The sequence below is a fragment of the Cellulomonas sp. NPDC089187 genome (assembly GCF_040685135.1).
GTDB lineage: Bacteria > Actinomycetota > Actinomycetes > Actinomycetales > Cellulomonadaceae > Cellulomonas.
Genome location: NZ_JBFBHI010000004.1, coordinates 115117 through 228551, shown reverse-complemented (window position 1 = coordinate 228551; position 113435 = coordinate 115117). Strand labels below are relative to the sequence as shown.

The following is a 113435-nucleotide window of genomic DNA, read 5'->3' as shown; positions in this document are numbered from 1 at the left end:
CGGAGCGTCTGGCGGGGTTTGTCGAGACATTGGCTGTGGTGGGCGGTGAGGTGGTGACCGTGCAGCGGATGCCGGAGCCGACCCGGGAGGCGGGGGAGCAGGCGATGGCCGAGGTGCTGGCGTCGGGGGTGCTGTCGGCGGAGGCGGGTGCCGGGGTACCGCTGGTGTTCGCGATCACGGATCAGGCGGCGTTCGGTGCGATGGCGGTGCTGCGTCGGGCGGGGGTGTCGGTGCCGGAGCAGGTGGCGGTGGCCGGGTTTGATGACAATCCGGGCGCGGCGGAGGTCACGCCGTCGTTGACGACGGTCCGGTTGCCGCTGGTGGAGGCCGGTCGGGAGGCGGTGGCGTTGTCGCTCGCCGGTGAGGTGGGGCGGACGGTCGTCCTCGACGGTGAGCTGATGGTGCGGGACTCGACGCCGGCGGTGGGGTCGCCAGAGTAGGGGCGTGCAGTGTGCGGGACCCCGGGGTGGATCCTCAGGGTTGCTAGCGCAGTCCGCCGATGGCGTCGGGCAGGGCTTCGGCCAGGGCGCGGGTCTCCGCGTGCTGCGGGTCGGCCATGAGGTGTCGCACTGGTCCGCTCTCGACGATCCGGCCCTCGGCGAGGACGTGGGTGGTCGCGGTGAGGCGGTCGACCATGCGCAGGTCGTGCGAGACGACGAGCAGGCCGACACCGGCGTTGGTCAGCTCGGCGATCCGGTCGGTGACGGTGTCGCGCAGGGCGAGGTCGAGGGCGGTGGCGGGTTCATCGAGGATCAGGATCTCCGGACGGGTGGCGAGTGCGTTGGCGAGCACGACTCGCTGACGTTCTCCGCCGGAGAGTGACTGGAGGGTCCGGGTCAGGAACCGGGGTTCCATGCCGACGGTGGCGAGCACGTCCTCGGGCTGCTGACCGGTGGCGAGTCCAGCCTTGCGGGCGTCGCCGAGGGTGTTGAGCAGCAGTCGCTCGACGGTCATCCGCGGGTCAGCGCCGGACAGCCCCTCCTGATGGACGGCCCGAACTGTGGCGCGGAAGCCCTTCTTCTCTTTCCGGGAGAGCCGGGTGACGGTCCGACCGCCGTAGGTCGCGCGGCCCTGCGTGGGCTTATTCAAGCCGAGTAGCACCTGGATCAGCGTGGACTTCCCGGCACCGGAACGCCCGATCAGCCCGACGGTCTCCCCGGGGGCAATGCTGAGATCGATGCCGGCGAGGACGGGGGCGCCCCCGTAGCCGGCCCACACGTCCTGAGCGGTCAGCGCGGTGCCGCTCATCGCTGAGCCTGCGGGTGGGGGAGGGAGCTGAGGTGCACGATCGTCCTTTCCGTCGACGGGTGAACGTCCGATCGGGGCCCAGGGTTCCACGCTCACGGGACAGAAGACGAGTGGGCCCCGTCGACGTGCGACGGGGCCCACTCGTGTCGACCGGCGCGGGCCGGACGACGATCAGGTGCTCAGTGCGTGGAGCGGCGTGCCCGCAGGCGGAGCAGTGCGCCACCGAGGGCGGTGAGTGCCAGTGCCCCGAGGGCCAGAGGCAGAACGGTGCGGCCGGTGACGGCCAGGACGCCGGAGCGTACGGCTGGCTCGGCGCTCGCGGTCTCGTCCTCCGGGGTCGGGGCCGGGGTCGGGGCCGGGGTCTGGTTCTGCGGGGGGTCGACGGGGTCCGGTCCCTCGCCGCTGGCCGGCGGGTCGATCACGGACGGGCCTTCGCCACCGGTCGAGGCGGCCTGGTGGATCGTGACGGTGCCGTCCGCGGACTGCCCGCTCGGGGTGGTCGCCCGCACGGTGAACCAGGTGTCCGCACCGTCGGTGACGGCGAGCGTGTCGATCGCGATCTCGATGGTGGTCACGCCGGCCGGGAAGGTGATGGTCTCAGTGGGCGACAGGTAGTGGGTGCCGAGCACGGCGGTGCCGTCCGGGGCCGTGAGCGCGACGTCCAGGGGGTAGGTGTCGGTGTCGGCTCCGGTTCGGGTGAGGGTGAGGACGGCGGTGGTGCCACCGTCCACGGTGACCTCGGGGGTGATCGTGACGGTGCCGGGCTCGATCTCGACCGCTCCGATGTCAGTGCTGGAAGCGGGCCGGGCAACACCGCGCTGGTCGGTGGTGACCTCGGTGCGGGCTCCGGCGGAGTCGATCAGAGGGCTGCCGGGCAGGGGGGCCATGGTCGGGGTGGCACCGCCGTTGTCCTGGAGCGGGCCGAGCGCGAGGGTCGGGTCCACGCCGCCGAGGGTGGCATCGTCGACTGTCACACCGGTGAGATCGCCGACCTCGCCGGTCAGCGCCGAGCGGGTGACGTGGGCGTTGGGGCTCGTGGTGATCAGGCCGGTGCCGTCCAGGACGGAGGCGTCGATGGTGACCTCGCCGGTGGTCTCACTGGAGACGGCGTTGCCCCCCACCACGGTCGTGTAGGCCACGGACAAGGGTCCGGCGTTGCTCGACCGGTGGCTGATCAGGGCTGCGTCGCTCGGCTCGCGGGCGACCACGGTCGTGTTCACCACGGTGCTGTCCGCGTCGGTGGCCAGCTCGATCGCGGCGGCGGAGGCCCATTCGACGGAGGACCCGAGGGCGACGGTGGTGTTCTCGATCAGCACGGAGCCGTCGATGCCGGTGCGTGAGTAGCCCGCGTTGTCGATGCTCAGGGTGCTCTCACCTGACCCGCTCAGGTGCGAGCCGGAGACGGTGGTCTCGGCGAAGGCCGCGCTGCGCACATTCAGTGCGGACAGGCCCTGGGGGCCGTCCACGGTGGACAGCACGCTGTCGGTGACGCTCAGACGGGACCCCTCGGTCGGTGTGCCGCTGACGATCACGGGGCTGCTGACCTCCGTGATGGTGCTGGTGCGCACGGTGACGTCTCCGAAGGCGTCGTCCACCAGGAGGCCGGTCGTGTAACTGTCGCTACGGGAGCCGGTGATCGAGATGTCCTCGAACACGGCGGGACCAGCCGGCAGGCCCTCATCGTTGCGACCGAGACCGACCACGCTGATGCCGACGGCGGTGCCCTCGGCCCGGATTCCCCGCATCTCGACCCCGCCGAGCCCGAAGAAGTTGGTGACAATGCCGGAGGAACGGATTCCGGATTCGCTGGGCGGGGCGACGAAGCTGGAATCGGTGATGGATAGCGTCTGCGCGGCTGCTCCGGCGCTGATGCCGTTGACGGCCAGACCCTCCATGAACAGGCCGCTCACATGCAGGCGATCGACCGTGACTGATCCGGCGATCTCACCCAGCACCGGGCCCCGGGCGACGCCCTGGCTGTCGTTCTCGACGGTGACGTCGGAGATTGCGACGTTGCCGTTGACCCGGAAGAAGGACATCCCCGCAGGACCGGTCTGCCGGACGCCAGCGATGCGCACATTGCCGGAGATGTCCTCCAGCCAGACGGCGGCATTCGAGTCGGCGGCAGCGGACAGGGTGGTGTCCTCGATGACGATGTCCCCGTCGAACCGGTATCCGTACACCAGCGAGGGGCTCAGGGTGCTGTTCCGGATGATCAGGTCCCCGCCGAGCTGGCTGACGGTGAGGGACACGGTGTCGGGGATGACGACGCCGTCCAGGACGACATCGCCGGAGATCGATTCGAACGAGGCAGAGTGGTAACTGCCCTCCGCGACGCGGTAGGTGACATCGGTGAGGTGTACCGAGCTCGCTGCGGTGTAGCCCAACCCGATGTCCCCCAGGGTCAGGCCGCTCACGGTCAGCGCTGAACCGGCTGTGACGCTGAGCCCGAGGTCGACGGTGCCGGTGAGGGTGGTGAGGGAGCTTCCCGCGCCGATCAGGGTGATGTCACCGTCGGCGACCAGCGGTGAGCTGAGGGTGAGGACCGGCACGCCGGGGTCGATGCTGATCGCCAGGCCGGTGCCTTGGGTGGCCGCGACCGCCTCGCGCAAGGAGCCGGGTCCTGCGTCGTCACCGGTGGTGACGGTGGCACCGACCGGGATGGCGGTGCGGACCGCGGGAATGGCGGCCGCCGCAGTGACGGGCACGGGGCCAGCGTTCGGGGTGGCGGCGAATGCCGGGGTCGCGTCGAGGGCGACGGCGGACAGGCAGCCGAGACCGAGCACGGCGGTTGCGAGACCGGCGGTGAGGCGACGGGCGGGCACAGGCGTCATCGAGGACTCCGGAGTAGCTGATCGAGGTGTTTGGCGAATGCCTGGCGTGCAGGGCGGACAGGCGACTGAGTCAAGAGTCGACTAGTTCATGGGCGTTGACGTGGGATATCGGGTGCCGCGCGTACCTCTGCTCCGGGATTCCAGCGAGTGCAGGGCCGGAGTGAGTGTCGTGCTGGCGTGGCTTGAGTGACCGACAGCGGCCCGACCTCTCGGGTGAGAGGTCGGGCCGCTGGGTGGAACGGTGCGGGCTCAGGCCCGGCGTCGCCGGGCGAGCCAGGCCAGGCCCGTGCCGAGGGCCAGCACAACGGCGGCCAGTGCCCCCAGGCCCAGGCCGGAGCCCGTCACGGCCAGGACACCGGAACGCACGGTCGGCTCAGGGCTGACGGTGACTGCGGTCCCCTCACCCTCCGGCGTGGCCCCTGCCCCGGCCCCGGCCCCCGGAATGGTGTGCTCGGGGGGTGTGGGTCCCGGGTCAGTGGGCGTCGGCTCGGGGTCGGGTGTCGGCTCAGGGGTGGGCTCGGGGTCCGGTGTGGGCTCCGGCTCGGGATCGGTGACGGGGCCGCCCTGCTGGATCGTGACGGTGCCGGTGGCTGGCTCGCCCGAGGGTGCTGCGGCCTGCACGGTGAGGGAGGTGTCGTCCCCGGCGACCGCCAAGGTCTGCACCGGCAGTTCCAGGCTGGTCTGGCCGGGGGCGAACTCCACGGTCGTGGCGGGAGCGAGGTAGTCGACGCCCTCGATCGCGGTGCCGGAGGGCACGTCCACGGTGACGGACAGCGGGAAGGTGTCCACATCCAAGCCGGTCCGGGTCAGCGCGAGTGTGGCGGTGTCGCCGCCGGTAACGGTGGCATTGGTCAGGGCGAGGGTGCCGGCGTCGATCTCGACGGCTCCGATGTCGGTGCCGGAGGTGGGGCGGTTGACCCCACGCTGATCGGTGACGACGTCGGTACGGTCGCCCGCCGCGTCGATCAGCACACTGCCGGGTTGCGGGGCCAACGTCGGGACGGGACCACCGTGGTCCTCCAACATGGAGAGCAGTCGGTCGTCCTCACCGACGGAGTAGAGGTTGCCTGAACCCAGCGTGGCTCCTGCTGCGGTCGCCTGGTCGGCGGTATCCGCCAGCGCGGACCGGCTGATGGTCAGCGGTGCCCCGGATGCGGAACTCACACCGGCGTCCAGCACGCTGGCGTCGATGGCGAGCGCGGCAGCCCCGGCTCCGGCGACCACGGGCCCGCCGACCAGGGTGCTGTAGTCGATCCGCGCGTCCGCCTGCGCATCGAACCGGGCGGTTGCCGGTCCAGCGTCCCATGCGACCAGGGTGCTGTTGGTCAGGCGCACGTCCAGACCGGCGGCGATGGATGCGACGGCCATCGAGGCATCACCCGACCCGAGCTCCAGAGTGCTGCCATCCACGGTGAGCACGGGCGAGGTGCTGCCGGTTGAGGTCGCCACACGCAGGACGTCCGCACCGATGTTCTGGACGGTGGAGGAGGTGAGGGCCAGCTGCGTGTAGGGAGTGCCGCTGACCGCGATGCCGGGCGTCCCCGATGCCTGGGTGGTGAAGGTGCTGTCCGCGATGGTGAGCGCGGCACCGGCTTCCATCGAACGGGGCGCGATGGAAGCGAACTGGGTGAGATCGGTCATGGTGACCCGTCGCAGCTCCACGGGTGAGCCGATGCCGGTGACCTTCAGGCCGGTGGTGGTTGTCTCAGTCAGGGACTCGATGCTGACGTCCTCGAACACCAGCGGCTGGGCTGCGCTGTCATCGCCCGGGTAGAGACCGCCCGGTGAGTCCAGGCTGATCCCGGTGCCGACGTGCTGGATCTGCACATCACTGATCGAGCCGCCGCCACGTCCATAGCCGGAGGTCACGATGCCGGTCGACCAGCTGATCGGCAGGGTGGGATCACGCCGCAGCTCGACGTCGGAGATGGTCAGGATGTTCTGCGCGTACCCGTCCATCGCGTTGACGCTGATACCGGCGATGAAGTTCCCCGACATTCGCAGACCGGTCACGGTGACCGCGCCCTTGGCACCGATGTTCGGACCCTCGGACTGGTCGACGAGGTTGGAGTTCTCGATGGTGACATCGGTCAAGGTGACATCGCCCTCGACGTTCCCGAAGGTGAGCCTGGTCCCGTCGGTTTGCGTGAGACCGGTGACGGTGACGTTGCCCCCGACCGTTCCGGCACCGATGTGACCGGGGAACTCGTACGCGGAGACGTCGTGGACCACGTTCTCGATCAAGACGTCGTTCACGACACCTTGGGCGGCCAGGCTGCTACCCACAAAGCTGTCGCGCACGATCAGGTTCCGGACATTGCCGGTGGCTACTTGGACCGAGGGGAGGATCGTGACCCGGTCGAGGGTCAGGTCACCGGTCACGTTGAAGTAGTTCACGGACGGGAGGCGCTCGCCAGCGATCGTGACGTCGGTGAGAGTGAAGGCGTCGAGGTCCCGGAGGTCCGTACTGACGTCGATGAGCGTCACGCCGCTGAACGAGATCGAGGCACCGGGCTGCCCCGTGAGTGAGTAGGTCGTGTCCAGGGACCACGGCACGCCGACGATGGACGTGCTGTCGGCACCCTGTCCGATGATGGTGACGTCACCGGTGATGGCCATCGTGTCGTCCAACTCGATCCGGGAGACCCCGGCATCAATGCTGATCGCCTGCCCGGTGCCCTGGGTCGTCTGAATGGCCTCCAGAAGCGAGCCCGGGCCGGAGGGGCTCTCGGTTGTGACAACCGCGCCCACCGTGGCGGTGGCGGTGACGGGAATCTGCGCGCCGACCGTCCGGGCGGGGGTCGAGTGCACGCTGGCGGGTTCGGCAGCAGCGGCGACCGGTAGGCCGAAGGAAGTGACTGCCCCCATGGTGAGGGCGCACCCGGCGAGGGCGGCGGTCACCTGGGGGGTGGAGGGCAGCAGGCGGCGTGGCACGACGGACTCCAGTGGATGGGGGTTTCTCTGGAGGAAGGGTCGCTGGGGAACTCGTGCGTTGCGTCGGCAAACCGGGGTCTGTGGGTGCGTTTCGGTGGTCAGGACAGTAACTTTTGGCCGCGCTTGAGTGTCGTGCGTGCCACTTTGAGGGGCTTGTGTGACGTCTGGGGGTGACGGCGGAGGCTCCTTCGCGCGTCGACCCCACGAAATGGGGCCCGCGGGATCAGGACGCTTTCGCCCCCCGCACCGACGGCAGCTCGTCCATGTCCTCCAGCTCCAGCCCCTTGGTCTCCGGCACCTTGCCCAGCACGAAGACGAAGGACAGCCCCGCGAAGACCGCGTACATCAGGTACGGCCCGGTCGCCCCGAACTGGTCCAGCAGCGGCGGGAACGTCACCGTGATGACAAAGTTGGCGATCCACTGTGCGGCGGCGGCCACACCGAGGGCTACCGCGCGGATCCGGTTCGGGAAGATCTCCCCCAGCAGTACCCAGACCAGCGGACCCCACGAGGCTCCGAAGAAGATCACGAAGGCATTGGCGGCGACCAGCGCGATCGGACCCCACACGCCGGGCAGCGACACGTCTTCACCGGAGCCGGAGGACTGGGTGAACGCGAGGGCCATCGTGGCGAGCGCGATGGTCATGCCCGCCGAGCCGATCAGCAGCAGCGGTCGACGGCCGATCTTGTCGATCAGCGCGATGGCGATGAAGGTGACGACCACGTTGGTTACCGAGGTGATGGTGGAGACCAGGAACGACTGGCTCTCGTCGAATCCCACGGCCTGCCACAGCGTCGTGGAGTAGTAGAAGATCACGTTGATCCCGACGAACTGCTGGAAGACCGACAGCAGAATGCCGACCCAGACCACCGGCAGCAGACCGAATCGCGGTCCGCGCAGGGTGGCCTTCTCCGCGATCTCCTCGTCCTTCTTGATGCCCTTCTCGATGGCGGCGACCCGCTCACGGGGGTCCTCGTCGTCCCCGAGCACCCGGGACAGGACCTCGACGGCCTCATCGTGGCGGCCCTTGGCGACCAGGTAGCGCGGCGACTCCGGGATGCGTAGCGCGAGAATGCCGTAGACCGCGGCGGGGATCACGGCGACCAGGAACATCCAGCGCCATGCCTCCCAGCCCAACCACAGCACCTCGGCGGCACCCCCGGCCGCCTCCTGAAGCAACTGGTCGGACAGGAGGGCGGCGAAGATGCCGAGCGTGATCGCCAGCTGTTGCAGCGAGCCGAGCCGACCGCGCAGTGCCGCCGGGGCGATCTCCGCGATGTAGGCCGGCGCGATGACCGAGGCGATGCCGATGCCGACACCGGCCAGGATCCGCCAGATGATCAGGTCCCAGACGCTGAAGGCAATGGCGGACAGGATCGAGGAGACAAAGAACAGCACCGCGCCGAGCACCATCACCTTGGTGCGACCCCAGTGGTCCGCGAGCCGTCCACCGGCCCAGGCACCCGCGGCACACCCGAGCAGGGCGACGGCCACCGCGAAGCCGGTCAGCGTGGACCCCAGCCCGAATTGCCCCTGGATTGCATCGACGGCGCCGTTGATCACGGAGCTGTCGAATCCGAACAGGAAGCCACCCACGGCGGCGGCCACCGCCAGCCCGATCGCCTTGTTGTGCGCCGGGTGACGCCCCTGCGCGGTACTGCTGCCAGCCATGACATGTCCTTCCGATGCGCGGGACCGCCCGGCCGGTGCACATCGTTGGGCGCCGGTCGAGGGCCGGTCCCACCCTTGACCAGGTGGACGCATCCCGCACCCGGAACGCGCGACGGGGACGCTATCGACGGTGCGCAGAGCGCGCGCGGTGAACAGGTGTGAGCCTGCACACGGGTTCGCGGACCGGCGCTGCGGAGCGCAGAATCGACGGTGATGTCTGCTGACCAGCCCCGTCCCCGCTTCCGTCGTCCGGCCATGCTCGACCCGCAGGAGGCCGAGCAAATCCCCGGTGGGATGGATCCCGCGCTGCGCTCACGGGTGGCACACACCACCGCCGCGACGCTGGTGCACGGTGGCCGCGCGGGTGCGGAGGACGACCCGGCGCTCCTGGACCGGCTGGTCCGCCTGGTGGAGTCCGAGGGCTTGGACACTCTGGCCGCACTGTGGTCGGACTGCCCGGCGACGACGCTGCCCGGCACGCTGTGGCGGCTGTACGTGTTGCGGGAGTGGGTGCGGCGCGACCCGGCGACCCTGGCGGAGCGGTACCGGTTGGGCATTGAGGCAGCGCAGGTGCCCCATGTGGTGGCCGGGGTGGTGTCGCCGCCGGGGCCGCATGAGTTGCGCGAAGTGTTGGACGCGGTGCTGTCCGGTGTCTACACCGGTGACCTTGCGGTGGCGCTGGAGCGCGGCGGCGCGTTCTGCCGGGTGCTGGCGACCGGGGCGGCCTTCGATGCGGACCATCTGGACTTCGCGGATGCCGAGGCGGCGAACCGGTTGACCCGAGGTGCGGACGGGCTGCTGCGGACCGCGGAGGAGTTGGAGCACGCGGCCGGGCTGTGGCGCGGCGGTCTGCTGGAGTGACGGCGGACGGGTGGGGTACCTCACGCGGTCCAGCGGGTGACGATCTGGGTGTCCTGAGTAAAATGGACCCAGACGTCGGGCCGCGGTAGCCCCGGGCTCCAATTTCAGCCGCTTCGAGCGGCCACGCGCCGAGAGGCGCTTCCCGGTCCGGCGTCGCCCTCTTCCGAGATGGTGAGCGACGTAGCTCACACCTCGGGTGGGACCTCTGGCGCAACCTCGGGCGAGTTCGCCGCGCGGAGCCGTTTCGTTCACCTGTCGTTCATCTTCGGGGTTGCGTGTTCACCGGCTGGCTGCCCTAGCCTGTGCCTGACCAGAGCCCTCTCACCGGGAGCGTCCCGTGCGCCTGCGCCTCACTCCGCGCGACACCTCGTTCTTCGATCTCCTCGCCGCCTCCGCGGCCCACCTCGTCACCGGCGCGAATCTGCTCGCCGAACTGCTCGGGGCGGACCGCCAGGCACGCAAGGCGATCGCCAAGCAGATCAATGAGGTGGAGCACCTCGCCGATGAGGCGACCCACTCGATCATGCGGCGGCTGAACCAGACCTTCGTCACCCCCTTCGACCGGGATGACATCTACGGCCTGGCCTCTGCGCTGGATGACTGCATGGACTTCATGGAGGAGGCGACCGACCTCATCGTCCTGTACAAGCTGGACGAGCTGCCCAAGCGGGTCTCCGACCAGGTCCAGGTGTTGCAGCGTTGCGCGGAGCTGACCGCCGAGGCGATGCCGAAGCTGCGCTCGATGGACTCCCTCGGTGACTACTGGGTCGAGGTGAACCGGCTGGAGAACCAGGCGGACAAGTCGCACCGCAAGCTGCTGGCCCAGATGTTCGACGAGATCGCCGACCCGATCCTGCTGATGAAGCTGAAGGAGGTCGTCGAGAAGCTCGAGGACGCGGCCGACGCCTTCGAGAAGGTCGCGAACACCGTCGAGACCATCGCACTCAAGGAGTCCTGAGCTCCCGTGGAGATCGCGCTCGTCGTCGTGGTCGTCGCGTTCGCGCTCGGCTTCGACTACACCAACGGCTTCCACGACGCGGCGAATGCCATCGCGACCTCGGTGTCCACCCGGGCACTGACCCCGCGGGCGGCGCTGCTGATGGCGGCGGTGTTCAACCTGCTCGGTGCGCTGCTCGGCACCCACGTGGCGACCACCATCGCCCATGACATCGTCAGCATCGACGACGTCGCACCACACTCCGGTCTGGTGATCGTGCTGTCCGCGCTGGTCGGGGCGATCACCTGGAACCTGATCACCTGGTGGCTGGGTCTGCCGTCGTCATCGACGCACGCGTTGATCGGTGGCCTGGCGGGTGTGGGTGTCGCCTCCGGCATCACGGTGCACTGGTCGGCGATCTTGGACAAGGTCGTCATTCCGATGGTGGTCTCCCCGCTGCTGGGCTTCGCGCTGGCATTCGCCGTGATGGTCGGCGTGCTGTGGCTGGTGCGGAAGGCCTCGCCGGCCCCGACCCAGCGCAAGTTCCGGATCGCGCAGACCGCCTCCGCGGCGGCGATGGCCCTCGGCCACGGTCTTCAGGACGCGCAGAAGACCATGGGTGTCATTGTGCTGGCGCTGGTCGCCGGTGGGTTCCACGACGGCGACACCATCCCGCTGTGGGTGAAGCTGGCAGCCGCCGGGGCAATCTCCCTGGGCACCTATTCGGGTGGTTGGCGGATCATGCGCACCCTCGGTCGCAAGATCATCGAGCTGGACCCGGCGCGAGGCTTTGTGGCGGAGACAGTGTCGGCGATCGTGCTCTACGTCAACGCCTACTGGCTGCACGCCCCGGTGTCGACCACGCACACCATCACCTCCGCAATCATGGGCGTCGGTGCCACCAAGCGGCTGTCCGCCGTGCGCTGGGGCGTGGCCAAGAGCATCGGCGCGGCATGGATCCTCACCATCCCGGCGGCCGCTGCGGTGGCCGCGGTGGTCTACCTGGTGCTGCACGCCTTCCTGGGCTGAGACTCACCCGTTCGGGCTAACCGGTCAAAATCGCCCGAACTGGACGCGGGTACCGGTCTCCGCTGTACTGCACACATGTCTGTGCGGAAGCTGAACCTCACCTATGTCCTCGGTGGCCTCGCGGTGGCCACCCTCACCCTGTCCGGCTGTTCGAACTCCGCTCCGGAGGCGCAGCGCGACGAGTCCTCCGGCGAGATCACCGCCTCCGCCGAGGCTGACGTGTTCAGCATCGCGGTGGGCGACTGCCTGGACCTGTCCTCCTCCACCATGGCCACCGAGGTGTCCTCCCTGCCCACCGTGCCCTGCAGTGATGCGCACGACTCCGAGGTCTACGCCGAGACCAGCCTGGAGGGCGAGGAGTACCCGACCGACCTGGACGACCAGGCTGGCCAGTTCTGCTACGACCAGTTCTCCACCTTCGTCGGCAAGGCTTACGAGGAGTCCACCCTGGACTTCCAGTACCTGACCCCGACCCAGGACGGCTGGGAGAATGGCAACGACCGCTCGGTGCAGTGCATCCTGATGAGCCCGGAGCCAGTGACCGAGACGCTGGAGGGTTCGGCGCTCTGACCTGGCCCATCGGGCACTCATTCTGAACGCACAGCGGCCCCGGTTTTCCGCACCCGCCTACTCGATCTGTCTGGTCGCGCAAGCCGGGGCCGCAGCATGGGCGGCATGACTCTTCGTTCTTCTCTCGCACGCCGATGTGCTGGCGTCGCCGCCGTGTCCTGGTCGCGCTGATCGGCCTGGCCGCCTGCTCCAGCGGGGACGACTCCACGTCCTCCTCCGACACCACGGCCAGCACCCCGGCCTCCGCATCCGAGGAGGTCGAGGAGGTCGACGAGGTTGTCGAGACCGCCGAGCCGACCGACACCGACGTGATGGACCTGAAGGTCGGTGACTGCATGGACGACTCCATCGCGGACGGCGAGGAGGTGTTCTCGGCGGGCACCATCCCCTGCGACCAGCCGCACACGCGGGAGATCTACGCGGAGATGGAGCTCACCAACGTCACGCAGCTGGCCGATGTGGAGGGGTCCGACCTGGAGACCTTCTGCGTCAACGAGTTCGCGACCTTCGTCGGGACCGCCTACGAGGACTCGATCCTGAACGCCACCACGCTCAAGCCGACCACGAGCAGCTGGGCGTTCGGCAACCGCACGGCGCAGTGCATCGTCATCTCGGACGAGCCGGTCACCGGGACCCTGGCCGGCTCCGGTCTGTGACCGACTGACCACCGCGCGACGGCGGCGCGATCCCGGTTCGGGGTCGCGCCGCTGTGCTGTCACCGGACCGAGGTGCGGCCGGGTCACGGGACCGGGGCTCAGTCACTGACGGTCGGTCGTGCGCCCGTGCTCAGGCCCGGTGCCGCTCCACCGCCTGCACCCGGCGCCGGCCCTGCGCATCCGGCTGCGTGGTGACGTGGGCGACCAGCACCTCGCCCGGGTGCAGCCACGGGTCCTCGGTGGGCAGGGCGGGCCGTGCGGATTTGCGGGCCATGGTGTCGATCACGCCGAGCACAGTCGGCAGCACGGGACGGTGGGTGCACAACGCGAGGTCGGCCACCCCGCCCCGCTCCGTGATCAGCACCTCAACCGCGGTGGTCGTGGACTGCGCGTCCTCGGCGTGGGCGTGTTCGGTGAGTGCGGGGCCCTCCTCGATGGTGATCCCGGCGGCGGTGGCGTACGGCTCGACGGTGGCACGGCAGCGCACCCAGGGGCTGCTGATCAGATCGGAGACGCCGAAGGCGGACAACAGCGGCACCAGGGCGTCGGCCTGCTGGCGCCCCACCGGGGTCAGCGGGCGGGTGGCCTCCTCCGGTCCGTGCGCAGCGCGGCTGCGTGCTCGGCCGTGCCGGACGACGACGAAGGCCCGGGTGTCCAACCGGCCCTTGCGGTGCGCCTTGACCAGGGCGTCCAGCGGAGCGAGATCGGCGCGGCGGGTGAGTTTCCGGCGCGCGACATCGGCGTCCATCCAGGCGACCTTGTCGATCTCATCCGGTGAGGCGTGCGGGATCGGTGGTCGGGCGTGCAGGGCGGCAGCCTCGGGGCGACCGGCGACCTGGGCGGCCCAGTAGTGCACCCGCTTGTGTCGACCGTCAGAGAGGGCGTAGTCCAACCGGGGCAGGGGGATGCCGAGCACGATCGGCAGGCCGGTCTCCTCCTCGACCTCCCGGATCGCGGCCACGGTGGCGTGCTCCTCGGGTTCGAGTTTGCCCTTGGGCCAGGACCAGTCGCGGTAGCGGGGGCGATGCACCAGGGCGACCTGGAGTCGACCCTGCCGGACCCGCCAGACCAGCGCACCGGCGGCCTCGACCAGCTGCGGCCGGCGGGACTCACGGGCGGTGCGGGCGGCCCGGGCAGCATCCGCGACAGTGGTGCCAGGGCTCATCGGCCCGCGCCCAATCGCCTCCGCTGCCGGTAGATCAGGGCGGATTGCAGGTCACGCAGCGGGCCCTCGTCGCCGGTGGCATGCCGGGTCCAGGCACCATCCGGTCCGAGGTGCCAGGTGGCGGTGGCGTCAGACATTGACTCGTCCAGCAGGTCCACCAACTCGGCGATCTGCTCCGGGTCGCTGATCCGCACCAGTGCCTCCACCCGGCGGTCCAGATTGCGATGCATGAGGTCGGCCGATCCGATGAACACCTCCGGTCCGGGCAGCAGGACGTCGGACTCCTTGCCGCCGTCGACCAGGTCCTTGCGCATGCCATCGTCAGCGCAGAAGGCGAAGACCCGGGAGTGTTCCAGGAACCGGCCGAGGATGGAGCGCACCCGCACGGTCTCAGACAGGCCGGGCACGCCGGGGCGTAGAGCGCAGATCCCGCGCACCACCAGGTCGATGGGCACCCCGGCGGTGGCGGCGCGGTAGAGCGCATCGATGGTCTCCTCGTCGACCATCGAGTTCACCTTGATCTTGATCCAGCTCGGTCGACCCTCGCGGGCGGCCTGCGCCTCCCGCTCGATCCGTTCGATCAGCCCGGCGCGCACCGATCGGGGTGCGACCAGCAGACGGTGGAAGCGGGACTTGGGGGCGTAACCGGACAGCTGATTGAACAGGCGGGTGAGGTCCTGGCCGACATCGGGGTCGCAGGTCAGCAGGCCCAGGTCGGTGTAGAGCCGGGCGGTCTTGGGGTTGTAGTTGCCGGTGCCGACATGGCAGTACCGGCGCAGGCCGTCGGACTCCTGGCGGACCACCAGCGACAGTTTGGCGTGGGTCTTGAGCCCGACGATGCCGTAGACCACGTGCACGCCGGCCTGTTCCAGTTTGCGCGCCCACCCGATGTTGGCCTGCTCGTCAAAGCGCGCCTTGATCTCCACCAGGGCCAGTACCTGCTTACCGGCCTCCGCGGCGTCGATCAGCGCGTCGACGATGGGGGAGTCCCCGGAGGTGCGGTAGAGGGTCTGTTTGATCGCCAGCACCTTGGGGTCGGCGGCGGCCTGCTCCAAGAAGGTCTGCACCGAGGTGCTGAACGAGTCATAGGGGTGGTGCAGCAGGATGTCCCGGGTCCGGATCGCGGCGAAGACATCGGTCGGGTTCGCGGACTCCACCTCGGCCAGGAACCGGTGCGTGGTGGGCACGAACTTCGGGTACTGCAGGTCCGGGCGGTCCAAGTCGGCGATCAGGTTCAGGCCGGTGTGGTCCAGGGGGGCGGGCAGCTCGTAGACCTCCTCCTCGACCACGCCCAACTCACGGATCAGCAGGGCGCGGATTCGGGGGCTGATCGAGCGGGCGACCTCCAACCGGACCGGCGGGCCGAACCTGCGACGCAGCAGCTCCTTCTCCAACGCCTGGAGCAGGTTCTCGGCGTCGTCCTCCTCGACCTCGACGTCTTCATTGCGGGTGACCCGGAAGGTGTGGTGCTCGCGGATCTCCATCCCGGGGAACAGGTAGTCCAGGTGTTGGGCGATCACATCCTCGATGGGGACGAAGGACATCGGGCGCTTGTCCATCGGTGCCTGTCCGGCGGTGGCCGACGGGCGACCCTTCGCGTCGACGGCGATGTAGCGGGGCAGCAGCGGCGGCACCTTGACTCGGGCGAAGTGCTCCTTGCCGGTGGTCGGGTTGGTGACGACGACGGCCAGGTTGAGCGAGAGCCCGGAGATGTACGGGAACGGGTGCGCGGGGTCGACGGCCAGCGGGGTCAGCACCGGGAAGATCTGCTTGCGGAAGAACTTGCGCAGCCGATCCTGCTCGGCCTCGCCCAACTCCTCCCAGCGGACCAGGGTGATGCCCTCCGCGGCCAGGGCGGGCTGCACCTGCTCGGTGAACACGGCGGCGTGCCGGTCCATCAGCTCATGGGCGCGCTCGCTGATCGCCTCCAACACCTGCCGCGGGCTCAGGCCGGAGGCGGCGGTGACCGCGAGTCCGGCGGCGATCCGGCGCTTGAGGCCGGCCACCCTGACCATGAAGAACTCGTCCAGGTTGGAGGCGAAGATCGCCAGGTAGCGGACGCGTTCCAGCAGGGGCTGGCTGTCGTCCTCAGCCATCTCCAACACCCGCTGGTTGAAGGCCAGCCACGAGATCTCCCGGTCGAGGAACCGGTCGTCCGGCAGCGGGTCGAGAGCGGCGGGCTCCGGGGCGTCGATCTCCGGTGCGGGGGCGATGTGCTCGGCGATGTGCGCGGCCAGCTCCGGCGCGAAGGGACGGGTGGCGCGCGCGGCGGTGCCGTCGGATCCGGTGGCACCGTTGCTCCGAGCATTGGTCGCATCTGACCGGGCACTGCCGGTACTGCCGGTGCGGGCGGTGGAGGAGGTGCGCCGGGTGCGACCGCGGGGCGGCTGGTCCGAGTTGTCGCTCATCGCCCCATGGTGGCACCGGAAGGTGTCCGGTGGGGGACCGAGTTCCGGGCTGGGGACCACCGCGGAGTCAGAGGCGGTAGACCACGTGTGCGGCGCTGCGCTCGAATCCGGCCCGACGGTACGTGCGGATCGCGGGTGTGTTGTCGCCCTCGGTGTAGAGCACTGCTGTCCGCAGTCCACGCCCGGCCAGGTGATTCAACATCCAGTCGGTCAACAACCGGCCCAGTCCGCGCCCCTGCGCCGCAGGATGGACGCCGAGCACGTAGATCTCGCCCTCGTCCGCGCCCGGGGGCACCTTGGTCCACCCCGCGGCGAGGAGTCGTCCCTCGGATTCGGCCAGCACGAACCCGGCCGGGTCGAACCAGGGTTCCGCCTCGCGGGCGTCCAGATCGGTCCGGGTCATGCGGCCCTGCTCCGGGTGATGGGCGAAGGCCGCGGAGTTCAGCGCCAGCCAGGCGGACTCGTCCCGGCCAGGCTCAAAAGCGCGCAGCGTGATGCCCTCGGGTGCGGGCATCGGATCGGCGGGGGTGGTCAGGGGATCGAGCCGCATCTGCCACAACTCGCGCACGACCGGCAGCCCGCGGCGCGCGGCCACCGATCGGGCCGGGGCCAGGTCGCCATGCGCCCACACATCGACCGGGACGTCGGGATCTGCCAGGGCGTCGAGCAGGGCGGAACCGTGTCCCTGTCGGCGGGCCTGCGGGTGAACGACCAGCTCCGCGCTGGCCTGAGAGCGATCGCGCAGGTCGAGCTGGGCGTAACCGACGGGTGCGGAGGGGTCGCCCAGGATCAGGTGATGGATCTCGGGGCCGGCACCGGTCAACCAGAGCAGGGGCTGCTCGGACAGCGGCTCGACTGCGTCGCTCTGGGTGGCGGCCCGGGCGAGAGCGCGGATACCGTGGGCATCCGCGCTGGTGAGAGGGCCTGTGACGCGGTGGAGACGCGGTGACATGGCTTATGCCTACCAGGTGCGGCACGTGGTTCGCCGAGCTCCGTCACGAATGACGCACTTCGGGTACTCAGATCTGGCCGTCCGCTCGCGTGAGCCAAGCGTGGCTGCTACGGGCTGATGGGCTCCCGGATACCTCATGGAGCGGTGTCGTCGGCCTAGATCGGGCAATTCGGGCCAATGACCCGGGATGCGTTCCTATCGTGGAGCGGATCCGACCGCTCCCGTTCAAAGGTGCCCCGTTGCTCCTCCGCGATCTCGAACTTACTGTCGACGCCGTCGAGACCTGGCTGGCCCTGCGCCGCGACGTGGTGGTCCGCGGTGACGACGGCTCAGGGCGGACGAGTGTGCTGTGTGCGCTGCGTGACCGCCTCGCCGCGCGAGGGCGACCGGTGCTGCTGCTGATGGCCGCCGGCCCGCGCCCGCACGCCGCCCTGCTCGGACACCCGGACTTCCCCCCGGCGTTGGCCCACGGTTCGCCGATCGAGCTGGTGCGGTGGCTGGTGGAGGAGCTCTCCGCCGAGGACGCCGTCCTGCTGATCGACGATGTGCACCAGGTGGACGCGGGCAGTGCCGAGGCGGTGCACCAGGCGCTGGTGCAGACCGGCGCGCAGTACGTCCTGACCGCCGGTGGTCAGCGCGTGGAGGCCGAGGCCGAGACGTTCATCGCCGAGATGCTCAGCGGCCGGGCACCCGCGGACGTGCGGGTGCGTCCGCTGGGATTCACGTCGTTGTCGAGCCTGGTGGCGCAGAACCTGGGTGCCCCTGGTGATGTGCCGCTGTTGGCATCGGTGGCGGCCCGCTCCGGCGGCAACCCACGAGTGGCGATCGCGTTGGTCGACGCGGCCCGGTATGCCGGTGCCATCGAACTGCGCAACGGGCGGTGGCACACGGCGGCGTCGGTCGATCACGTGCCGCTGGACGCCGTGGTGAACGCTTTTGTCCCCCGGCTGACCAGGTCGGAGCTGGACGCCCTGGAGGTGTTGTCCTGGACCGGGCCGCTGCCGATGGATGTCGCTTCACGGATCCTCGGCGTCACGGTGTTGCGCGGGCTGTCCGACCGAGGACGTGTGCTCAGCTCGCCGGACGGAGACGGTGTGGCCTGTCTGGTGGTGTCGCCGCCCGCCCTGGCCTCGGCGCTGCGGTTCGGGATGAGCTCGCACCGGCGCAACGAGATCGCGGAGCAGGCCGGGTCGATCGATCCGCGGTTCCGGTCCGCGGCACTGGACTCCCGATCGGCACTGGACACGCTGCTGTCGCCGTTGCCGGACGAGGTCGGACGTGGCGCGTTGTGGACGGCGGATCTGGCGGCCCAGGTCGAGGAGCACGACGTGGCCCGGGAAGTGACACTGCGCAGCGCCTGGATCGCGCACCCCTGCGTGCGCACCGCCCTGCCGTACCTGACCTTGCTCGGTCGTCGACCCGCACATGAAGAGATCGGCGAGGTGATCCGCCAGACCCCGGTGCGCGGCGACGACGATGTGGTCGAGCGGATGCTCTACCGCCAGCAGCACCTGTTCTGGGCGCAGTGGAGCGGGCAGTCGCGTCTGATGGTGGAGGAGCTGAGCCGCCGGCACGCGGACGACTTGGCGCTGATGGAGCAGATCGACGCGATGCGGGACGAGATCCAGCGCCGGATCCGCGAGGACGAGTCGCTGGACCCGGTGTGGGGGCGGCTGCCGGTGCATGGGGAAGGGTCGCTGGCCGCGTTGACCCTGGTGGCCGCTGCCGGGGCGCTGCTCGAGGCAGGTCGACCGGATCTGGCGCTGCCGCTGGCCGAACGCGGTGACCTGACCGGGCAGGGCGGGAAGATCGGTCACCTGCTCGCCGGGCTGCGCTCCTCCTCGCTGCTGATGTTGGGCGAGTGGGAGGACGTGGAGCAGCAGAGCCGTGCACTGCTGGAGCTGGCTTGCGCCGAACTGGACGCGGAGGGCATTCGCGTGCACGGCTGCATCCTCAGTGAGGTGCTGTTCCTGTCCGGGCGCACCGAACAGGCCTGGGTGGCGGTGAGCACGGTGCTGCGATTCGGTCTGGCCGGGCCCGGGGAGGACCCGTTCTACCGACGTGCACTGGCGTTGGCGGTGTCGATTCGGGCCCGGATGGGCGATCTGGTGCTGGCCGAGGAGTTGCTGACCGAGCTGCGGTCGATGCCGGCTCGGCACCGCCCACCGATCCACTCCTTGCTGCCGCTCGCGGAGGTCGCCATGGCGGGGCAGCAGGAGGACGGTGCAATGGATCAGGAGCTGTGGGAAGAGGGTCTGCGTCTGGCCGAGCGGGGACAGGCGGGCATTGCGCTGGAATGCTGGCTGTTGCGGCCTCGGCCGTACACCCCCGAGCAGATGACGGTGATCGAGGAGCAGTTCTCCCGAGCGGTGATGCCCATGCTGTTGCCCTGGTACCAGGTGCACCAGGCGCTCACCCAGGGTGATCCGGAACAGATTCGCTCCGCTCTGACTGGACTGCCCCAGCAGGCTGTCCTGGGCGATCACGCGGCTCGGGCGATCGGCGTCGGTGGTCCTGCGCCCACCCTGCTCGGTGCGAGTCGGGTGCTGACCGAACCGGAGCGCGAGGTCGCGGAGCTGGCACATCGCGGACTCGACGACCGGGAGATCGCCGCCAAACTGTTCCTGAGTCTGCGGACCACCCAGCTGCACCTGCGGAGCGCGTTGGACAAGCTCGGACTCGCCGACCGCGGTGAGCTGGCGCGCGCGATCCTGATCTGAGGGAACGTCGGATGGGCCGCGTACGTTCTGTTGACGTGGCACCAGCTGACGCTCCGACGACCACCGACGATCTCCGGTCGGTGGATGTGGTGGTCATCGGAGCAGGTCAGGCTGGGCTGTCCGCGGCGGCACATCTGCGCAGGTCGGGATTCGTGCCGGTGGATGCGGCCGAGTCGGTCGCGCCGACCTTTGTGGTGCTTGACGCGGCGGACGGTCCGGGCGGCGCGTGGCGGGAGCGTTGGCCGACGCTGACGATGCGCACGGTGCACAGCGTGTACGAGTTGCCGAATCGGCCGCTGCCGCAGTTCGACCCGGAGCTGCCCGCCGCCCAAGCGCTGCCCGCGTACTTCGGCGAGTTCGAGGCGGTCGAGGGCTTGCGGGTGCGGCGTCCGGTGCAGGTGCGTGCCGTGCGGGAGGCCGAGGACGGGCTCTTGGCCGTCGAGACGGTGGATCGCAGCGGTCGCCCGGTGGGGCCGGTGTCGTCGCCGGTTGCCGCCGCACCGGTGGTCGAGGATGTGCTGGGCTGTGGTGCCGGGACGACGCGCACACCCCCGCCGCCGATGGTGCGTGCCGCGCAGGCACCGCGCCGGGTGCGGCGGACCTGGCTGGCCCGTGCGCTGATCAACGCCACCGGCACCTGGACCCGACCGTTCTGGCCGGTTTACCCCGGGCAACGGGAGTTCGCCGGGGTGCAGCTGCACACCCATGACTACCGCGGGCCGGAGGGCTTCGCCGACCGGGATGTCCTGGTGGTCGGCGGGGGAACCTCCGCGGTGCAGCACCTGCTGGCGATCCATCCGGTGGCCCGTTCGACCACCTGGGTCACCCGCCGTCCACCGGAGTGGGTGGACGCGGCGTTCTCTCCGGAACTCGGTCGTGAGGCGGTGGCTCGCGTGGAGGAGCGCACCCGTGCCGGGCTGCCGCCAGCCAGCATCGTGTCAGCGACCGGGTTGTCCCTAACCCCGGAGTACCGCGCCGGGATCGACTCCGGGGTGTTGCGCGCCCGGCCGATGTTCGACCGGCTGGTGCCGGAGGGTGCGCAGTGGACGCCGGGTCCGGTGCCCGAGGGCTGGGTGGACGGACCTGAGCAGGTGCCCGCGCAGGTGGTGCTGTGGGCGACCGGGTTCCGGCCCGCGGTCGACCACTTGGCCCCGCTGCGACTGCGGCACGCCAACGGCGGCATCGAGTTGGCGGGCACCCGGGCGGTGGCCGATTCGCGCATCCAGCTGGTCGGATACGGCCCCAGCGCCAGCACGGTGGGGGCGAACCGGGCCGGTCGTGCTGCCGCGCGTGAGGTGCGGCGGCTGTTGGACGTCTGAGTGGTCCGTATCCTGGACCGGTGACCTCCCAGCCCCGCCGTCCCCGTGCGACGCAGACCATGAAGCCCGCCACTGCCGCGGCCAAGCTCGGCGTGTACCTGCCGGCGACCCCGGAGGAGTTCCAGGCCGGGCCAGTGTCCCGTGACCAGTTGGACGCCTGGCAGGCGGACCCGCCGCAGTGGTTGACCGATCTGCGCCGCAACGGGCCACACCCGCGCCAAGTGGTGGCCGCGCGGCTGCGGGTGTCGATGTCCGGGCTGGCCCGCAACGGCCTGACCGACCCGTTGACCACGGAGCAGATCGAGGCGCTGATCGCTGAGGCTCCGGAGTGGTTGCACCGCGAGCGGGCGAGCTTCGCGGAGGTCAAGCGGGAGGAGCAGCGCCTCAAGGAGCGCTGACGCCAGGCGGCACCAGCGGGTGGTGTGACGCGGCGGACTCTTGTTTCTGAGGTCTGCCTAACTTAGGTTAGGCGAGCCTTCACACCCAGGAGTTCGTCCAGCTATGTCCCTGTTCACGCGCTTCCGGCGCGCCCTCGCCCCGGTTCTCGTCCTTGTCGCCCTCGCGGGATGCGGACTCACCGCGGCCACCGACCACGACGGCGCGGTCGCCGCCGCGGACCGTCCGGGTCTGGAGACGCTGACCCCGCTGGAGCACCCGCGTGAGTACCAAGGGCCGAGCACCGCCCTCTCAGTGGCGACCCCGGTGGAACCGGTGGTGACCGACCCCCAGCCCGCATTGCCGGCCACCGTCACCGATGTGCAGGGCACGCAGGTCACCGTCACCGACACCAGCCGGATCCTGGCGCTCGACCTGTACGGCTCGACCTCACGGATCGTCTACGAGCTCGGACTCGGTGACCAGGTGGTCGGTCGGGACTCCTCCAGCGACTTCCCGGAGATCGTGGACAAGCCGCTGGTCACCAGCAACGGGCACGACCTCACCGGCGAGGCGATCCTGGAGCTGGCCCCCACGCTGATCATCACTGACACGACCCTGGGCCCCTGGGACGTCATCCTGCAGATGCGGGACGCCGGTATCCCGGTGGTGGTGGTCGACTCCCATCGCAGCCTGGACGACGTCGGGACTCTCATTGGCCAGGTCGCCGCCGCGGTCGGTCTGCCCGACGCCGGCACCGCGCTGACCACCCGCACCCAGCAGGGCATCGATCAGGTCACCGCGCAGATCGACCGACTCGCCCCCGACGCGGAGTCCGAGCGGCTGCGGATGGTCTTCCTCTACCTGCGCGGCAGCTCCGGGGTCTACTACATGTTCGGCACCGGCTCTGGCGCGGACTCGCTGATCACCGCCCTGGGCGGGGTCGACGTCGCCACCGAGATCGGCTGGCAGGGCATGCGGCCGATCACCGACGAGGGCCTGGTGTCCGCGCAGCCGGATCTGGTGCTGGTGATGACCGAGGGACTGGAGTCGGTCGGCGGGGTGGACGGGCTGTTGGAGCAGCTGCCCGCGGTGGCGCAGACCCCCGCCGGTGCGCACCAGCGGATCGTGGACATGGCGGACACCCAGCTGCTCGGCTTCGGACCGACCACCGCCCAGACGCTGGACGCCCTGGCCCGCGCGATCTACGCCCCGGATGCCGCATGACCGCCGCCACCTCCACGGTTGCACCCCTTCCGGTCCGGGTCTCCCGGGTGGTGCCGGTGACCGTGATCCTGGTGATCGCGCTGGTGGTGCTGGGGGTGCTCAGTGCGGGCAGCGGGCAGTTGGCGGTGCCGCCGGATCAGGTGTTCGGTTCGGTGCTGCACCGGATCGGGCTGGACTGGTTGGCGCTGCCGACCCACCCGAACGGGGACGCGGCGCTGTGGAGCATCCGGTTCCCCCGGGTGGCGATGGCGATGCTGGTCGGCGCAGCCCTGGCCACCGGTGGCGCAGTGATGCAGGGGGTCTTCGGCAACCCGCTGGCGGACCCCGGCGTGGTCGGGGTCTCCTCCGGCGCTGCACTGGCGGCCTGCACCGGGATCGTGTTCGGGCTGAGCTTCGCCGGGTCGTACACCACGGCGCTGCTGGCGTTCATCGGCGGTCTGATCGCCACTGCGGGGGTGTACCTGCTGGCCCGCTCCGACGGGCGTACCGAGGTGGTCACCCTGGTGCTCACCGGTGTGGCGGTGAACGCGGTCGGCGGCGCGGGGATCGCGTTCCTGACCTTCCTGGGGGACAGCCAGTCCCGCGAGCAGATCGTGTTCTGGCAGCTGGGCTCGCTGAACGGCACCCGCTGGTCCTACGTCGGCGTGGTCGCACCGCTGGTGGCGGTCGGCGTGCTGGCGGCGATCCTGCTCGCCCGGCGGTTGGACCTGCTCGCGCTCGGGGAGCGGTCGGCCCGGCACGTCGGGGTGGATGTGGAACGGCTACGGATGGCCTGCATCGTGGTGGTGGCGCTGCTGACCGCGGCGGCAGTCGCGTTCTGCGGGATCATCTCCTTTGTCGGGTTGGTGGTGCCGCACCTGATCCGGATGCTGCTCGGCCCCGGTCACCGGGTGCTGGTGCCGCTGTCCGCGCTGGGCGGAGCGGTGCTGCTCACCGGCGCTGACCTGGTCGCCCGGACCGCGGTGGCGTACGCAGATCTGCCAATCGGCATGCTCACCGCGTTGGTCGGCGGACCGTTCTTCTTCTGGCTGATCCGGCGCACCCGTCGCACCGCGGGGGGCTGGGCATGAGCGCCGCGATCGAGGCCCGCGACCTGGGGTTCAGCGTCGAGGGCACCACCCTGCTATCCGGCGTCGATCTGGACCTGCACCACGGTGAGCTGCTGGCCGTGGTCGGGCCGAACGGGGCGGGCAAGTCGACGCTGCTCGGCCTGCTCGCCGGGGACCTGCGTCCGACCACCGGCACCGTGCGCTACGCGGGCCGGGACGCGCACGCCTTCGCGGCCGCCGAGCTGGCCCGGCAGCGGGCCGTGCTGTTGCAGGAGCACCGGCTGAGCTTCCCGTTCACCGTGATCGATGTGGTCCGGATGGGCCGGGCGCCCTGGCGGGGCCGACCCGAGGAGTCCGACGACGACTGGGCGGTGGGCGAGGCGCTGGACGCCGCGGATGTCCGGCACCTGGCCGTGCGCCGGTTCCCGACCCTGTCCGGCGGGGAGAAGGCTCGCACCTCCTTCGCCCGTAGCCGGGCCCAGGCCACGCCGGTGCTGCTGCTGGACGAGCCGACCGCAGCGCTGGACATCCGGCACCAGGAGCAGGTGCTCGACCAGGCCCGCCGCACCGCTGCCGACGGGACCGCCGTGCTCGCGGTGCTGCACGACCTGTCCCTGGCCGCCGCCTACGCCGACCGGGTACTGCTGCTCGGTCAGGGCCGGGTGCACGGGCTGGGCGCACCGGGCGACGTGCTGCGCGCCGACACCCTCACCGCCCTCTACCAGTACCCGGTGGACGTGTTCCGACACGACCGGACCGGTGAGCTCGTCGTGCTCCCGGACCGTTCTGCCGCCACCGCATTCGCACCGACGGAGGCCCTGAGATGACCTGCCGTACCGCAGCGGTCGCGCTGCTCGCCTGGCTGACCCTGCTGGTGTCCGCACCGGCGGCGATGGCTGCTCCGTCGGTGAGCGTCCAGGGTGTCGGGGGTGGGGCGCAGGCCAGTCTGGACGGTCCGACCACACTGCGACTGTCCGGCACCGGGTTCCAGTCCATCCCTGGCGGATTCGGTGGGATCTATGTGGTCTTCGGCTGGGTGGACGACGCCGCGGGCGGCAGTTGGCGGCCCAGCCAGGGTGGGCACACCGGCAGCGACTACGACTACGTGCCGGACACCGAGTCGGCGCAGAACCAGGGCTACATCCGGTTCGTGTCCTTCCCCGGGTCGGACACCGAGGCCTCGGCGAATGGCGGCACGGTCAGCGCGGACGGCAGCTGGTCGACGGAGCTGACCGTGCCCGGCCCGACCTTCACCGCGCAGGGCCGCGACGGGGCGACCACCCAGATCGATTGCACCCAGGTGCAGTGCGGTGTGCTCACCTTCGGGGCACACGGGGTGGTCAACCCCAGCAACGAGAGCTTCACGCCGGTGACGTTCGTCTCCGGGAGCACCGGGTCCGCGGCGGGCACCGGCGGCACCGGTGAGAGTGCTGACCCGGACGCGGAGACCGAGCGGGTAGCACCGACCCTGGGTGTGGATCAGGCCACCGCGGTGGTCGGCCGGGCGCTGACCTTCGCCGGACAGGGATTCGACCCCGGTGAGCAGTTGACCGTCACTCTGGATGACGGGCTGGTGTCTCTCGGCCCGCTGACCGCCGGGGCACAGGGCGAGATCGCCGGGGCGCTCCAGTTGCCGGGCGATCTGCGGGTCGGGACCCATCTGCTGCGGGTCGCCGCGGCGGGGTCCGGGTTGACCACCGAGCTGGAGTTCACCGTGACCGCCGATCCCGCGGCGGTCAGCGCGGCGGAGCTGATCGCCGCGGAGACCGAGGATGCTGGACACCAGTGGACGGCAGCCGAGGTCGCGCTCGCGGTGGCCGGTGGGCTGCTGCTGATCACCGTGCTGGTGTCTCTGGTGACTGCCCAGCGTCGTCGTCGGGCGGCGGCCCGCGTCGCCAGCACTCCCGACGGCCCCCGCGTGAGCGACCCGACCGGCACCCCCGGCCCAACCCGCACCCCCGGCCCCGGCACGACCGGCGAATCCGGCCCGACTGGCACCCCCGACGCGACTAGTACCCCCGACCCGACGGTGCCGCAGGGACCGACCGTGCCCCGGGTGTCCTCCACCGTTGCGCCGTCCTCGCCGCCGGACCTGTCCGGGGACGTCACCCCCACGGAGGTCCTGCGATGAGACGGCTCCTGACCACCCTGGCCCTCGGCGGTGCACTGCTGTTCACCGGGGCCCCACTGGCCGTCGCGGCGCTGCCGACCGTCAACGACCCGGACGGCAGCATCGAGGTCGGGGTCACCATCCCGGATCTGGGTGATCCGGAGATCGACGTCACCAACGGTCAGCTGCGCTGGTCGGTGAACGCCGAATCCGGTGCCGGAGCGTTCTTCGGCGGCTGCAACTTCTTGATGGCCGGACGGCCGGGCAGCGACGGCAATGCGGGCAGCGCGAGGATCTGGTCCGAGGCGGACGGTCTCTACCGCGCCGTCGACGGCGATGTCCGGGTCGACCGGCCGATCGCCGACGGCAGCCGGGTCACCGCGGACTGGGCCACCCGGTGCACCGACCGCGATGGCGTGACCGTCACCACCGGCAACAACCGGGTCACCGAGCAGCAGGTGGTGATCGACGGTGGTGTCGGCAGCGTCGACCCGGAGGCGGGTACCGCGCAGATCCGCTGGTCCGGCACCTTCAGCGTGGTCTTCTACGGCGGGATGAGCTATTGGTGGGCCAGCGACCCGGTGCTCACCGTGCAGGCGAACGGCACCGCACGGTTGACCGCCACCGCCGGGGGCTACGGCACCTCGATGACCGACACCACGCAGTGGAACCGGCTGCCCGACACCACGGTCACGCTGGCCGAGCTGACCGGTGTGCAGCTGGTCGACCAGGGCTTCGCCCGGCTGCCGGAGTACCGCGGAGTGACCGTCAACGCCCCGGCCTCCGCGGTGGCGCAGGTGCGCGAGGGCGCGGACTGGGGGTCGTTCCCGCAGAGCCTGGTGGACTTCCAGGGACTCACCGGGCAAGCCGCCTACTGGTACTCCACCGGTGGGGCCTCCGATGCGCGCAAACCGGCCGGCACCCTGTACGTGAGCTACGACGCCGCCAGTGCGCTGGTCCCGGCGGAGGAACGTCCGGAGGCGACCGACGTCGCCGCCGGTGGCGGTGGGACGTCCTCGGGTTCGGCGGGGTCCTCGGGCGCGGGCGGAGCGCCGGTGGCGGCAGCCCTGGCCGGGACGCCACCGCTGACCATCCCGGCGGTCACCACCCAGACGGTGACGCAAGCGCGCGACGGTCTCATCCCGGACGTGGCCGCCAGCCCCGCTGGGCAAGCAGTGGTCTGGGGAGCCGCCGGTCTGATGCTGGCCGGCTCCGGCACGATCTTCGGTTTCCGCAAGGGCTGGCTGGTCCTGCCCTGGCGGTGAGCTCGGTGCGGTCCGACGCAGGGCCGCACCGGGAAGCCGTGCGCTGTGGGGCGCACGGTCGGCGCTGACCTTCGGGTCGGCAGACGAGAGGAACTGACGATGGCTCTTCGGGAGAATCGCGTCCGACACCGCTGGTCCGCGGTGCTCGGCACGGTCGCCCTCGGGCTCGGCATGGGGGTGGCCGCCGCGCTGCCCGCCCAGGCCGCGTCCACCAGCGTCGACGGCGTCGAGCTGCGCTGGGCGCTGAGTGCTGAGGCGAATGCCGGCGCGTACGTCGGTGGCTGCAACTTCCTGTCCGCCGGGGTGGCGGGCAACACTGGGTCCTCGCGGGTGTGGACCGAGGCGGACGGCTTCTACGCCGGCCAGGTCGGCAACGTCTCCGTGGTGAAGGACACCCCCGCCGGGAGCGCCATCGCGACCTGGGCCACCAAGTGCCAGACCGCTGCCGGCACCGCTGCCGCACCGGGGGGCAGCACCGGCTCCACCGCGGTGTTCTCCGCCGGGTCCGGCACCGTCGACACCACGGCTGGGACCGCCAGCATCGCGTGGGACGGCGACCTGACCGTCGCGTTCTACGGCGGCATGAGCTACTGGACGCTGACCGACCCGGTGCTGACCGTGGCCGACGGCTCCGGGCAGCTCACCGCCACCGTCTCCGGCTACGGCACCTCGCAGGACCAGACCGCCTGGGTGCCGTTGGTCCCCGAGCAGGTCGTGGTCGCCAACCTCAGCGACGTGACCGTGGACGCCGACGGGTTCCTGGTCACCCCGGACTACTTGGGCGTCGAGGTCACTCCGGCCTCCGGCACGCAGTCCCGGACCGGGGCGAGCTGGGGCGCGTTCCCGCAGTCGTTCGTCGACTTCCAGGCCAAGACCGGGCAGTCGTCCTACTGGTACTCCTCGGGCGGGTCCGCTGACCCCCGCAAGGTCGCCGCGCCGCTGTCCGTCGCCTGGACCGTCGACGAGGGCACCGACCCCGGCACCACCCCCGGTGACGGTTCGGAGGATGTCGACCTGGGGGTGACCATCCCCGGCGGCACCGACCCGGGCATCCCCGGTGAGGGCGAGCTGACCTGGACCGTGCAGAACCCGGACACCCGGGTGAACCTCGGCACCGCACAGGCCACCGCCAGCGCATTCGTCGCCACCGGCACCCTGAACCGGGTCACCGTCTCCGACACCCGCAGCAACGGCGGCGCGTGGACCGTGAACGGCTCGGCGGGTGCTTTCAGCTCCGGCAGCGCGCAGTTCTCCGGTTCCGCCCTGGGCTGGACCCCGGCCCTGGTCGACAACACCGTCGGCGCAGTCGCCGGTCCCACCGTGGTCGCCGGATCGGGCTCCGGCCTGTCCGCCGCCAGCACCCTGGTCTCCGCCCCGGCCGGTCACGCCGCCGGCAGTGTCTCGGTGGATGCCGCCCTGCAGCTCTCCGTGCCCCGGGACACCGAGGCCGGCGACTACACCGGTGTGCTGACCCTGACCGTGGTGGGCTGACCCGTTGGACGCCCCCGTTCGTTCCTCCCGTCGTCGCGGTGGCGTGGCGCTGGTGCTCGGGCTCACGCTCGGACTGGTGTCCGCCCCCGCGGCGACGGCGTCGACCGCCCCCACGGCCGACAGCTCCTCGGTCACCTGGGGAGTGGCCCCCGGTGACACCGACCACGGCGTCGACCGGGCGAACTACGCCTACGAGCTCGACCCCGGTGCGGTCGTCCATGACGTGCTGGAGGTGACCAACCGTGGCACCGCGGATCTGCATTTGGCGGTGTACGGCGCCGACGGCCTGACCACCACCTCCGGACAACTCGACTTGCTGCCCGCCGACCAGGAGTCGGTGGACCTCGGCACCTGGATCGTCCCGGAGGCCGACCAGATCGACGTGCCCGCCGGGCAGACCGTCGCCGTGCCCTTCACCGTGCAGGTCCCCGCCGATGCGACCCCCGGCGACCACTCCGGCGGCATCCTCACCTCCCTGTCCGCGGCCGGTGGCGACGACGGCACCGTGCGACTCGACCGACGACTGGCCCTGCGCATGCACGTGCGGGTCTCCGGCGAACTCGCCCCTGGACTCAGCGTCACCGATCTGAGCGTGGACCGTCGACAGTCGGTCAACCCGCTGGCTGGGGACACCCTGGTGGTGCGCTACCGACTCACCAACTCCGGCAACACCCGACTGCTGCCCACCGACGCGGTCGCCGTCTCCGGACTCCTCGGCGCGGAACAGGTGGTCGACGTCTCGGGTGCCGAGCCGGTGGAGGTGCTCGCCGGGTCGTCGCTGGACCGGGAGATCACCGTCACCGGTGTGCAGTCCTGGGGCCGGGCCGAGGTCCGGGTGCAGGCCCAGGGGGTCGCGGTCGGTGCGGGCAACGGTGCCACCGTCACCGCGGCCGCCGACCTGAGCGTGGTCGCGCTGCCGTGGGCCGCGCTGATCGTGCTGCTGGTCATCGTCGCCGCCGTCATCATCGTCCTGATCCTGCGCCGCCGTTCCCGCGCACCGCGTGGCAAGGTGGCCCCAGAACCGCCCCGCTCCGCCTCCTGAGGAACGCCCATGCCTGCGCCGTCGCCCGCCGATCAGCCGTCCACGCCGGGACGTGCACGTCCCGGCCACCCTGGTTCCGCGGGCCGTCCGGGCCACCCCGGTCGCTCCACCGAGCCGGTGGGTCCGCCCGTGGTGCCGACCCCACCGCTGCCCCGGTCGGTGAGCGTGCTACCCGCCGTGCTGACCTGGGTGGTCGCCGCCTGCACCACCGCGATCTACCTGGCGCTCGGCTCGGTGCTCGAATCGGCACGGCTCGGACAATCCCCGCGCGGGACCGCCATCGTCGTGCTGGTCGTCGGGGCACTCGGACTGGCGGTCAGCGCCTTTGCCGGACCGCGCCTGAGCCTGGGAGCGGTCGGACCGCGGGAACGCGAGCGCCGCGATGTGCTGCTGGACCAGATGTTCCGGTTGGGGGTCGCGTTCCGCACCCAGGAGCGCTCCGGACGGTTCGTGAACACCGCCACCGACGGGGTCGAGCGCGCGGCCAACTATGAGGCGACCTTCCGGTGGCCGATCCTGGCGTCGATGACCGTGCCGGTGATCGCCCTGGTGGCCCTCGGCATCGCAGTGGACCCGGTGATCGCGCTCTGGCTCGCGGTGGCCTTGCCGGTCATCCCGCTGCTGGTCGGCGGGTTCCAGAAGGCGTTCCGTGGGGTGTCCGGGCGGTACCGGATGACCTCGCGGCGGTTCTCCGCGCAGTACCTGGACGCGATCCAGGGTCTGCCCACCGCCACCGCCTTCACCCGCGCGCGGGTCAAGGGTGCCGAGCTGGCCCGCTCCGCCGAGGACCTGCGCCGGCAGGTGATGAGCCTGCTGGCCCGCAACCAGCTGGTGCTGTTGGTCATCGACTCCTCGTTCTCGCTGCTGATGGTCACCGCCGCTGCCGGTCTGGCGATGGCCCGGCTGCGGGACGGCGCGATCACTCCCGGGCAGGCCGTGGCGGTGGTGCTGGTCTCCACCGTGCTGCTGGAGCCGCTGGACCGGGTGGGGCAGTTCTTCTACGTCGGAATGGGTGGCCGCGCCGCGGTCCGGGAGATTGACACCGTGCTGGCGCAGCATGCGACCGTCGAGGATCGGCCCGGGGTGCGGGTGCCGGAGTCGACCAGCCCCACCGAGGCGCTCGCATTCGAGCACGTCGACTTCGCCTACCCGGGCGGACGACCGGTGCTGCGCGACGTCTCCTTCACCGTCCCGGTCGGCGGGCGGGTCGCACTGATCGGGCCCTCCGGATCAGGCAAGAGCACCGTCGCCGCCCTGGTGCAGGCCCATCTGCGGCCCACCGCGGGCACGGTCCGGATCGCCGGACATGACGCCACCGCCGTGCCCACCGACTGGGTGCGCGCGCAGACCGCCGTCGTCGCGCAGAGCACCTATCTGTTCACCGGCAGCCTGGCCGACAACCTCCGGCTCGCCGACCCCACCGCCGACGACGAGCGGCTCTGGCACGTGCTGGCCGAGGCGAATCTCGCCGATGACGTCCGCCGCTTCCCGGACGGTCTGGCCACCCGGGTCGGCGAACGTGGGCTGTCGCTCTCCGGCGGTCAGGCCCAGCGGCTCGCGGTGGCCCGGGCGCTGCTCAAGGACACCCCGATCCTGGTGCTGGACGAACCCACCAGCCAGGTCGACGCCGCCTCCGAGACCGCGCTGATCGAGGCACTGGATCGCGCCGGGCAGGGTCGCACCGTGCTGCTGGTCGCCCACCGGTTGAGCACCGTCCGCGGTGCCGACCAGGTGCTGGTGCTGGCCGAGGGGCAGATCGTCGAACAGGGCCCACCGGACCAGCTCGGCAGCATCGACTCGTACTACGCCCGGGCCCTCGACCTGTCCGGGATCGGAGGGGAGACCCGATGAGCGACCTCACCCGCACCGACATCTCCCGTCGGCTGATCCGATTCGGCCGCCCCGTGCTGCCGCCGCTCGGACTGTCCCTGATCTGCCGCGTGCTCGGCCAACTGCTCGGGATCGCGCTGTTGGCCGTCGCCGCCCACGGGGTCGCCCAGGTGGTCGCCGACCCGGACACCGCCCTCGCCCCCACGGTCTGGACCCTGGTGGTGCTGTCGCTGGTCAAGGGCGTGCTGCGCTACCTCGAGCAGTTCTCCGGCCACGCGGTGGCATTCCGCGCGCTGGCGATGCTCCGGGTGGACTTCTACGACAAGCTCGCGCCCCAGTCGCCGGCCGGGGTGCTGTCCCGGCGCACCGGGGACCTGGTCAACCGCGCCACCAAGGACGTCGACAAGGTCGAGGTGTTCTTCGCGCACACCCTGGTCCCGGCGATCAGCGCGGTGCTGGTCCCGGTGATCACCCTGATCTGGTTGGCCGTCACCGGCGACCCGCTGCTCGCGCTGATCCTGCTGCCCTTCCTGCTGCTGGTCGGTGCCGTGGTGCCCGCCTGGGGTCGGGGGCCGAGCGGGGCAGCCGCAGCCCAGGTCCGGGGTGAGCGCGGCCGGCTCGCCCAACTGATCACCGAGTCGCTCCAGGGTGTGCGGGAGGTGTTGGCCTTCGGTGCCGCCGGTCGTCGACGTGAGGACGCCCGCACCCTCGGCGACCGGGTCGGCTCCGGCCTGGACGTGCTGGCGCTGTGGACCGCCCGACGCCGCGCCGCCAACTCGGTGCTGATGGTCGCCGCCGTCGCCACCGTCACCCTGGTCGGTGCCGGACGGGTGTCCTCCGGTGCCCTCGACTGGACCGACCTGGTCGTGGCCGTCGTCGTCGCGCTCGCGGTCTTCACCCCGGTGCTCGCCGTCGAGGACGTCGCCCCCGATCTGGAACAGGCCTTCGCCGCCGCCCGCCGGATCTGGCGGATCACCGATGCCGCCCCCGCCACCACCAGCCCTGCCTCCCCGGTCGCCTTGCCCGACGGCCCGCTCGACATCCGGTTCGAGGGCGTCACCTTCGGCTACCCGATGCCCGACCTCGACCCCGACGACGCCCTGCCCACCCGGGCCCGCGCCGCCGGACCCGTGCTCGACCGCGTCGACCTCACCATCCCCGCCGGGACCACCACCGCGGTGGTCGGCCCCTCCGGCTCCGGCAAATCCACCCTGGTCAACCTGCTCACCCGCGCCTGGGACCCACAGGCCGGTCGGGTCACCCTCGGCGGCGTCGACATCCGCGACCTCGACCTCGACGACCTGCGCCGCCACGTCGCCGTCGTCGGTCAGAGCACCTACCTGTTCAACGACACCCTCGCCGCCAACCTCCGGCTCGCCGCACCCGACGCCACCGACGCCGACCTCGAACAGGCCTGCCGCCGCGCCGCCCTGCACGACGCCATCACTGCGATGCCTGACGGTTACGCCACCCGGGTCGGAGAGATGGGAGAGCGCCTATCCGGCGGACAGCGCCAACGCCTGGCCATCGCCCGCGCCCTGCTACTCGACGCGCCGGTGCTGATCCTGGACGAGGCCACCAGCCAACTGGACGTCGCCACCGAGGCGGAGATCCAGGACGCGCTGGCCGAGGTCTGCCGGGGGCGGACGGTGCTGGTGATCGCGCACCGGCCGGGTGCGGTGCGGACGGCGGACCGAGTGGTGGGGATCGGGGAACTGGCGGGGTAGGGGGTCCGACTCAGTGGTGGCGGATCTCGACCAGGAAGCCAAGGGCCTCAGGGCTGCGGTCGACCGTGGTGGTCAGCGCGCGCAGGTCTGACGGCGTCTCCGCCACGACCTCGTGGATGCCTCGGACGACGGCTCTGGTTTCGGCGACGTTCATCCAACAGGAGCCCTCGGGGTGGGGTTCGATCCGCCAACGGATCTGGTCATCCTGGGCCACCCGCCGGATCCAGAGATCCTCGGGCAACAGGTCGGCGACGGGGAGGCGCAGGCCCTGCCCGACCGTCAGTTCGCCGACGACCGTGAGTGGGTCGGCGAGGTCGTGGCGGAGGGTGTCAACGGGGTACCAGACGCGGTCGACAGCGAGCGTCGGAGCCTTGCGCCCCGGCCGCCGTCTCACTCTCGGCCGGGAACCGGGTTCGTTCTCGTCACGCATCGCGGCCTACCCGTCGGAGCTGTCCTACCTGCTGGGGCAGCAACTCCAGCCCCGCCGGGAGACCAGGATTGATGACGATGCCGGCGTCAGGGGGCATTCGGTCGATGAGGTCTCGGCCGGAGATCGTCAGTCGGTACTCGGCGAGAGCAGCGACCTGCTCGGGCAGATCGAAGGTGGTGAACGCCGCCAGCATCGGGGTTCCCGCGCGGTCGTAGAGGACCGGGGTGAGGTCCAGCATGGTGTCGGTCGGCTCGGTGGAGCTGGGCACCACGAGATGGCCGCTGAGGAGGACGTCCGTGAGGTCGATGGACTCGCCGCGCATTCCGGCGGCGATAGCGTCGTCCAGGGCAGGGCTCGTGGAATTCATGAGCACTCCTCGGGGTCGAGCACGACAGTCGATTGCGCGATCAGCATTGCTTGCCGGGAGAACGCGGGGCTGAGGTGCCAGGTGAGCGATGAACCGGTGAAGGTGACCATCGTGGGTCGAGCTGCTCGGATCAGCTCGGTGACAGGTTGTGATGGTTCGATTGCTGTGATGTCGAGCGAGTCCTTGTCCAGCCGTGCCGTCCCCCGCATAGACAGGGGCTCGAATCCACGGAAGCTCACTCCGCCGGAGGCCAGGAGCTTGTCCCGTGCGGGCAGCAGGCTGGCCCGAGATCGGGCGTGGTCACCGGATGTCGTCCTTCCGTTCGTCCGCGCTGCGGACCAGGGTGGTGATGGTCGGTATCCGGCCCTTGACGCGGCTGATGTCACCAGGTTGCAGGGGGCGACCACGCCTGGCGTCGGCGCGAGCGTTGGACCATTGTTGAAGCTCGCGCCGCGCGGCGAGTCGCTGCTCGGCCGTGGGCAGCGCCATGATGGCCTCGATTGTCCACGGCTCCTCGTCGTTTGATCCATCATTAGCCATCCCATACCTCTCTCGACAAGGCTTCGGTATCCTCCGTGCCCAGCATGGAGTGAGCGACGGGGGTAGCAGACGGGACTGCCAGTTGGTTGGTCAGCGGTGTCTCGGTGGGATCGACGGCTTCGCCGCGCATTCCAGCGGCGATCACGGCATCGAGTGCGGGGCTTATTGACGTCATCGCGCCGTCTTCTCTCGTCGTGCTCATGCGGGGTCGGAACGTAGGCCAGCGACCGCGCCTCAGCCCTCGACCCGGAAGTCAACGGGCACCGGGTCGAGGTCGGTGGTGGTCAGCCGTCGGTCGAGGGTTGCACGGCCTGCATCGGCGATGGGCCCACGAACTTCCCCGGGTTTGCCAGAGTAACCGGTGGCTGACGCAGCCCGGCACCGACCACCGCACGGACCATCTCCGCGACGTCGGCTTTGGTCTCACCCCATGTGACCGGCCCCGGCGGCGTGTTCTGCAGGTCGAGCTCCTCCAAGACGAGCACCGGAACAGTGAGGCCCGGGACATCGACCATCAACAGCTGTTGCCACGCAGTCCCGGGGCGGATCACCACCTCCTGTTCAGTCGGTGCGGCCGAGAAGATGCTCAGATCCCGCCCGGTGCGATGCAGGAATGCCGCGATGGCCCGGACTCGGCCGTTCTCGGTCGCCACCAGAGGGTTCTGCGTGGTCGGGACCAGGGCGGCGGCAACGCTGGTGATCGGGATGTTTGGCGGCTGCTCGAAGCCACGGAAGCTCACACCGCCGAAGGGTGGGAGCTTGTCCAGTGCGGCCACCAGGCTGGCTTGCGGGTCGGGGGTGGTCACGGGGAGTTGCCTTTCGGTTCGTCCGCGCGGTGGGTCCGGTTCGTGATGGTCGGGGTTGATTCCCTCGCGCGGGTGACGTCACATGGTTCGAGCGGGCAGCCAATTTCAGCCATCGGCATCCGATATATTGCTTGAGGAAGAGCCGCGAACTAATATGACGGGCAGGGATCAGGCTCACGTCTCACGTCTCACGGATCAGGGGCGGGGTTGTGCTGTTCCAGGTGCTTCTTTCGGTCGATTTCTGCCCACGCCTCACTGGCGTTTGGCATCGAGCGGAGGCGGGCTGGTCGCCACGCTTCTGGCCGAGGTGGTACATGCGTAACATACGGACCTCGGCCGCGGGGGCCCGCGAGTGCGCAAACCTCATAAATGAATCTTTTTCGGATATCCGCAAGCGTATATCCGGTGGCCAGAATCCTATCCTTCCCCATGTCATGGAGGGTGATCGCGTAGCCGGGATCGTGAGGCAGGAGGAGGAGGACTTCGCTTCCCAGTGGAGCGGGGTGCCCTTTTACAAAGAAGTCGACACCGTTGATCAGGCCAAGCGAGATGCACTCGGAATAGATCGAGTCCATAGAAACATCGGCTTCATTCATTGAGCTTAACTGCCTTTCATCTCAACGATAATGTGTTCGGCTTCCAGTTCCCACTGAGCCAGAGCTCGCTCGACGGGGCTGCCGTTCACTTCCTCCACGATAAGGAATCTGTACTGAGTTCCACCTCCGCTCTGGCCAAAGTATGGGGCCACGGTGGATGATTCGATGTGGACGGTTCCATCGCTCAACAGGGGGTGTGTCTGATCGATCGTCCACTGGCTCCGTGGAGAGCTTAGCCGGTCAGGAGGGAGCGATCGCTGACCGAAAGGTGTATCCAGCGGTGCGAAGTATTCGCCGCCGGCACCACCGACTCGATCCAACGGGGGCATCTCTGTTGGATCGACGGTTCGGTTGGTACCAGGGACTGCGCCGTCGAATCCCGGCCAGTCCCAGCGCGTGGTGCCGGGTTGGGGATCATACTGCGAGTGATATTGATCAATAAAATCGTCTCTACTCAATCCGCCGAACGGATCGTAGTCGGGCTCTGTAATCGAGTAATTGTCCCGGTGAATACGGGGATCGATGATCTGGTCCCACGGGTTCGAGGGGGTTTCGTCGGTGACTCGAAGTCCACTGGGGTGCCGTGTCGCTGGCGTCGCGGAGGGTGCATCGGCCCCACGCGGCCGCAGCCGCAGCGCACCCGCCAGCTCGTCCAGCACCCCCTTCAGCCCGTCGACCAGCTCCCGCAAGCTCCTCGCAGAGGTCACCACATCGGTCACGTTCTTCCCGACGCGAGAGGCGAGCGCCGCGACTCGTGTTGCGGCCTGCTCGACCACCAGAGGTGTGGCCAACCCGAGGGTGAAAACGAGCTCGACCGCGTAGGAGATGAGGGATCCGACGATGCTGGCCAGCGCATCGCGCACGACGTCGTGGACGATCTGGACGATGGTGGAGCAGGTGTTAAGGGCGGAGGCCACTGCGTCGGCGCTCTCGCCTGCTGCGCGGATGCGGTCGGCGAGCGCGTGGGCCGTTGAGGCGTACCGGGTGACGGCCTCGCCGGACATTCCCTCCAGGTCGGCGGTGACGACACGGTCGAGTTCATCTCCGGCCGCGGTGAGCGCACCGGCGACATTCGTCCATGTCCCGGCATAACCGAGGACTTGGCCAGCGTCACCGGTGAGGTCGTTGAGCCAGCCCTTGAGGGGCTCAAGGTGCTCCATTAACCAGCCGAGGCCCGCGCCGATCAGGGAGCCCAGCGGGTCGGAGACGGTGGCGGCGACGTCTAGGCCGACGGCGAGGGTCGACAGTCCGGTGGCGAGCCAGTCCTCGTTCTTGATCGAGGTGGTCAGGGATTCGATGGAGTCGAGCAGCCCGGCACCACCGAAGGCGGTGGAGGTGTCGACGGCGTCGGCGACGAGCGGGTTGGCGCTCACGGGAGCGCCCGGTGCAGAACACGCATCGTCTCGGCAACCGAGCGGTCGGCGTCCTGATAGGCCACGGCCATGGCGCGGACCTCGGCGGCCACGGTGCGTGCGGTGCTCTGGGCGGCGTTGATCGCCGACCGGGCGCTGGTGTCCGTGTTCGATATGGCCAGCGGGAGGAAGGCACACATCAGGCCGAATGCCCCACCGGAGAGGCTCGTCGTGGCGGCGGCGTTCTGCGCGGTCGCGATGTCGCTGGCGACGACCTCGACTCGGTGCGAGTGCCGCACGAGCATGTCGATGTCGACGTCGAATTCGTCGCTCACAGCTGCCGGGCCGCCACTTCGTTCCGTAGGTGCTCGGTCAGTTGGGAGTCGGCACCGAAGGAGTCGGACATCAGGTCGACGGCCTGGCGTCCGGCCTCGGCACCGGCGCGGCGAACGGTGTCGAGGGTGAGGCGGGAGAGCTCCCGTGCGGAGAGTCGGAGCGCGTCGTCGGTGAAGGTGAGGTCGGTCAGTCGGCCGCTGGGGTCGACGACTGCGGCGACTTCACCACGTGGCGAGCGTGCGGCACCGCGGATGGCGTCCATCTGCTGGCGCACCTCGGTGGCACGGGCGGCACGCTCCTGGGCTGCGCCGATGTCCTGCTGGATGCGGGCGAGGACGGTATCGGGCTCGTGGAAGGCGGGCACATTTCGGACGCTAGGACCAACCGATGGGTCGCGTGCTGCGAAATCTACGGGTTGAGGGGTCACACAGCCTGATGGAGTAGTCGCACGGATGTGTGCAGGTGGTGACTCCGAGGCGTGCCATCCGGGGTGCCCTTGTCATCCTTCGCGACCGCTTGGGTCGGTGTAATCGTCGTCAGATCGCGTTGGGCTTATTGGGTCCAACGGGTGGTGATGTCAGGGTGATGCGATATCGGCGTGCCTTTCCCTCACGCGATGTAGGACACGTGTCCGGGCCACGAACCGTCCGCCGTGAACTGCCGCAGTGCCTTGGACGCGATCCCGCGTGCGTATCGGCGTGCGCTGGGTTCACCGTGAAAATCCCACTGGCCTTCGCCCGTCGCCGATACGGTTAATCGGCCGGCGAAGTCACCGCGCAAATCGGGACCGCTGACCTCGTAGGTCGCCTCGTCGCCGTTGCTGCTCTGGAGGATGCCGAAGGAGTTGACGGCCACGTCACTGTTCTCCCTGCATCGTCGTGTCCACTCGGGCTCCAGTGCTACACCCGCACCCCCACCACATCCCGGATCACCCGCCCGGCGTCCACCCCGCGCTGCTCGAACCGCGTGACCGGCCGTGCCGCCATCCGCGGCGCGTACCCCGCGTGTGGGTTGCGCAGCAGGGGTTCGGCGTCGATCACCTCGACCATCTGTTCGGCGTAGGGCTCCCAGTCGGTGGCGCAGTGCAGTGCCCCGCCGGGCCGCAGTCGGCTGGCGATGAGTGCCACGTGGTCCGGGGCGATGATCCGGCGTTTGTGGTGCCGGGCCTTGGGCCAGGGGTCGGGGAAGAACACGTGCACGGCGTCCACCGAGTCGGGGGCGATCACCCGCAGCAGGTCGAGTGCGTCGCCGTGCGCGAGCCGGAGGTTGGTGAGCGCGCGGTCCTCGATCAGGGTGAGGAGGTGGGCGATGCCGGGTTGGTGGACCTCGACGGCGAGGTAGTCGCGGTCGGGATCGGCGGCGGCCATAGCAGCGGTGGCGTCGCCCATGCCGGAGCCGATCTCGACGACCACCGGGGCGTGACGGCCGAACAGCGCGAGGGTGTCGAGGTGCCCGTTGTCGGTGAGCGGCGGGAGGCCGAGTTCGGGGTCGTGGACGGAGATGCCGAAGGTGGGCCAGAGGCGTTCCAGGGCGTCGGCGCGGTGTACACCGAGTGGGGCGCGGCGAGGGTGGAAGGTGCGGATGGCGCTGCCGGGATGCTGCGGCGCGGGGTGGAAGTCGCTGCCGGGGCGCTCGGGTGGGTGCACGGGGTTGAGGGTAGTGCGGCCCCGTACGCGAACCGCCTCAGCCCGCTGCGACCCACTCCACCCCGGTCGACTCGGCCGGCAAGGTCACCGACCCAAAGTCCCCGATGGTCACGGTGAGATCACCGCCGGTGTCGCCGCCGTCCGGCAGGGCGACCACGGTGGTGGCGGGCACGTAGTCCAGGGTGCAGGGCCCGTCGGTCGGTTCGGGGAAGGCGACGGTGACCGTGCCGTCCGCGCCGGTGGCCAGCGGCTCGGGGACCTGCGGGCAGGTGGAGGAGCCGAAGGTGATCACGGCGATCAGCCCGTCCTCCTCGGTGCGCAGGGCGCCGGCGGTGGCGTCGTTGGCGGCGGGGTCGACGCCGGTGGGCAGGCCGATGACGGTCGACCCGGCGGTGAGGTCGAGGGCGACGCCGGTGTCCGGGTCCGGGGTGGCGGTGACGGTGGCCTCGGCGGTGGGGGTGCTGCCGGAGTCGCTGTCGGTGCCAGAGGCGCAGGCGGACAGCAGGCCGATCACGGCGACGGCGGCGAACAGGGTGCGGTGCATGGTCACTCCGGGGTACTGGGCTCGTCAGTGGACATCAGATAGAACCGCTCACCGAAGGGCCCGGTCAGTCCGGCGATCCGGCCGTAGGGGCTGTCCTCGGGGGCGTGGCGCACGCTGCCGCCCAGGTCGAGGGCGGTGGCGACAGAGGCGTCGGTGTCGGAGACGGCAAAGGTGACGACCCAGCGGGCGATCTCCGAACCGCCACCCATGCCGCCGAGCGGTCGGTCACCGGTGGCGAAGGTGGCGTAGTCGAATCCGGGGGCGCTCATGTCGTCGTAGTGGTAGCCGAACAGCACCCGGTAGAAGTCCTGGGCGGCAGCCAGGTCCCGGGACATGTGCTCGTTCCAGACCATGGCACCGGGCTCGTTGACCACCTGCGCACCAATGTCCGATCCGGCCTGCCAGAGGGCGAAGACCGCCCCCTGGGGGTCGGCGATCACCGCAAGGTCCCCGAACTCCATCACCGGCATCGGGGCGAGCAGCACCTGGGCTCCCGCGGCGGCGGCCCGTGCGGTGGCGGCGGTGACGTCGGCGGTGCTCAGGTGGGTCAGCCACGCGGTGGGGGCCTCGGACATCGGCGGGTTGAAGGCGGCGGCGGTGCGGCCGCGCAGCGAGGCGGTGGTGTAGTGGTTCATCTCCGCCGGTCCCCGCTCGAAGGTCCACCCGAACAGCGGGCCGTAGAACGCCTCGGCGGCGTCTAGGTCCGGGGCGTTGAGCTCGGCGAAGGAGGGGGTGCCCTCGGGCCAGGGCTGGTCGCGCACGGTCATGACGCACTCCTCAGGTCGGCTGAACACTGACACTCATGACAGCACGCGGGGTGTCGGATCGCCTCCCCTGAATGACGATCCAACACCCCGCGTTCTCGGTCGGTGTGAGAAGCCGACCGAGCCTCAGGCAGCGACGGTGCTGCGCCCCAGTCCGGCGAACTGCCACCCGGCGGCCCGCCAGGCGGCGGCGTCGAGTTTGCCGCGGGCGTCGATCACCCGCGGTGACTGGGTGAGCGGTGCCAGGGCGCGCGGGTCGGCGGCCAAGAACTGGTCCCACTCGGTCAGCACCAGGACGACGTCGCTGCCCTCCACCGCCTCCTCCACGCTGGTCGCGTAGGACAGGGTGGGGAAGGACCGTCGCGCGGTGTCACCGGCCTGCGGGTCGTAGACCGTCACCTGAGCGCCGCGCAGGTGCAGGGCGGCGGCCACATTGAGCGCGGGGGAGTCCCGCACATCGTCGGTGTGCGGCTTGAACGCGGCACCGAGCACGCCGATCCGGTGGTTGAGCACCGAGCCGCCGCAGGCCTCGATGGCCAGGTCGAGCACCCGTTCACGCTGGCCCATGTTGATCTCGTCCACCTGTTGCAGCAGTGCGGAGGCCCGGTAGGCACCGAGCTCGTTAGCGCGGTGCATCAGGGCACGGATGTCCTTGGGCAGGCAGCCGCCACCGAAACCGAGCCCGGCGTCCAGGAACTGCCGTCCGATCCGCGCGTCGTGCCCGAGGGCGTCGGCGAGCACGGTGACATCGGCCCCGGCGGCCTCGCAGACCCCGGAGATCGCGTTGATGAAGCTGATCTTGGTGGCCAGGAACGCATTGGCAGAGACCTTGACCAGCTCGGCGGTGGGCAGGTCGGTGACGACCACCGGGGTGCCCTCGGCGATGGGCCCGGCGTAGACCTCACGCAGGGTGCGCTCGGCGGCGGGGCTGGTGCCGCCGAGCACGATCCGATCCGGGTGCAGGGTGTCCTCGACGGCTTTTCCCTCCCGCAGGAACTCCGGGTTCCACACCAGCTCGACCCGGACGCCGGCGGGTGCCTGCGCGGCGACCAGCTCCCGCAGTCGGGCCGCGGTGCCGACCGGGACCGTGGATTTGCCGACGATCAGCGCGTCCGTGGTGAGGTTCCGGGCGATGGTGGTCGCGGCGGACTCGACATAGGACAGGTTGGCGGCGTGCGAGGTCTTCTGCTGCGGGGTGCCGACGCAGATGAAGTGCACATCACCCCAGGCGGCGGCCGCGGCGAGGTCGGTGGTGAACCGGAGACGACCGGTGTCCAGATGCTTGGCGAGCAGGGGGTCGAGTCCGGGCTCGTAGAACGGCACCTTGCCTGCGGACAGGGCGTCGACCTTCGCTTGGTCGGTGTCGGCGCCCCACACCTCGAATCCGAGTTCGGCCATCGCGACGGCATGGGTGGCACCCAGGTATCCGGTGCCGAAGACGGCGATCCGCGGGGCGGGCGGTGGTGCGTCGATGCCGGTGGCGGACAGTTCGGCGGCATCCAGGAACTGGTCGTTCATGACGGTCTCCTCGGTGGGGCGGATGCGGATCTGACGGCGGGTGGGGCGGGTCATGGGGTGGTCCCGGTGCTGCTGGGGGACGGGGTGGGTGTGGCGGTTCCCGACAGGGCACGGCCCGATGTCGCGAGCGGGGACGGGGCCGAACTAGACGAAGCCGAACCAGACGAGGCTGAACCAGACGAGGCTGAACCAGACGGGGCCGACTCCGATGGGGCAAGGCTGGACGGTGCCGAGCTGGACGGGTGAGGGCCGGACGGGCTGGCACTCTCCGTCGCGGGTGCCGTGGCGGGAGCGGCGGACGAGGCGGCGGCGCTCACCCGCAGTGGTGTCCCACCGAAGTTCCGTGCCGGGTGGGCGATGCCCGTGCTGAATGCCGCCAACGAGTTCGCCCGGGAGTCCACCCGCCAGTCATTGGTGGACAGCTGCCCGTCGACGTAGGTGGTGACTGCCAGGTTGAACCAGGCGAAGCCGATCACGTCGTCATTGCGACCGGGATCGAATCCGCTGAAGAACGAGCGCACCCAGGCGGGTTTGGTGCCGCCGGTCTCCGAGGCGCCGACCTCCGCGAGCAGGATCTTCTTGTCGGTCAGCTGCCGCAGCTGATCCAGGGTGCGGTCGTAGGTGTACTCGAAGGTTGCGTTGTTGTCGGCTTTGTAGGGCGGACGCTGGTACCCGGAGACCCCGACCCAGTCGACGTAGGCGTCACCGGGGTACAGGCCCTGCAAGGTGTCGAGGCCCTGCTTGGCGGTCGGGAGGTTGTTGACGATGTTCGGTGACCAGACCCAGATCACGTACTGGTTGGCACCGGCGGCCTGGAAGATGTCGTGCACATGCCGCCACATCGCCACAAAATCGCCGGGGCGGTTGCCGTTGATGGCGGCGCCGGAGCCGGTGGTCTCGGCCCAGGGGTACCAGACGCCGTTCATCTCGTGATCGAGTCGGATGGCCAATGGCAGACCGGTGGCGACGATGTCGCGGGCGTACTGGGTCAGGTAGGCGTCGAACTCACCGTTGATGATCTTGGGCAGGGTGTAGTCCGGCTCCTCGATGACGTCGTTCCCGGCGGTGATCGGTCGGGACTCCCAGGTGAGCATCGGCAGCAGACCGCGATCCCAGGCCCGGGTGACGGCGTTGGCGCGGAAGTCCTGGTCCCATCCGCCGAAGTAGCCGACCAGGTTCTGGCTACGACCGACCTCGTTCGCGGCGTCGTCGAAGGTGGCCCAGTTGAACGGTGCCTGGTCGGTGTACATCCCGTAGTACCGGGTGCTGGGGTTCACCAGGGCGGCCTTGCTGGGCGCGCTGGGCTTGGTGGCCGGTGCGGGCGCGGCGGGGTCGGCGGGTTGAGGCGCGACCGGGTTGGCCGCTCCCTCGGCGCTGCCCGGCGCGGGGGCGGTGCCGGCCGTGGTGCGCGCCCCGGAGGCGCGGGTGCCACCGGAGCTGCGTCGCGACGAGGAACCCTCGGGCTCGCTCTGCCGGTTCGCCTCGGCCTCGGCCCGTGCGTCCTCGCCCTTCTTGCGGGCGGCCTGCTCCTGCTTGACCACATCGCGCAGGGCGTCGGACTGGGAGCGGGAGACGTCGAGTTGGTCCTGTAAGCGCTGGTTCTCGGCCAGCAGCTCCTGCTCGCGGGCGGTGATCTCGGCCGGGGTGTCCTGTCCGGTGACGATCGAGGTCACCGTGGGCAGGTTCCACACCACCAGGGTGATCGCCAGCAGTGCGGCGGCGATCGACACCGTTGCGATCCGGGCCTTGGTGGTCATCCGGCCCATTGACGGTGCCCACCAGGCCTTGCCCGGGTCGGCACCCGGGCCGGTTAGCTTGATCGGGGAGTCAGACATAGAGCAGCGCCTCCAGGGAGAAGAGCAGCACGGCGATGCCGTAGGGGATCGCGGCGAGCGGGTTGAGACGTCGACGCCTCGGGGTGGGCCGTGGTGCGGGGGTGCGGGTCGCCCGGCGGGTCTGCTCGATGGCCGGTGCGGCAACCGGTGCCAGGCGGGTCTCGGTGGCGAGTGCCGAGCGGCGGCCAGGGGCCGACGTCGACGTGGTAACGGGTGAGTCGGGTTGATCGACCACATCCATCGGGGCGGGACGGCTCATCAGCTCCAACTCGGCGAGCAGGCCCTCGTCGGAGTTCTCGCTCTGCGGGGCCGCCCCCGGGTCGCCGCCTGCATAGGCACCGGCGCGGGTGCCCCAGCCGGAGGCGTGCGCCATCCGCAGGAATCCCAGCAGTCGTACCGGCATCAGAAAGAGCGTCGAGACGATGATGAAGATTGGCAGCCGGAAGAAGTCGCTGGGTACCTCTTGCAGGTGTCGGATCTGCCGGATCGCCATGGACAGCACCGAGGAGGTGACCATCAGCGCGATCACCCAGAACCACCCGGCATGGGCGCCGTAGGCCTCCAACACTGCCTGGTAGAGGTTCACCCCGGTGCCGGTGGCCGACCGGTAGATCCAGCCCGCGATGGTCCCAACCAGCAGGAATGGCAGCAGGATGTCGGCCAGGAAGAACACCGCAAGGATCGGCGCGTGCCCGAGCATCCAGGGCAGCATTCGCAGGGTGTTGTACTGACTGCCGCGCGCCCAGCGCAGTTGTTGCTTGAACAGCTTCTTCACCTGCAACGGGGCGTCGGTGTAGACCAGCGAGGTGTGCTGGTAGACCGTCCGGTACCCGGCCTTCAGCGTCAGGTTGGTCAGGGTCCGGTCGTCGGAGACCTCCAAGAACACACCCATGAACCGCTGGGTCATGAAGTCGTCCATGACCTGCATCAGGATCGAGCGGCGGAACGCGATGGTCCGTCCCGGCAGGCAGCCCACCTGGCCGAGCACCGACTGGGCGGGCATCGAGTACAGCGACCGGGAGTTCTCCAACCAGTCCGCCCAGCGGGTGATCCAGGACCGGGTCGGCTCGAGGATGCGCTGTCGGGTGGTGACGCCGCCGATCTTGGGGTCGGCGAAGGGTTTGACCAGCTCACGCAGGGTGCCGGGCGTCCACACCGTGTCCGAGTCGAGCAGCACGGTGATGTCGAACCGGGACAGTTCGGTGCCGATCTTGACCGCGTTGCGTTTGCCCGGGATCGGGGTGTGCACCCAGCGGACCAACGGCGCGAACTCCTCGCAGACCGCCTCCAGTCCGGGGTTGGGCTGGCCGTTGATGACGACGATGACCTCGTCCGGACGCTGCTCGGTCACCCGACTCAGCACGTCCCGGAACAGGTCCAGCGGCTCGTCCACCACCGGCACGATGACGCTGGTGGTCTCGTGGTGGTCCTCGATGTAGGGCCGGTAGCGGCGGGAGAGGCCGACTTTCAGCAGCCAGAGCGCCCAGACCAGGGCGGAGAACACCGTGAACAGGTAGAGCTCTGCTTGGTCGTCCAGCATGTGCCGGATCTGCAGGATGAAGATGAACATGGACGTCACCTCGGCTATCGGGAGCGATGGGCTCGGATGCCGTCGGCGACGTTGGCGCGGCGTGGAATGCGCTTCCCCGGTCACGGGACGTCGCCGGCTGCGGACGTCGTGGTGGGGGAGCTGCTCTGTGACGGACGTGCGGGTGGTTCACTCGGGAGGGTGAACGGTGCGGGGTCGAAGGAGCGGCTGAGCCCCGGCTGGTGTGCCTCGCCGGGGTGGAACCAGACTGTGACCGGACTGTGCGCCCTGGCAATCGTTACCCACTCCGATGTGAGATGTATCACAGCTAGACGCCCGATATGCCCACTAACAACCGATTTGAAATCGCTGAAATCAGACATAACCCCGCACGATGTATCGCCATGCGGACGTCCGAGTCGACCCTCTGAGGCGGTCAGAGCACGACTGACCCTGCGTCATCGGGGCACTGACTCGCGCACTCCCTCGCGTGGCAGGGTTGAGCGGAATAGACTCAACTTCGCTCGGGTTGAGCCCTTCAGCACCATCACCAGAGGAGGGACGCAGTTGGACGCGAAGTTCACCACCAAGTCGCAGGACGCCATCGGCGACGCCATCGCGCAGGCGACCGCCGCGGGCAACCCCCAGATCGAGCCGGCCCACCTGCTGAACGCCCTGCTCCAGCAGGACGGCGGCGTGGCCAACGGCCTGCTCGACGCGGTGGGGGCGGACCGTCAGGCCATCGGTCGCCAGGTCCGCGCCGTGCTGGTCGCGCTGCCCAGCGCCACCGGCTCCACCGCGACCCCACCCACCGCCTCGCGCGCGCTGGCCACCGTGCTGGACGCCGCCTCCGACGAGGCCCGCACCCTCGGTGACGACTACGTCTCCACTGAGCACCTGCTGATCGCGCTCGCCGCGGGGCAGACCGGTGTGGCCGACGCGCTGCGCGGTCAGGGTGCCTCCCGGGACGCGCTGCTGGCCGCACTTCCCTCGGTCCGCGGCAACGGCAAGGTCTCCAGCCCCAACCCCGAGGGCACCTACAAGGCGCTGGAGCAGTACGGCGTCGACCTCACCCAGCGCGCCGCAGACGGCAAGCTCGACCCGGTGATCGGCCGCGACTCGGAGATCCGTCGGGTGATCCAGGTGCTGTCCCGTCGCACCAAGAACAACCCGGTGCTGATCGGTGAGCCCGGCGTCGGCAAGACCGCCGTAGTCGAGGGCCTGGCGCAGCGGATCGTCGCCGGTGACGTGCCGGAGTCCCTGCGCGGCAAGCGGCTGATCTCGCTGGACCTGGCCGCGATGGTGGCCGGTGCCAAGTACCGCGGTGAGTTCGAGGAGCGGCTCAAGGCCGTGTTGGAGGAGATCACCTCCTCCGACGGTGAGGTCGTGACCTTCATCGACGAGCTGCACACCGTGGTCGGTGCCGGCGCGGGCGGTGAGGGTGCGATGGACGCGGGCAACATGCTCAAGCCCATGCTGGCCCGCGGTGAGCTGCGCCTGGTCGGTGCCACCACGCTGGACGAGTATCGCGAGCGGATCGAGAAGGACCCCGCCCTGGAGCGGCGCTTCCAGCAGGTGTTCGTCGGCGAGCCGTCGGTGGAGGACACCGTGGCGATCCTGCGCGGCTTGAAGGAGCGCTACGAGGCACACCACAAGGTGACCATCTCCGACGCGGCCCTGGTCGCCGCCGCCGGACTCTCCGACCGTTACATCACCGGTCGTCAGCTGCCGGATAAGGCCATCGACCTGGTGGACGAGGCGGCATCCCGACTGCGGATGGAGCTGGACTCCTCCCCGGTGGAGATCGACGAGTTGCAGCGCGCCGTCACCCGGCTGGAGATGGAGGAGGTCGTGCTCTCCGAGGCCGACGACCCCGCCAGTCAGGAGCGGTTGGAGAAGCTACGTGCCGATCTCGCCGACCGTCGCGAGGAACTGGCCGGACTGACCGCACGCTGGGAGTCGGAGAAGGCCTCCCACAACCAGGTCGGAGACCTCAAGGCCAAGCTCGACGAGCTGCGTTCCGCGGCGGACCGGGCTCAGCGTGAAGGTGATCTGGCCGCGGCTGGTCGTCTGCTGTACGGGGAGATCCCGACCATCGAGCGGCAGATCGCCGAGGCGGAGCAGGCCGAGCAGGCCCCGCAGCCCGAGGCGCCGATGATCGCGGAGAAGGTCGGTCCGGACGAGATCGCCGAGGTGGTCGCCGCCTGGACCGGAATCCCGGCAGGGCGACTGTTGGAGGGTGAGACCGCCAAACTGCTCCGGATGGAGGAGGTGCTCGGCGAGCGCCTGATCGGGCAGAAGGACGCGGTGGCCGCGGTGTCGGATGCCGTGCGCCGTGCCCGGGCGGGCATCTCCGACCCGGACCGGCCCACCGGCAGCTTCCTGTTCCTCGGCCCCACCGGCGTCGGTAAGACCGAGCTGGCCAAGGCGCTGGCGGACTTCCTCTTTGACGACGAGCGGGCGATGGTCCGGATCGACATGTCCGAGTACGCCGAGCGGCACGCGGTGGCCCGACTCATCGGTGCCCCGCCCGGCTACGTCGGCTACGAGGAGGGCGGTCAGCTGACCGAGGCAGTCCGGCGACGCCCCTACTCGGTGCTGCTGCTGGACGAGGTGGAGAAGGCCCACCCCGAGGTCTTCGACATCCTGCTCCAGGTGCTCGACGACGGTCGGCTCACCGACGGGCAGGGCCGCACGGTCGACTTCCGGAACGTGATCCTGATCCTGACCTCCAACCTCGGCTCGCAGTTCCTGGCCGACCCGCTGCTGGAACAGTCCGCCAAGGAGGAGGCCGTGATGGGAGTGGTCCGGCAGCAGTTCAAGCCGGAGTTCCTCAACCGGCTGGACGACGTGGTGATGTTCCAACCGCTGTCCCTGGCGGAGATCACTGAGATCGCCGACTTGCAGGTGGCGGCCCTGGCCACCCGGCTCAAGGACCGTCGACTGCACCTGGACGTCACCCCGGCGGCCCGGGAATGGTTGGCCATCGAGGGATTCGACCCGGCCTACGGTGCCCGACCGCTGCGCCGACTCGTCCAGCGTGAGATCGGCGACCGCCTGGCCCGGCTGCTGTTGGCCGGTCAGGTGCACGACGGCGACACCGTGCGGGTGGACCGCCCGGCCGGTGACGTGGCCGGGCTGGAACTGACCCGTGTGGAGCCGGTGAACGCCTGAGCAGGAGGCCACCGGTCATGTGAGGATGCGGGGGATGAACCCGACCCTCGCCCTGGCCGGTGGCCCGCTCGCGTCCCTGACCGCCGCCGCGAGTGGTGGCACCGAATTGACCGGCCTGGCGGGGTGGGTGGTCAACGTCGTGGAGTCGCTCGGCCCGGCGGGTGTCGGGTTGCTGGTCGCGCTGGAGAACCTGTTCCCGCCGATCCCCTCCGAGGTGGTCCTCCCCGTAGCGGGGTATGTCGCCTCCCAGGGACACATGTCGCTGCTCTGGGCCATCATCGGTGCCACGGTCGGTGCAGTGGTCGGTGCCTGGGCGCTCTACGGACTCGGTGCGTGGTTTGGCCGGGACCGGCTGCGGCGCTGGCTGGACCGGATGCCGCTGATGGAGGTCGAGGACCTGGACAAGGCGGAGAGCTGGTTCACCCGACACGGCGGCGCGGCGGTGTTGATCGGACGCTGCGTGCCGGTGGTCCGCTCCCTCGTGTCGATCCCGGCGGGGCTGGAGAAGATGCCCCAGGGTCGGTTCCTGCTCTACACCGCCCTCGGATCGGCGGTCTGGAACAGCATCCTGGTCACCGCCGGGTATGTGCTCGGTGCCCAGTGGGAGGACGTCGGGAAGTACTCCGACTGGATCAACTACGCCGTGTACGCGGTGATCGTGATCGTGGTGGGCAAGTTCGTGATCGGTCGGCTGCGGCGGCGCACTCAGAGCTGACCGAAGAGCTCGGCCATGTCGGTGCTGAACAGGTCCTGACCCTTGATCCGGCTGGTCTCCTCCGCGCCGAGAATCCGCCGGGTGCCATCGGTGTCCACCAGCTGCGACGCACCCGCGTGGCTGCCCAGCGGGAGGACGATCCGCTCCGGCTCCGGGTCGTGGGTGGCGCTCGCGGGCTGACCGGCGATCAGCGCCCGGATGTTGTCCGCCACCACCTGCGCATGCGCCCGGGCGGCGGAGGCACGCTTGGACTCCGGCACATCGGTCAGGTCGCCGACCGCGAACACCGTCGGCAGGCCCCGCACTTGCAACGTCGGCTCGACCCGTAGCTGACCCAGACCGGTGCGCTGGGCGGCCAGCGGCCCGGCCAGGTAGTCGCTGTCCGCGCGATTGCCGTAGCAGCGGAACCACATCTGCGCGTCGATGCGCACCCCGGCCTCGGTCTCCACCGTGAACGGCTCGTACACCCCGACATCCACCGGCGGCAGATAGCCCAGCCGCGACCCGAAGACGAACTCCACCCCGGACAGCTGCTCGTGCACCGCCGCTCGCAGCTCCGGCAGGTATTCCCCGGTGCTCAGCGCGTCGTCGGCCTGGTCGACCACCGTGATCGCCAGCCGCGGGAAGTGCTCGCGCAACTCGCCGACCAGCTCCAGCCCGACCGGTCCCGCACCGACCACCAGCACCCGCTCGGCCTGAGCCAGCCCCGCACGCATCCGGGCCAGTCGCGCCCGCGCCACGGCGGTCTCCGACTCGATGAACTTGGCCGGGAACGGGTACGCGGTGCCGGTGGCCAACACCAGGTAGTCGGCGTCGACCATGGTGCCGTCCGCCAACTGCACCCGCCCCGGCAGTGCACGCTCCACCCGCTGCTGCACCACACGGCCCCGACTGAGCAGCCGGTCATAGGGGACAAACACCCGCTCCTCCCACGCCGGGTCCACCGCACCGCGCAGCGCCGCTGACGCGTGCACAAAGGCGTCCTTCGGCTCGACCAACGTCACCTCGGCCACGTCGTCCAGCAGCGAGGCGACCCGCGCGCCCCCATACCCGCCACCGACCACCACGACCTGCGCCATCGCCCGTACCCCTCGTCCGTGGGCACCGGATGCGCCCGCCGGGCACAGAATCTCACCGCCCCGGACCGCCCCGCCGGGACCACCGCCCCAGACTCAGCATGCCCCCGCCAACCCGGCGCGCCCGCGCCGAGTTCGGTGCTCCGATTCCGAGTTCGGTGCTGGTGCCTCCGAACTCGGCGCACACGCATCGAACTCGGCGAGCAGGGGCGGGCAGCGCCGTCCGCCCCTGCGGTCAGACTCGGGCGAGCAGCCCTTCCAGGCCGCCCTCGCCGGGGTCGACCATGCCGAAGCCGATCAGCGACTTCAGCGGAGCGTCCGCCATCATCGCGGCCATCCCCGACTCCAACATCCCCTCCGGCACCAGGGCGGTGAGCACCGGGCGTCCGGTCGGGTGTGCCAGCCACTCGGTGAGCGTCGACTCGGTGTTCAGGGGGATGACGATCTCTTCACCGGTGACCTGAACCTCCGCGGTAGCGCGGATGTCCCGGGAAGACGCGCCGACCTCGATCACGGTCCGGCCGCCGCCGACCACCCAGCGGTGCAGCAGCGGGTGCCAGTAGGACAGGTCGCGGGCGTTCACCTCGATCTGCACCACAGTGGACGCGCCGGGCTCCAGCTGGACTTTGGCGAAGCCCTTGAGCTCGCGCACCGGTCGCAGCACCGCCGCCTCCGGGTCGCCGACGTACACCTGCACCACCTCGGCACCCGCCCGGTCGCCGGTGTTGGTGACGGTGACCGACACCTGGACCGTGCTGTCTGCTCCGGTGCCGGAGACGGTGACGTCCAGGCCGTCGTAGCCGAAGCTGGTGTAGCTCAGCCCGTGCCCGAAGGGGTAGGCCACGTCGAGCTGTCGGGTGTCGTACCAGCGGTAGCCGATCAGGATGCCCTCGCCGTAGCGCACCTGACCGCCCTCGCCGGGGAAGTTTCCGAATGCCGGGGTGTCCTCCAACCGGTGCGGGATGGTCTCGGCCAACCGTCCGGAGGGGTTGCGCAGTCCGAGCAGCAGGTCGGCGACCGCCGAACCGCCGGCCTGGCCACCCAGCCAGCACTCCAGCACCGCGGCGGCGTCGTCCTGCCATTCGACGGTGACCGCCGATCCGTTGGACAGCACGACCACCACCCGCGGGTTCACCTCGGCCACGGCGCGCAGCACCGCGAGCTGGTTGGCCGGCAGGTCGAGGTGGGTGCGGTCGTAGCCCTCGGACTCGTCCGGCGCTGGCAGCCCGAGGAACAGCAGCACGGTGCCCGCGTTCTTCGCGACCGTCACCGCCTCGGCCAGCAGGGCAGCGTCGTCGGCGTCCTGCGATCCGGGGACCCCCGCCACCGAGAAACCGGCGGCAAAGGGCAGCTCGGTTCCGGTGGCGGTGCGCAGGGCGGACAGGGCGTCGTCCAGCCGGGTCGGGTTGACCTGGGAAGAGCCGGCGCCCTGGTAGCGCGGGGTGCGGGCGAACTCGCCGATCACCACGGCACGGGCGGCGTCGTCGGTGCTCAGCGGGAGCACGCCCTCGTTCTTGAGCAGCACCGACCCGGCGGCAGCGGCCTCGCGGGCCAGCTCGTGGTGGGCCGGGTGGTCGATCTGACCGGGCTCGGCCAGTGCGGGCAGGGCACGGGCGATCATCCGCAACACCCGGCGCACGGCCACATCCAACACCGCCTCGTCCAGTGAGCCGTCCCGGACTGCGGCCACCACCTCGGCGTCGGTGCGACCACCGGTGGCGGGCATCTCCAGGTCGAGGCCCGCGGCGACGGCAGCGACCCGGTCGAAGACCGCACCCCAGTCGGAGACCACCAGACCCTCGAAGCCCCACTCGTCACGCAGCACCTCGGTCAGCAGCCAGTGGTTCTGCGAGGCGTAGGTGCCGTTGATCCGGTTGTAGGAGCACATCACCGTCCACGGCTGCGCCTGCGTCACGACCTGCTCGAAGGCCGGGAAGTAGATCTCGCGCAGGGTCCGCTCGTCGACCTCGGCGGAGACCCGCATCCGGTCGGACTCTTGGTTGTTCACCGCGAAGTGCTTGAGCGAGGTGCCCACCCCCTGGCTCTGCACGCCGGAGACGAGCGCGGTGCCCAGCTCACCGGCCAGGGCCGGGTCCTCGGCGAGGTACTCGAAGTTCCGGCCACACAGCGGGGAGCGCTTCATGTTGATCCCGGGACCGAGCAACACGGCCACGTCGTTGCCCCGGGTCTCCCGGCCAAGGGCTGCGCCCACCTGGTGCAGCAGCTCGCTGTCCCAGGTCGAACCCAGCGCGGCGGCGGGCGGGAAGCAGGTGGCTGGCACCGAGTCGCCGAGTCCGAGGTGGTCGGCGCTCGCGGACTGCTTGCGCAGACCGTGCGGTCCGTCGGTCACCATCACGGCCGGGACGCCCAGCCGTTCGACGCCGTCCGTGTGCCAGAAGTCAGAGCCGGAGGTCAGTGCCGCCTTCTCCTCCAGGGTGAGTTCGGCCAGAACGCGTTCGACGTCGAAGACATCGGTCACGGGGCACCTCCGCGTGCACTCGGCCCGGCCGCGGCGGCCAGGCGGCTGACAGTAACCTACCGGGTGGTCGGCATTATGCCCACCCTCGTTCGGGGGCGAGTGCGACAATTGGCGGGTGACCGAGACACTGCCGGGGTATGCCAAAGGCCGGGCCAAGAAGGCCGAGATCCTGGAGCAGGCGATCGCCATCTTCGGTGAGTCCGGCTATCGGGGCGCGAGTCTGCGGGACATCGCCGCCCGCTGCGGGATCTCGCACCCCGGCCTGCTGCACCACTTCCCGACCAAGGAGGCGCTGCTCCTGGCCGTCCTGGAACAGCGCGATGTGGCCGACCGTCGCCGGATGGCGGGACAGGGGTCGCGGGGCGTCCAGACACTACGCCGGACGGTCGACCTGGTCCGGCTGAACAGTGACCAGCGCGGCATCGTGGAGCTGTTCGCGGTGGTCTCCGCCGAGGCCACCGCCACCGATCACCCGGCACACGACTACTTTGTCGAGCGCTACGACCAGAGCGTCGAGGCCATCGCGGCGTCGTACCGGGAAGCCGCCGAGGACGGGCACCTGCGACCGGGGGTCGACCCACTGATGGCGGCCCGTCAGATGGTGGCGATGATGGACGGGATGCAAATCCAGTGGTTGCTGTCCGACGGCACCATCGACATGGTCGCCCCCGTGCGTGCGCAGGTGCAGTCGAACCTCACCGTCGAGCTCGGCGACTAGTAGCCCCCGAACGAGGCGACAAAGAACACCACCAGCGCCAACCAGGCCAGACCGCCGAGGATCCCGAGACCTCCGGTCACGATGCCGGTGATCGCCAAGGCCCTGCCCTGAGCGCCGGTCTTCTTGATCCGGCCGAGCGAGACGATGCCGAGTACCAGGGCGACCGGCGCGCCGATCAGGAGCACCCCGAAGAAGACGCCGAGCACCAGCGAGGCCACACCGGTCGAGATCGCGGCGATGGCCAGGCCGTCATAGGGCCGAGCGACTGCCCAGGGCTGGGCGTAGGCATTCACCGGCGGCGGGAACTGGCCGGGGGCGTAGGGCTGGCTCGGCGTAGACCCGGTGGGCGGTGGTGGGTAGCCCGGCAGTGCCGCCGTGGCGTCGTGCTGTCCGTCCGGACCGGGTACGCCGTACGGGTTCGGCTCAGTGCTCATGACCGGAACTTAGCCCACCCGAGGGTGCCTGCGGCCTGGACCGAGTAGTGCATTCCCCGGCGGGGAGCAGTCAGGCCGGATCAGCGATGTCCACCACCACGGGCACGTGATCAGAGGGCCCCTTGCCCTTGCGCTCGTTGCGCTCGATGGTCACGTCGGTGATCCGCGCGGCGAGGGTGGGGGAGGCCCAGGTGAAGTCGATCCGCATGCCCTGGTTCTTGGGGAACCGCAGCTGCTGGTAGTCCCAGTAGGTGTAGGTGTGCTCGGCAGGCAGATGCTCGCGGGAGACCTCGGTGTACCCGGCGGCGGCGAAGGCGGCGAAGGCCTCCCGCTCGGCCGGGGTCACATGGGTCCGTCCGGCGAAGACCTCGATGTCCCACACGTCGGTGTCCAACGGGGCGACATTCCAGTCACCGACCATCGCGATCGGTCGGGCCGGGTCCTCCTCCAACCAGCGCGCGGACTCGGCCCGCAGCGCCTCCAGCCAGCGCAGCTTGTAGTCGAAGTGCGGGTCGTCGATCTCCCGACCGTTCGGGATGTAGAGGCTCCACACGCGGACGTTCCCGCACGAGGCACCGATCGCCCGCGCCTCGGTCACCGGGTCCTCTCCCCAGCCCGGCTGACCGGTGAAGGCGTGCTCGACATCAGTGATGCCCACCCGAGAGGCGATCGCCACACCGTTCCACTGGCTGAATCCGCTGGTGACCAGCTCGTACCCGGCGGCCTCGAAGGCCTCACGTGGGAACTGCTCGTCCTTGCACTTGGTCTCCTGCATGGCGAGCACGTCGATGTCCGCCCGCTCCACGAAGGCGATGACCCGGTCGACGCGGGTGCGGATCGAGTTCACATTCCAAGTGGCGAGGCGCATGACCGGCACGGTACCCGGCCCGACCGACACGGGTGCGGCCACGGGCCTAGGGTGGCGCCATGGGAACCGCACTCATCACCGGGGCCTCCGCCGGGCTGGGCCTGGAGTTCGCCTGGCAGCTGGCCACCGCCCGCCACGACGTCGTCCTGGTCGCCCGGGACACCGAGCGTCTGGAGCGGTTGGCCGCCCAGCTGCGTGCCGCCGCCGGCATCCAGGTCGAGGTGCTGCCCGCCGACCTGACCGACCGGGCCGATGTGGAGCGGGTCGCTGAGCGGCTGCGGGCCACCGAGCGTCCGGTGGGTCTCCTGGTGAACAACGCCGGGTTGGGCCTGCACCAGCGGTTCGTCACCGGTGACCTGGACCGGGAGGAGGCGGCGCTCGACCTGATGGTGCGGGCGGTGCTGGTGCTGTCCCGGGCCGCCGCCGAGTCGATGGTCCGCCGGGGTCGGGGCGCGATCCTCAATGTGGCATCGGTGGCGGCGCTGACCGCCGGTGGCACCTACTCCGCGCACAAGGCCTGGGTCCGGACCTTCACCGAGGGACTGGCCAGTGAACTGCACGGCACCGGCGTCACCGCCACCGCACTGTGCCCGGGTCTGACCCACACCGAGTTCCATGAGCGCGCCGGGATCGGCGAGCACTTCCCGGAGATCGCCTGGCTGTCCGCTGAGCGGGTGGTGGCCACGGCGCTGGCCGACGTGCGCCGGGGTGCGGTGATCTCCACCCCAAGCTTGCGCTACCGGCTCGGGTCCGCCCTGCTGCGGGTGCTGCCGCGTTCGGTGGTGCGCAGGGCCAACGAGCCGCGCCGAGTGCTCAGCTTCGACGACTGAGCCGTACCCTGGCGGGCGTGAACACCGCGATGTCCCCCACCCCGCGCGAGCAGCTGCGCGACCTGATCACCGAGCTGGCCGTCGTCCGCGGCAAGGTCACGCTCTCCTCCGGCAAGGAGGCTGACTACTACGTCGACCTGCGCCGGATCACCCTGCACCACCGCGCCGCCCCGCTGGTTGGCCACGTGCTGCTCGACCACCTGGAGGAGGTCGGGTTGGGCACCGCTGACATCGAGGCGGTCGGCGGTCTGACCCTCGGCGCGGACCCGGTGGCGACCGCCCTGCTGCACGCGGCGGCATCCCGTGGGCAGGACCTGGACGCGTTCGTGGTGCGCAAGGAGGCCAAGGCGCACGGCATGCAACGCCGGATCGAGGGCCCGGACATCGCCGGTCGCCCGGTGGTGATCCTGGAGGACACCTCGACCACCGGCGGCTCGCCGATCACCGCGTTGGAGGCCGCCCGCGAGGCCGGTGCCGACGTGCGCGGCGTGGCCGTGATCGTGGACCGGAACACCGGCGCGCAGCAGAAGATCGAGGCCTACGGGGTGCCGTACCACTACCTGTTCAGCCTGGCGGACCTCGGGCTGGCCTGAGATCCCGCCAGCTCAACCCGATCCCGCCGTGGGCAGCGGAGTTCTGGGCAGCGGCGGAGCAGGTCCGCTAGCAGTCCGGGTCGAACGGGGCGTCGTTGATCCCGTCGGGGTCGAAAGTGACGCGCAGGTCGATGGCGTTGTTGCGGTTGAGGGGCATGTCGTGGATCGCGAGGACGTCGATGGTGACAGGACCGTTGGTGATGCTGTCGCCTGCGCGGACGTCGGAGGCGGTGCATTCGACGGACTCAGTGGTGCTTCGCCCGACCGCTGAATCATGGGGCCAGAGGGCGCGACTGAGGTGATACGTGAAGGTGGCACGGTCGCCGTCCACCCGGGCTCGGGTACCGTCGAGCCAGCCGAGCAGACTGACCCGCAGGCGCATCCTGTTCTCGGACATGGGCGAATTGACGGTCGTTTCGCGCGTGTGACGAGGTTGGTCCTGGCAGCAGTCTCCCCAGAGTTGGACATCCGTCGACGTGACTGTGCCATCGGCGTTGGTGACTATGACCGGTGGTCGCTGCAGCCACAGGGTTCCCACAACTGTGGCGGCGGCGAGGCACAGCGCGGCGAAGGCCGCGAGGATGGCTATCGTCGAGCGTCGGCTCGCGGAGCGTGGGCGGGATACTCGGTTCATGAGCGTCCTGCGCTGGCCCAGGTGAAGGTGCGGTCGAACTCTTCCTCAGTGAGCCGCAAGGTCGCCGCCTCCGTCTGGCCGGGTCGGCCCCAGGGGTTCTGGACGACGATGATGTCTCCTTCGATCGCGGTGACGTAGTAGACGTGCCAGCCCGCGATGTCGTGGTTCGAGAACCGCCAGGTCGTCAGGGCTGCCACGGGTTGCCCGGAGTCGACGGCTTGCTGGATGCGTTCGAACGTCTGGCTCTGTGCCCAGGGCAGCGGTGCGGTGCTGAGGAAGTCGGTGGGTTGCCCCGTGACCGCGGAGATCCCCGTGGACGGGCGTCCCGCGGTGAGTCCCGCGTAGCTGCCTTCGCCGAGGACTTGCGCGGCAGCCTTCTCGTAGATCGACAGCCAGCTGGCGTTGCGTACGCCCTGGTCGATCGACCCGGCGTAGGCGGGACCAGACGTACGCATCGGCACATACCCGGACACCGTCACGTACACCGGTTCCCCGTTCTTGTACACCCGCACCGTGTAGGTCCCGTTGGGGTTGATCGTGATGTTGGAGCGCAGCAGTGCCAGGTCTGCCGCGGCGGTGGCTCCGATCCCGGCGAGCAACCAGCAGTCGTTCGCCGCGCCCTGAGAGATGCCCTGCCAGCGCACGTCGTCCAGGTCGAACACCACCGGTGCATCCAGCGAGAGGGTGTCACCCTCAAGCAGCTGCGGCTCAACGAACGAGAACCGTGAGACCACGTCCCGTACCTGGTCCCGGTCGGCGTGCAGCAACAGCAACGAGGACAGTTCGAGGACCAGGTCGGGGTCGAGTTCTCGGTAGGTCGCGAGGAGGTCGTTGAACGCCTGCGCGTCGACCGTGGACAGGTCCAACAACGCGTCGACCAGAGCCCCGGCGTCCAGGTCCCCGGTGGCAACCCCGTCGAGGAGTGCCCGCAGCGGTGTGAGAACACCATCCCCGGAGAAGGTGAAGAAGTCTCCAAGCGCTTCGGACTCGTTCCGGTGGGACCCGGCCGTGGCTCGGGCGGTGACCTGGCGGATGCTGACCCCGACCACCGTCAACCCCGCGGCAGCGTCGAAGGAATCCTCATCGGCTGGAGCAGCCGTCCCGAGCCCTTGATGCAGGGCTTCGCCCTCGGATGCCAGAGCGCGGTCTGCCATGGCGCGCTCACCGGCCAGATCGTCCAACTCCGCCCGTGCAGCGCAGGCATCGGAGGTGGCCTCGGCCAGACCGGTCGCGGCCCGGGCAGCATCCGCAGGAACGACACCAGCAGCCACCTGGGCTGCCCGGTACAGGTCCGCGGCATCGGTCGCCGCCTCGAGTCGCCGGGTCGCCGTCCGGGCGCGGTCGGCGATGTCATGAACCTGACCCGCGTAGGCGATCAGCGGTCCGGCAACCTCAGCCGCGATATCGGCGATCCGGGTCACCACGGCCATCAACCGCCGACCGGCCGTGACCAACTCGTCGCCGACGTGGCCGGTCCACGCTGACTCCAGTGCTGCGGTCTGCTCGCCGATCAGGTCCCGCAGATGTGCCAACAGCAGCTCCAGGTCGTCCAACCACCGGACGGTCGACTCGACCCCGCTCAGATCACCACGCCCAGGGTCATCCTGGTCCCACGCCGGCCCGGACCCACCAGACCCATCGAATGTCGACCCGCTGGGACGCGTGAACCGCACCTGCAGTCCCGGCAGTTGCGCGATCCCGCCTTCATGCAGACCCGACAACGCCTGATCGCGCTCTCGACACCACTGCCCCGCCCCCTCGACTCGCGCGCCCCACAACGCCACAGCAGGCAGCAGCCGGTCCGCTACCGCCCGCACCAACCGCTCGCAGACCTGGTCCCACACCGACGCCACCAGCGCCGAGCCGCACCCACCCGGACCGGACGGGGTCAGCACATCGACGCCCTCGACCGACGAGCGGACCTTCGCGCCTACCCGATCCACCGCGTCCACATCGACCCGAAAACCCCCCATGCCCGCGACACTATTGACCAGTCAGAACACCTGTCGACCGTCAAAATGCGCCACAAATGCTGTGAAACGGCAATTCGCCGCACTACACGATCGCCAGCGTCGCCGCGCCCACCAGCACCGTCGCCACCACCTCACCCGCGCCGACCACCGCCGGTCGCACGCGCCCCCGCCGCGGCATCAGCCCCGCCCGCAGCAGCAGACCCACCGCGACCGGCACCAGCAACCACGTCTGCCATGCGGTCCTCGGCACCCACGCCGCCTCGAGTGCCGCCAGCAGCAGCACCACGTGATACCCGAGCGAGACGCGGTACACCGTCACGTTCCCGCGCTCGCGGATCATCGTCTTCACATAGGGCACCGTCCCCAGGAAGTACGCCGCCAGCAGCCCCGCGGCGATCCAGGCGCTCCGGCTCCCGGCCCAGTCGTCATGTCCGAGCCCGGCGGCCACCGGTGTCATCAGGCAGGCGGCCAGCACGGTCACGATGTCGTTCAGCCAGGACCGGTCCGCCCGTCGGGCCGAGCACACCAGGGACACCGCGAGCAGCACGGCGTACGCCGGGGCCCAGTGCAACAGTCCGGGTCGGGCGATCAGCAGCGCACCGCCCAGCACGAGCAGCACGGCACCATGACCGAGCAGCGGCGGGAGGTACCGGCGCTTGCGACCCGAGCGCAGCCACTGCCCGGCGGCGTAGAACGTGCAGTAGGCGGACAGCCAGGCCGCGGCCAGCAACAGATGCCACCAGGACGCCCCACCGACGATCGCACCGACCAGTGGCGGTGTGGCCAGCATCGCCCATGCGCCGTGCTGGTCGGGGACCCAGCCCCGCGGGATGCGGCGTCGTGCCCGGGCCGGACGGCGGTCGGCGGAGGAGCTCATCCGGCCATCCTGGACGGCGGGTGTCGGGGCGGACAACCTGCCTGCGGCCCGGTCAGATCGTGCGGATCGCCAGCCCGACACAGAGCCCGATCGCCACGGTGCACACCCAGGCGACGCCGGCAGCCCAGTACCAGGCCTCACGCACCTGCCACGCCTGACGGTCCTGTGGAGCGGACCGGCGCTCGGCCAGTCGGGACGCCAGCATCAGCAGCGCCAGCACACCGACCATCACCAGCAGAGGAACGATCTGCAACGCCCAGATCGACAGGCCGCCGCTCATCGTGCGCAGACCGCCGATCAACGCGTCGGTCACCTGCCGCGGTCCGCTCAGCAGGACGATGCTGAGGCCGCCGAGTGCGACCACCGCCACCCGGCACGTCCACCCGGTCGCACCCCAGTGCACCCGCGGGACCGGAGGGTTGCCTTGCAGGGCGATCCTCGCTCCGGAGGCGCGGACGCGGGACTGCCACATTGCCCGGTGCCCCGCGCGCAGCAGCAGTGGCCACAGCGTCACTGCGAGCAGGAACGCGCACCACCAGGACAGCGCCTGCTGGAACGGCTCCGGGCCCCAGTCCGCGCCAGTGCGCTCCTGGAGCATCAGCAGACCGAGCACCGCCGCCAGGCTCGCCGGGACGGCCACCACGATCACCCCGACGGCGATCAGCGCCTGCGTGCGGGCCGGTCGCGGTGTCGTCGCCAGCGGGGAGCTCACGCCGGGGACGGTATCAACCGGTGCAGGTCAGCGATGGAATCGAAGATCTGGGTCGGCCGGAACGGGTAGCGGGTGACGTCCTCGGCCCGGGTCGACCCGGTCAGCACCAGGAAGGTCCGCAGCCCGGCCTCGATCCCGGCGACCACATCGGTGTCCATCCGGTCGCCGATCATCGCGGTGGTCTCCGAGTGGGCGTCGATCCGGTTCAGGGCGGAGCGGATCATCATCGGATTCGGCTTGCCAACAAAGTACGGCTGCCGACCGGTGGCGGCGGTGATCATCGCGGCCACGGCACCGGTGGCAGGCAGATCGCCCTCCTGACTGGGGCCGGTGACATCCGGATTGGTGGCGATGAACCGGGCACCGCCCTGGATCAGCCGGATCGCGCGGGTGATCGCCTCGAAGGAGTAGGTCCGGGTCTCGCCCAGCACCACAAAGTCCGGGTCCGCCGAGGTCAGTGTGTACCCGGCCTCGTAGAGCGCGGTGGTCAACCCGGCCTCGCCGATCACGTAGGCCGATCCGCCGGGCATCTGGTCGGTGAGGAACTGTGCGGTGGCCAGCGCGGAGGTCCACAGCGAGGACTCGTCGAGCTCGATGCCGGAGGCGGCCAGTCGGGCGCGCAGATCGCGCGGGGTGAAGATCGAGTTGTTGGTCAGTACCAGGAACGGCAGCTCGGCATCCCGCAGGCTCCGGACGAATTCGGGTGCACCGGGCAGGGCCACACCCTCGTGCACCAGTACGCCGTCCATATCGGACAGCCAGGAGGTGATCGGCCGGTCGGTCACTGCCCGAAGGCCTTCCGCTCGATCTCGTCGCGGTCCTCGGGCTCGGCGGCAGCGGTCGCCTTCTCCCGCTTGGCGTCCCGGCGGGCGCGCAGGATCTCGATCCCCATCGGGATCACCGAGACGAAGACGATCAGGACGATCAGCGCCTCGATGTTGTCCTTGACGAACTGGATGTTGCCGAGCACGTAGCCGAGCAGGGTCACCCCGACGCCCCAGAACAGCGCGCCGAGCACGTTGAAGGACACGAAGTGCTTGTAGCTCATCTTCCCGACCCCGGCGGCGACCGGGGCGTAGGTCCGCACGATGGGCACGAACCGGGCAATGATGATGGTCCGACCGCCGTACTTGTCGAAGTACTTGTACGTCTCGTCGATGTACTTCTGCTTGAAGATCCGTGAGTCCGGCCGGGAGAACAGCCGTCGACCGGCCTTCGCGCCGATGAAGTACCCCACCTGGTCCCCGGCGAATGCCGCCACGAAGATCAGCAGGCACAGCAGCCACAGTGGGAAGTCCAACGACTGCTGGGCGACCAGCGCCCCCGCGGTGAACAGCAGCGAGTCCCCGGGCAGCAGCGGGAACAGCAGACCGGTCTCGATGAAGACCACGACCACGATGCCGATCAGCGCGTAGGTGCCAAAGGACTCGATCAGGTAATCGGCGTTCAGCCAGTCCGGGCCGAGCATCGGCTGAGGGCCGACCATCGGGAGGGCGGCCAGTGCAGTCGCGACAGACATGGCCACCAGCGTACGGCGGCCAGGAGGACGCCTTCCCGGGACCGTGTGTGCACCGTGTGCTGATCGACGGCTGCCAGGATGTCCCGGTGACCGATGAGGACGAGCGTGAGGTGGGGGTCGGCCCCTGGACCGGCCCGCTGCCCGACGACCCGCGCTACGACCCGGAGCTGCTGGCCACCGGTGACCGGCGCAATGTCGCCGACCATTACCGCTACTGGACGGTGGAGGCCATCGTCGCCGATCTGGACACCCGGCGGCACCCGTTCCACGTGGCAATCGAGAACTGGTCGCACGACATGAACATCGGCTCGGTGGTCCGCACCGCCAATGCCTTCAACGCCGCCGGGGTGCATGTGGTCGGCCGTCGCCGCTGGAACCGCCGCGGGGCGATGGTCACCGACCGGTACCTGCATGTGCACCACCACCCGGATGCCGAGCACCTGCTCGCCTGGGCCGCTGCCGCCGAGCTCCCCGTGATCGGGATCGACAATGTGCCCGGCTCAGTCCCGCTGGAGACCTATCCGTTGCCCCGTGAGTGCGTGCTGCTCTTCGGTCAGGAGTCGACCGGGCTGACCGACACCGCACAGCAGGCCGCCGAGGCGGTGCTGCACATCACCCAGTACGGGTCCACCCGGTCGATGAACGCCGGTGCGGCGGCGGCGATCGCCATGCATGCGTGGATGCTGCGGCACGCTTGAATCCGCGGCGGGTCGAGGGTCCCGACCACCCACTGCTCAGAACGTGCCAGACTTTGACCGATAGCGAACCCTTCTGACAGGAGCTGCCGCGATGCCCATCGCAACCCCCGAGGTGTACGCCGAGATGATCGACCGGGCCAAGGCGGGCAAGTTCGCCTACCCGGCCGTGAACGTCACCTCTTCCCAGACTGTCACCGCGGCGTTGCAGGGCTTCGCCGAGGCCGAGTCCGACGGCATCCTGCAGGTGTCGGTCGGTGGCGCGGAGTACGCCTCCGGTTCCACCATCAAGGACCGCGTTTCCGGCACCGTGGCGCTGGCTGCCTACGCCCACGAGGTCGCCAAGAGCTACGGCATCACCGTGGCCCTGCACACCGACCACTGCGTGAAGAAGAACCTGGACTCCTGGGTCCGTCCGCTGCTGGCTCTGGAGGCCGAGCAGGTCAAGCGCGGTGAGAACCCGACCTTCCAGTCGCACATGTTCGACGGGTCGGACATCCCGCTGGACGAGAACCTGGTGATTGCCGCCGAGCTGCTCGAGCTCTCGCAGGCCGCCCGCACCATCCTCGAGATCGAGGTCGGCGTTGTGGGTGGCGAGGAGGACGGTCACGAGGCGGAGATCAACGAGAAGCTCTACACCACCGTCGAGGACGGCCTGGCCACCGTGCGTGCGCTGGGTTCCGGTGAGAAGGGCCGCTACCTGACCGCCCTGACCTTCGGCAACGTGCACGGCGTGTACAAGCCGGGTGCGGTCAAGCTGCGTCCGTCGATCCTGGCCGACATCCAGAAGGCTGTTGGCGCGGAGATCGGCAAGGAGTCGCCCTTCGACCTGGTGTTCCACGGCGGGTCGGGCTCGACCGCCGAGGAGATCTCCGAGGCCGTGGACAACGGTGTCATCAAGATGAACATCGACACCGACACCCAGTACGCCTTCACCCGCCCGGTGGTCGGCCACATGTTCGCCAACTACGACGGCGTGCTGAAGGTCGACGGCGAGGTCGGCAACAAGAAGGCCTACGACCCGCGCGCCTGGGGCAAGCTGGCCGAGGCCGGCATGGCCGCTCGCATCGTCGAGGCCAGCCAGCAGCTGCGCTCGGCCGGTCAGCGCATGCGCTGATCCACGCCTGACGCGACGAGGCCCCGCTCACCGGTCGGTGGGCGGGGCCTCGTGCTGTGTGCGGGCAGGAGCGTCAGGCCTGCGGGTCCTCGACTACGTCCAGCAGCTCGCCGATCCGGGTGATCTCCAGCAGGAACTGCACCGTGGGCGGCACATTGATCAGCCGGATGCGGTGCTCAGTGCGCTGGGCCATCCGGGCGAGGAACGCCACCCCCGAGGAGTCCATGAAGGTGACGTGGTGGGCGTCGATATCAATCGGCAGACCGGCGGCCTCCGCGTCATCGCCGGCCTGGGCGAGATCCGCACCAAGATCGGCATCGACCTCACCGGAGAGCACGATGCGGGTGCGGTCCTCGGTGCGGATCACATGCACCGAGCCCGGCTCACCGGCGTCCTGCGGGACGGTGTGGGGGGCCGTGCCTGACTCGTCCGCGCGGTGACCTGTGCTGGGTCCGCCCGCTGCGGTGCTGTTACCGTCGCGCACGGTGCTCCTCTCGTCCGGGGACGACCGGATTCTCGGTCCGACATCCTGCCCGTGGACACTGCTTGTCGCGAACGCTAGACGATCGGAGGTGGTGATGGTCAACTCCGCTGAGTCCCTGCCCACCACCCGTCGTCTGGACGCGATTCTGGAAGGCGCTTCCCACCTGGCGGGGCTACCGGTGCTCGTGGTCTCCACCGCCACCCCGCAGCGACCGGTGGTGTTCGTCAACCCGGCGTTCACCGAGCTGACCGGCCTGACTCTGGACGATCTGCGCGACCCGGCGGACCGGCTCCGGAGCGCCGCGGGTGCTGCCGCGCTGTCGACTGTGCGCTCGGCGCTGACCGAGGGGCGCGCGTCCAGTGTGCTGATCCAGCTGCCCCGAACGGACGGTGGCACCCTGTGGGCGCGCAGCGTGTTCACGCCGGTGCCTGGTGACGACGGGGCGATCACGCACTGGATCTCCGTGATGGTGGACGTCTCCGCTGAGGTCGAGCGCGATGCGGTGCTCTCCGCCGAGGTCGAGGGCGCACGACGGGAGAGTGCGGCGCTCGGGCTGGTCGCGCGGGTGTCAGACCTGATCATGGATCTGGACGACCCGGGCGGCCTGCGGGACATCGCCGACCTGCTGGGCGCGAGCGTGGTGCGCTGGGCGGCGTTCTATCTGGACGACGGCGGGCTGTACCACGCGGACGGTGTCGCACCGGATCGGCCGTCCGGACGGCGACCGGTGTCACCGGGGCCCACGGCCGGGCATCCACGTCGGTTCGCTGCGCCGTACCAGGACCCGGTGCAGCGGCTGTTGGACGAGCCCGCAGCCCCGGTGACACTGGATCTGGCGAAGGCCACCCCGGGCACCGCCTCGGGCTGGTTGGCCGAGGATCTGCGCGTGCGGATGGCGCACACACCTGCGGAGGGTGCGGAGCAGGTGCTGGTGCTCCCGGTGCCGGGCCGACACCGGGTGCTGGGTCTGCTGGTGGTGGTGCTGCGCCCGCAGAACGGACTGGTCGGTGAGGCCCACACCGTGCTCACGTTGACCGCGCGCCGGGTGGGTCTGGCGGTGGAGAACGTCCGGTTGTACGCCCGTGAGCACCGGGTGGCCGAGACCCTGCAACGCGCGATGCTTCCCGAACAGGCTGAGGTCGACGGGCTGGACGTCTGGTCCTACTACGCGCCGAATGTGGTGTACGCGCAGGTCGGCGGTGACTGGTACGACGTCGTCCAGGTCGCGCCGGATGTGGTGGGGGTGGTGATCGGAGATGTGGTCGGTCACGACGTGGAGGCCGCGGCGGCGATGGGGCAGCTGCGCTCCATCGTGCGGGCCTACGCCTTTGAAGTGACCGATCCGGGCCCGGTGTTGGAACGGGTGGACACCCTGGTCGGCGGGATGCGGATCCCACGGTCGGCTGGGCTGGTGCTGACCACGCTCACCCGGACCCGAACCGAGGGGACCGGGTGTCCGACCTGGCGGATGGCCTACTCGCGGGCCGGGCACCTGCCCGCGCTGCTGGTCCGCGCCGGGGCGGTCACCCTGCTGGACGGAGCCGGTGGTGCGCTGGTCGGCTTCGGGAACGGTCCCCGGCAGACCGCCGAGGTGGATCTGCTGCCCGGTGATGTCGTCATCTTCTACACCGACGGGCTGATCGAACGGCGCGCGCGCTCGCTGCGCGACGGTCTGACCGCGTTGCAGCAGGTAGCCGCCGGTGCCACCGCCGTGGACGCTGCGGGGATCGGTGAGGAGTTGCTCGCTCGGTTGGCTGAGGGCCCCGAGGACGATGTGGCGGTGGTGGTGGTCCGGGTCCCGGATCTGGCGGATGGTGCCGGAGTGGCGGGCAACGTCCGCTCCCGACGTTGGCAGCTGCCCAGTGAACCGGCGTCCATCGCCCGGGCCCGGCATGCGGTGGTGCGCACCTGCGCCGCCTGGGAGCTGGGCGACCCGTCGAATGCCGAGCTGGTCGTCTCCGAGTTGGTCGCCAACGCGGTGCTGCACGGCTGGGGTCGGGTCACCCTGCGGTTGCACGACACCGGCGAGGGTCTGCGGATCGAGGTCGAGGATTCCAACCCCGTCCCACCGGTGGCCACCGAGGGGCATCCGGGTCGGATCGGCGGCTTCGGGATGCGGATCGTGGAGCGGCTGGCCGACTGGGGGTGGCGGCCGTCACGGGCCGGCAAGGTGGTGTGGGCGCGGGTGCGTCCCGAGGGGCAGGCACACCCCACTCAGGGGTGACGGGGTCAGACCGAGCTACCGGCCTGCGAGGCCGCTGACTGCTCGTCCTGACCCTCCGGACACCGGTGATCGCTGTCCAACCGGAACAGGTCCAGCGCGCCGCAGACCTCCAGCACGAACAGATCCCGGGGATCGGCCCCGCGCAGCACCGTCGCACCACCGCGCTTGCGGGAGGAGTCGGCCAGCGAGATCAGGAACGCCGCACCCGTGGAGTCCATGAAGGTGACCCCGCACATGTCGATCACCAGCAGCTGACGCCGCAGACCGACCACCCGCGCGGCGATCTCCGGGAACTGGTCCCGCTCGGCCAGGTCCAGGTCACCGGCGATGACCAGGGTGGTCGTGGTGGCCGAGGTGGCGATCTCGATCATGGATCCTCCGGCGCGGGGGCGGGGCAGGGGGAGAGTCCGCGCACGCGTGCCTGCGAGGGTAATCAGCGTCGGGCGACTCCGCACGCCGGGTGACACACTGGCCTGATGAGCGGACCGAACCTGTTGCAGCCCGAGCCCACGCGACTGCCGGAGGGTGCGGATGGGGACGCCCGGGTGGTGCTGAGCCGCGGGGGCGACCCGCGCGAGGCAGCACGCCAGGTGCCGTCGTCGTCGCTGGCCTGGGCGCTGCTGGCCGAGCGGGCGCTCGCCGATGAGGGTGATCCGGTGGCGGCCTACGCCTACGCGCGCACCGGCTACCACCGGGGGTTGGACGCGCTGCGCCGGGCCGGGTGGCGCGGGCAGGGACCGATTCCCGCCGACCACGGCCCGAACCAGGGGTTCCTGCGTGCGCTGTTGGCGCTGGCCGAGGCCGCAGAGGCCATCGAGGAGGACGCCGAGGCCGAGCGGTGCACGCAGTTCTTGATCGACTCGGGCACGTCGGCCGCTGAGGTCGCCGCACTGCGCTGATCGGGGTCGACTTCGGCTGACCCGTCGCAGCCTCGCCCGGTACGCTCGGGCAATGGTGCGCGGCTGCCTGCTGCCCTGCGCCCGGACCATCCGTGTGAGCGGGGTCCGTCGCTGGAGCGGGCGGGAGTGGTGAGAACATGCCGGCAGTCGTGGTGCTCGGGACCCAGTGGGGCGACGAGGGCAAGGGAAAGGCCACCGACCAGCTCGGGTCGCGGATCGACTACGTGGTGAAGTTCAACGGCGGCAACAACGCCGGACACACCGTGGTCGTCGGTGGTGAGAAGTACGCCCTGCACCTGCTGCCCAGCGGGATCCTGTCGCCCGGTGTGGTGCCGGTGATCGGCAACGGCGTGGTGGTCGACCTCGAGGTGCTGTTCGAGGAGATCGACGCGCTGGAGGCTCGGGGGGTCAGCGCCGAGCGGCTGCTGGTGTCCTCCGCGGCCCATGTGATCGCCCCGTACCACCGCACCATCGACAAGGTCACCGAGCGGTTCCTCGGCAAGCGCAAGATCGGCACCACCGGGCGCGGCATCGGCCCGGCCTACGCGGACAAGATTAACCGGGTGGGCATCCGGATTCAGGACCTCTTTGACGAGAAGATCCTCCGGCAGAAGGTCGAGGGCTCCCTGGACCAGAAGAACCACCTGTTGCTCAAGGTCTACAACCGCCGGGCGATCACCGTGGACGAGACGGTGGAGAACCTGCTCGGGTTCGCTGAGCGGCTGCACCCGTATGTCGCCGACACCCCGTTGGTGCTCAACCGCGCGTTGGACGAGGGCAAGACCCTGGTCTTCGAGGCCGGGCAGGCGACCATGCTGGACATTGACCACGGCACCTACCCGTTCGTCACCTCCTCCTCGGCCACCGCGGGCGGCGCATGCACCGGCTCGGGCATCGGTCCGACCCGGATCGACCGGGTGGTCGGCGTGGCCAAGGCGTACACCACCCGGGTCGGCGAGGGGCCGTACCCCACCGAGCTCTTCGACGAGGACGGCGAGTGGCTGCGCCAGACCGGTGGCGAGTTCGGCACCACCACCGGCCGCCCGCGTCGCACCGGCTGGTACGACTCGGTAGTGGCCCGCTACTCCTCGCGGATCAACGGTCTGACCGACATCGTGCTGACCAAACTCGATGTGCTGACCGGCCGGGACACCATCCCGGTGGCGGTGGCCTATGACGTCGACGGTCGCCGGATGGACGAGATGCCCGATGACCAGAGCGACTTCCACCACGCGACGCCGATCTACGAGTACCTGCCCGGCTGGACCGAGGACATCACCGGGGCGCGGGAGTTCGACGATCTGCCGCTGAACGCCCGTCGGTACCTGGAGCGGTTGGAGGAGCTGTCCGGGTGCCGGATCTCCGCCATCGGTGTCGGGCCCGGGCGCGAGGCGACGGTCAGCCGCTACGACCTGCTCGGCTGAGGGTCGGCGGGGTCGTCCGGCTTGTCTGGGTCGTTGACCATCCGCTGTCGGACGGTGACGAGCGGGTAGCTCAGCGCGAGCAGGGCGACCAGTGCCGCCGCGGTCAGCGCTGTTCCCACCCCGGCGCGCTCAGCCACGGCACCGCCCAGCAGGGCACCCACCGGCATCAGCCCGAAGCCGATCGCCCGGGACGCTCCGCCGACCCGCCCGAGCAGCCGACGGGGCACCAGTCGTTGCCGGAGGGATTGGCTGAGCACGTTGGAGCCGGTGCTGGCGATGCCGATCAGCCCCAGCGCGCCCGCGATGGCCACCGGGTGCGGGGCGATCACCGGCACCAGGAGCAGCAGCGGCATGGCCACCCACCCAGTCAGCATGGTGCGGACCTCGCCGAATTGGCGCACCACCGGCTCGACCACCACGCTGCCGGCCAGTGCGCCGACTGCCATGACCGTGGTCAGCAGCGGGTAGAGCTCCGCGGACAGTGCCACCCGTGATCCGGGCCCGACCACCCAGAGCACCAACATCGTGGTGTACGCGGTGAAGCACATATTCGATACCGATCCGGCGACCAGCAGCGGGCGCAGCACCGGGTGCCCGAACAGGACGGACAGGCCTTCGCGCAGGTCACGGGTGATGCGGTGGCGGGGGGTGGACCCGGGGCCGGGTCCGCCAGGGGGGTCGTCGGGCGGTGCGCCGGTGCCCGCATCGGAGGTCGCCCGGTATCGCCCGCGTACGCCGACGGCGAGCACGACCACCGCGATCCCGGCGATCAGCGCCGGGGTGCCGAAGACCCAGCCCGCCCCCACCGCCAGCAGCAGCCCGGCCAGCGGTGCGCCGATGAAGGACCCGGCCACCTGTTGCGCCGCGACGATCCGGCCGTTCGCGGCGGCCAGACGGCTGCGCGGTACCAGATCGGGGACCAGCGCGGACTCTGCGAGGTCGACCAGCACGTCGGTGACGCCGTAGGCCAGGAGCAGCACCACCAGCGCGGTCATCGTCAGCGATCCGGTCACCGCCAGGCCGGCCGCCGCTGTCAGCATCACGACCCGGGCGAGGAGCGCGTATGCCTGGACCTGCCGCCGGTCGGTGCGGTCGACCAGCAGACCGGCGTGGGTGCCGAGCAACAACCAGGGCAGCCAGGCGGCGGCGGTGAGCAGGCCGATCTGCCCGGGGGAGCGGGTCAGTGTCAGCGCGTAGAGCGGGGCGGCGGCCTGCACGATCCCGTCGGCCAGGTTGGCTGCGGCGGTGCTGCCGAGCAGGGCGGTGAACCGGCGGCCGAGCGGCTGCACCGGCGCGGTGACGTCAGCGGTGACGGTGGGCATCGGACCTCGCTAGGCTGAGAGAGGAAATTCTGCAAAGAAGTCTCTGCAAAGGTATCTCTGCATATGCCGGACGTCAACGCCAGCGCGCTCAAGGCGCTGTCCCACCCGCTGCGCACCGCGATGCTCAGCCGCCTGATGGACCGCGGAGCCGCCACCGCCACCCAGCTGGCCCAGGAACTCGGCGAGAGCACCGGTCAGACCTCGTACCACCTGCGCCAGCTGGAACGGCACGGATTGGTCGAGGACGACCCGGAGCACGCGGGCGGCCGCGAACGGTGGTGGCGCCCGGTGGCATTCCGGGCCGAGGTCGCCGATCTGCGCGGTGATCCGCAGGGCCGCGCCGGACTGGAGAGCGCCCGGCAGTGGGCCCTCGCCGACCGGGTGCAGGTGCTGTCCCGCTGGGGCGCTCAGGCGGTCGACGACCCGGTCTGGGCCGAACCCGCCACCATGCTGACCAGCGGCGGGAACCTCACCGTCGCGGAGGCCGGAGCATTGAGCGAGGCACTGGAACAGGTGGTGCGAGAGCACCTGTCTCGGGCCGAAGCCGCCGACAAGGCCGGACGCGGCGGCGAGCGTCGGCGCATCCGCGTCTACACCGATGTGGTGCCGGTGGTCGAGGGGCCGTGAGTGCTGCCGCCCGGTCTCGGTGGCGGTCTGCTGATCCTCGGCGCTGGGACGGTTCGTCCGGATCGGGGATGGTCTGGGTAGGGTCACCAGCGTGAAGATCCTCATCGTCGGCACCGGTGCGCGGGAGCACGCGCTGGCCCGGTCGCTGTCCCAGGACCCGACCGTCACTGACCTGCACGCCGCCCCGGGCAACCCCGGCATCGGCGCGGTCGCCACGCTGCACGCGGTGGATCAGCTCGACAGTGCCGCCGTGACGGCGCTCGCCACCGAGCTGGGCGTGGACCTAGTAGTCGTCGGACCGGAGGCACCGCTGGTCGCCGGGGTGTCGGATGCCGTGCGCGCGGCGGGGATCCCGGTGTTCGGGCCGAGCGCTGCCGCGGCGCAGCTGGAGGGGTCGAAGGCGTTCGCCAAGGAGGTGATGGCCGCCGCCGGGGTGCCCACCGCGGAGCCCCGGGTGGTCACCGAGGCCGCGCAGATCGATGCGGCGCTGGACGCCTTCGGTGCGCCCTATGTGGTCAAGGACGACGGGCTGGCCGCCGGTAAGGGGGTTGTCGTCACGCAGGACCGCGCCCTCGCTGCCGCGCACGCCGCCGAGTGCCTGAGCAAGGACGGTGGCCGGGTCGTGGTCGAGGACTACCTGGACGGGCCGGAGGTGTCGCTCTTCGTGCTGTGCGACGGCACCCGGGTGCTGCCGCTGGTCCCGGCGCAGGACTTCAAGCGGGTTGGCGACGGCGACACCGGACCGAACACCGGGGGGATGGGCGCGTACTCACCGCTGCCCTGGGCCCCGGCCGATCTGGTGGATCAGGTCGTGCGTGAGGTGGCCCAGCCCACCGTGGATGAGATGGCTCGACGCGGTACGCCCTTTGTCGGCGTGCTCTACTGCGGGCTCGCGCTGACCAGCAGGGGCACCCGGGTCGTGGAATTCAACGCCCGATTCGGCGATCCGGAGACCCAGGTGGTGCTGGCGCGCCTGGCGACACCGCTCGCCGGGGTGCTGCACGCGGCGGCGACCGGAGCGCTGGACACCGTGCCCGCGCTGGATTGGCGGGAGGACGCCGCAGTGACCGTGGTGGTCGCCTCCGAGGGGTATCCGACCTCCACTCGGACCGGCGACCCGATCACCGGGCTGGCTGACGCCGAGGCGCTACCCGGGGTGCATGTGCTGCACGCCGGAACCCGGCAGGAGGGCGACACCGTGGTCTCCGCCGGAGGGCGGGTGCTGTCGGTGGTCGGTGTCGGGGTGGACCTCGCGGCAGCACGGTCCGCGGCATACGCGGGGGTGGAGCGGATCGGGTTGACCGGATCGCACCACCGGTCGGACATCGCCGCACGGGTCTGAGGCTGCGGGGTCGGCTCAGGGAGTCGGAGCCGACCAGGCCGGGCGGGCCGTTCAGACCAGCGTGAGCACGCCCAACACCACCAGGGCGACCCCCAGCAGCAACGAGATCCCGATCAGGACCAGGTGCACGGTCAGGAACCGGGTGGCCCGGCCCTCGGCATCCCGGGCACGCGGGTCCTTGGCGATCCGCTGACCGAAGCGCGGCCAGACGATCAGGTTCCACAGGCCCGCGACCAGCACCAGCACGGACCAGGCGACAGAGAGCTCCATCGGGCGAGCATCGCACGCCTCCGGCGGTCTGCGGCAGGATGGGCGATATGACGGTCCCCACTGCTCCGGCGCTGCCCGGTTGGACGCACACCTACTCCGGCAAGGTCCGCGACCTCTACGTGCCGGACACCACCGATGAGGTCGGTGCGGCGGTCACCGAGGCGCACGGGGATGTGGTGCTGGTGGTGGCCTCGGACCGGGTCTCCGCCTATGACCACGTGCTCAGCCCCGGCATCCCGGGCAAGGGCGTGGTGCTCACCCAGCTCAGCCTGTGGTGGTTCGAGCAGCTGGCAGATCTGGTGCCGCACCACGTGGTCAGCGCCACCGCACCGGACGTCCCCGAGGCGGTGCTCGGCCGGGCGATGGTCTGCCGCCGGTTGCAGATGTTCCCGGTGGAGTGCGTGGCCCGCGGCTACCTCACCGGCTCGGGACTGGCCGAGTACCGAGCCAGCGGTGTGGTCACCGGTATCCCGCTGCCGGAAGGGCTGGTCGACGGGTCCCGACTGCCGGAGCCGATCTTCACCCCCGCGACCAAGGCCGAGCTGGGCGAGCACGATGAGAACGTCACGCTGGATCGGGTGGCCGAGATGATCGGTGTCGACCGCGCCACCGAGCTGCGTGACCTGACACTGGCGGTCTATGCCCGCGCGGAGGCCATCGCCCGGGAGCGCGGGGTGATCCTGGCGGACACCAAACTGGAGTTCGGCATCGACCCCACCACCGGCCAGGTCGCCCTCGGTGATGAGGTGCTGACCCCGGACTCCTCCCGCTTCTGGCCCGCCGACCAGTGGCAGCCCGGGCAGGCGCAACCGAGCTTCGACAAGCAGTTCGTCCGGGACTGGCTGACCTCCGCGGACTCCGGCTGGGACCGCCCCGGCGACACCCCGCCGCCGGAGCTGCCCGCCGCGGTGGTCGAGCGCACCCGGGACCGGTACCGCGAGGCCTACCGACGGCTGACCGGGGCGGAGCTGACGATCTGACCCCGGCCCTGACGATCCGGCCGGGGCTGCCCGAGCGATCCCGCCCCGGCAAGGGCCGGGCCGTGGTCGTCGTTGCCGTCAGGCCGTCGGCAGCAACACCACTACCGGGTCGGAGCTCGGCGTCTGCGATCCGCCGTCCGGTTCCACGGTGAGCGCCAACCCGTCGCCGGAGCGGTACTGCGTGGTGTCGATCTGGAACGCGCCGTCGCGGACGCCGGAGGTCGCATCGGGCACGGGCACGCCGTCGCGCATCACCCACAACTGATAGACCTGCCCGTCGCCGGGATCGGTCGCACCCTCGACGCTGAGCAGCGCAGCATCGGCGGTGACCACGGCGCTCGCGGTGCCGCCGGAGCTGAGGTCACCGGTCAGCAGGGTCGCGCCGGGGCTGGCGAGCAGCGCGGTGATCCGGTCCGCGCGGGCCTCGGCCTCGGTGGCGCGCCGGTGCTGCTGCCAGGCGAGAGCGCTGGGCAGGGCCAGGGCGAGCACCAGGACGGCAGCGACCAGCAGCGCGCGGATCGGGCTGCGACGGGCTGGGCGCGTGAAGGGCAGGACGGTGCCGGGGTGCGTCGAGGTCCGGGCGTCCCCGGTGGGCCCTTGCGGTGTGGTCGGATCGGCCCGCACACCATGATCGGCCGCTGTCGGGGACGGGGACTGCTGCACGGTCTGTGCCACCTCGGCCAGTACGCGCTCGCGCAGATCAGCGGGTGGGGCGATGGAGCGGGCGGTGCCCAGCACATCAGCCACTGCTCGGAACCCGGCGGCCTCGGCGGCGAGCGCGGGGTCGGCGGCGATGGCGGCCTCCACCGCGGCCCGCTCGTCGGCGTCCACCGCATCGAGTGCCCACGCGGCGAGCAGTGCGCGGAGATCGTTCTCGGTCATGAGGTCCTCGATCATGCAACGCCCAGGCAGTCGCGCAGGCGGATCAGGCCGTCTCGGATCCGGCTCTTGATCGTGGGCAGGGGGATGAGCAGGTCCTCGGCCACCTCGCGGTAGCTCCGGCCGCCGTAGTAGGCGAGAGTGACGGCCTCCCGCTGGGTGTCCGTCAGGCCCGCCATGCAGTGTCGCAGCCGTTCCGCCTCCAACCGACCCTCGACCTGCTCGGCCACGTGGTCGAAGTCGGCGGGTCGGTCGCGGTCGAGTGCGGCCTGGTCGCGGGTGCGCTGGGCCTGGACCGCGCGGACCCGGTCCACCGCCCGACGGTGCGCCATCGTGGTGGCCCAGGTGCGGGCCGAGCCCAGTCGCCGGTCGTAGCGGGCAGCGGTGCGCCAGATCTCCACCATCACCTCTTGGGTGACCTCCGCGGCGTGATCCGGGTCGCGAAGCACCGCCAGGGCTGTGCCGTGCACAGCCGCGGCCAGTGCGTCATAGAGGGTGGCGAAGGCCTGGTGATCCCCGGCGGCGACTCGGGCGAGAGCGTCGTCGGCGACCTGTGAGGGTGCGGGTGCGGGCACCTGCGACAGTGTGCCGCAGGCCCCCGCACCCGGCCTGTCGAGCGTGGCGCCGGTCGGGCGCGGTGGAGAGGGACCGGCGCCACGGTCCGTCAGCCGACCAGCGTGGCCGCGAGCGAGTCGATGGCCCCGGCCAGGGTCGACACGTGCATCCCGAGACCGGCGGCGACGTCGTCGGCAGGGAGCTCACCGTTGCTGATCTGCTCGAAGAACGCCCCGGCCTGCGGGCGGTAGCCGTCCAGATCGGTCAGGGCCTGCTGACGGGCGTCCTCGTCCCCGGTGGCATCGGCCACCGCATAGTCGACAAAGAACCCGATGTGCTGACGCCACAGGTCCAGGAACGCTGCACCGTTGTCCGCACCGGCCAGCGAGGTCACCGCGTCGGACAGGGCGACCGAGTTGGCGTCCAGCGTCGCCGCGGCAGCCGTGAAGGCATCGGAGTCCACGCCACCGTCCGCGGTGTAGGCGGTGAACACCGCGTAGCTGGCCAGGTAGACGTGCTCCTGGAGCATCGCGGTCAGATTCGCCCGCAGAGTGGCGGCGTCATCCATCGGGTCGCCGGACAGGTCGGTGGCGGCGGCCAGCCCGGTGGCGATGGTGGCGGCGTCCATGCCGACATGTTGGGCGGCCTCGCGCAGCGTGTCGGAGGCGTTGACATCCCCGGCGGCCAGCGCGTCGATGGCCGCGGACATGGTCGACACGTGCATCGCCAGCGCCTCGGTGACCGCGGCGGCCGGCAGCTCCCCGTTGCTGATCTGCTCGAAGAACGCCCCGGCGTCCTGGGTGTACTGGGTCAGGCTGGCCTGGGCGGCATCCGCGGCCGCCTGATCGCCGGACTTCTTGGCGACGGCGTAGTCGACGAAGTAGCCGACGTGATCGGTCCACACCTGGTTGAAGGTCTGCGCGGCGTCGTCCCCGGCCAGTGAGCCGATCGCGTCGGTGAGGTCCTGGGTGTTGCCGTCCAGTGCGGCCTTCGCCTGCGCGAACGGCTCGGAGTCGGCTCCGGCGGTGTAGGCGGTGGCCACTCCGATCCCGGTCAGATAGACGTGCTCCTGGAGCATCGCGGTCAGATTGGCGCGCAGGGTGGCGGCGTCGGAGTCGACCTCACCGGCGGTGTCGGTGGCGGCAGCCAGCCCGGTGGCCAGGGTCAGCGCGGTCTCCGGCATGTGCGCCGCCGCAGTTCGGGCATCCGCGAAGGCATCTCCGGTGCTGACCGGTGCCACGGCGTCGTCCATCGTCATGCCCGAGTGGTCCATGGTCGCCTCGGCGCTGGCGGACATCGAGCTGTCGGCGGTGTCGTCGGACGAGCAGGCGGCCAGGGACAGGCTGAGGCCGGCGGCCATCACGGCGACGGCGTAGGTGGTGCGTCGGGTTCGCATCGTTGCTCTCCTCGGTGTGGGGACGGGAATCGTCCAGGGTTCGGAACCGAGGGCAGAGCGGATGGGTGAATCAGGCGGTGGGGTGGAGCAGGCGCTCGGATTGGGGCTCATGCTCCGGTGCCGGACCCCCGATGAAGCACCGGCACGGCCCGTCCCGGTGGATCAGCCCGGCATGCGGTCGCGCCACGCACGGCTGCACAGCCGGGCCGGAGGGCTGAGGAGGGAGGGTGGCCTGCATAGGGAAGACCGTGACACGACAGCGGTGTGAGCTTCCGTGATCCGGGGCACCACCAGGGGGTGAACCCGGGGTGTACGAGCCCGAATTGGGTGGTGTTCGGCAGGGAACCGGGTCCCTTACCTGGGTGAACCGGCGGTGAGGTTCCCCCGGTTGAACCCGCACCGGGCATACCGCCCAGGTCGGTAGGCTGACCTCCGTCACCCCCACCGTCACGAACCAGGGAGCACCTGTGGGACGAGTCGTCGTCGATGTGATGCCCAAGCCGGAGATCCTCGACCCGCAGGGCAAGGCGGTGGCCGGTGCGCTGCCGCGCCTGGGCTTCGGGCAGTTCACCTCCGTGCGCCAGGGCAAGCGATTCGAGCTCGAGGTCGAGGGCCCGGTCACCCCCGAGGTGCTGGCCGCCGCCGCCGAGGCCGCCGAGCAGGTGCTGTCCAACCCGGTGATCGAGGACGTGGTCCGGGTCGCCGACTATGAGGCCGACGCGGCAGGAACCGTCGCCTCCGAGGGCCTCGCCTGATGACGAAGATCGGGGTCGTCACCTTCCCCGGCACCCTGGACGACCGGGACGCCGCCCGCGCAGTGCGACTGGCCGGGGCCGAGCCGGTGTCGCTGTGGCACGCGGACGCGGATCTGCGCGGGGTGGACGCCGTGGTGCTGCCCGGCGGCTTCTCCTACGGGGACTACCTGCGCGCCGGGGCGATCAGCCGGTTCGCGCCGGTGATGGGCGAGATCGTCGAGGCCGCGGGCAAGGGTATGCCGGTGTTGGGCATCTGCAACGGCTTCCAGGTGCTGACCGAGGCGCACCTGCTGCCCGGATCGATGGTCAAGAACGACCACCTGCACTTTGTCTGCCGGGAGCAGGTGCTCAGCGTTGAGAACGCCGACACCGCCTGGACCACCGAGTACACCGCCGGTGAGCGGATCACGATCCCGCTGAAGAACCAGGACGGCCAGTACGTCGCCGACGAGCGCACCCTGGACGAGCTGGAGGGTGAGGGCCGGGTGGTCTTCCGCTACCAGGGCTGGAACCCGAACGGGTCGCGCCGGGGCATCGCCGGGATCACGAACGCCGCGGGCAATGTGGTCGGTCTGATGCCGCACCCCGAGCACGCGGTGGAGTCCGGCTTCGGTCCGGACGGTGACCGTGGCCCGCGCTCCGGCACGGACGGTCTGCGGTTCTTCACCTCGGTGATGCGCGCGCTGGTCTCCTGACGCGCGCGCTTGGTGCGCTGGGCTGTGCTCCGTGCCGAGCTGAGCGCCCGCGCGCGCTCGTCGATGAGTCAGAACCTGAGGCGATTCGGGCGGTATGCGGCTCAGAAAGTGGCACCTCGGCGTGCGTCCGGGATGTGGACGGGCGGTGGTGCCCGGGCGGTTCGGGTGGTTACGGTTCCCGCGTGTCCATGAGCCGGGTCTGTTGTCGCTGAGCTGACGACCCCGCGCGCCCGCGGCCAGGACGGCCCTCGCGTGCACCCGCCTCACCCGAGGACCACTTCCCATGGCTCAGCCGGTGGTGGACCGCGTCGCGGTCAGCCCTTCTCGCCCTGTACTTGCCGTCGTCCCGCGCCCGGCACCGTCGCTCACACTGCATGAACCGGACGTCCGGGGCGTCGAGCACCGACCCGCCACCAGTGCCGAGCTGCTGGTCGCCGCCGCCCAGGCCGACGTGATCCGGTTGGCGTTCAGCGTCGTCGTGCCCGGTGTCACCGCACTGACCGAGTGGGTGGATCTGGCTGTGCAGGCGATCGCGGCCGCCGGTCGAGGGCGGGACGGCGTGACCCTGCTGCTCGACCTGGACGTCGTGCTGGCCCCGGATGCGCGCACTGCCCGCCGCAAGCGCGCCGAGCTGGAGTACCTGGACGCGCTCAGCGGGTTGACGTGGTCTCCTGGCGACACCCGAGTGGTGACCACGGCCGAGTCGTTGCGGGCTGAGCTGCACGAACTCGCGGAGCGGGTGGGCGTCGACGGGCTGGTGCTCCACCCGCTGACTGGTGGCGAGCGGGTGGAGCGGGAGCTGCGCGACCTGCTCGGGTGAGTCCTAGACCCCGAACGCCCGGTCCAGGTCGGCGGTCAGATCCCGCGGGTCCTCCAACCCCACCGACAGGCGGATCGTCGACTCCCGGATGCCGACCGCGGCGCGTCCGGCGGGGCCGAGCTTGCGGTGGGTGGTGGTCGCCGGGTGGGTGACCATCGACTTGGCGTCGCCCAGATTGTTCGAGATGTCGATGATCCGCAGCCGGTCCAGCACGTCGAAGGTCCGCTGCTTCGACTCCTCGCGCAGGGTGAAGGTGACCACCGTGCCGCCACCGTCCTGCTGCGTCAGGGCCAGCGCGTGTTGTGGGTGTGACGGCAGGTAGGGGTAGCGGACCTGCGCCACCGTGGGGTGAGTCTCCAACCAGGTGGCGAGGGTCAGGGCGGAGGCGGTCTGGTGTCGGACGCGCAGCGCCAACGTCTCCAGGCCCTTGAGCAGCACCCAGGCGTTGAACGGGCTGAGCGACGGGCCGGTGTTGCGGATCAGGGTCTGCACCGGTCCGTGGATGAAGTCGTCGTTGCCCAGGATCGCGCCGCCGAGCACCCGGCCCTGCCCGTCGATGTGCTTGGTCGCCGAGTACACGACCACATCCGCCCCGAACAGCAACGGCCGGGACAGCACCGGGGTGGCGAAGACGTTGTCGACCACCACCACTGCGCCGGCGGAATGCGCCAGCTCGCTCACCCAGGCGATGTCCACCAGGTCCTGCATCGGGTTCGACGGCGTCTCGAAGAACACCACATCGGCCGGGGTGCTCAGCGCCTGCGCCCACTGCTCGGGCACGTGCCCGTCGACGTAGTCGGTGCGCACACCCCAGCGGGCCAGGATCTCGTCGAAGATCACCACCGACGATCCGAACAGCGCCCGGGCGGCCACCACCCGTGAACCTGAGCTGACCAGCGCGGCGAGGGCGGTGAACACCGCACTCATCCCGGAGGCGGTGGCGTAGCAGGCCTCCGCGCCCTCCAGCAGTCGCAGGCGCTCCTCGAAGGTGCTGACCGTCGGGTTGCCATAGCGGGAGTACAGGAACCGGTCGGACTCCCCGGCGAAGGCCGCCTCGGCGTCGGCGGCGCGGTCGTAGACATAGCCCTGGGTCAGGAACAGCGCCTCGGACGTCTCCTGGAACCCGGTGCGGACCGTGCCGCCGCGCACCGCCAGGGTGTCCGGTCGTAGGTCGTCGCGGGGGAGGAGTCCGTCCTGCCAGTCACCAGGGCCGGGCGCGGTCACCAGGTCCGCCAGGGCAGGCCGTCCGCACGCCATCCCCAGTGGCCGCGCGCGCCGTCCGGGCCGACATCTCCCTCGAACCCGGTCAGCACGTTGTACGACGGTCCGATGCCCGCGGCGGTGGCGGTGCTGGCGGCGGCGATTGAGCGCACGCCGGAGCGGCACAGGAAGACCACCGGCCCACCGGCCTGTGCTGCCTCGACCTGCGTGACGAACTCGGGGTTCTGTCGACCCACGCCGTCCACCCACTCGACAAAGCTCACTCGGTCCGGCAGATCCGGCACCCCGATGCTGCGCCACTCCCCGTCGGTGCGGACGTCGACCAGTCGCGCACTCGGGTCCTGCGGGTCAGATCGCCCGCGTAGCCCGCGCTCACAGCGGACGCACCCGGGTCTCGGCGGCGGGCAGCACCACGGCCTGGGCCACGATCACCTGCTCCCCGTCGAAGGTCGCCGCCGGGCTGCCGTACAGCTGGTATCCGTCGGCGAGTGCGGCGCTGACCCGCTCGCAGAACGACCGGTCGTCGGGCCCGGTGAGCAGGCGGTAGGGCAGGGGTGCTTCGGTCATCGCTCCTCCATCGGTCCTGGCGGTAGCACCCTGGGCCGGTGTGGCCTGGGTTGCTGCGGCGTCATCGAGCCAGATCTCTCGGCCGCTCTGGATGGTGTGCCGCGACCCTAGTCACCGGATCGGGCAGAACGCCAGAACCGACCGCAGTGTGGGCGCCTGTTGACGACCGCGACATCGCCGGTTCATCCTCGGCTCAGGTCACGAGTGCCAGCGCGTAGCCCCGGCTTGCTGGCCGGCAACCCTCCCTCCGCGGCGGGGTGCCCCGGGTGACGACCTGGCCCGTCGCCGACCGACGACGGGCAAGCGCGGGGGATCCCCTGGCTCAGGGCCCCTCCACTGTCCGGAGGTCCGTATGTCCGCACCCACCCTGTCCCGCACTGGTGCCCTGCTGCCTGTGGTCGGCGGTGACACCCCCGTGCCGCTGGTCGACGGGCGCACGGTGCCCTATGCCAACCTCGACTACGCCGCCTCCGCACCCGCCCTCACCGCCGTGGCCGACCGGGTGAACGAGGTGCTGCCGCTCTACGCCTCCGTGCACCGCGGTGCCGGGTATCTCTCGCAGGTGTCGACAGCGCTCTACGAGACCTCACGCCGCACCATCGCGGACTTTGTCAGGGCACGGGAGGACGACGTGGCGGTGATCGTCCGCAACACCACCGACGCACTCAACCTGCTCGCCGGCTGCGTGCCCGGACGGGTGCTGGTCCTGGACTGCGAACACCACGCGAACCTGTTGCCCTGGGTGCACTCCGTGGGTGATGACCGTCGACGCGCCACCGTCCTGACGAGCGCCGACACCGTGGCTGGCACCCTCGATCTGCTGCGCGCCGAACTCGCCCGCGGACCGTACGCCCTGGTCACGCTCACCGGCGCGTCCAACGTCACCGGCGAGAGCCTGCCGCTGGACCGGGTAGTCGACCTCGCGCACGCGGCCGGTGCCCGGGTGCTGGTTGACGGCGCGCAGCTGGTTCCGCACCGGCGGTTCTCGCTCGCGGACACCGGTGTCGACTACGTGGCGTTCTCCGGGCACAAGACCTACGCGCCCTTCGGGGCGGGTGCGCTGATCGGGCGGCGTGACTGGCTCGACTCCGGGACCCCGTACCTTGCCGGTGGTGGCGCGGTGCGGGACGTCCGCACCGACCGCACGCTCTGGCAGCCCGCACCCGCACGCCATGAGGCCGGGTCGCCGAATGTGCTCGGTGCCGTCGCTCTGGCCGCCGCCTGCCAGGAGCTCGCCGCGCTACCCGACGGGGCGCTGGTCGAGCACGAGGAGGCGCTGCGCCGCCGCCTGCTCGACGGACTGTCCACCATCCCGGGTGTCCGGGTGCTGCGCCTGTGGCCCGACTCCACCGATCCCATCGGGGTTGTTGCCTTCACGGTCGGTGACGATGACCCCGGGCTGGTTGCCGCGTATCTGTCCGCCGAGTGGGGGATCGGCGTGCGCGACGGTCGGTTCTGCGCGCACCCGCTGCTGGCTCGGCTCGGGGTCACCGGCGGTGCGTTGCGTGCCTCGGTCGGCGTCGGGACACCAGTCGAGGCGGTGGACCGGCTGATCGAGGCGCTGCGGGTGTGGACCGAGCGCGGGCCGCGGGCGGAGTACGACGTGCGGGACGGCTGCTGGACGGTGGTCGACGACCCACGGTCCGGGGTGGACGGGATCGACGCGCTGGCGGCGACGGCTGCGGCGGGGTGCGGGCCGGTGGTGGGGGAGTGATGGGTCAGAGGAACGACAGGAACCCGAGGATGAGCAGTGCCCACACCGACACGGTGATCCATCCCAGCGTGTAGACCACTGCCTGCTCGCGCCCGGCACGGTGGCCCAGCGCAAGCCCGAATCCGCACAGTGCGGCACCTGCCGTGACCACGGGGAAGGCCGGAATGAGTAGGAGGGGCATGAATCCGGCCGTCTCCGGGGATGCCCCGCTCACGTAGATCATGAAACCGATAAAGGGCGCTATCACAGCGAACATCGCCCAGAAGCCCGCGATGCAGAGCCACCGGCTCCAGTGCCAACTGCGGGTGGGTGCGTTGGTGGCCATTCCGTGGGTGTTGAGGTGTGGTTCCATCGCAAAGAACAGTACCGATCTCAGGATGCGGCTTGGCGAAAAGGGCGCTTTCCGAGGATTTGCACGGCTGTGCTCCGCTGGCCAACGTGGCGCTGGGAGAATGGTCCGGTGAATGACGTGCTGGTGGTCCGCCTGCGCGCGGATGTCCGTTCCGGGCTTGACGCCACCTTCGCCGACATCCGCCGGAGACGACGTCATGCCTGGACCGCGCTCGCGTGGCTGTGGACGGGGACGATCGCCTTCGTCGCGCTGGCTGTCGTCCTGCGATCCGGCGGCATTCTGGGCACGCTGCTGCTGATCACGGTCGCCACGTTGCCCTGGTGGCTGCTGCGGGCTGGACGCCGCCGTGAGGAGCTGCGCCCGCGGCATCACTTGTCGGAGGTCGCGTTCAGCGTGCGTGACGGGGAGGTGCGGATCGAACGGCAGGTCGTCGCGGACAAGTACGTCCTCCCCGAGGTGGTCTGGCCAGCAGCGCAGACTCAGGCCGCCCTTGCGACGTTGCCCCGGTACGGGGTGGCGCTCGTCCTGGAGGGGCCGGATGGCGCGCGTCGGTCCTTCCCGCCCGGCTACCTGGACACCGATCCGGACACGATCATCGCGGCACTGACGGACCACACCCGCTGAGTCAGTCGACAATCACTCCCAGGTGATCCGCCAGTGCCCCCGCCAGGTCGTACAGCTGCTCCGGGCTGATCGTCGCCCCGCGCAGTCCGGCGGTGCCGTCGATCCCGCGTAGTTCGGCTCCGCGCAGGTCGACGTCCTTGAGCTGCGCCCGAGTCACGTCGAGTCGGCGGATCTGACAGCCCTCGGTGCGCAGGGTGCGGACAGTCGCGCCGGCCAGGTCGAGGTCACCGAGGGTGCAGTCGACCAGGCGCAGGTCGTGGATCTTGGCGTCGCGCAGGTTCAGGTAGTCGATTTTGCCGCCGCGGATCGTGACCCGGTCCAGCCCGGAGTCGAAGGCCTCCAGAGCGCCGACCCGGCACCCGTCGACGGTCATGCCGCGCCAGGTGCTCCGACGCGCTTGGAGCCTCCCGGCGCGGCACTCGACCAGGGTGGAGTCCAGCAGGTGTGCGTGGTCGAAGACGGCACCGTCCAGGTCGCAGGCACGCAGCATGCTGTCCAGGATGCGTGCGCCCTCCCCGTCGGCACCGGTCATGTCGGTGCCGTCCAGCAAGGCGTGGTCGAGATCGGCCTCGGGGTCGAGTCCGCCTTGCCAGGGTTCGAGTGCGTCGGTCGGGGTGCTCATGGCAGTGACTGTGGCACACGATGCCCACACGCGGGTGGTGCCCGACCCCCTGAACGGGCACCACCCGGTGCGGGTTCTCCGCTACCGGAGCGGCAGGAGCCCCGGACGCCCTGTGATGCCGGGCGTCCGGGGCTGGGTCACCGCTGGACGACGACCGTTGACCGGCGACGCAGCAGCGTGCCGACCGCGAGCATCGCCAGGGCCAGTGCCGCCACCGGCAGGACCGCCCCGCCGGTGGTGGCCAGTGCGGCCGGGCGGACCGCATCGGTGCGGAGCAGGGTCGCTGCCGCCGCCCCCGTGCCCCGGTCGTTCACGGTGAAGACCGCCGGTGTGATGACGCCGGTGTCGGTGCCTCCGGTCGGGGTGGTGCCGCCGTTGTCGGTCGGCGTCCCCGGATTCTCACCGCCCGGGTTCTCCCCGCCGGGGTTTTCGCCACCCGGGTTCTCGCCACCTGGGTTCTCGCCACCCGGGTTCTCACCGCCGGGTGTGGTGCCGGGGCCGGTGGTGACGGTGCCATCGCCGAGGACGCCCACCGCCACGCCGCCCACCGTGATCGGCAGGGTGATCGGCAGATCGATCAGGTCGCCGCCGGAGGTGTTGCCCGGGGCGGTGGTCCCGGTGCCGCCGGTGCTGGTGACGGTGCCGTCGCCGAGCACTCCGGCGGCGATGCCGTCGACGGTCACGGGCACGGTGATCGGTGCGGAGATCAGTCCGTCATCGGTGCCTGAGCCGGACCCGGAGCCAGACCCGGTTCCCGACGCGCCGGTGGTGGTGACGGTGCCGTCGCCCAGGACCCCGGCGGCGATGCCGTCGACGGTCACCGGGACGGTGATCGGTGCGGCGACCACGGCGTCATCCGAGCCGGAGCCAGTTCCGGACCCGGTTCCCGAGGTGCCGGTGCTGGTGACGGTGCCGTCGCCGAGCACCCCGGCGGCGATGTCGTCGACCGTCACCGGAACAGCGATCGGTGCGGAAACCAGCGCGTCGTCCTCGGGTGCAGTGGAGCCACTATCGCTCCCCGTGGAGCCACTGCCGGTGTTGGTCACGGTGCCGTCCCCGAGCACGCCGACCGCGACATCGGAGACATCGACCGGCACAGTGACCGGTGCTGACACCAGAGTGTCGTCCTGCGCGGGGGCGGTCGGTGCCGGGGTGGTGGCGGGTGCCGGTGCGGTGCTGACGCTGCCGTCGCCCAGCACGCCCACCGCGACATTCGACACGTCGACCGGCACGGTGACTGGCGCCTCGACCACAGCCGGTTCAGGTGCCGGTGTGCTGGCGGGCGGCGGGGTGGTGGTCGGTGCGGGTGCGGTGGTGGCCCCGTCGCCGAGAACCCCGATCGCCACGTCGGTGACCGTGATCGGGACGTCGACCGGGACGTCCAGGAGGGTGGTGTCCCCGACGCCGACATTCAGGTCGACGGAGACGCCGGTGGTGAGGTCGGTGTCGCCCGGGTCTGCTTGGGCGACTGCTGCGCCGACGACGATGAGGCCGCCGGTCAGGAGCGCCGTGTTCAGCGCTCGCCGGATGAGGGTGTTCATGATCGTGTCCTTCGTCTGAGTCGGGTGCCCCGAGCGGGGCGGGTGGCGGATGCCGCGTGGTGCGTGCGGCTGCCGGACTCAGGCGGGGGAGTGCGGGACGTCCAGGTACGGGGCGAGGGCGCGACCGTTGTGGTTGTCGACCACCGCGGACCGGCCCGTCAGCGCGGGGTCCGTCGAGTCGCCGAGGGCGGCGGAGTCGACACCGTGCGGCGTGACGCTGGTCCCTGTTCCGGAGGAGGTCGGCTGGGTGGGGTCCGACGGGGCGCGGTCGTCAGAGGCCCGGGCCGGGGTGAGCGCGGAGGGCGTGTGCGTCGACTCCGCGGCGACACCCTCGACTGCGGTCACGGACACCGCATCGGCAGTCCCGGGTGTCGGGGTCGGGGCGGTCGGGGTCGGGGCGGTCGGCGTGCTGTCCGCCGGGTCGGTGACCACGGGCGAGGCCGGGACGGCGGTCTGCGGGGCGGGCGACAGCGGGGGGCGTGCCGTCGGAACGGGCGCGGCTCCGCCCGACCCCGGTGGGCCGCCTGGGTCAACGGGGGTGACCACCCCGGGCAGCACGCCCTCCACCACCGGGGCGAGCGGACGGAGCACGGGCTCCAGCGCCGACGTCACCGGGACAAGGGTGCTGAGCACGGGGTCGAGGACGGGCCGCAGCGGATCGAGCACGGGATGCAGCACCGGGCGCAGTCCGTCGACGGCGGGTGCCAGGAGGTCACCGATCGGAGTGAGGACCGGTGCCGTGACCGGTGCCACGGCCTCGGCGACCGGGTCGAGCACCCCGCTGGACACCGGATCGAGGATCGCGTCCGTGACCGGTCGCAGGCACTCCGTCACCGTCTGGACCACCGAGCCGAGCAGGTGAACCGCGGTGGCGTCGACCGGCGCATGGCTCGGCGAGCACCCCGGCAGCGTCGTGGCGTCCGGCGACGTGGACGGCGCATTGGTCGTGGTGGAAGCGGGCGTCGTGGGGCCGGTGGACGCAGCAGAGGGCGTTGCGGCCGGGGCAGCCGGAGCGGTGGGAACCGCCGAGGGGGCCGGGTCGGCAGCCGGAACGACCGGTGCCGCAGGAGCGGGCAGCGCAGCGGGAGCAGCAGGGGCGGGAGCAGCCGGAACCACCGGGGCAGCGGCCACCGGAGGCGCTGGCGGCGTGGGTGCTGTGGGTGTCGCAGGCGACACCGGCGCGACGGGCGCAGTGGGCGGGGTGGGCGCGGGTGTCACCACCGCCGTCACCGCACCCACCACCTGCTGCACCGCCCCCTGCACCGGGGCCAACACTGTGGACAGCACCCCGTCCGGCTGGGGCTTCGGCTCGGATGCCCGCGCGGTCGACGGTCCGAGCATCCAGGCGGCGATCAGCAGCCCGACCGCGCCGAGCAGGCTGAGGAGGGCGCGGCGCACCACCGGGTGGAACCCGATGCCGCTCGCCGTCCTCATCGCTGCCCCCTCGCGTGATGCTCGACAGCTCAGAATGTGTCGGCGGTCACACGTGGGCAACCGGTATCCGGCTCAGTTCACCCGGATGGCGCAGGGTCGACCCGGCCGTGCAGATGAAGCTTGTTCCGTCGGGCGTCCCACACCGTGTAGCCGAACCCGTCGCCGTCGCGGGCCACCCGTACCGAGGGCGAGGAGGGCAGCAGCACCGGCGCGGCGAACTCCACGGTCCAGGTGAAGCGCTCGCCCCGTGCGGCCCCGACATCGGATAGTGCCCGGGCGGCGGTGTCCATGCCGTGGGCGATGGCGCGAGGGAACCCGAAGGCCTTCGCGCTGAGCGCGGACAGGTGGATGGGGTTGGCGTCACCGGAGATCGCGGCGTACCGGCGGCCACGTCCGGCGTCGTACCGCCACCGACCGGTGGGCAGCGGCGGCTGGAAGTCCGGGCGTTCGCCGCGCTCGGGTCGTTCCGCGCCGGGCAGGTGCACGCCGGGCGCGAGGTAGGTGGACACGCCGCGCCAGGCCTCGTCACCGTCGGCGCCGGACACGGTGGTGAGCAGATCGACCTGGGTGCCCCGGTGGTGCGGGCGCAGGTCCCGGGCGGTGGCCTCGACGGTCAGGGGCTCGCCGAGCAGCAGCGGACGGTGCTGGGTGGCCCGGTTGGCCAGGTGCACCATGCCGAGCAGGCGCAGCGGGAAGTCCGGCCGGGCCATCAGCGCGGTGGCCACCGGGAACGCGAGGGTGTGGACGAATCCGGCGGGCAGCTGATCGGTCCCAGCCTCCCGGAACAGGTGCTGGTAGGCGGTGAGCCGTGCCGGGTCGGCGCGCACATCCGAGGCCCGGTAACTCACATCGGGCAGTCGGGCGCCCGAGCCTCGGCGGACGGCACCGCGCAGGTACAGCCCGCCGAGCCCTGGCACCTGGGGCAGCGTGACGACGGTCATCGGCCGACCATCGCCTGCCCGCACACCCGCAGCACCTGTCCGACGATCCCCCCGGCGGGCGGTGACGCGAGGAAGGCCACCGCCTCCGCGACGTCCACCGGCTGCCCGCCCTGTTGCAGGGAGGACAGTCGTCGGGCGACCTGCCGGGTCAGCGTGGGCATCCGCGCGGTCATCTCGGTCTCGATGAACCCGGGTGCGACCGCATTGGCCGTGCCACCGAAGGGTGCGAGCAGCGGTGCCGTGGCCCGGACCATGCCGATCACCCCGCCCTTGGACGCGGCGTAGTTGGTCTGCCCGCGGTTCCCCGCGATACCTGAGGTCGAGGCCAGGGACACGATCCGCGGGGCATCGGTGAGTTCGCCGCTGGTGAGTAGCGCCTCGTTGATCCGCAGCTGCGCGGCGATGTTGACCGCCAGCACCGACTCCCACTTCTCCGGCGTCATATTGGCCAGCAGCTTGTCCCGGGTGATCCCGGCGTTGTGCACCACGATGTCGAGCCGCCCGTGCCGGTCGAGTGCGTGCCGGAGGAGGCGCTCACCGGCGTCCTTCGCGGTGACGTCGAGTTGCAGCGCCGTACCGCCCACCCGGTTGGCGACCGCGGTCAGCGCCTCGCCCGCGGCGGGGACGTCGACGGCGATCACGGTGGCACCGTCCCGAGCGAGGGTGTCGGCGATGGCGGCACCGATGCCCCGTGCGGCACCGGTCACCACGGCCACCCGCCCGGCCAGGGGTCGATCCCAGTCCTCGGGCAGCGCACCGGCCTCGGAGTCGATGGCCAGCAGTTGACCGTCGACGTAGGCCGACCGGCTGGAGAGCAGGAACCGCAGCCCGCCGAGCACCGCCGGGGCGTCGACCGGCACCCCGTCCGCGACCACCAGCCCGTTACCGGTAGCACCCCCGCGCAGCTCCTTGGCCAGCGACCGCAGTGCCCCGTCCACTCCCTGTCGGGCAGCGGCCAACGCCGGGGCCTGGTCGTCCCGGGCGGGCCGGGACACCGTGATGATCCGCCCGTGCCGGGCCAGGGTCTTCAGCACCGCAGACAGCGCCAACAGCGGGGCACTCAGATCCTGCGGGTGCTCGACCTCGGTCAGCACCAGCACCGCGGCGGCGAATCGGGTGCCCTCGTCCGCGTGCCGTCGCACGTCCAGATCCCAGCCCGCACCGGCGTCGTCGGTGCCGGACAGGTAGCGGGCGAGGGTGTCGGCGTCCTTGCCGGGGCCGAGCACCAGCACCGGGCCGTCGACCAGCGCCTGCCCGGGGGTGAATCGGCGCAGCGGGGTGGGGCGGGGCAGCCCCAGCTTCTTGGCCAGTGTCCCGGTGACCCCGCCGTTCACCAGCTCCAGGTAGGTGTCCGCGCTCATGCCGACTCCAGGATGGCCGCGACCCCGAGCCCACCGGCGGCGCACACGGAGATGAGTGCGCGGGCGGTGCGACCGGTGTCGGCCTTGCGACGGGCCAGCTCCTTGGCGGTGGAGGCGACGATCCGGCCGCCAGTGGCTGCGAACGGGTGCCCGGCTGCCAGTGACGAGCCGTGCACGTTGAGCTTCGCCCGGTCGACGGTGCCGAGGGTGTCGTCCAGTCCGAGCCGGTTGACGCAGAACTCCTTGTCCGCCCAGGCGGCCAACGTGGTGGCGACGGTGCTGGCGAAGGCCTCGTGGATCTCGATCAGGTCCAGGTCGTCCAGCGTCAGTCCCTGCCGGGCGAGCAGCCGGGGGACCGCGTAGGCCGGGGCCATCAGCAGACCGTCCTCCCCGTGCACGAAGTCCACCGCGGCGGTCTCGGCGTCGACCACGACAGCCAGCGGGGTGAGCCCGTGCTGTTGCGCCCATTCGTCGTTGCCGAGCAGCACGGTGGAGGCGCCGTCCGTCAGGGGTGTGGAGTTGCCGGCGGTCATCGTGGCTGGGGTGTCGAGTCGGGTGCCGAACACCGGTTTGAGTGCGCCGAGCTTCTCCATCGAGGTGTCCGGTCGCAGGTTCTGGTCCCGCTGGAGTCCGCGGTAGCCGGTGATCAGATCGTCAAAGAATCCGCTGTCCCAGGCGGCGGCGAGTCGCTGGTGGCTGGTCAGGGCGATCTCATCCTGCTGCTCGCGGGTGATGCCCCACTGTGCGGTGGTCAGCGCCTGGTGCTCGCCCATCGACAGACCGGTGCGTGGCTCATCGACCCCGGGGAAGCTCGGTGCCAGATCCCCGGGCCGGAACGCGGTGACCGCCTTGAGTCGCTGCTGGACCGTCTTGGCGCGGTTCAGTGCGAGCAGGGTGTGTCGCAGTCCCTCGCTGACCGTGACCGGCACGTCGGAGGCGGAGTCCACACCACCGGCCACCGCCGAGCTGATCTGACCGAGCCGGATCTTGTTGGACACTCCGATCACCGCTTCCAGACCGGTGGCGCAGGCCTGTTGCAGGTCATAGGCGGGGGTCTGGGCGGACAGCGGGGAGCCGAGCACCGACTCGCGGGTGAGGTTGAAGTCCCGGCTGTGCTTGATCACCGCACCGGCCACCACCTCGCCCAGTCGCTCGCCCTGCAACCCGAACCGAGCGATCAGCCCGTTCAGTGCCGAGGTGAACATGTCCTGATTGCTGCATCGGGCGTAGGCACCCCCGGCTCGGGCGAAGGGGATCCGGTTGCCCCCGAGCACCAGGGCTCGCGGGGTCTGTGTCGTCTCTGGCATGGAGGTGCTCCGCATCGTCGTCGATGGCCTGACCGGATCGGAAGTAGGACTTTTGCCTCTTGTCTCCGATGTCCGAAACCGACAGTACCTGATACTTTCGGTTCTGTGAGGGCAATCACAGCGCCCCCGTCGACGACGACGGAGGACCCGGCGGCCGATGGTCGGTCCACGCGGTGGGACGACCACCGCGAGGCCCGTCGCGCCGAGCTGGCCCGAACCGTGCGCAAGCTGGTGCACCACCGGGGACCGGATGTGTCGATGGACGACATCGCCACCGCGGCGGGCACCTCCAAATCCATCGTCTACCGCTACTTCACCGACAAGACCGGCGTGCAGATGGCGGTGGCGGAGCAGGTCGTCGCGGATATCAGTGCCGCGCTGGCCGAGGCCGCCCAGACCGCCGACGGGCCCCGAGGAGCGCTGCGCGCGATGGTCGGGACCTACCTGGCGATGATCGAGTCCTCGCCGTCGGTCTACACCTTCGTCACCCGGGACGGGTCCGTGGAGCACGTCCTGGACTCGATCACCGAGCTGATCGCCGCGCCGTTCGCCGACCACCCGCACACCCGGCTCTGGGCCGCCGGTGCGGTCGGATTCGTCCGCGGCACCGCCGAACGCTGGCTGCGCACCGACCCCCGTCAGGACCGGGAGCAGCTCACCGACCAGATCGCCCGCTGGCTGTGGACCGGACCTCCTCCGCAACTCGGCCGGGACAGTCATCCTCAGCCCACCGCGTCAACGACGACGCACCATTCAGGGGAGCACGCATGACCACCACCGCACCGGTGTCCACCGACCCGACCCGCACCCTGCGCCCGACCGGCACCGGACAACACACCGAGTCCGACGGTGTGCGGGTGGACGTGCCCGCGCTGACCGACGTCGTGCTCGGGCGCTACGCCGACCTGCGCCGCTCCGCCCGGGAGCTGTTCACCGAGGACCGGTTCTGGAAGATCGAAGGCCAGACCGTCCCAGAGCATCGCACCCGAGTGCTGGACCAGCTGCGCACCCTGGCCCGGGAGGGCAATGTCCACCGGGCGTTCCCCGAGCGCTTCGGGGGCGCTGACGACCACGGTGGTTCGCTCGCCCGCTTCGAGGAGCTCGTCACCGCCGACCCGTCGTTGCAGATCAAGGCCGGTGTGCAGTGGGGCCTGTACGCCTCGGCGATCCTGCACCTGGGCACCACCGAGCACCACGACCGGCTGCTGCCCGACGCCCTGAGCGTCGACGTGCCCGGTGCCTTCGCGATGACCGAGACCGGGCACGGCTCCGACGTCGCCAGCGTCGCCACCACCGCCACCTACGACCCGGCCACTGAGGAATTCGTCCTGCACACCCCGTTCCGGGCCGCCTGGAAGGACTACCTGGGCAACGCCGGACAACATGGCACCGCCGCGGTGGTCTTCGCCCAGCTGATCACCGACGGGGTCAACCACGGTGTGCACGCCTTCTACGTACCGATCCGGGACGCGGCCACCGGGGAGTTCCTGCCTGGCATCGGCGGCGAGGATGACGGCCTCAAGGGTGGCCTGAACGGGATCGACAACGGTCGGCTCTGGTTCGACCACGTCCGCATCCCGCGTACCGACCTGCTCAACCGCTACGGCGACGTCGCCCCCGACGGCAGCTACACCTCCCCGATCGCCAGTCCCGGCCGCCGGTTCTTCACCATGCTCGGCACCCTCGTGCAGGGCCGGGTCTCATTGGACGGTGCCGCAGTGAACGCCGCCCGGATCGGCCTGGACATCGCCGTGACCTACGGCAACCAGCGCCGTCAGTTCCCCGGCGCGCGCCCCACCGAGGAGGTCGTCCTCCTCGACTACGGCCAGCACCGGCGGCGACTGCTGCCCTTGCTCGCCGAGACCTACGCCGCCGGATTCGCACACGAGCACCTGCTGTCCGCCTTCGACGACGTGTTCTCCGGCCGGGCCGATACCGAGGCCGGACGCGAGGAACTCGAGACCCTGGCCGCCGCGCTCAAGCCGACCTCCACCTGGCACGCCCTCGACACCCTCCAGGCCTGCCGGGAAGCCTGCGGCGGGGCCGGGTTCCTCACCCAGAACCGGCTCACCTCACTGCGCGCCGACCTGGATGTGTACGTCACCTTCGAGGGCGACAACACCGTGCTCTATCAGCTGGTCGGCAAGCGACTGCTCACCAACTACGCCCGCACCATCGGCGGCGACCCGGCGGTGATCGCCCGCATGATGGCCGAGAAGGTCACCGACGCCGCCCTGCACCGCATGCCACTGGCCCGCGCCGTCCAGACCCTGGTCGACGCCGGCGACGCCCGCCGCTCCGCCGGACAACTGCGCGAAACCGAGACCCAGCGCGCCCTACTCGCCGACCGCGCACACACCATGGTCGCCGAACTCGCCCAGGCACTGCGACCCGCCCGCCGGTCCGCCCCCGACGTCGCCGCCGCGCTCTTCGACGCCCACCAGCACGAGATGATCGAGACCGCCCGCGCCCACGCCGAACTCCTCCAGTGGGAGGCCTTCACCCGCGGGCTCGACCAGATCACCGACTCCGGCACCCGCCAAATCGTCACCTGGCTGCGTGACCTCTTCGGCCTCACCCTCATTGAGCGGCACATGGCCTGGTATCTGCTCAACGGACGCCTGTCCGCTGGACGCGCCCGCACCGTCACCTCCTACATCGAGCGCCTGCTGCTCCGGCTGCGCCCGCACGCCCAGGACCTGGTCGACGCCTTCGGGCTCGCGCCGGAGCATGTGCGGGCGGAGATCGCCTCCGGTGCGGAGGGGCAGCGGCAGGAGGAGGCGCGGGAGTGGCAGCGGGCGCAGCGGGCGTCAGGGGAGGCGCCGGTGCCGGAGAAGAAGCCGGGGCGGTGAATGCTCGGGTGCTGCGAGAGTGTCAGCTCGCCGCACCCCGCACGACCTGCGTGTGTAGGGCCGCCGGGCTCTCGCACCCCAGCACCTCATCGGCGGTCCGCGCCGCCACCGCCGCGATCCCAGCGGCCTCGGCACCGTCGATCACACCGTGCTGCGTCGGCCACAACCGCCGGTAGTGCTCGGCAAAGAACGGGTCGCCGGTCGGGTCCTGCCAGCCGAGGGCGAGAATCTGGCCGCGCTCCTCCGGCGTCCACGGGAACCGCCCGCCGATGGACGGGTCGCCGACTAGTTCGCCGCGGATCGCCTCGCCCATGTGGAGAAACTGGAAGAAGGGCACATCGTCCCGGCGCCGTTCCGGGATGAGCTCGCCGAGCCGGGATCGGCGGTCCAGAACGGAGCGGGTCGGGACTCCGACCGCCCGCACCACGAGCGCATCACCGTTGCCGAGCTGCATCAGACAGTCGGCGACGTACCCGGCCCAGTCCTCCCATGTGGTCATCCGCGCAGGGTATCTGGGGGTGTGGCGCGCGTCGGACGTGACCGAGTGGCACCCTCTCCGCCCGCGATCTACCGTCGGGTCGTTCGGGTCCAGAACTCGGCCCTCCTGCCCGCCCGCGGAGGAACCATGCCCGACCTGCTGCCCACCCGCCCGCTCGCCGTCGTCACCGGTGCGTCCTCCGGGATCGGCCTGGAGCTCGCCCAGCGCTTCGCCCGGGAGAGCTTCGACCTGATCGTGTCCGCCGAGGGCCCAGACATCACCGTCATCCTCTGGCCACAGCACTGATTCCTGCAATGGTCTCCCGTGGCAGTGGCCGGGTGCTGTTCACCGCGTCGACCGCTGCCCTGATGCCCGGTCCGTACTACGCCACCTACGCCGCATCGAAGGCGTTCATCCAGTCCTTCGCTCAGGCGATTCGGCACGAGCTGACCGATACCGGCGTCACCGTCACCTCGCTGCTGCCGGGGCCGACTGGCACCGACTTCTTCGACCGAGCGGGAATGTCGGACACCCCCGTCGGCCAGGGGTCGAAGGACGATCCCCGGTCCGTGGCGGATCAGGCGTTCGACGGTGTGATGTCGGGGGTGGCGGAGGTGAAAACGCGGTCGCTGAAGACCCGGATGCAGTCGGTGGCCGCGGCTGTGTTGCCGGACCGGGCGAAGGCGGTGACGCATGCGGGGTTCACTGAGCCGAAGGGGTGAGCGGACGGACGACGATGCCTCACGCCGGATTGCACCGTGCCAGCATCGTCTCCACCAGCCCCACCTCTGGCCGCCACGGTTCCAGGTTCCACCTGTCCTTCTCCGGTGCCCCGATCTGGTGGCAGGTCAGCTGATCGTGCATCCCCTGGCTGTCGGCTTCCGGCTCCGCGGCGATGAGCTGCGCCCACAGCAGTGCGTCCACCGCGAGCCCGCCGCCCCGAGCCCAGTCGCTGGGTACGACGGCCAGTGACCGCCCGCCCTCGTCGTCGATGTCTGCCCAGGTGACCGAGCGCACGGCGACGGTGGCGAGGGTGAGGTGGATGGCTCCGGGCCCGGTGGCTCGGATGGTGATCAGGCCGTCGGGGCCGACGGTCGGCTGCGCGCTGTCCACGTCGATCCCGGCCACGGGGGTTCCGGAGCTGTCGCGTAGGAGCAGGCTGCCGTCGTTCAGTGCCTCGGGGGTGGTGGTGGCCGGCGCCGCGAATAACGCCGAGTCGCTGGTTGGCTCGAGGGTGATGGCGCCGTCCTCGTCGGTGGTCGGGCTCAGGTCGGACCCACCAGCCAGGTAGTGCAGGGTGAGGTCGCCGACGGTGAGCGGGGTGCCGGTGGCGCGGATCGTGGCGGCGTCGGTCGAGCTGGTGGGCGCGGCCGAGCTCGTGCTGGTCGTCGGGGTCGGCGCGGGTGCGGGTGTCCCGGTGGTGCAGCCCCCGAGCAGGAGCGCTCCGGCGATGAGGACGAGCGGCAGACGTGTCATCGGCGACGACTCTAGGTGGACGGGTCACCAGGGATGGACGGTACGGGGCCTGGTTCTGGCCGGTGGGGCACGTGCTGTGGTCGGCGCGGCACCGAGGGGGCCGGTCAGGGTCGAGGCTCGGAGCCGGGACCTGCGAGCGAAGGTCAACGATTCGTTGAACCCCTCGACGGCGAGTTGACGAACCCCCGGAGGCCCCGGCAAGATGCACGCACCCCGACGACGTGGGAAGGGAGAGGGTCATGAGCACCGTGAGCACCGAACGCGAGCAGATCATCGCGACCCTCACCCAGCTGGTCGAGCCGCTCGGCCGTGCCCTGCCCGAACACACCGAGGTCGTCCTGCACGACCTGTCCCTGCTGCCGCAGTCCATCGTGGCCCTGCACGGCACGGTCACCGGTCGGCGGTTGGGCGACCCCGCCACCGACCTGCTGTTGGAGCGTGCGGCCACCGGCCGACTGGAGACCCTGGTCGGCTACCGGACGACGCTGCCGGACGGTCGGATGCTGCGCTCGACCACGATGGTGGTCCGGGACAGCGCCGGGGAGCCGGTGGCGGCGCTCTGCTTGAACGGGGATGTCTCGGTCTGGCAGCAGCTCAGCCGGATCGCGGGGGCGTTCCTCGGGGAGAGCCCGGAGATCGAGCCTGCCGGGGAGACCTTCGCCCGGGACGTCGACGAGCTGGCCGCGGGGATCCTGCGCCAGGCCGTGGACGAGCAGGGCGTGCCGGTGGAACTGATGCGCAAGGAGCACAAACTCGCCGTCGTCAGGTCGGCCCGCCGCCGCGGGATCTTCCTGATGCGGGACGCGGTGGAGATGGTCGCCGCCGCACTGCATGTCACCCGATTCACCATCTACAACTATCTGAACGAGATCGGCGAGGAGGAGCCGGGTCCAGCCGCCCCGGCTTCGCACTGACCTCGCACCGCCCTGCACACCCCTGACGGCCGGCATCGACGCCGGTCGCCCGGCCGGTGCTGCCCGGGGGAGCGGCTGCCCCCTCGGTCGGCGCGGCCCGACCGGAAGGCAGCACCGATGCTCCTGCACCCGATCGACCACACCGACGCCCAGTCGGTGCGTTGGGACGACGCCGTGGCCCGGGTCGGCGATGACGTGATCGCGCTGTCCGTGGCGGATATGGATCTGGCCGCGCCGGAGCCGGTGATCCGTGCGGTGGTGGAGCGGGCCCGCCGCGGTGGATACGGATACACGCAGGTGCCGCCCGGCTATCGCGCGGTGGTCGCTGACTGGCTGCGCCGTCGCCAGGGCTGGGCGGTCGACCCTGAGCACATCCTCCCGGTGGGCCGCGTGGTGGAGGCGGTGCCGGCGCTGCTGCACGAGCTGACGGACCCCTTCGCCACCGTGGTGGTGCCGACCCCCGCGTATGCGCCGGTGACCAACGCGGTGGAGGCGAACGGTCGTCGGTTGCTGCGGGTGCCGATGATCGAGGTGGACGGTCGTCCGACCCTGGATATGACCGCGATGGCGGTGGCGATGGCCGAGGCGGATGCGCTGATCCTGACCGGCCCGCACAATCCGACTGGCCGGGTGTGGACCCGTGCGGAGCTGACCGAGCTGGCCGAGATCGCTGAGTGCACGGACACCCTGGTGATCGCGGATGAGGTGCACGGCGACCTGACCCTGCCTGGCCACCGGCACATCCCGTTCGCGTCGGTGATGCCGGAGATGGCACGGCGCACGATCACGTTCAGCTCCCCGGGCAAGACCTTCAATATGGCCGGGTTGGAGTCGAGTCACGCGATCATCGCCGACCCACAGCTGCGTGCCCGGGCAGCCGCCGCCTTCGACCGGGCGGGATTTCACAACCCGCGCTACTTCGCCTCGGCGGCCACGGTCGCCGCGTACACCGAGGGTGAGCCCTGGCTGACCGAGTTGCTGGCGCTGCTCGATCACCACGTGGACTTGCTGCGGACCGCCGACCTGCCGGGCATCCGCCTGGTCGAGCCGGAGGGCACCCACCTGGCCTGGCTGGACTGCCGGGGCTGGACCGCCGATGAAGCGGAGATCGAGCGCGCCACCCACACCGCCGGTCTGGTGCTGAGCCTGGGCTCCGACTTCGGACCGGGCAACGACGGGTTCGTCCGGATCAATCTCGCCGTGCCGACCGACCTCTTCACCGAGGCGATCGCACGGTTGGCCCGCGCCCGTGCGGGTTCCCCCACCACCACCGAGGAGCGCAACGATGCGTGAGAAGAAGATGCCCTCGCTGGCACTGGCATTGACGCCAGTGCTGGCCATGCTGTTGTTGATGGGCGTCGGGTCGATCTGGCTCGGGCTGCCCGCCGAGCCGATGGTGATCATCGCGGCTGTGGTCGGCGGTGTGATCGCGATCTACCTGGGCTACACGTATGACGAGATCATGCGAACCGTCGCGGAGAAGATCGCCAAGGTGATGCCCGCGCTGCTGATTCTGGTCACGGTCGGATTGATGATCGGTGCCTGGATGGCCGGGGGGACCATCCCGATGCTGATCTACTACGGCCTGGAGATCGTCTCGCCGCAGTACCTGTACATCACCGCGCTGGTGGTGACCTCTGTGGTGGCGATCTGCACCGGCACCTCCTGGGGGTCGGTCGGCACCATCGGTGTGGCCTTCATGGGCGTGGCGCTGGGCATGGACGGGGTGAACCTCGGCATCGTCGCCGGGGCGGTGGTCTCCGGTGCGTACTTCGGCGACAAGCTGTCCCCGCTGTCCGACACCACCAACCTGGCCGCTGCCGTCACCCGGGTGCCGCTGTACACCCACATCCGCCACTTGCTCTATACGACCGTCCCGTCCTGGCTGACCGCCGCAGTGGTCATGCTGATCGCGGGCTTGGGCATCGACGCCGGTGGCGCTTCCGGTTCGGAGAAGGTCGCCGCGATCAACGGTGCGCTGTCCTCCGGCTTCAGTTGGAACATCCTGCTGCTGCTCCCGGTCCTGATCGTGCTGTTCGGCTCGATGAAGAAGCTGCCCACCATCCCGGTGATGCTCACTGCCTCCGCCGTGGCGATGATCAACGCGGTCGCCTTCCAGAAGATCAGCATCGCGGACACCTTCACCTCGCTGGTCAGCGGCTTCAACCTGGAGATGCTCGGCTCGGGCTTCGACGCCGGGGCCGCCATCGACGATGTCGGCACGCTGCTCAACCGCGGTGGGATGAGCGGGATGATGGGCACGCTGTTGATCGCCTTCTGCGCGATCACCTTTGCCGGTGTGATCGCGGTGACCCGGTCGCTGGACCTGATCGTGGAGAAGCTGCTCACCCTGGCCAAGTCCACCGGTTCGGTCATCCTGACCACCATCGCGGTCGGCCTACTGACCATCGGCACCACCTGCAACGGCCAGATCTCGATCCTGATGCCGTCGGAGCTGATGCGCGAGGCCTACATCCGACGCGGTCTGCACCCCAAGAACCTGGGCCGGACCGTGGAGGACTCGGCGACCATCATCGAGCCGATCCTGCCCTGGACCGCGGCCGGTGCGTACATGGCCGCCACCCTCGGGGTCGCCACCATGACGTACCTGCCCTGGGCGACGCTGTGCTGGACCGGCATTATCTTCGCGACCATCTGGGGCTTCACCGGCTTCGGCATCGCGAAGCTCACGCCGGAAGAGCAGGCCGAGATGCTGGCGGAGATCGAGCAAGAGAAGGCCACCGCCACGGCCCCGGCTCCGGCCGCTGCCTGAGATTCCGCTGCCGACCCACAGGGGCGCAGGTCATCGTTGACCTGCGCCCCTGTGGCATGCGCGGCCCGGGTAGCCTGTGCCTCGACGCCGTTCCCACCCTCCAGCTGCAAGGGATCCGATGAGCACGTCCACTGTCCCCACCGCGGACACCGTCGAGAACGCCGCTGCCACCCCGGATCAGGAGCAGCCCTTCGCGGAGCTGGGTCTCAAGCCCGAGGAGTACCAACGGATCCGGGACATCCTGGGCCGCCGTCCCACCGCCGCCGAGTTGGCGATGTATTCGGTGATGTGGTCGGAGCACTGCTCGTACAAGTCGAGCAAGAAGCACCTGAGCACCTTCGGGGCCAAGACCACGGACGCGATGCGCGAGCACCTGCTGGTCGGCATCGGGGAGAACGCCGGCGTGGTGGACATCGGCGACGGCTGGGCGGTGACCTTCAAGGTCGAGTCGCACAACCACCCGTCCTACGTCGAGCCCTACCAGGGTGCGGCCACCGGTGTCGGCGGCATTGTGCGGGACATCATCTCGATGGGGGCCCGCCCGGTGGCCGTGATGGACCAGCTGCGGTTCGGTGCCATCGACCACCCGGACACCGCCCGGGTGGTGCACGGTGTGGTCTCCGGTGTCGGCGGCTACGGCAACAGCCTGGGTCTGCCGAACATCGGTGGCGAGCTGGTGTTCGACGCGTCCTACCAGGGCAACCCGCTGGTGAACGCGCTCTGCCTGGGTGTGCTGCGCCATGAGGACATCCACCTGGCGAACGCCTCGGGTGTCGGCAACAAGGTGGTGCTCTTCGGTGCCCGCACCGGCGGCGACGGCATCGGTGGCGCGTCGATCCTGGCGTCGGAGACCTTTGACGACTCCAAGCCGTCCAAGCGCCCCAGTGTGCAGGTCGGCGACCCCTTCATGGAGAAGGTGCTGATCGAGTGCTGCCTGGAGCTGTTCGCCGCCCATGTGGTGGAGGGCATCCAGGACCTGGGTGCGGCGGGTATCTCCTGCGCGACCAGCGAGCTGGCCTCCAACGGTGACGGTGGCATGCACGTCGATCTGGAGAACGTGCTGCTGCGTGACCCCACCCTGACCGCGGGCGAGATCCTGATGTCCGAGTCTCAGGAGCGGATGATGGCCGTGGTCCGCCCGGAGCAGCTGGACGCGTTCCTGGCGATCACCAGCAAGTGGGATGTCGAGACCGCGGTGATCGGTGAGGTCACCGGCACCGGACGGCTGACCATCGACCACCACGGCCACCGGATCGTCGATGTCGACCCCAAGACCGTCGCGCACGAGGGACCGGTCTACGACCGCCCGTACTCGGTGCCGACCTGGCAGGCTGAGCTGAACGCGGATTCGACCGCCTCGTTGGCCCGCCCGTCCACCGGCGCGGAGCTGCGCCAGACGGTGCTGGACCTGCTGGCCTCGCCGAACCTCGCCTCTAAGGCGTGGGTGACCGACCAGTACGACCGGTTCGTGCAGGGCAACACCGCCGCCGCGCAGCCGGATGACGCGGGGGTGATCCGGGTGGACGAGAGCACCGGCCTGGGCGTGGCCCTGGCCACCGACGCCAACGGTCGCTACGCCAAGCTCGACCCGTTCACCGGCGCGCAGTTGGCGCTCGCGGAGGCCTACCGCAATGTCGCCGCCTCGGGTGCCCGCCCGCTGGCGGTCACGGACTGCCTGAACTTCGGCAGCCCGGAGGACCCGGCATCGATGTGGCAGCTGGTGCAGGCCATCAACGGTCTGGCCGAGGCCTGCCAGACACTGTCGGTGCCGGTGACCGGCGGGAACGTCTCGCTGTACAACGGCACCGGTGAGCCCGGCAAGATCGACTCCGCCATCCACCCGACCCCGGTGGTCGGCGTGCTCGGCGTGCTGGACGACGTGGCCACGGCGGTGCGCTCCGGCTGGACCGAGCCTGGCCAGTCCGTCTACCTGCTGGGTGTCACCCGCTCCGAGCTGGACGGTTCCGCCTGGGCCGAGGTTGCGCACTCCCACCTCGGTGGTGTGCCGCCGCAGGTCGACCTGGAGGCCGAGCGTCGGTTGGCCGAGGTGCTGATCCGCGCCGCCCGCGACGGGGTGGTCGACGCTGCACACGACCTGTCCGAGGGTGGTCTGGCCCAGGGGCTGGTGGAGTCCAGCCTGCGCTACGGCGTCGGTGCGCAGGTCGACCTGGCCCCGCTGGTCGAGCGTTCCGGTCTGAGCCCGTTCGAGCTGCTGTTCTCCGAGTCCACCGCCCGGGCACTGGTCGCGGTCCCGCGCGGGGAGGAGGTCCGGTTGGAGGACCTGTGCACCGCGCAGGGCGTCCCCGTGCTGAAGATCGGTGAGACGGCGGAGACCTGCACCCCGGGTGCCGGTGCGCCGGTGGACGATCTGCCCGCCGACCACGTGCACGCCCCGGCGGTGGAGGTGCAGGGGCTGTTCACGCTGCCGCTGTCCGAGGCCCGGGAGGCATTCGAGGGGACGTTGCCGCGCTACTTCGGTTGAGGCAGCCGTCCGGTTCGTGAGACGAATCTGCACGTCAGGTGGTCCCTGGGTGCACGATGGCAGCTCGGACACACCTCAAAGCACCGCCTCGTGGTACTCGTTTCGGCCCCAGGTCCCGGGAACTCGCTCTGGCGTCTTCTTACCCTGTGCCCGGCCCGTTCATCGATCCCGAGGAGCTCCGATCGTGCATCCCCGTCTCACCGCCGTGTTCGAGGAAGTCCTGCGCCGGAACCCCGGTGAGACGGAGTTCCACCAGGCCGTGCGCGAGGTGGTGGACAGTCTCGGGCCGGTGATCGACGCGCACCCGGAGTACGCCGACGCCGCGGTGCTGGAGCGGCTGTGCGAGCCGGAGCGGCAGATCATCTTCCGGGTGCCGTGGATGGACGACCATGGCCAGATCCAGGTCAACCGCGGGTTCCGGGTGGAGTACTCCTCGGTGCTCGGGCCGTACAAGGGCGGGCTGCGGTTCCACCCGTCGGTGTACCTGGGGATCGTGAAGTTCCTCGGCTTCGAGCAGGTGTTCAAGAACGCGCTGACCGGTATGCCGCTGGGTGGCGGCAAGGGCGGGTCCGACTTCGACCCGCGCGGCCGCTCCGACGCCGAGGTGATGCGCTTCTGTCAGTCCTTCATGACCGAGCTGGCCCGGCACATTGGCGAGTACACGGACGTTCCGGCCGGCGACATCGGTGTGGGCGGCCGGGAGATCGGCTACCTGTTCGGGCAGTACAAGCGGATCACCAACCGCTACGAGTCCGGAGCGTTGACCGGCAAGGGCGTGGAGTGGGGCGGCTCGCTGGTCCGCACCGAGGCCACCGGCTACGGCACGGTGCTCTTCGCTCAGGAGATGCTGCGCACCCAGGGTCGCTCGATGGAGGGCATGCGGGTCGTGGTCTCCGGCGCCGGGAACGTGGCGCTGCACGCGGTGGAGAAGGCCCAGCAGCTCGGCGCGCATGTGGTGGCCTGCTCCGACTCCCGCGGTGCCGTCGTCGACGAGGACGGTCTGGACCTCGACCTGCTCAAGCAGGTCCGGTTGGCCGAGCGGCTGCCGGTGAGTGCCTACGCCGAGCGCCGCCCGAATGCCCGGTACTCCGCGGACGCCCGAGTGTGGGATGTGCCAGCCGAGGTCGCGCTGCCCTGTGCCACCCAGAACGAGCTGACCATCGCCGACGCCAAGACCCTGATCGCGGGCGGTGTGCTGGCGGTGGCCGAGGGTGCGAACATGCCGACCACCCCGGATGCGGTGGAGCTCTTCCAGGCCGAGCGGGTGCTCTTCGCCCCGGGCAAGGCCGCCAACGCGGGTGGCGTCGCCACCTCGGCGCTGGAGATGCAGCAGAACGCCAGCCGGGACGCCTGGACCTTCGAGTACACCGAGCAGCGGTTGGCCGACATCATGCGCGGCATCCACGACCGCTGCGCCGCCACCGCCGAGGAGTACGGCTCGGCTGGGGACTACGTGGTGGGTGCGAACATCGCCGGGTTCACCCGGGTTGCGGATGCCATGTTGGCGCTCGGGGTGATCTGATCCCGTCGCGGCCCTAGCCTGAGCGGCATCAGCCGTCCGGTGAAGGGACCCGTCATGACTCGGCGCGCCACATTGCTGCTCGGTGGGGCGCTGGTCGCCGTCGTTGCGGTGGTGGTGCTGGTGATCGCTCTGGTCGGCCGCGGGAACGATCCGGTGGCCGCTCCGGAGCCCACCCCCACCCCCAGCGCGACCGCCGCTTCCTGTGCTGCGGAGCTGACCGTGACCAGCACCTGGCCGGGCGGGTTCGGCGCGGATCTGGTGGTCACCACCGGCGTGCCCGCACCCGACTGGCGGCTGAGCTGGACCCTGTCCGACGACGCCACCGCCACCGAGGGCTGGGGCGGCACGCTGGTCGCCGACGGCTCGGACGGCTTGCCGGTGCAGATGTCCGCCCCGGAGTGGGATGTCGATCTGGCTGCCGGACAGTCCGCCACCGTCGGCTTCAACGGCGCCACCACCGCGCAGACCGAGCCCACGCTGACCGGCGTCAGTCTGAACGGCCAGGACTGCGACCTGGACGGTGTCGCCCCCGCCATCCAACCCGTCGACGAGGGTGACGACGACACCCGGACCACCGACTTCTACGTCGACCCGAACAGCCAGGCCGCACACGCCGCCGCTGACACCACCGGAGAGCTCGGCGCTGCCGCCCGCCGGATCGCCAGCACCCCGCAGGCGCTCTGGGTGACCGACACCGACCCGCAGGCCGCTGCCGCCCAGGTCGCCACCTACACCGCAGCCGCCGCCGACGCGGGCCAGACCGGGCTGCTGGCGATCTACGGCATCCCCGGCCGGGACTGCGGGGCGCACTCCGCGGGCGGGGCCACTGAGCAGACCTATCTGGACTGGGTCGGCCAGATCGCCGCTGCCATCCACGGCGAACCGTGGGTCATCCTCGAGCCGGACGCCCTGCCCCAGCTCGGCGACTGCGACGGTCAGGGTGACCGGGTCGGCATGCTGCGCGGCGCGGCCGAGCTGCTGGACCAGGCCGGTGCCCGGGTCTACCTGGACGCCGGTCACTCCCGCTGGCTCGACACCGACGAGGCGGTCCGCCGGATCGAGCTGGTCGGCACCGCGCACCTGGCCGGGTTCTCGCTCAACGTGTCCAACTACCGCAGCACCGTGGAGTCTGTGCAGTTCGGGGAGATCGTCTCCCAGGCGCTCGGTGACCTCGGCTACGTCATCGACACCTCCCGCAACGGCGTCGAGCCCACCGGCACCGAGTGGTGCAACGTGCGCGGTGCCGCCCTCGGCGAGGACCCCCACCTGGTCAACGACGACACCACCCTGGACGCGGTGCTGTGGATCAAGCGCCCCGGTGAATCCGACGGCACCTGCAACGGTGGACCCGCAGCCGGACAGTGGTGGCCGGAGATCGCCCAGGAGCTGGTCACCGGAGCCGAGCAGGGACAATGAGCCCATGCCCCCTCGTCGTCGCACCGACCCCGCCGTGGGCCGCGCCGCCGTCACCGCCTGGCGCGCCGACCCCACGGACCTGACGGCCCGCCGCACTGCCGTCCGCTTCACCCTGGAGGAGCTGGCCGACATCGCCCCCGGTCACACCGTCGAGGTGCGGGTCCCACCCGATGGCGCGGTCCAGGCGGTCGAGGGTCCGCGCCACACCCGTGGCACCCCCCCGAATGTGGTCGAGACCGACCCGCAGACCTGGTTGGAGCTGGCCACCGGGACGCTGGACTGGGCCACGGCGGTGTCGGACGGTCGGGTGTCGGCGTCGGGGGAGCGGGCGGACATCTCGGCGTTGCTGCCGTTGCAGGCGACCCGGGCACGGAGCTGAGCGGCATCCGATCAGCGGAGAACGGGAGAGGGAGCAGCGATGGCGAGGTCGCCGGTCGACCGCGGGCACGAGCTGGCGGAGCTGCGCCGTCGCGCGGAGCGACTGTGGGATGCCGGTCAGACAGACGCGGCGTTGCACGCGATCTGGGTGACGAACAGAACGTTCCAGAAGCCGCCCGAACTGTTCGCGTCCTGGAGCGTGCTGATGGGCCAGGCGTACCTCGCAGCTGGGGGGGCGTGTTGTGGGCCCGGCAGAAGATCCGCGACATCGATGACGATGCTCTCGATGCGCAGGATCGGGCCCGCCTCGCCGATCTGCGTGCCGACACCGCGGCACTGGACTGCACGGTGCGCGACGGCCGGTTCCGCCCGGACCCGGCCCCACTGGGGTCCTTTGTCGACGATCACGTCCGCGTCCTGTGCCTGAGCTGTGGCCGCCCACAGAGGTTGACGCCGTGGCCCCGGAGGCCATGCGCGTGTCTCGGCTGCGCGCGCGTATCCGACGCGACCGAGGCGTGGAACAACGACCTCGACCGTGTGATGCGGCCTGCCGTCGGATTGCGACTCCAGCTCGCGTCACGTACCCGTCACGGGTGGTTGTGGGCCTAACGAGGAGCACCTCGCTCAGCTGACCGCCTTCGTCTCGGCGCGGATTCGGGAACGGACACCAGGGCTCAGCGGGAACTCGTCGTGGTCCGGACGTCTGCCGAGCTGGGTCATCTCCCACAAGAACCGCACCGAAGTCCTCCGCGAGTTGGGTCGACTCCGCGCTGTGCTCGACTAGCCCCACGCCCACAGTCCGGCCCCGTCATACGCCCGAAGGTCGGTCCAACACCACGGACTCGCCCCGCACGGCCTGCAACGCCCCCGCGGAGGTCGCGGCCAGCACCGCGTCCAGGTCGTCCAGCCCTTCCGGCGGCACCACCAGCGTGAACACCGCCGCGGCCCCGGCGTAGTCGACCTCCCGGACCTCCGCGTCGTGCCCCGCGCACCAGGCGGCGAGCACCCCGTGCAGGCGTCCGGCGTCGGCGTGCGGGACGGGCAGGGTGACGACGGTGGCGGGCAGTCGGCGGACCAGTGTGGCCCGGTCCAGTGTCTCGGAGACCGCGGAGGAGTACGCCCGGACCAGTCCACCCGCGCCGAGCTTCACGCCGCCGAAGTACCGGGTGACTACCGCAACCAGGTCGGTGAGCTCGCGTCGGCGCAGCACCTCCAGCATGGGGATGCCCGCGGTGCCGGAGGGTTCACCGTCGTCATTCGACCGCTGCTGGTCGGCGTGGGCGCCGACGATCAGGGCGACGCAGTGGTGCCGGGCGTCCCAGAACTCCTTGCGGCGGTCGGCGATGACCTGGTCCGCCTCGGCGACGGTCGACACCGGGACGATCCGGGTGAGGAACCGGGACTTCTTCTCCACCAGCTCGTGCTCCACCGCGGTGGCGATGGTTGAGGGGTAGGTGAAGGTCACACCGTTGAGGGTAGGGGCCCCGGGCCTGGGACTCGGGTGCACCGCCTAGGATCGCCGGGTGGTGGACGGACAGCAGCAGCCCAGCGACGACGCGGTGAATCGGCCGGAGGCGGCCGAGGAGTCGACGGTGCCCACCGAGCAGGAGCTGGAGCAGGTCGCCGAGGATGCCACCGTGCGCCGGGCACCCAAGTTCGGCGCGTTCATCACCGCCGGGGCATTGCTGGGGATCGTGATCGGGTTCCTGCTGGCGCTGATCTTCGCGAATGCCGACGCCGACGCGTTGGCTGCCGAGCAGGGTCAGGCCTTCATCAGCGCCTTCGAGGGTGAGGGGGCGATCCGGTTCCTCAGCGCGGCTGCCGGTGGCTGTGTGGGGGCGTTGCTGGGGGCAGCTGCGGCGGTCTGGGCGGATCGTCGTAGTGTGCGCCGGAGTCGCACAACTCGCTGAAGGCACGCAGTGGGGTGTGTCACCATAGGACTTGTGGCCCCCCGCGGAGACGGACTCCTCAACCACGACCTGATGCCAGGTGAGAAGGGCCCCCAGGACGCGTGTGGCGTCTTCGGGGTCTGGGCACCCGGTGAAGAGGTCGCCAAACTCGCGTACTTCGGGCTCTACGCCCTCCAGCACCGTGGACAGGAGTCCGCGGGCATCGCGACCTCCAACGGTGAGCAGCTGCTGGTCTACAAGGACATGGGGCTGGTGTCCCAGGTCTTCGACGAGACCGCGCTGAATGCCCTGCACGGGCACATCGCCGTCGGGCATGCGCGCTACTCCACCACCGGTGGCTCCACCTGGGAGAACGCCCAGCCCACTCTCGGCCCGACCGCCGGTGGCACGGTGGCGTTGGCGCACAACGGCAACCTGACCAACACCGCCGAGCTGGTGGACCTGGTCGCCGAGCGCTACGGGAGCCAGCGTCGGGGCGAGCTGGCCCGGGGCAACACCACGGACACCGCGCTGGTCACGGCGCTGTTCGCGGGCGACCCGGACCACACCCTTGAGGCCACCGCGATGGAGGTGCTGCCCCGACTGCGCGGCGCGTTCAGCCTGGTGTGGATGGACGAGCACACGCTCTACGCCGCCCGCGACCCGCAGGGTGTCCGTCCGCTGGTGCTGGGCCGGTTGGAGCGCGGCTGGGTGGTCGCCTCGGAGACCCCGGCGCTGGACATCGTGGGTGCGAGCTTCGTGCGGGAGGTGGAGCCCGGTGAGCTGATCGCCATCGACGCCGATGGTCTGCGCACCCGCCGGTTCACCGAGCGTCAGCAGCCCGCCGGTTGTGTCTTCGAGTACGTGTACCTGGCCCGTCCGGACACCACGATCTCCGGTCGCTCGGTGCACGCCGCCCGGGTGGAGATGGGGCGTCGGCTAGCCACGGAGCACCCGGTGGAGGCCGATCTGGTGATCCCGGTGCCGGAGTCGGGCACCCCGGCGGCGGTGGGTTACGCGCAGGCCAGCGGCATCCCGTTCGGGCAGGGGTTGACCAAGAACGCCTACGTCGGACGGACCTTCATCCAGCCGTCGCAGACCCTGCGTCAGCTCGGTATCCGGCTCAAGCTCAACCCGTTGCGTGAGGTGATCCGGGGTAAGCGTCTGGTGGTGGTGGACGACTCCATCGTCCGCGGCAACACTCAGCGCGCGCTGATCCGGATGTTGCGCGAGGCCGGGGCGGCGGAGGTGCATGTGCGGATCAGCTCGCCTCCGGTGAAGTGGCCGTGCTTCTACGGCATCGACTTCGCCTCCCGCGCGGAGCTGATCGCCAACGGACTGTCCGTGGACGACATCGGAGCGTCGCTGGGTGCGGACTCGTTGGGTTACATCTCGATGGAGAGCATGATCGCCGCCACCGAGCAGCCCGCGAACCAGCTGTGCACCGCCTGCTTCACCGGCACGTACCCGATCGAGCTGCCGCCCGCGGACCGGCTGGGCAAGCACCTGCTGGAGCAGAGCGAGCTGCCGCTGGGCCCGGACGGCCTGTCGACCATCGTCCCCTCGACCGGCGGGTCCTCCGCCCTGGAGCAACCGTGACCAGCCCTGTGACCTACGCCGCCGCCGGAGTCGACACCGAGGCCGGTGACCGGGCGGTCGAGTTGATGAAGGATGCGGTGCGGGCGACCCACGGCCCGGAGGTGCTGGGCGGGGTCGGTGGCTTCGCCGGGCTGTTCGATGCCTCCGCGCTGACCGGGTATCGCCGACCGCTGCTGGCCAGCTCCACCGACGGGGTGGGCACCAAGGTCGCCATCGCCCAGGCGATGGATGTGCACGACACCATCGGCTTCGACCTGGTGGGCATGGTGGTGGACGACATCGTGGTGGTCGGCGCGAAGCCGCTGTTCATGACGGACTACATCGCCTGCGGGAAGGTCGTGCCGGAGCGAATCGCCGCCGTGGTGCGCGGGATCGCCGCTGCCTGTGAAGTGGCCGGTACCGCGCTGGTCGGTGGTGAGACTGCCGAGCACCCGGGGCTGCTGGGCCCGGAGGAGTACGACGTCGCGGGTGCGGCCACCGGTGTGGTGGAGGCCGATGACCTGCTCGGGCCGGAGCGGGTGCGGGCGGGGGATGTGTTGCTGGCGCTCGGATCGTCAGGTCTGCACTCCAACGGGTACTCGCTGGTGCGCCGGGTGGTCGACGTGGCCGGGTGGTCGTTGGACCGTGAGGTGCCGGAGTTTGGCCGCACGTTGGGTGCCGAGCTGCTGGAGCCGACCCGGGTGTACGCAGCCGACTGCCTGACGTTGGCGTCCTCCGGCGGGGTGCACGCGTTCAGTCACATCACCGGCGGAGGTCTGGCGGCGAATGTCGCCCGGGTGCTGCCCGCCGGACTGGTGGCCGACATCGACCGGGCGTCCTGGCAGCTGCCGCCGGTGTTCACGGTGATGCAGCAGCTGGGTCAGGTGCCGTGGCACGACCTGGAGCGCACACTGAACCTGGGCGTCGGCATGGTCGCCATCGTCGACCCGGATCAGGCGGACGCGCTGGCGCGGCAGGCCGAGGCGTTGGGCCTGACGGCGTGGACGCTCGGGGCGGTGCGCCCGCTGGATCCTGAGCTGGACCCCGCTGGTCCGGACCTGGTGGCGGGGACCAAGGGAGTCCAGGGTGGCGCGGTGCAGCTGCGCAACGCCTACCGCTGACCACGCACAACGCCCGCGGTGGGGGGAGTGACCTCCGCCGCGGGCGTCGCGTGTCAGTCCGACGAGGTCAGCGCTCGTCCGCCCAGCGGGAGTAGTCGTCCTCGTCGTCGGAGTCCTGTCGGCTGTCCGTGACCAGGTTGCTCCTGGAGTCCGTGAGCTCGCGCTCGAGGACCCGGTAGTCCGGCTCAGGGCTGAAGTACTTCAGCTCCCGTGCCACCTTGGTCTGCTTTGCCTTCTGACGGCCGCGCCCCATGGCACCGACCCCCTCAACGTGGAAGCGGGGCGGCTGGCGTGCGCGCACGGGCGGCCCCGGGATGCTGAATTATCTGTTCGAGCGGCAACGGTACATGGTCGATCCACATTCCGACCACTCGCCGACCGCCGACCGGATGTCGGTCGGCGGCTGATCCCCTGCGGCGGGATCGCGATGGAGGCGTCCTCCCTGCCAGGGCGCGGCGACGTTCCAGGTGGCGGCGGTGTGACCTTCCTCACTTCCACATGCCTGAATCGCCCGGTGCGGGCACCTGGGCCGTTCAGGTGACACCGGCCCGTCGCGCCCTTCGTGCCGATAAGGCCTATGATGTCCGGATTAGTGACGGTTGTCCGGGATGGGATGTTGGTCCCCCTTCAGGCTCTCGCTCCGTGACAGGGTTGACCTGTTCGGAGGGGGCGACGAACGAGGACCGTGCATGCCAGACACGACCGGCCCACCAGGGTCGGGAGTGCCCAGACGATGGGGGCGCCACTGGACATCGGCGCACCCGCACCCTCGGAGGTTCCCATGTCCGCTCCCCACAGCGAGAACGAGGTGCTGCTCACCCCCTCGGAGGTGGCCACCCTGTTCCGGGTCGACCCCAAGACCGTCACCCGCTGGGCCAAGGCCGGCAAACTCTCCTCGATCCGCACCCTCGGCGGTCACCGCCGGTACCGCGAGACCGAGGTACGCGAGCTGCTCAGCGGAATCCCGGATCAGCGCGACGACGCCTGACCCCCGGTTGCTTGGGTGCCACCGGTGCCCGTGATCGGCGTTCGGGCTGTCGCCGTGCCCGATTCCCGCCAGCGGACCGACGGGTGCAGGGCGCAGGATGGCTCCATGACGCACTCCACCGCTCCGCTGTCCGCACTGGTGCTCCCGACACCGTTCGGCCCACTCGCCGTGCTGCTGTCACCTGAGGACCAGACCGTCCGGGCGGCGGGCTTCGCCCCGGTGGCGCAGATGACCGGTCGGCTGGCGCCGGCGCTCCGGGCGCGCGGGGTGGCCGAGGTCGAAGCCGTCGGGCCGGTGGCGGAGGCGGTGGCCCGGTATGTCGACGGCGACCTGCACGCGCTGGACGGGGTTCCGGTGGACCAGCCCGGCGGGCCGTTCACCCAGCGCGCCTGGCAGGTCATGCGGGAGATCGCGCCGGGGGAGACGCTGACCTACGCCGAACTGGCCCACGCAGCAGGGAACCCGGCCGCTGTCCGCGCGGCCGGGTCCGCCTGTGCACGCAATCTGATCGCCCCATTTGTGCCCTGCCACCGGGTCGTGCGTACCGGCGGTGCCATGGGGGGCTACTACTACGGGCTCGAGGTGAAGCAGGGGTTGCTCGCCCACGAGTCCCGGCTGGTCACCGCCGCTTGATCGCCAGCGCGACCAGTCCGGCCACGGCGGCGGCACCACCGGCCAGGATCACGCGAGCCCGGTTGCGGTTGCTCGGGTCGGCAGCAGGGTCGCTGCCCACGGCGTCACGCACCAGGCGGCTGGCCGACTCCTTGGCCTCAGCGACCTGGGTGCGCGGGTCCAACTTGGCAGCCAGCGCGTCGGCGGTGGCGGCCAGATCGGCACGGGAACGCTGCACCTCCGCCTCGTAGTCCGAGACGGTCAGCTTGGGGGCGTTCTCGCTCATCGCTGGAATCCTTCCTTCACGGCGGAGCTGACCGCATCCGCATCGGCCTTCACCCCGTCAATCGCCTTCTGCGGAGTGGGCGGGACGCCCTGCTGAAGCTTCTTGATCCCGACCAGGGCCAGCACGCCGATGATCAGCAGCATCGCCCCCAGCACGATCAGCGCGGCCAGCCACGGGGCGAAGGCCTCGCACAGCGCCAGGATCACCACGGTCAACAGCACGCCGAAGGCGAAGAACCCGAGGAACCCAGCCGCAGCCAGCAGTCCGATGCCGATCCCGGCGGCCTTGGCCTTCTCGGCCAGCTCCGCCTTGGCCAGGTCGATCTCCGCGCGAACCAGCCGGGCGGTCTGCTCGGACATCTGGCTGACCAGGTGCCCCAGCGACGGGCCGCCACGGGGCGGATCGGGAACGGGGGAGGGTCCAGACGGGCCCGATGCGAACGTCATGCCTGTGCTCCTTCGTCCGTGTGCCGGATCCCAGTCTGTCCTGCTCGGCCGCTCGGCGCAGGTCAGGGTGGCGTTCAGCCTAGCGAGGGGTGCGACGATGGGCGTCGTGGACCCCCGTCCGGCACACCGTCAGCCGCTGCTGGTGCTTCTGGTCGCCAGCACCGGGGCGCTGGGTGCGCTCAGCCGGGCCGGGCTCGGTGAGCTCTGGCCACCGGTGGCGGGCTGGCCGATGGCGACGCTGGCGGCGAATCTGACCGGGGCGCTGGCACTGGGCCTGGTGCTGGAGGCGTGCAGTCGGTTCGGGCCGACGCACCGGGTCGCGGTGCGGGTCCGGTTGGCGGTGGGCACCGGGTTCCTGGGCGGCTACACCACGTTCAGTGCCCTGGCGTTGGAGACCGAGCGCCTGCTGGCCAGCGGCGCGATCGGGCAGGCAGTCGGCTACGTGCTGGGGACGATGCTCGGTGGGGTGATGTTGGCGTGGCTGGGCATCCGGCTGGGGCGGATGCTGCCGCTGCGGGCACCCGGTGACGTGTCGGAGGGGCCGCGATGAGCCCACAGCTGGCAGTGCTGCTGGCGTCGGCCGGGGGAGTCGGGGCCGCGGCCCGGTTCTGGTTGGACGGGGAGATTCGTGGTCGCTGGCGCATGGTGCTGCCGGTGGCGACCATCGCGATCAACGTCTCCGGGTCGTTGCTGATCGGGCTGATCGCCGGGGCGCACCTCTACCTGGGGCTGGCGGCCAGCTGGCAGACGGTGCTGGCCACCGGGTTCTGCGGCGGGTACACCACGTTCTCCACTGCGTCGGTGGAGACGGTGCGGTTGGCGCAGGAGGGGGAGCGGGTCCGTGCGGTGATCAATGCGCTGGGCACGGTGGTGCTGACGGTGTCGGCAGCGGCGGTGGGGATCGGACTGATCGGACTGCTGGACAGCTGACGAACCGCCTGAAACAGTGCAACCCGGGCCGCTCGTGACCGTGGTGTCCCGCCGCGTCGACCGCTGGTGGGCGTGCCCCACTGGTCCCGGCGATCCCGGGGCGGAAGGGCGGTGCCACCGTCATGACCGAGGCTCTCGATCCGCTGACCTTCGTCGCACCCGATGTGCCCATCGACCTGGACAACTGCGCCCGGGAGCCGATCCACATCCCCGGGTCGGTGCAGCCCCGCGGTCTGCTGTTGGTGGTGCACGAGCAGGACGGTCGGGTGCGGCAGGCCTCGCAGAACGTCGTCGAGTTGCTCGGTCGGCCGGTGAATGCGGTGGTCGGCTGCACGCTGACCGAGGTGCTGGGGCCGGTGGCCGATGCCACGGTGCGCGATCAGCTGGCCGATGTGCCGGACACTCGGGTGCGCAACCCCGGCCTGGTGCGGGTCGACGTGCAGGGTGCCGCGGTGGACATGGATGTGGTGGTGCACCGGCCACCGGGCGAGCCCGGGGTGTTCGTGCTGGAGTTGGAACCCGCCGACGGCATCCGCCCCCTGACCTACGGCACCACCTACGAGGGCGTGCGCGACGCGATCGCGGAGTTGAACCGCGGCACCACGCTGCCCGAGCTCTACGACCTGGCTGCCCGGCACGTCCGGCGGCTGACCGGATTCGACCGGGTGATGGTCTACCGGTTCGACGCGGAGTACAACGGCGAGGTGGTCGCCGAGGCCAAACGGGGCGATCTGGAGCCGTTCTTCGGGCTGCACTACCCGGCCTCGGACATCCCGCCGCAGGCCCGGGCGCTGTACGAGAAGTCCTGGATCCGGTTGATCTCGGATGTCGACTACGTGCC

Annotated in this window: 109 protein-coding genes, 1 pseudogene and 2 riboswitches (2 of these 112 only partly in view); of the genes and pseudogenes, 55 read left to right on the top strand and 55 right to left on the bottom strand. The window is 70.5% G+C overall.

Annotated elements, in window-relative coordinates; translation table 11 throughout:
* Positions 1-440: the end of a LacI family DNA-binding transcriptional regulator gene (locus AB0N78_RS12285; protein ID WP_363390453.1), read on the top strand. The gene continues 607 nt to the left of window position 1, outside the view; the window shows 440 of its 1047 coding nt (coding positions 608-1047); its start codon lies off the left edge, out of view; it ends in the stop codon at positions 438-440.
* Between the two features lie 43 nt (positions 441-483).
* On the opposite strand, the gene AB0N78_RS12280 is transcribed toward AB0N78_RS12285, so the two are convergent.
* The 4 genes from AB0N78_RS12280 to AB0N78_RS12265 form a co-directional block, all read right to left on the bottom strand.
* The gene (locus AB0N78_RS12280; protein WP_363390450.1) at positions 484-1248 is read right to left on the bottom strand and encodes an ATP-binding cassette domain-containing protein; all 765 of its coding nucleotides are present in this window, start codon (positions 1246-1248) and stop codon (positions 484-486) included.
* A gap of 179 nt (positions 1249-1427) precedes the next feature.
* Positions 1428-4082: a choice-of-anchor Q domain-containing protein gene (locus tag AB0N78_RS12275; RefSeq protein ID WP_363390447.1), complete on the bottom strand. Its 2655-nt coding sequence runs from the start codon at positions 4080-4082 to the stop codon at positions 1428-1430.
* Positions 4083-4331: 249 nt separating this feature from the next.
* Positions 4332-7016, bottom strand: a complete 2685-nt coding sequence (locus AB0N78_RS12270) for a choice-of-anchor Q domain-containing protein (protein WP_363390444.1) — start codon at positions 7014-7016, stop codon at positions 4332-4334.
* 223 nt (positions 7017-7239) lie between these two features.
* Complete coding sequence (locus AB0N78_RS12265) at positions 7240-8688, bottom strand: sugar porter family MFS transporter (RefSeq protein ID WP_363390441.1); 1449 nt, start codon at positions 8686-8688, stop codon at positions 7240-7242.
* Between the two features lie 255 nt (positions 8689-8943).
* On the opposite strand from AB0N78_RS12265, the gene AB0N78_RS12260 reads away from it, so the two are divergent.
* From AB0N78_RS12260 to AB0N78_RS12240, 5 genes are all read left to right on the top strand, one after another.
* Positions 8944-9549 carry a hypothetical protein gene (locus AB0N78_RS12260; RefSeq protein ID WP_363391454.1) on the top strand — a complete coding sequence of 202 codons (606 nt, stop codon included), beginning with the start codon at positions 8944-8946 and terminating at the stop codon, positions 9547-9549.
* A 337-nt stretch (positions 9550-9886) separates the two neighbouring features.
* On the top strand, positions 9887-10507 hold the full coding sequence (locus tag AB0N78_RS12255; protein WP_363390438.1) for a DUF47 family protein: 621 nt from the start codon (positions 9887-9889) through the stop codon (positions 10505-10507).
* A 6-nt stretch (positions 10508-10513) separates the two neighbouring features.
* Positions 10514-11515, top strand: a complete 1002-nt coding sequence (locus AB0N78_RS12250) for an inorganic phosphate transporter (RefSeq protein ID WP_363390435.1) — start codon at positions 10514-10516, stop codon at positions 11513-11515.
* Positions 11516-11590: 75 nt separating this feature from the next.
* Entirely contained in the window at positions 11591-12085 is a 495-nt protein-coding gene (locus tag AB0N78_RS12245; protein ID WP_363390432.1) for a septum formation family protein, read from the top strand.
* A gap of 134 nt (positions 12086-12219) precedes the next feature.
* A complete protein-coding gene (locus AB0N78_RS12240; protein ID WP_363390429.1) occupies positions 12220-12741 on the top strand; it encodes a septum formation family protein in 522 nt (173 codons plus the stop codon).
* 130 nt (positions 12742-12871) lie between these two features.
* On the opposite strand, the gene AB0N78_RS12235 is transcribed toward AB0N78_RS12240, so the two are convergent.
* From AB0N78_RS12235 to mshD, 3 genes are all read right to left on the bottom strand, one after another.
* Entirely contained in the window at positions 12872-13906 is a 1035-nt protein-coding gene (locus tag AB0N78_RS12235) for an NUDIX hydrolase (RefSeq protein ID WP_363390426.1), read from the bottom strand.
* Positions 13903-16314, bottom strand: a complete 2412-nt coding sequence (locus AB0N78_RS12230) for an RNA degradosome polyphosphate kinase (RefSeq protein ID WP_363390424.1) — start codon at positions 16312-16314, stop codon at positions 13903-13905. The genes AB0N78_RS12235 and AB0N78_RS12230 overlap by 4 nt, the downstream gene beginning before the upstream one ends.
* Before the next feature lie 67 nt (positions 16315-16381).
* Entirely contained in the window at positions 16382-17266 is an 885-nt protein-coding gene (gene mshD, locus AB0N78_RS12225) for a mycothiol synthase (RefSeq protein ID WP_363390421.1), read from the bottom strand.
* A gap of 239 nt (positions 17267-17505) precedes the next feature.
* On the opposite strand from mshD, the gene AB0N78_RS12220 reads away from it, so the two are divergent.
* The 12 genes from AB0N78_RS12220 (at position 17506) to cydC (ending at position 33421) form a co-directional block, all read left to right on the top strand.
* Positions 17506-19986, top strand: coding sequence for a LuxR C-terminal-related transcriptional regulator (locus tag AB0N78_RS12220; protein WP_363390418.1), 2481 nt, complete (start codon positions 17506-17508; stop codon positions 19984-19986).
* Between the two features lie 35 nt (positions 19987-20021).
* The gene (locus tag AB0N78_RS12215) at positions 20022-21305 is read left to right on the top strand and encodes an NAD(P)-binding domain-containing protein (RefSeq protein ID WP_363390415.1); all 1284 of its coding nucleotides are present in this window, start codon (positions 20022-20024) and stop codon (positions 21303-21305) included.
* A gap of 59 nt (positions 21306-21364) precedes the next feature.
* Positions 21365-21703, top strand: a complete 339-nt coding sequence (locus AB0N78_RS12210; protein ID WP_363391451.1) for a DUF5997 family protein — start codon at positions 21365-21367, stop codon at positions 21701-21703.
* A gap of 103 nt (positions 21704-21806) precedes the next feature.
* A complete protein-coding gene (locus AB0N78_RS12205; protein WP_363390412.1) occupies positions 21807-22907 on the top strand; it encodes an ABC transporter substrate-binding protein in 1101 nt (366 codons plus the stop codon).
* Positions 22904-23977: an iron ABC transporter permease gene (locus AB0N78_RS12200; RefSeq protein WP_363390409.1), complete on the top strand. Its 1074-nt coding sequence runs from the start codon at positions 22904-22906 to the stop codon at positions 23975-23977. Before AB0N78_RS12205 ends, AB0N78_RS12200 begins: the two co-directional genes overlap by 4 nt.
* The gene (locus tag AB0N78_RS12195; RefSeq protein ID WP_363390406.1) at positions 23974-24783 is read left to right on the top strand and encodes a heme ABC transporter ATP-binding protein; all 810 of its coding nucleotides are present in this window, start codon (positions 23974-23976) and stop codon (positions 24781-24783) included. The genes AB0N78_RS12200 and AB0N78_RS12195 overlap by 4 nt, the downstream gene beginning before the upstream one ends.
* Entirely contained in the window at positions 24780-26087 is a 1308-nt protein-coding gene (locus tag AB0N78_RS12190) for a hypothetical protein (protein ID WP_363390403.1), read from the top strand. Before AB0N78_RS12195 ends, AB0N78_RS12190 begins: the two co-directional genes overlap by 4 nt.
* Complete coding sequence (locus AB0N78_RS12185) at positions 26084-27331, top strand: hypothetical protein (protein ID WP_363390401.1); 1248 nt, start codon at positions 26084-26086, stop codon at positions 27329-27331. The genes AB0N78_RS12190 and AB0N78_RS12185 overlap by 4 nt, the downstream gene beginning before the upstream one ends.
* Positions 27332-27430: 99 nt before the next feature.
* Positions 27431-28822, top strand: a complete 1392-nt coding sequence (locus tag AB0N78_RS12180) for an HtaA domain-containing protein (RefSeq protein ID WP_363390398.1) — start codon at positions 27431-27433, stop codon at positions 28820-28822.
* Positions 28823-28826: 4 nt separating this feature from the next.
* Entirely contained in the window at positions 28827-29864 is a 1038-nt protein-coding gene (locus AB0N78_RS12175) for a DUF916 domain-containing protein (RefSeq protein ID WP_363390395.1), read from the top strand.
* 159 nt (positions 29865-30023) lie between these two features.
* Positions 30024-31715, top strand: a complete 1692-nt coding sequence (locus tag AB0N78_RS12170; protein WP_363390392.1) for an ABC transporter ATP-binding protein — start codon at positions 30024-30026, stop codon at positions 31713-31715.
* Positions 31712-33421, top strand: coding sequence for a thiol reductant ABC exporter subunit CydC (gene cydC / locus AB0N78_RS12165; RefSeq protein WP_363390390.1), 1710 nt, complete (start codon positions 31712-31714; stop codon positions 33419-33421). Before AB0N78_RS12170 ends, cydC begins: the two co-directional genes overlap by 4 nt.
* 10 nt (positions 33422-33431) lie before the next feature.
* Here cydC and AB0N78_RS12160 read toward each other — a convergent pair whose 3' ends face one another.
* The 14 genes from AB0N78_RS12160 to AB0N78_RS12095 form a co-directional block, all read right to left on the bottom strand.
* A complete protein-coding gene (locus AB0N78_RS12160; RefSeq protein ID WP_363390387.1) occupies positions 33432-33851 on the bottom strand; it encodes a hypothetical protein in 420 nt (139 codons plus the stop codon).
* Complete coding sequence (locus AB0N78_RS12155; protein WP_363390384.1) at positions 33844-34218, bottom strand: SseB family protein; 375 nt, start codon at positions 34216-34218, stop codon at positions 33844-33846. The genes AB0N78_RS12160 and AB0N78_RS12155 overlap by 8 nt, the downstream gene beginning before the upstream one ends.
* A gap of 300 nt (positions 34219-34518) precedes the next feature.
* Positions 34519-34707, bottom strand: coding sequence for a hypothetical protein (locus AB0N78_RS12150; protein WP_363390381.1), 189 nt, complete (start codon positions 34705-34707; stop codon positions 34519-34521).
* A gap of 335 nt (positions 34708-35042) precedes the next feature.
* Positions 35043-35564, bottom strand: a complete 522-nt coding sequence (locus AB0N78_RS12145; protein WP_363390378.1) for a hypothetical protein — start codon at positions 35562-35564, stop codon at positions 35043-35045.
* Positions 35565-36165: 601 nt separating this feature from the next.
* Positions 36166-37533, bottom strand: coding sequence for a TNT domain-containing protein (locus tag AB0N78_RS12140; protein WP_363390375.1), 1368 nt, complete (start codon positions 37531-37533; stop codon positions 36166-36168).
* Positions 37530-37847: a type VII secretion target gene (locus AB0N78_RS12135; protein ID WP_363390372.1), complete on the bottom strand. Its 318-nt coding sequence runs from the start codon at positions 37845-37847 to the stop codon at positions 37530-37532. The genes AB0N78_RS12140 and AB0N78_RS12135 overlap by 4 nt, the downstream gene beginning before the upstream one ends.
* Positions 37844-38212: a YbaB/EbfC family nucleoid-associated protein gene (locus tag AB0N78_RS12130; protein WP_363390369.1), complete on the bottom strand. Its 369-nt coding sequence runs from the start codon at positions 38210-38212 to the stop codon at positions 37844-37846. Before AB0N78_RS12130 ends, AB0N78_RS12135 begins: the two co-directional genes overlap by 4 nt.
* Before the next feature lie 245 nt (positions 38213-38457).
* The gene (locus AB0N78_RS12125) at positions 38458-38703 is read right to left on the bottom strand and encodes a hypothetical protein (protein WP_363390366.1); all 246 of its coding nucleotides are present in this window, start codon (positions 38701-38703) and stop codon (positions 38458-38460) included.
* A gap of 44 nt (positions 38704-38747) precedes the next feature.
* Positions 38748-39494: a tRNA (guanosine(46)-N7)-methyltransferase TrmB gene (gene trmB, locus AB0N78_RS12120; RefSeq protein ID WP_363390363.1), complete on the bottom strand. Its 747-nt coding sequence runs from the start codon at positions 39492-39494 to the stop codon at positions 38748-38750.
* A 37-nt stretch (positions 39495-39531) separates the two neighbouring features.
* Complete coding sequence (locus tag AB0N78_RS12115; protein ID WP_363390360.1) at positions 39532-40038, bottom strand: hypothetical protein; 507 nt, start codon at positions 40036-40038, stop codon at positions 39532-39534.
* A gap of 2 nt (positions 40039-40040) precedes the next feature.
* Entirely contained in the window at positions 40041-40805 is a 765-nt protein-coding gene (locus AB0N78_RS12110) for a VOC family protein (protein ID WP_363390357.1), read from the bottom strand.
* Between the two features lie 123 nt (positions 40806-40928).
* Positions 40929-42320 carry a UDP-glucose/GDP-mannose dehydrogenase family protein gene (locus tag AB0N78_RS12105; protein WP_363391448.1) on the bottom strand — a complete coding sequence of 464 codons (1392 nt, stop codon included), beginning with the start codon at positions 42318-42320 and terminating at the stop codon, positions 40929-40931.
* 50 nt (positions 42321-42370) lie between these two features.
* Complete coding sequence (locus tag AB0N78_RS12100; protein ID WP_363390354.1) at positions 42371-44155, bottom strand: glycosyl hydrolase; 1785 nt, start codon at positions 44153-44155, stop codon at positions 42371-42373.
* The gene (locus tag AB0N78_RS12095) at positions 44148-45725 is read right to left on the bottom strand and encodes a glycosyltransferase family 2 protein (protein WP_363390351.1); all 1578 of its coding nucleotides are present in this window, start codon (positions 45723-45725) and stop codon (positions 44148-44150) included. The genes AB0N78_RS12100 and AB0N78_RS12095 overlap by 8 nt, the downstream gene beginning before the upstream one ends.
* Before the next feature lie 525 nt (positions 45726-46250).
* Here AB0N78_RS12095 and clpB point away from each other — a divergent pair.
* Positions 46251-48857 (top strand): ATP-dependent chaperone ClpB, encoded by a 2607-nt coding sequence (gene clpB / locus AB0N78_RS12090; RefSeq protein ID WP_363390348.1) that lies wholly within the window; start codon positions 46251-46253, stop codon positions 48855-48857.
* A gap of 34 nt (positions 48858-48891) precedes the next feature.
* Positions 48892-49572: a DedA family protein gene (locus AB0N78_RS12085; RefSeq protein WP_363390345.1), complete on the top strand. Its 681-nt coding sequence runs from the start codon at positions 48892-48894 to the stop codon at positions 49570-49572.
* Here the strand turns inward: AB0N78_RS12085 and AB0N78_RS12080 are convergent.
* Positions 49563-50651, bottom strand: coding sequence for an FAD-dependent oxidoreductase (locus AB0N78_RS12080; protein WP_363390342.1), 1089 nt, complete (start codon positions 50649-50651; stop codon positions 49563-49565). The two genes, AB0N78_RS12085 and AB0N78_RS12080, sit on opposite strands and share 10 nt — an antisense overlap.
* Before the next feature lie 232 nt (positions 50652-50883).
* A complete protein-coding gene (locus tag AB0N78_RS12075) occupies positions 50884-53127 on the bottom strand; it encodes a glycoside hydrolase family 3 C-terminal domain-containing protein (protein ID WP_363390339.1) in 2244 nt (747 codons plus the stop codon).
* A 115-nt stretch (positions 53128-53242) separates the two neighbouring features.
* Here AB0N78_RS12075 and AB0N78_RS12070 point away from each other — a divergent pair, with 115 nt between their 5' ends.
* Positions 53243-53845: a TetR/AcrR family transcriptional regulator gene (locus AB0N78_RS12070; protein ID WP_363390336.1), complete on the top strand. Its 603-nt coding sequence runs from the start codon at positions 53243-53245 to the stop codon at positions 53843-53845.
* On the opposite strand, the gene AB0N78_RS12065 is transcribed toward AB0N78_RS12070, so the two are convergent.
* Both AB0N78_RS12065 and AB0N78_RS12060 read right to left on the bottom strand, forming a co-directional pair.
* Positions 53842-54279, bottom strand: a complete 438-nt coding sequence (locus AB0N78_RS12065) for a DUF4190 domain-containing protein (RefSeq protein ID WP_363390335.1) — start codon at positions 54277-54279, stop codon at positions 53842-53844. The two genes, AB0N78_RS12070 and AB0N78_RS12065, sit on opposite strands and share 4 nt — an antisense overlap.
* A 70-nt stretch (positions 54280-54349) precedes the next feature.
* Positions 54350-55147 (bottom strand): exodeoxyribonuclease III, encoded by a 798-nt coding sequence (locus AB0N78_RS12060; protein ID WP_363390333.1) that lies wholly within the window; start codon positions 55145-55147, stop codon positions 54350-54352.
* Positions 55148-55206: 59 nt separating this feature from the next.
* On the opposite strand from AB0N78_RS12060, the gene AB0N78_RS12055 reads away from it, so the two are divergent.
* A complete protein-coding gene (locus tag AB0N78_RS12055) occupies positions 55207-55977 on the top strand; it encodes an SDR family NAD(P)-dependent oxidoreductase (protein ID WP_363390331.1) in 771 nt (256 codons plus the stop codon).
* A gap of 29 nt (positions 55978-56006) precedes the next feature.
* Complete coding sequence (gene pyrE, locus AB0N78_RS12050) at positions 56007-56570, top strand: orotate phosphoribosyltransferase (protein ID WP_363391445.1); 564 nt, start codon at positions 56007-56009, stop codon at positions 56568-56570.
* 67 nt (positions 56571-56637) lie between these two features.
* Here the strand turns inward: pyrE and AB0N78_RS12045 are convergent, their stop codons facing one another.
* The 6 genes from AB0N78_RS12045 to AB0N78_RS12020 form a co-directional block, all read right to left on the bottom strand.
* Entirely contained in the window at positions 56638-56967 is a 330-nt protein-coding gene (locus tag AB0N78_RS12045) for a hypothetical protein (protein WP_363390329.1), read from the bottom strand.
* A 233-nt stretch (positions 56968-57200) separates the two neighbouring features.
* Entirely contained in the window at positions 57201-59177 is a 1977-nt protein-coding gene (locus AB0N78_RS12040) for a C2 family cysteine protease (RefSeq protein ID WP_363390326.1), read from the bottom strand.
* Positions 59178-59259: 82 nt separating this feature from the next.
* Complete coding sequence (locus tag AB0N78_RS12035) at positions 59260-60054, bottom strand: YwiC-like family protein (RefSeq protein WP_363390324.1); 795 nt, start codon at positions 60052-60054, stop codon at positions 59260-59262.
* A 52-nt stretch (positions 60055-60106) separates the two neighbouring features.
* On the bottom strand, positions 60107-60766 hold the full coding sequence (locus AB0N78_RS12030; protein WP_363390322.1) for a hypothetical protein: 660 nt from the start codon (positions 60764-60766) through the stop codon (positions 60107-60109).
* Positions 60763-61515: an HAD-IIA family hydrolase gene (locus tag AB0N78_RS12025; RefSeq protein WP_363391442.1), complete on the bottom strand. Its 753-nt coding sequence runs from the start codon at positions 61513-61515 to the stop codon at positions 60763-60765. Before AB0N78_RS12025 ends, AB0N78_RS12030 begins: the two co-directional genes overlap by 4 nt.
* A gap of 32 nt (positions 61516-61547) precedes the next feature.
* The gene (locus tag AB0N78_RS12020; RefSeq protein WP_363390320.1) at positions 61548-62285 is read right to left on the bottom strand and encodes a VTT domain-containing protein; all 738 of its coding nucleotides are present in this window, start codon (positions 62283-62285) and stop codon (positions 61548-61550) included.
* Positions 62286-62341: 56 nt separating this feature from the next.
* Between AB0N78_RS12020 and AB0N78_RS12015 the strand changes: the two genes are divergently transcribed.
* Together AB0N78_RS12015 and fbaA are read left to right on the top strand one after the other, a co-directional pair.
* Complete coding sequence (locus tag AB0N78_RS12015) at positions 62342-62983, top strand: TrmH family RNA methyltransferase (RefSeq protein ID WP_363391439.1); 642 nt, start codon at positions 62342-62344, stop codon at positions 62981-62983.
* Positions 62984-63074: 91 nt separating this feature from the next.
* On the top strand, positions 63075-64097 hold the full coding sequence (fbaA, locus tag AB0N78_RS12010; protein WP_363390318.1) for a class II fructose-bisphosphate aldolase: 1023 nt from the start codon (positions 63075-63077) through the stop codon (positions 64095-64097).
* Between the two features lie 73 nt (positions 64098-64170).
* Here fbaA and AB0N78_RS12005 read toward each other — a convergent pair whose 3' ends face one another.
* Positions 64171-64581 carry an STAS domain-containing protein gene (locus tag AB0N78_RS12005; RefSeq protein WP_363390316.1) on the bottom strand — a complete coding sequence of 137 codons (411 nt, stop codon included), beginning with the start codon at positions 64579-64581 and terminating at the stop codon, positions 64171-64173.
* A 94-nt stretch (positions 64582-64675) separates the two neighbouring features.
* On the opposite strand from AB0N78_RS12005, the gene AB0N78_RS12000 reads away from it, so the two are divergent.
* Positions 64676-66805 carry a SpoIIE family protein phosphatase gene (locus AB0N78_RS12000; RefSeq protein ID WP_363390314.1) on the top strand — a complete coding sequence of 710 codons (2130 nt, stop codon included), beginning with the start codon at positions 64676-64678 and terminating at the stop codon, positions 66803-66805.
* A 5-nt stretch (positions 66806-66810) separates the two neighbouring features.
* Here AB0N78_RS12000 and AB0N78_RS11995 read toward each other — a convergent pair whose 3' ends face one another.
* Positions 66811-67176 carry an STAS domain-containing protein gene (locus AB0N78_RS11995; protein WP_363390312.1) on the bottom strand — a complete coding sequence of 122 codons (366 nt, stop codon included), beginning with the start codon at positions 67174-67176 and terminating at the stop codon, positions 66811-66813.
* A 105-nt stretch (positions 67177-67281) separates the two neighbouring features.
* Between AB0N78_RS11995 and AB0N78_RS11990 the strand changes: the two genes are divergently transcribed.
* Positions 67282-67704 (top strand): DUF3151 domain-containing protein, encoded by a 423-nt coding sequence (locus AB0N78_RS11990; RefSeq protein ID WP_363390310.1) that lies wholly within the window; start codon positions 67282-67284, stop codon positions 67702-67704.
* 137 nt (positions 67705-67841) lie between these two features.
* On the top strand, positions 67842-69128 hold the full coding sequence (locus AB0N78_RS11985; protein WP_363390307.1) for an adenylosuccinate synthase: 1287 nt from the start codon (positions 67842-67844) through the stop codon (positions 69126-69128).
* Here AB0N78_RS11985 and AB0N78_RS11980 read toward each other — a convergent pair.
* Entirely contained in the window at positions 69110-70450 is a 1341-nt protein-coding gene (locus AB0N78_RS11980; RefSeq protein WP_363390305.1) for an MFS transporter, read from the bottom strand. The two genes, AB0N78_RS11985 and AB0N78_RS11980, sit on opposite strands and share 19 nt — an antisense overlap.
* A 63-nt stretch (positions 70451-70513) precedes the next feature.
* Here AB0N78_RS11980 and AB0N78_RS11975 point away from each other — a divergent pair, with 63 nt between their 5' ends.
* Entirely contained in the window at positions 70514-71077 is a 564-nt protein-coding gene (locus AB0N78_RS11975) for a helix-turn-helix domain-containing protein (protein ID WP_363390302.1), read from the top strand.
* Positions 71078-71168: 91 nt separating this feature from the next.
* Positions 71169-72419, top strand: a complete 1251-nt coding sequence (purD, locus tag AB0N78_RS11970; protein WP_363390299.1) for a phosphoribosylamine--glycine ligase — start codon at positions 71169-71171, stop codon at positions 72417-72419.
* Positions 72420-72470: 51 nt separating this feature from the next.
* On the opposite strand, the gene AB0N78_RS11965 is transcribed toward purD, so the two are convergent.
* Entirely contained in the window at positions 72471-72689 is a 219-nt protein-coding gene (locus AB0N78_RS11965; protein ID WP_363390296.1) for a hypothetical protein, read from the bottom strand.
* A 47-nt stretch (positions 72690-72736) separates the two neighbouring features.
* Between AB0N78_RS11965 and AB0N78_RS11960 the strand changes: the two genes are divergently transcribed.
* On the top strand, positions 72737-73669 hold the full coding sequence (locus tag AB0N78_RS11960; protein WP_363390294.1) for a phosphoribosylaminoimidazolesuccinocarboxamide synthase: 933 nt from the start codon (positions 72737-72739) through the stop codon (positions 73667-73669).
* Positions 73670-73747: 78 nt separating this feature from the next.
* On the opposite strand, the gene AB0N78_RS11955 is transcribed toward AB0N78_RS11960, so the two are convergent.
* From AB0N78_RS11955 to AB0N78_RS11945, 3 genes are all read right to left on the bottom strand, one after another.
* Positions 73748-74551: an anti-sigma factor gene (locus AB0N78_RS11955; RefSeq protein WP_363390291.1), complete on the bottom strand. Its 804-nt coding sequence runs from the start codon at positions 74549-74551 to the stop codon at positions 73748-73750.
* An 11-nt stretch (positions 74552-74562) separates the two neighbouring features.
* Positions 74563-75123, bottom strand: coding sequence for an ECF RNA polymerase sigma factor SigK (gene sigK / locus AB0N78_RS11950; protein ID WP_363390288.1), 561 nt, complete (start codon positions 75121-75123; stop codon positions 74563-74565).
* 89 nt (positions 75124-75212) lie between these two features.
* On the bottom strand, positions 75213-76499 hold the full coding sequence (locus tag AB0N78_RS11945; protein ID WP_363390286.1) for a hypothetical protein: 1287 nt from the start codon (positions 76497-76499) through the stop codon (positions 75213-75215).
* A 467-nt stretch (positions 76500-76966) separates the two neighbouring features.
* Here AB0N78_RS11945 and purS point away from each other — a divergent pair, with 467 nt between their 5' ends.
* The 3 genes from purS (at position 76967) to AB0N78_RS11930 (ending at position 78769) form a co-directional block, all read left to right on the top strand.
* Positions 76967-77254 (top strand): phosphoribosylformylglycinamidine synthase subunit PurS, encoded by a 288-nt coding sequence (gene purS / locus AB0N78_RS11940; protein WP_363390283.1) that lies wholly within the window; start codon positions 76967-76969, stop codon positions 77252-77254.
* Positions 77254-77949 (top strand): phosphoribosylformylglycinamidine synthase subunit PurQ, encoded by a 696-nt coding sequence (purQ, locus tag AB0N78_RS11935; RefSeq protein ID WP_363390281.1) that lies wholly within the window; start codon positions 77254-77256, stop codon positions 77947-77949. Before purS ends, purQ begins: the two co-directional genes overlap by 1 nt.
* 283 nt (positions 77950-78232) lie before the next feature.
* Positions 78233-78769, top strand: a complete 537-nt coding sequence (locus AB0N78_RS11930) for a hypothetical protein (RefSeq protein WP_363390278.1) — start codon at positions 78233-78235, stop codon at positions 78767-78769.
* A gap of 3 nt (positions 78770-78772) precedes the next feature.
* On the opposite strand, the gene AB0N78_RS11925 is transcribed toward AB0N78_RS11930, so the two are convergent.
* From AB0N78_RS11925 to AB0N78_RS11915, 3 genes and pseudogenes are all read right to left on the bottom strand, one after another.
* A complete protein-coding gene (locus AB0N78_RS11925; RefSeq protein ID WP_363390276.1) occupies positions 78773-79993 on the bottom strand; it encodes an O-succinylhomoserine sulfhydrylase in 1221 nt (406 codons plus the stop codon).
* The gene (locus tag AB0N78_RS11920) at positions 79990-80274 is read right to left on the bottom strand and encodes a hypothetical protein (protein WP_363390273.1); all 285 of its coding nucleotides are present in this window, start codon (positions 80272-80274) and stop codon (positions 79990-79992) included. The genes AB0N78_RS11925 and AB0N78_RS11920 overlap by 4 nt, the downstream gene beginning before the upstream one ends.
* Positions 80275-80386: 112 nt before the next feature.
* Positions 80387-80557: pseudogene (locus AB0N78_RS11915) on the bottom strand (DUF1737 domain-containing protein); the annotation flags it as partial.
* Between the two features lie 4 nt (positions 80558-80561).
* Positions 80562-80655: riboswitch (SAM riboswitch) on the bottom strand.
* Between the two features lie 98 nt (positions 80656-80753).
* Positions 80754-80869: riboswitch (SAM riboswitch) on the top strand.
* A gap of 40 nt (positions 80870-80909) precedes the next feature.
* Between AB0N78_RS11915 and AB0N78_RS11910 the strand changes: the two are divergent.
* Entirely contained in the window at positions 80910-82271 is a 1362-nt protein-coding gene (locus AB0N78_RS11910; RefSeq protein WP_363390270.1) for an aminotransferase class V-fold PLP-dependent enzyme, read from the top strand.
* Between the two features lie 4 nt (positions 82272-82275).
* Here the strand turns inward: AB0N78_RS11910 and AB0N78_RS11905 are convergent, their stop codons facing one another.
* Positions 82276-82596, bottom strand: a complete 321-nt coding sequence (locus AB0N78_RS11905; RefSeq protein ID WP_363390268.1) for a hypothetical protein — start codon at positions 82594-82596, stop codon at positions 82276-82278.
* A 135-nt stretch (positions 82597-82731) separates the two neighbouring features.
* Here AB0N78_RS11905 and AB0N78_RS11900 point away from each other — a divergent pair, with 135 nt between their 5' ends.
* On the top strand, positions 82732-83247 hold the full coding sequence (locus tag AB0N78_RS11900; protein ID WP_363390266.1) for a hypothetical protein: 516 nt from the start codon (positions 82732-82734) through the stop codon (positions 83245-83247).
* 1 nt (position 83248) lies between these two features.
* Here the strand turns inward: AB0N78_RS11900 and AB0N78_RS11895 are convergent, their stop codons facing one another.
* From AB0N78_RS11895 to AB0N78_RS11870, 6 genes are all read right to left on the bottom strand, one after another.
* Positions 83249-83869, bottom strand: coding sequence for a pentapeptide repeat-containing protein (locus AB0N78_RS11895; protein ID WP_363390264.1), 621 nt, complete (start codon positions 83867-83869; stop codon positions 83249-83251).
* A gap of 137 nt (positions 83870-84006) precedes the next feature.
* Positions 84007-85410, bottom strand: coding sequence for a hypothetical protein (locus AB0N78_RS11890; protein WP_363390261.1), 1404 nt, complete (start codon positions 85408-85410; stop codon positions 84007-84009).
* Positions 85411-85488: 78 nt separating this feature from the next.
* Positions 85489-86844, bottom strand: a complete 1356-nt coding sequence (locus AB0N78_RS11885; protein WP_363390259.1) for a hypothetical protein — start codon at positions 86842-86844, stop codon at positions 85489-85491.
* 77 nt (positions 86845-86921) lie between these two features.
* Complete coding sequence (locus AB0N78_RS11880; RefSeq protein WP_363390256.1) at positions 86922-87785, bottom strand: MaoC/PaaZ C-terminal domain-containing protein; 864 nt, start codon at positions 87783-87785, stop codon at positions 86922-86924.
* Positions 87782-89146, bottom strand: a complete 1365-nt coding sequence (locus AB0N78_RS11875) for a 3-oxoacyl-ACP reductase (RefSeq protein ID WP_363390254.1) — start codon at positions 89144-89146, stop codon at positions 87782-87784. The genes AB0N78_RS11880 and AB0N78_RS11875 overlap by 4 nt, the downstream gene beginning before the upstream one ends.
* Positions 89143-90453, bottom strand: a complete 1311-nt coding sequence (locus tag AB0N78_RS11870) for an acetyl-CoA C-acetyltransferase (protein WP_363390252.1) — start codon at positions 90451-90453, stop codon at positions 89143-89145. The genes AB0N78_RS11875 and AB0N78_RS11870 overlap by 4 nt, the downstream gene beginning before the upstream one ends.
* A 105-nt stretch (positions 90454-90558) precedes the next feature.
* Between AB0N78_RS11870 and AB0N78_RS11865 the strand changes: the two genes are divergently transcribed.
* On the top strand, positions 90559-91224 hold the full coding sequence (locus tag AB0N78_RS11865) for a TetR/AcrR family transcriptional regulator (RefSeq protein ID WP_363390249.1): 666 nt from the start codon (positions 90559-90561) through the stop codon (positions 91222-91224).
* Positions 91221-93305, top strand: a complete 2085-nt coding sequence (locus AB0N78_RS11860) for an acyl-CoA dehydrogenase (protein WP_363390246.1) — start codon at positions 91221-91223, stop codon at positions 93303-93305. Before AB0N78_RS11865 ends, AB0N78_RS11860 begins: the two co-directional genes overlap by 4 nt.
* Before the next feature lie 22 nt (positions 93306-93327).
* On the opposite strand, the gene AB0N78_RS11855 is transcribed toward AB0N78_RS11860, so the two are convergent.
* Entirely contained in the window at positions 93328-93804 is a 477-nt protein-coding gene (locus AB0N78_RS11855) for a hypothetical protein (protein WP_363390244.1), read from the bottom strand.
* Between the two features lie 126 nt (positions 93805-93930).
* Here AB0N78_RS11855 and AB0N78_RS11850 point away from each other — a divergent pair, with 126 nt between their 5' ends.
* Together AB0N78_RS11850 and AB0N78_RS11845 are read left to right on the top strand one after the other, a co-directional pair.
* Positions 93931-94089 (top strand): hypothetical protein, encoded by a 159-nt coding sequence (locus AB0N78_RS11850; RefSeq protein WP_363390241.1) that lies wholly within the window; start codon positions 93931-93933, stop codon positions 94087-94089.
* Positions 94090-94097: 8 nt separating this feature from the next.
* On the top strand, positions 94098-94505 hold the full coding sequence (locus tag AB0N78_RS11845; protein ID WP_363390238.1) for an SDR family NAD(P)-dependent oxidoreductase: 408 nt from the start codon (positions 94098-94100) through the stop codon (positions 94503-94505).
* Between the two features lie 19 nt (positions 94506-94524).
* Here the strand turns inward: AB0N78_RS11845 and AB0N78_RS11840 are convergent, their stop codons facing one another.
* Positions 94525-95259 (bottom strand): DUF2599 domain-containing protein, encoded by a 735-nt coding sequence (locus tag AB0N78_RS11840; RefSeq protein ID WP_363390235.1) that lies wholly within the window; start codon positions 95257-95259, stop codon positions 94525-94527.
* Positions 95260-95498: 239 nt separating this feature from the next.
* Here AB0N78_RS11840 and AB0N78_RS11835 point away from each other — a divergent pair, with 239 nt between their 5' ends.
* The 7 genes from AB0N78_RS11835 to AB0N78_RS11805 all read left to right on the top strand — a co-directional run bounded on the left by AB0N78_RS11835 (position 95499) and on the right by AB0N78_RS11805 (position 104745).
* Positions 95499-96173: a PAS domain-containing protein gene (locus tag AB0N78_RS11835; RefSeq protein ID WP_363390232.1), complete on the top strand. Its 675-nt coding sequence runs from the start codon at positions 95499-95501 to the stop codon at positions 96171-96173.
* 117 nt (positions 96174-96290) lie between these two features.
* The gene (locus tag AB0N78_RS11830; RefSeq protein ID WP_363390229.1) at positions 96291-97466 is read left to right on the top strand and encodes a PatB family C-S lyase; all 1176 of its coding nucleotides are present in this window, start codon (positions 96291-96293) and stop codon (positions 97464-97466) included.
* Entirely contained in the window at positions 97459-98946 is a 1488-nt protein-coding gene (nhaC, locus tag AB0N78_RS11825; protein ID WP_363390226.1) for a Na+/H+ antiporter NhaC, read from the top strand. Before AB0N78_RS11830 ends, nhaC begins: the two co-directional genes overlap by 8 nt.
* Before the next feature lie 118 nt (positions 98947-99064).
* A complete protein-coding gene (gene purL, locus AB0N78_RS11820; RefSeq protein WP_363390224.1) occupies positions 99065-101428 on the top strand; it encodes a phosphoribosylformylglycinamidine synthase subunit PurL in 2364 nt (787 codons plus the stop codon).
* A 184-nt stretch (positions 101429-101612) separates the two neighbouring features.
* On the top strand, positions 101613-102950 hold the full coding sequence (gene gdhA, locus AB0N78_RS11815; RefSeq protein ID WP_363390221.1) for an NADP-specific glutamate dehydrogenase: 1338 nt from the start codon (positions 101613-101615) through the stop codon (positions 102948-102950).
* Between the two features lie 54 nt (positions 102951-103004).
* The gene (locus AB0N78_RS11810) at positions 103005-104366 is read left to right on the top strand and encodes a glycoside hydrolase family 6 protein (protein WP_363390218.1); all 1362 of its coding nucleotides are present in this window, start codon (positions 103005-103007) and stop codon (positions 104364-104366) included.
* Positions 104367-104370: 4 nt separating this feature from the next.
* A complete protein-coding gene (locus AB0N78_RS11805; RefSeq protein WP_363390216.1) occupies positions 104371-104745 on the top strand; it encodes a sterol carrier family protein in 375 nt (124 codons plus the stop codon).
* Between the two features lie 116 nt (positions 104746-104861).
* On the opposite strand, the gene AB0N78_RS11800 is transcribed toward AB0N78_RS11805, so the two are convergent.
* Together AB0N78_RS11800 and AB0N78_RS11795 are read right to left on the bottom strand one after the other, a co-directional pair.
* Positions 104862-105152 (bottom strand): hypothetical protein, encoded by a 291-nt coding sequence (locus AB0N78_RS11800; RefSeq protein WP_363390213.1) that lies wholly within the window; start codon positions 105150-105152, stop codon positions 104862-104864.
* A 400-nt stretch (positions 105153-105552) separates the two neighbouring features.
* Positions 105553-106209: a YigZ family protein gene (locus tag AB0N78_RS11795; protein WP_363390209.1), complete on the bottom strand. Its 657-nt coding sequence runs from the start codon at positions 106207-106209 to the stop codon at positions 105553-105555.
* A gap of 58 nt (positions 106210-106267) precedes the next feature.
* On the opposite strand from AB0N78_RS11795, the gene AB0N78_RS11790 reads away from it, so the two are divergent.
* From AB0N78_RS11790 to purM, 3 genes are read left to right on the top strand one after another with little or no spacing between them, the layout of a single operon-like run.
* Positions 106268-106654, top strand: a complete 387-nt coding sequence (locus AB0N78_RS11790) for a histidine kinase (RefSeq protein ID WP_363390206.1) — start codon at positions 106268-106270, stop codon at positions 106652-106654.
* Between the two features lie 33 nt (positions 106655-106687).
* Positions 106688-108232 carry an amidophosphoribosyltransferase gene (gene purF / locus AB0N78_RS11785; protein WP_363390203.1) on the top strand — a complete coding sequence of 515 codons (1545 nt, stop codon included), beginning with the start codon at positions 106688-106690 and terminating at the stop codon, positions 108230-108232.
* Positions 108229-109332, top strand: a complete 1104-nt coding sequence (gene purM, locus AB0N78_RS11780; protein WP_363390200.1) for a phosphoribosylformylglycinamidine cyclo-ligase — start codon at positions 108229-108231, stop codon at positions 109330-109332. Before purF ends, purM begins: the two co-directional genes overlap by 4 nt.
* A gap of 67 nt (positions 109333-109399) precedes the next feature.
* Here the strand turns inward: purM and AB0N78_RS11775 are convergent, their stop codons facing one another.
* Positions 109400-109585 carry a DUF3073 domain-containing protein gene (locus AB0N78_RS11775; RefSeq protein ID WP_363391436.1) on the bottom strand — a complete coding sequence of 62 codons (186 nt, stop codon included), beginning with the start codon at positions 109583-109585 and terminating at the stop codon, positions 109400-109402.
* A gap of 528 nt (positions 109586-110113) precedes the next feature.
* Here AB0N78_RS11775 and AB0N78_RS11770 point away from each other — a divergent pair.
* Both AB0N78_RS11770 and AB0N78_RS11765 read left to right on the top strand, forming a co-directional pair.
* Positions 110114-110320, top strand: coding sequence for a BldC family transcriptional regulator (locus AB0N78_RS11770; RefSeq protein ID WP_363390197.1), 207 nt, complete (start codon positions 110114-110116; stop codon positions 110318-110320).
* Positions 110321-110425: 105 nt separating this feature from the next.
* Positions 110426-110953: a methylated-DNA--[protein]-cysteine S-methyltransferase gene (locus AB0N78_RS11765; RefSeq protein WP_363390194.1), complete on the top strand. Its 528-nt coding sequence runs from the start codon at positions 110426-110428 to the stop codon at positions 110951-110953.
* On the opposite strand, the gene AB0N78_RS11760 is transcribed toward AB0N78_RS11765, so the two are convergent.
* Together AB0N78_RS11760 and AB0N78_RS11755 are read right to left on the bottom strand one after the other, a co-directional pair.
* A complete protein-coding gene (locus tag AB0N78_RS11760; protein ID WP_363390192.1) occupies positions 110940-111218 on the bottom strand; it encodes a DUF3618 domain-containing protein in 279 nt (92 codons plus the stop codon). The two genes, AB0N78_RS11765 and AB0N78_RS11760, sit on opposite strands and share 14 nt — an antisense overlap.
* The gene (locus tag AB0N78_RS11755) at positions 111215-111664 is read right to left on the bottom strand and encodes a phage holin family protein (protein WP_363390189.1); all 450 of its coding nucleotides are present in this window, start codon (positions 111662-111664) and stop codon (positions 111215-111217) included. The genes AB0N78_RS11760 and AB0N78_RS11755 overlap by 4 nt, the downstream gene beginning before the upstream one ends.
* Before the next feature lie 97 nt (positions 111665-111761).
* On the opposite strand from AB0N78_RS11755, the gene AB0N78_RS11750 reads away from it, so the two are divergent.
* The 3 genes from AB0N78_RS11750 to AB0N78_RS11740 form a co-directional block, all read left to right on the top strand.
* Positions 111762-112214, top strand: a complete 453-nt coding sequence (locus AB0N78_RS11750) for a CrcB family protein (RefSeq protein ID WP_363390186.1) — start codon at positions 111762-111764, stop codon at positions 112212-112214.
* Positions 112211-112594 (top strand): fluoride efflux transporter CrcB, encoded by a 384-nt coding sequence (gene crcB, locus AB0N78_RS11745; RefSeq protein WP_363390183.1) that lies wholly within the window; start codon positions 112211-112213, stop codon positions 112592-112594. Before AB0N78_RS11750 ends, crcB begins: the two co-directional genes overlap by 4 nt.
* Positions 112595-112716: 122 nt before the next feature.
* A protein-coding gene (locus tag AB0N78_RS11740; RefSeq protein ID WP_363390180.1) for a SpoIIE family protein phosphatase crosses the window boundary here: on the top strand, positions 112717-113435 show its start. Its footprint extends 1585 nt past the window's final position; 719 of the gene's 2304 nt are visible here — the first part of the coding sequence; its start codon is at positions 112717-112719; its stop codon lies beyond the right edge, outside the window.

Coding starts and splice junctions, on each gene's coding strand:
- AB0N78_RS12280 (WP_363390450.1), bottom strand. CDS start 1,248: ATGAGCGGCACCGCGCTGACCGCTCAGGACGTGTGGGCCGGCTACGGG.
- AB0N78_RS12275 (WP_363390447.1), bottom strand. CDS start 4,082: ATGACGCCTGTGCCCGCCCGTCGCCTCACCGCCGGTCTCGCAACCGCC.
- AB0N78_RS12265 (WP_363390441.1), bottom strand. CDS start 8,688: ATGGCTGGCAGCAGTACCGCGCAGGGGCGTCACCCGGCGCACAACAAG.
- AB0N78_RS12260 (WP_363391454.1), top strand. CDS start 8,944: ATGCTCGACCCGCAGGAGGCCGAGCAAATCCCCGGTGGGATGGATCCC.
- AB0N78_RS12245 (WP_363390432.1), top strand. CDS start 11,591: ATGTCTGTGCGGAAGCTGAACCTCACCTATGTCCTCGGTGGCCTCGCG.
- AB0N78_RS12240 (WP_363390429.1), top strand. CDS start 12,220: ATGTGCTGGCGTCGCCGCCGTGTCCTGGTCGCGCTGATCGGCCTGGCC.
- AB0N78_RS12235 (WP_363390426.1), bottom strand. CDS start 13,906: ATGAGCCCTGGCACCACTGTCGCGGATGCTGCCCGGGCCGCCCGCACC.
- AB0N78_RS12230 (WP_363390424.1), bottom strand. CDS start 16,314: ATGAGCGACAACTCGGACCAGCCGCCCCGCGGTCGCACCCGGCGCACC.
- mshD (WP_363390421.1), bottom strand. CDS start 17,266: ATGTCACCGCGTCTCCACCGCGTCACAGGCCCTCTCACCAGCGCGGAT.
- AB0N78_RS12210 (WP_363391451.1), top strand. CDS start 21,365: ATGAAGCCCGCCACTGCCGCGGCCAAGCTCGGCGTGTACCTGCCGGCG.
- AB0N78_RS12205 (WP_363390412.1), top strand. CDS start 21,807: ATGTCCCTGTTCACGCGCTTCCGGCGCGCCCTCGCCCCGGTTCTCGTC.
- AB0N78_RS12200 (WP_363390409.1), top strand. CDS start 22,904: ATGACCGCCGCCACCTCCACGGTTGCACCCCTTCCGGTCCGGGTCTCC.
- AB0N78_RS12195 (WP_363390406.1), top strand. CDS start 23,974: ATGAGCGCCGCGATCGAGGCCCGCGACCTGGGGTTCAGCGTCGAGGGC.
- AB0N78_RS12190 (WP_363390403.1), top strand. CDS start 24,780: ATGACCTGCCGTACCGCAGCGGTCGCGCTGCTCGCCTGGCTGACCCTG.
- AB0N78_RS12185 (WP_363390401.1), top strand. CDS start 26,084: ATGAGACGGCTCCTGACCACCCTGGCCCTCGGCGGTGCACTGCTGTTC.
- AB0N78_RS12180 (WP_363390398.1), top strand. CDS start 27,431: ATGGCTCTTCGGGAGAATCGCGTCCGACACCGCTGGTCCGCGGTGCTC.
- cydC (WP_363390390.1), top strand. CDS start 31,712: ATGAGCGACCTCACCCGCACCGACATCTCCCGTCGGCTGATCCGATTC.
- AB0N78_RS12160 (WP_363390387.1), bottom strand. CDS start 33,851: ATGCGTGACGAGAACGAACCCGGTTCCCGGCCGAGAGTGAGACGGCGG.
- AB0N78_RS12155 (WP_363390384.1), bottom strand. CDS start 34,218: ATGAATTCCACGAGCCCTGCCCTGGACGACGCTATCGCCGCCGGAATG.
- AB0N78_RS12150 (WP_363390381.1), bottom strand. CDS start 34,707: ATGGCGCTGCCCACGGCCGAGCAGCGACTCGCCGCGCGGCGCGAGCTT.
- AB0N78_RS12115 (WP_363390360.1), bottom strand. CDS start 40,038: ATGCACCGCACCCTGTTCGCCGCCGTCGCCGTGATCGGCCTGCTGTCC.
- AB0N78_RS12110 (WP_363390357.1), bottom strand. CDS start 40,805: ATGACCGTGCGCGACCAGCCCTGGCCCGAGGGCACCCCCTCCTTCGCC.
- AB0N78_RS12105 (WP_363391448.1), bottom strand. CDS start 42,320: ATGAACGACCAGTTCCTGGATGCCGCCGAACTGTCCGCCACCGGCATC.
- AB0N78_RS12100 (WP_363390354.1), bottom strand. CDS start 44,155: ATGTCTGACTCCCCGATCAAGCTAACCGGCCCGGGTGCCGACCCGGGC.
- AB0N78_RS12095 (WP_363390351.1), bottom strand. CDS start 45,725: ATGTTCATCTTCATCCTGCAGATCCGGCACATGCTGGACGACCAAGCA.
- AB0N78_RS12085 (WP_363390345.1), top strand. CDS start 48,892: ATGAACCCGACCCTCGCCCTGGCCGGTGGCCCGCTCGCGTCCCTGACC.
- AB0N78_RS12080 (WP_363390342.1), bottom strand. CDS start 50,651: ATGGCGCAGGTCGTGGTGGTCGGTGGCGGGTATGGGGGCGCGCGGGTC.
- AB0N78_RS12065 (WP_363390335.1), bottom strand. CDS start 54,279: ATGAGCACTGAGCCGAACCCGTACGGCGTACCCGGTCCGGACGGACAG.
- AB0N78_RS12060 (WP_363390333.1), bottom strand. CDS start 55,147: ATGCGCCTCGCCACTTGGAATGTGAACTCGATCCGCACCCGCGTCGAC.
- AB0N78_RS12055 (WP_363390331.1), top strand. CDS start 55,207: ATGGGAACCGCACTCATCACCGGGGCCTCCGCCGGGCTGGGCCTGGAG.
- pyrE (WP_363391445.1), top strand. CDS start 56,007: ATGTCCCCCACCCCGCGCGAGCAGCTGCGCGACCTGATCACCGAGCTG.
- AB0N78_RS12045 (WP_363390329.1), bottom strand. CDS start 56,967: ATGTCCGAGAACAGGATGCGCCTGCGGGTCAGTCTGCTCGGCTGGCTC.
- AB0N78_RS12040 (WP_363390326.1), bottom strand. CDS start 59,177: ATGGGGGGTTTTCGGGTCGATGTGGACGCGGTGGATCGGGTAGGCGCG.
- AB0N78_RS12035 (WP_363390324.1), bottom strand. CDS start 60,054: ATGAGCTCCTCCGCCGACCGCCGTCCGGCCCGGGCACGACGCCGCATC.
- AB0N78_RS12025 (WP_363391442.1), bottom strand. CDS start 61,515: ATGGACGGCGTACTGGTGCACGAGGGTGTGGCCCTGCCCGGTGCACCC.
- AB0N78_RS12020 (WP_363390320.1), bottom strand. CDS start 62,285: ATGTCTGTCGCGACTGCACTGGCCGCCCTCCCGATGGTCGGCCCTCAG.
- fbaA (WP_363390318.1), top strand. CDS start 63,075: ATGCCCATCGCAACCCCCGAGGTGTACGCCGAGATGATCGACCGGGCC.
- AB0N78_RS12000 (WP_363390314.1), top strand. CDS start 64,676: ATGGTCAACTCCGCTGAGTCCCTGCCCACCACCCGTCGTCTGGACGCG.
- AB0N78_RS11995 (WP_363390312.1), bottom strand. CDS start 67,176: ATGATCGAGATCGCCACCTCGGCCACCACGACCACCCTGGTCATCGCC.
- AB0N78_RS11990 (WP_363390310.1), top strand. CDS start 67,282: ATGAGCGGACCGAACCTGTTGCAGCCCGAGCCCACGCGACTGCCGGAG.
- AB0N78_RS11985 (WP_363390307.1), top strand. CDS start 67,842: ATGCCGGCAGTCGTGGTGCTCGGGACCCAGTGGGGCGACGAGGGCAAG.
- AB0N78_RS11980 (WP_363390305.1), bottom strand. CDS start 70,450: ATGCCCACCGTCACCGCTGACGTCACCGCGCCGGTGCAGCCGCTCGGC.
- AB0N78_RS11975 (WP_363390302.1), top strand. CDS start 70,514: ATGCCGGACGTCAACGCCAGCGCGCTCAAGGCGCTGTCCCACCCGCTG.
- AB0N78_RS11965 (WP_363390296.1), bottom strand. CDS start 72,689: ATGGAGCTCTCTGTCGCCTGGTCCGTGCTGGTGCTGGTCGCGGGCCTG.
- AB0N78_RS11960 (WP_363390294.1), top strand. CDS start 72,737: ATGACGGTCCCCACTGCTCCGGCGCTGCCCGGTTGGACGCACACCTAC.
- AB0N78_RS11955 (WP_363390291.1), bottom strand. CDS start 74,551: ATGACCGAGAACGATCTCCGCGCACTGCTCGCCGCGTGGGCACTCGAT.
- AB0N78_RS11945 (WP_363390286.1), bottom strand. CDS start 76,499: ATGCGAACCCGACGCACCACCTACGCCGTCGCCGTGATGGCCGCCGGC.
- purQ (WP_363390281.1), top strand. CDS start 77,254: ATGACGAAGATCGGGGTCGTCACCTTCCCCGGCACCCTGGACGACCGG.
- AB0N78_RS11930 (WP_363390278.1), top strand. CDS start 78,233: ATGGCTCAGCCGGTGGTGGACCGCGTCGCGGTCAGCCCTTCTCGCCCT.
- AB0N78_RS11910 (WP_363390270.1), top strand. CDS start 80,910: ATGTCCGCACCCACCCTGTCCCGCACTGGTGCCCTGCTGCCTGTGGTC.
- AB0N78_RS11905 (WP_363390268.1), bottom strand. CDS start 82,596: ATGGCCACCAACGCACCCACCCGCAGTTGGCACTGGAGCCGGTGGCTC.
- AB0N78_RS11895 (WP_363390264.1), bottom strand. CDS start 83,869: ATGAGCACCCCGACCGACGCACTCGAACCCTGGCAAGGCGGACTCGAC.
- AB0N78_RS11890 (WP_363390261.1), bottom strand. CDS start 85,410: ATGAACACCCTCATCCGGCGAGCGCTGAACACGGCGCTCCTGACCGGC.
- AB0N78_RS11885 (WP_363390259.1), bottom strand. CDS start 86,844: ATGAGGACGGCGAGCGGCATCGGGTTCCACCCGGTGGTGCGCCGCGCC.
- AB0N78_RS11880 (WP_363390256.1), bottom strand. CDS start 87,785: ATGACCGTCGTCACGCTGCCCCAGGTGCCAGGGCTCGGCGGGCTGTAC.
- AB0N78_RS11875 (WP_363390254.1), bottom strand. CDS start 89,146: ATGAGCGCGGACACCTACCTGGAGCTGGTGAACGGCGGGGTCACCGGG.
- AB0N78_RS11870 (WP_363390252.1), bottom strand. CDS start 90,453: ATGCCAGAGACGACACAGACCCCGCGAGCCCTGGTGCTCGGGGGCAAC.
- AB0N78_RS11860 (WP_363390246.1), top strand. CDS start 91,221: ATGACCACCACCGCACCGGTGTCCACCGACCCGACCCGCACCCTGCGC.
- AB0N78_RS11855 (WP_363390244.1), bottom strand. CDS start 93,804: ATGACCACATGGGAGGACTGGGCCGGGTACGTCGCCGACTGTCTGATG.
- AB0N78_RS11850 (WP_363390241.1), top strand. CDS start 93,931: ATGCCCGACCTGCTGCCCACCCGCCCGCTCGCCGTCGTCACCGGTGCG.
- AB0N78_RS11845 (WP_363390238.1), top strand. CDS start 94,098: ATGGTCTCCCGTGGCAGTGGCCGGGTGCTGTTCACCGCGTCGACCGCT.
- AB0N78_RS11840 (WP_363390235.1), bottom strand. CDS start 95,259: ATGACACGTCTGCCGCTCGTCCTCATCGCCGGAGCGCTCCTGCTCGGG.
- AB0N78_RS11835 (WP_363390232.1), top strand. CDS start 95,499: ATGAGCACCGTGAGCACCGAACGCGAGCAGATCATCGCGACCCTCACC.
- AB0N78_RS11830 (WP_363390229.1), top strand. CDS start 96,291: ATGCTCCTGCACCCGATCGACCACACCGACGCCCAGTCGGTGCGTTGG.
- nhaC (WP_363390226.1), top strand. CDS start 97,459: ATGCGTGAGAAGAAGATGCCCTCGCTGGCACTGGCATTGACGCCAGTG.
- purL (WP_363390224.1), top strand. CDS start 99,065: ATGAGCACGTCCACTGTCCCCACCGCGGACACCGTCGAGAACGCCGCT.
- AB0N78_RS11810 (WP_363390218.1), top strand. CDS start 103,005: ATGACTCGGCGCGCCACATTGCTGCTCGGTGGGGCGCTGGTCGCCGTC.
- AB0N78_RS11805 (WP_363390216.1), top strand. CDS start 104,371: ATGCCCCCTCGTCGTCGCACCGACCCCGCCGTGGGCCGCGCCGCCGTC.
- AB0N78_RS11775 (WP_363391436.1), bottom strand. CDS start 109,585: ATGGGGCGCGGCCGTCAGAAGGCAAAGCAGACCAAGGTGGCACGGGAG.
- AB0N78_RS11770 (WP_363390197.1), top strand. CDS start 110,114: ATGTCCGCTCCCCACAGCGAGAACGAGGTGCTGCTCACCCCCTCGGAG.
- AB0N78_RS11765 (WP_363390194.1), top strand. CDS start 110,426: ATGACGCACTCCACCGCTCCGCTGTCCGCACTGGTGCTCCCGACACCG.
- AB0N78_RS11760 (WP_363390192.1), bottom strand. CDS start 111,218: ATGAGCGAGAACGCCCCCAAGCTGACCGTCTCGGACTACGAGGCGGAG.
- AB0N78_RS11755 (WP_363390189.1), bottom strand. CDS start 111,664: ATGACGTTCGCATCGGGCCCGTCTGGACCCTCCCCCGTTCCCGATCCG.
- AB0N78_RS11750 (WP_363390186.1), top strand. CDS start 111,762: ATGGGCGTCGTGGACCCCCGTCCGGCACACCGTCAGCCGCTGCTGGTG.
- crcB (WP_363390183.1), top strand. CDS start 112,211: ATGAGCCCACAGCTGGCAGTGCTGCTGGCGTCGGCCGGGGGAGTCGGG.